Consider the following 87,658-nt stretch of genomic DNA (forward strand, 5'->3'; position numbering starts at 1 on the left):
AGAGGTGGAAGCGTGGCGACATGTGGAGCTGACTGATACTAATAGATCGAGGACTTAACCAACGCTTTTTAAAAAATGAAATACCTTCTTATTATTATCTAGTTTTGAAGGAATGAAAATTTCTTCTTGCATTTTGATTTCATACATGGTATGATAATAAATGTGCTAAAAGATTAAATGTTTGGTGGCGATAGCGAAGAGGTCACACCCGTTCCCATTCCGAACACGGCAGTTAAGCTCTTCAGCGCCAATGGTAGTTGGGGGTTTCCCCCTGTGAGAGTAGGACGCCGCCAAGCTATAATCATTGTATTATTTTTAAATAAATGGGAATACTATATTTATAAAAGTAACATTCATACCGTCGCGGGGTGGAGCAGTCCGGTAGCTCGTCGGGCTCATAACCCGAAGGTCGCAGGTTCAAATCCTGTCCCCGCAATCATGAAAAAAACGAAACTTAGGTTTCGTTTTTTTGTTTTATCTGAAATTCGAATAATTATGTCCTTAACTTATTTGTTTCTTCTTTTGAAACAAGGTAAACTACATATAGAATGGTTTTTGTTCCATAATATTGCGTTTATGGTTATAGACATGAACTATAGGACGTTTCCTAATAATGATAAAGGTGATTGATATATGCAACATGTTGAATGGATTTCTCAGAGTGAGGAAGAAACTGCGCAATTTGCGCATAGATTGGCACAAAAGCTTTCCAGTGGAGATGTTCTGGCATTAGAAGGTGACTTGGGTGCAGGGAAGACGGCATTCACAAAAGGGCTGGCTAAAGGACTAGGTGTTACCAGAATGGTGAATAGCCCTACCTTTACGATAATAAAGGAATACATGGGTCGCTTGCCTTTGTATCATATGGATGTATATCGGGTAAGTGAATCGGAAGAAGATCTAGGCTTTGATGAATATTTTGATGGTGATGGTGTGACTGTCGTTGAATGGGCCCATTTAATAAAGGATCACCTTCCAGAGGAAATCTTGACCATTTATATCTATCGTCTGGGCGATACCAGCCGGCGTATTGTTTTGGAAGCCAAAGGCGAACGATATGTAAAGTTATGTAAGGAGATTATTTGATGAAGGTTTTAGCTATAGATACATCGAATTTTACATTAGGGATTGCACTGGTAAACGAGAATCAAGTAATTGGTGAGTATACGACGAACCTAAAGAAAAATCATTCGGTGCGGGTAATGCCGGCAATTGAGACACTGCTGAGGGATTGTGATACTAAACCGAAGGAATTGACTAAGATTGTGGTCGCTCAAGGTCCAGGCTCATATACAGGGGTCAGGATTGGAGTGACGATAGCGAAAAGCTTGGCCTGGACGCTTCAGATTCCCTTATCAGGTGTTTCCAGCTTAGAGGTTTTAGCAGCTAATGGACGATATTTTAACGGGGTGATCTCTCCCTTGTTCGATGCAAGAAGAGGGCAGATTTATACTGGATTATATGAAATGGAAAAGGACTCTTTAAAGACAGTCATAGAAGATTGTAATATTCTATCCTCTGAGTGGGCGAGTCAATTGAAGGAATTAAATCGTCCTGTTTTATTTGTTGGTCAAGATGTGGACATCCATCGGGATGCAATTACGGATGCATTAGGGGAATTGGCGGTATTTGCTCCGGTACAGTCATATAATTCAAGGCCAAGCGAACTGGCCTTCATTGGTCTTGATAAGACTGAAGTGGATGTTCACCAGTTTGTACCGAATTATATCCGCATGGCTGAAGCAGAAGCAAAGTGGCTTGAACAGCAGGGGAAATAAACAAGGAAAGCGACCGATTATTATGAGTAAAACATTGACGTTCCGAAAGATGAATACGGAAGATATCGATCAAGTGCTAAACGTGGAAAAGCAGTCCTTTACTTTGCCTTGGAGCCGGGAAGCTTTTTTTAATGAATTGAATCATAATCAATATGCTGTATACATGGTGATAGAGGATGAAGGTAAAATCGCCGGTTATTGCGGTGCCTGGATCGTCATTGATGAATCGCACATTACCAATATAGCGATATTGCCAGAATACCGAGGGCAAAAGCTAGGAGAAGCTTTGCTCAGGAAGATGATTGAAATCTCCATTTCGATGGGTGTGGTGAGGATGACGCTAGAGGTCCGTGTCAGTAATGCAGTAGCCATTTCGCTCTATGAAAAACTAGGTTTCCAAAAGGGCGGAATCCGAAAAAATTATTATACAGACAATCAAGAAGATGCTTATGTTATGTGGGTGAATTTTTCATGAAACAAGATCAATTTATATTAGGTATTGAAACTAGCTGCGATGAAACTGCGGCAGCTGTCATAAAAAATGGTACGGAGATACTGAGTAATGTCGTGGCTTCACAAATTGAAAGCCATAAACGTTTTGGCGGTGTCGTCCCTGAAATAGCTTCCCGTCATCATGTAGAACAAATTACGATTGTTCTTGAAGAAGCACTGCTGCAAGCCGGTGTGACATATGAAGACTTGGATGCCATTGCCGTTACAGAAGGCCCCGGCCTTGTTGGGGCACTATTAATAGGCGTGAATGCGGCGAAGGCTGTAGCTTTCGCACATGGAATACCAATTGTCGGTACGCATCATATCGCTGGTCATATCTATGCAAATCGGCTTATTCAGGAGATCGAATACCCTGCGCTTTCTTTAGTCGTTTCGGGAGGTCATACAGAATTGGTGCTTTTAGACGAGCCAGGTTCTTTCAAGGTGATAGGGGAGACGCGGGATGATGCAGCAGGAGAGGCGTATGATAAAGTGGCTCGAACATTGGGGCTCCCTTATCCTGGCGGTCCTCATATCGATAGGCTTGCGCAAGAAGGCTCACCAACTTTAAAACTGCCTAGGGCATGGTTGGATGGCAGCTATGATTTTTCCTTCAGCGGGTTGAAATCGGCGGTGATCAACACTTTGCATAATGCAGAACAGCGCGGGGAAAAAATCGAACCTAAAGATTTAGCGGCAAGTTTCCAAGCAAGTGTGATAGAAGTGCTTGTAATGAAAGCTGTAAAAGCTGCAAAGGAATATAATGTGAAGCAGGTATTGCTTGCTGGAGGAGTTGCGGCAAATAAAGGCCTTAGGGAAGCATTAACGGAAGCTTTTAAGGATTTACCTATGGATATATCCATTCCGCCCCTCTATCTTTGTACGGACAATGCCGCCATGATCGGTGCTGCTGGCAGTGTCATGTTTGAAAAAGGAAAACGATCTGGTTTGGATTTGAACGGAAATCCTGGATTGGATATAGAAGCATTTTAATTGACGAGAAGACAGGATTCCACACTTCGGCATCCTGTCTTTTTATCGTGTTAATAAAATAATAGAATATTCTGTGGATAAAGTTTTTTTGATCAACCTACTGCATGTGTATAAAGTGGTGTTTTTGTGGATAAGTGGATATGTTTCTGTGGATAATGTGTATAACCCAAATTATTGGCTAATAAACGGTAAGTGAATTGTTAACAAGTTTGTGGATAACTTTTTAATTTGAAGTGAAAAAGACCGAGTCGATTGACCCGGTCATTTGTCATTCTTCAAGTTCGGCCCATTCTTCGAGCAGCTGGTCCAATTTTTCCTGTGCATTATCAAGCTTTGTTTGGACTTCCATCACTTTTTCGTGGTCCTGAAAAACATTTGGATCGCAAAGGAGGTCATTATATTCGCTTATTTCGGTTTCAAGACGCTCCATGGCTGCCTCGATTTCCTCAATGCGCCGTTTTCGCTGGCGTTCTGCTTTTTTTGCTTCTTTATCAATTTTGTAATTTGTTTTTTCTACAGCTGCATCTAAAGTTTTAGCCTGATCCTGCTGTTCAAGTGCTTTGATTTCCGCTTGCTCCTGTTTCTTCTCTAAATAGTAATCATAATCACCGAGGAATTCTTCGTTGCCGTCTTTGGAGAGCTCTATCACTTTCGTTGCTATCCGATTTATGAAATAACGGTCATGTGAGACGAAAAGAATAGTTCCTGGATAATCGATCAAAGCGTTTTCAAGCACCAATTTACTATCGAGGTCCAAATGGTTCGTTGGTTCATCAAGAATTAAAAAATTACCTTTTTGCATCATCATTTTGGCAAGAGCAAGCCGAGCCTTTTCGCCCCCGCTTAGTGTGGAAACGGTTTTCAAAACATCGTCCCCGCTAAATAGGAAATTACCGAGTACGGTTCGGATGTCCTTTTCCGGTTTAAGGGGATAGTCGTCCCATAATTCATTGAGTACGCGTTTATTGGAAACAAGGTTAGCCTGTTCTTGATCGTAGTAGCTGACTTCTACGTTCGTTCCAAAACGGAATTCCCCAGAAAGTGCAGGCAGCTTAGAAATGATCGTTTTCAATAAAGTTGATTTTCCAACTCCATTTGGGCCAACAAGAGCTATGCTCTCTCCCTTTGTCATCCGGGAATTAATATTCCTTGATACCGTTTCCCCTTCGTATCCGATAGCCAAGTCCTGGAGGTGGAGTACTTCATTTCCGCTTTGCCTTTCAATCTGGAAAGAAAAATTCGCGGATTTTTCATCCCCTTGCGGCTTGTCCAAAACATCCATCTTTTCGAGCTGCTTGCGTCTGCTTTGTGCTCTTTTCGTGGTCGAAGCCCTTGTGATATTACGTTGGACAAAGTCGCGAAGCTTTTCGATTTCCCCTTGCTGCTTCTCGAACAGTTTCATGTCCCGCTCATAATCTTCCGCTTTTCCCTCTAGGTAAGAACTATAATTACCATAGTATTTTTTCATGTTATTCCGGGAAATCTCATATACCAGGTTCACTACTTTATCTAAAAAATAGCGGTCATGGGAAACAATGAGCACAGCTCCCTGGTACCCTTGTAAATATTGTTCAAGCCAAGATAGGGTTTCAATATCCAAATGGTTCGTCGGCTCATCCAGAATCAATATATCCGGTTTCCTTAAAAGCAGCTTTCCTAATGCAAGCCTTGTTTTTTGCCCGCCGCTTAATGTGGAAATTGGGGTAGAATAGTCAAAGTCAGCAAACTGAAGCCCATGCAATACGGAACGGATATCCGCTTCATATTGATAACCGCCCTTCTCTTTGAATGCGACCATCAAAGTGTCGTATTCATTCAGCACTTTTTGGTAAATCGTTTCGTTTTCAAAGATTTCGGGTCTGGCCATATCCGCCTCAAGGCGACGCAGTTCCTTTTCCTGCTCTATAAGGTCCGTGAATACCGTCAGCATCTCATCCCAAATGGTCAGTTCGGATTCCAATCCCGTATCCTGGGCCATATAGCCGATTGTGACGCCTTTTGGTTTGATAATTTCACCGCCATCATGGGAAATCTTCCCGGCTATGATTTTTAGCAGAGTCGATTTTCCGGCGCCATTACGGCCGACAAGTGCAATTCGATCTTTATTTTGAACTTCGAGCTTCATATTTGATAAAATAAGTTCAGCTCCATAATATTTCGATAGTTGATTGATTTGTAATAAAATCATAGATTTCACCTCAATTGATTATAGATAGTGTAACGTATTTTAGTTATTATCGGCAACAGCTTGGTTCCATGGTAAAACAAAAGCTGTTACATAAAGTGGAATAATAGTGTATGATTTAGGAGGGGTTACTTAAATGGGAGACTTAACGCATTTTAATGAACAGGGCAGGGCCAAAATGGTCGATGTGAGTGCTAAGCCTGAAACAACCCGGACGGCAGTAGCTCAATCGAGCATTTTATTGAATGATGAAATATATGAATTGGTCACGAACCAGAAAATGAAAAAAGGTGATGTACTGGCTGTTGCACAGGTTGCAGGAATAATGGCCAGCAAAAATACATCCAATATCATTCCGATGTGCCATCCCATTGCACTGCAAGGGGTCAATATAGCCTTTGAGTGGGAAAAAGAGGAACAAGGATACAGACTTAGGATTGAAACGGAAGCTAAGACAAAAGGGAGTACAGGTGTGGAAATGGAAGCGTTAACAGCTGCATCCGTGACTGCCTTGACCGTTTATGACATGTGTAAGGCCATTGACAAGGGAATGGTGATCGGGCCTACATTCTTAGTGGAGAAAACAGGCGGAGTTTCCAGTAACGATTATAAAAGACAAGTAAAACAAACAGATAGAGAATTAAGTTGAAAAGCATGTGTGAAGGCGGGGAAGAACAATGAACCATGACCCAAAGATACCGCAGGCAACAGCCAAAAGGTTACCATTGTATTATCGATTTTTAAAGAACTTACATTCCTCAGGCAAGCAAAGAGTTTCCTCGGCAGAGCTAAGCGAAGCTGTAAAAGTGGATTCTGCCACCATACGCCGTGATTTTTCCTACTTTGGCGCGCTTGGGAAAAAAGGCTACGGCTACAATGTCAATTATTTATTATCCTTCTTTAGAAAAACACTAGATCAAGATGAATTGACCAAAGTCGCTTTAATAGGGGTAGGAAATTTAGGAACCGCTTTTTTAAATTACAATTTCATGAAAAATAATAATACAAAAATTGAAATGGCTTTCGAAGTTTCTGAAGAAAAAGTCGGCAAGCGGATAGCTGATGTGCCCATCTATCATATGGATCAAATCGATACGTTATTGCAGGAAAATAATATCACTGCAGCTATATTGACAGTGCCTGCACAGGTAGCCCAGACGATAACCGATCGTCTAGTCAAAGCTGATATAAAAGGAATATTGAATTTTACACCTGCAAGGCTGACCGTGCCTCCATCCATAAGGGTTCACCATATTGACCTGGCCGTGGAGCTTCAGTCGCTCATCTACTTCCTGAAACATTATCCGGTAGTGGAAGAAGCCGCCTTGGAGGAATGAAAAAAACGCTGCATCTTTGCAGCGTTTTTTTATTTTTTCTTATTTTTTTGTGCGGCTTTAATCTTAAAGTGCAGCATGATCATGCGTAAGCCCGATCCAAAGTCAAGAGTCGCAATGAGGACAAGTATGTAGGCGAAGAGTCCCCATCCAGAAGAATTGACGGTTTGAATCGCGATAGCGGTAAAAAGAGCTCCTAAGCCTGCATAGATGATGCCCATGAATAAGGGTGATTGACGTTTCATAATAAACCTCCGATGAAGGCCTGTGCAGTATCCATCATCTTCTCTATATCCTCCCGATATACCACTTGAAGGATGATAACAAGCGTATTCATCGCAATATGAGCGCTCATTGATACGAGAATGCGGCCTGTTTTTGCATAAAGGAAAGCAAAAGTGAAGCCCATTGCCGTATATAAAAGAAGATGTTCAAATTCACCATGCGCCAAGCCGAAAATAACTGAGCTGATTAAAGCTGAAATAAAGAAGTTAAAGCGTTTATGAAGTGATCCGAAAATGATTTTCCGGAAAATTAATTCTTCCAATATAGGTCCAATTACTGAAGTGACGAAAATGACCGCGGGGACTTTGTAAATGAGTGAAATGAGTTGCTGCGTATTTTCAGATTCAGACTCCACCCCAAGCATTTGTTCAATGCTGCCGGCAATGCTTTGCGCAAAAAGAGCCATGAACACTCCTGCAATTGCCCATAATATGGACATGGAAACGGAAGTTTGATTTCGCGTGTCCAACTTTTCCCTCATATCTTTTCTCATTAAAAAAAGAATCAAGAATAAAGCAGTGAGAAAACTGAAAACTATCCAGTATGCTGCAGATTTCACTTGGAGTTCATCAGCCGGCATTCCGGTATAAGACCCGATCAGCATGAAAATGGGTACCCCAACAATACTGGATAATTGCATGGCAATATAAGTGATGATGACGAACCAATATTCTTTTTTCAAAAATGAAAACTCCTTTTATAGTCACCCATTCCGCTCGGAACGTTCCTGATATGGGGACAAGCTATAAACGCATACTCCAAAATGGTATCAAAAATTGAGGCAGAACACCACTTAAAGGTACCCCTAACGAAACATTTAAATAACTTTGTTAAGGAAATCATTATGCTAAAGTAGTTTACCCGTAATTTATCAGAAATTAATAAAAAATTTTCAATAAGATACTTGCAAAAAAGGCTCGGTTTATTTAATATTATAAATGTGTTAGCACTCGATGATGAAGAGTGCTAATAATCATGTAACAAATTACCAAGAGAATATGAGGAGGTTGTTTCACTTGTTAAAACCATTAGGTGATCGCGTTATTATTGAACTAGTTCAAACTGAAGAAAAAACTGCAAGCGGTATTGTTCTTCCTGATACTGCTAAAGAAAAGCCACAAGAAGGTAAGGTAGTAGCAGTTGGTACTGGCCGTGTCCTTGAAAATGGCGAACGTGTTGCTTTAGAGGTTGCCCAAGGCGATCTAATTATCTTCTCAAAATATGCAGGTACTGAAGTTAAATACGAAAACACTGAATACTTAATTTTACGTGAAAGCGACATTCTAGCTGTTATCGGCTAATTATACATCATACTTAACTGAACGAAAATTTTCTTAAAATTTTAGGGAGGTACTTATAAATGGCTAAAGAAATTAAATTTAGTGAAGAAGCTCGCCGCTCCATGCTTCGTGGTGTGGACGCACTTGCAGATGCAGTTAAAGTAACGCTTGGACCAAAAGGTCGTAACGTGGTTCTTGAGAAAAAATTCGGTTCACCGCTTATCACTAATGACGGTGTGACGATCGCTAAAGAAATCGAATTGGAAGATGCATTCGAAAACATGGGTGCGAAATTGGTTGCTGAAGTAGCAAGCAAAACAAACGACGTAGCTGGTGACGGTACAACGACTGCAACGGTTCTTGCACAAGCGATGATCCGCGAAGGTCTTAAAAACGTAACAGCTGGTGCTAACCCAATGGGTATCCGTAAGGGAATCGAGAAAGCGGTCAATACTGCAATCGCAGAATTGAAAGCCATTTCCCAACCTGTTGAAAACAAAGAATCTATTGCACAAGTTGCTGCCATCTCTTCAGCTGATGAAGAAGTCGGCCAACTGATTGCGGAAGCAATGGAGCGCGTTGGTAACGACGGCGTCATCACAATCGAAGAGTCTAAAGGTTTCACAACTGAATTGGACGTAGTAGAAGGTATGCAGTTCGATCGCGGATATGCATCTCCATACATGGTTACTGATTCAGATAAAATGGAAGCTGTACTAGAAAATCCATATATCTTGATCACAGATAAAAAAATCACGAATATCCAAGAAATCCTTCCTGTACTTGAGCAAGTTGTACAACAAGGTAAACCGCTATTATTGATTGCTGAAGATGTAGAAGGCGAAGCGCTTGCAACTCTTGTTGTGAACAAACTTCGTGGAACATTCAACGCTGTTGCGGTTAAAGCTCCTGGATTCGGTGACCGTCGTAAAGCAATGCTTGAAGACATCGCAGCTCTTACAGGCGGCGAAGTAATCACTGAAGAAATCGGTCTTGACCTTAAATCTGCAACAATCGATTCATTAGGCCGTGCGTCTAAAGTGGTTGTTACAAAAGAAAATACAACGATCGTTGAAGGAGCTGGAGATACAGCTCAAATTCAAGCTCGTGTAAACCAAATCCGTGTTCAATTAGAAGAAACAACTTCTGAATTCGACCGTGAAAAATTACAAGAACGCCTTGCTAAATTAGCTGGTGGCGTAGCGGTAATTAAAGTCGGTGCAGCTACTGAAACAGAATTAAAAGAACGTAAACTTCGTATTGAAGATGCATTGAACTCCACTCGTGCCGCTGTTGAAGAAGGTATCGTAGCCGGTGGTGGTACAGCACTTCTTAACGTATACAATAAAATCGCTGAAATTCAAGCTGAAGGCGACGTAGCAACAGGCGTGAAAATCGTTCTTCGTGCCATCGAAGAGCCTGTTCGTCAAATCGCTCACAATGCTGGACTTGAAGGCTCTGTAATCGTAGAGCGCCTTAAAGGCGAAGCAGTAGGCACTGGCTTCAACGCAGCTACTGGACAATGGGTGAACATGATCGAATCCGGTATCGTCGATCCTACTAAAGTAACTCGTTCAGCTCTACAAAACGCTGGTTCTGTAGCAGCTATGTTCTTAACAACAGAAGCTGTTGTTGCTGACAAACCAGAACCTGCTGGCGCTGGCGGCATGGGCATGCCTGACATGGGCGGAATGGGCGGAATGGGCGGCATGATGTAATCATCGCCTAGAACCCTTGGTATATAGGGGTTTGTAAGGTGGAGATTAGTGAAATGCTAACTTTTTGCTAACTTTCAGTTTTTAAACAACTTTACTTCAACCAATTAGAGGAGACCTTTCGTAAGTTCACTGAACTTATGGGAGGTCTTTTCTTCGATATTTTTTGTCATATGAGCGTAAATGTTCATCGTCGTATTTATATCTGAATGCCCTAATCTTTCTTGAATCTCTTTTACGCCTGCCCCAGCTTCAATGAGAAGGGATGTATGAGTATGTCTAAAGCTGTGGGGGGTAATATGCTTGTCTACATCCAAATGATTCATTAAACGTAAACGATGTAAACGCAATACCATTTGTTTCATAACCCTTGGATGACCGGTGTTTTCTGCAAAAATGAAATCTTGATCCTCATATACTAACCGTTTTTTCATTTTTAATTCCATCTGCTCACGCTTGTGTGCTTTGAATAATGCGACAAGTCCATCGTCAATCATGATTGTGCGGATTGACTTTTTTGTCTTTGGGGTTAGGAGTTGATAACCTGTACTTTTGTTATTTGGATTATAGTATGTTTTGGTGATTCTTATAGTTTTCTTAGTAAGGTCCAGGTCTGTCCATTTTAATGCTAACATTTCGCCTAAGCGCATACCGGTATATGCCAAAGTAGCAAAACATAGATAGTCTAGATATAATCCTTGTTCTTTTGTGATACGTAGAAGGGTTTTCAGTTCATTTAACTCAAGAAACTTTCCCTTAACCTCGTCTTCCTCGATATCCTAAAACAGTCACATGCTTTTTGGGCATGACAAAACCATAGGTTGGATTTGTCTTTATCAAGTCTTGCCTGATAGCATGCTTGAAGATCATGTTTCCCGTCGTATGGATACTGTCAATATAGTTATGGCTAAATTCCTTATTTAGTTCGTTGATTCGAGATTGATACATATGTTTTGTAATCTTACGAAGCGGAAGGTGCCACCATGTTGATACAAGATGCTTCATAGCTATCCTACGGGCTCTAACGCTACTCACTTTTACTTGAGTTCCATAGTATTCTAGCCACTCATTTGCAAAAGTTTCGAAAGTGATGGTTGACTCCCGAATTACTCCACCGTTTAAAATTGATTCTTCAAGTTTGTTCGCTGCTAGTTGTGCTTCCTTTTTTGTCCTAAATTTGAATTGATTGAAAAAGGGGAGTCCCCCGTGTCTTCCTCAATTGCACAGGTTGCAGCTTCTGTCGCTCTTGAAAAATGAGGAAATGACAACGGGAGAGTACGATGAATTTGAATGGACAGTACTTCAGCAGTCCAAAGATCAAGGCTTCAACAGCTTCGAAATTTCGATAGGGTTGCGTGAGGACTGTTTTAAAAGCGGCAAGGGTGTTTATGGTATTTGAGGTGCTTGAAAAGTCAGGTGAAGTAATCAAGACGCAACCACCCGTAGAACTTTTGGAAGAAGAGCAGTTCGATCAGCAATTTACAGTCACCATGGTAACAACAGAATCGAGTGAAGAGATAAAGAAAAAAACATGAAGGTTTCCGAAGTGGATCAGGTTGTTGTAAATGCCCTTGATTTTGAAGGCTTGAGGCATGCTTATTTTTTATCAGTCACTAAGTTTTTCCATTCCTTATATAAGGATGGGCGAAGCTTTTTCACATGTTCCAAAAACTCTTCCAAAAATCCAATCTTTTTTAAATCAGTCAACAATTTAGTAGGGACAGATCTGACCGTATTAAATGCCCTCTTAAGGTCAATTATTTTTATTTCCCCTAGTTCATTGAAAAAAATGTGGCGAACTTCAATATCTAGTCTCGTAAAACCCACAGTTTTCATTTCATCCAGCATCGATAATATTTTCCCCACAATTGCCTCTGAGAGTTTTTTCTCTTTTTTTAAATAATGCTTAAGATTATAACCTTTCACAAACTCCATCACTATATAGTTAGAACCATATTCATATAATTTAGGAATAATTGGAGACGATTGTCCTTTTTGCAGTGCATTTAATTCCTTTTTTTGTGTGTCTTCATTAACAAAAATTTTGACGCACTTCTGAGGGGGCAATTGAAAGACGGATCCATCTGCCCCCTTTCCAAGCATTGTGTAACCACTCAGGTCTTGAACGGTTACAACGCCTTTTTTCATGGCTGCTATTTTTTCAAAATCATTCATTTCTGATCTCCTTTTTTTCGATATTTCTTCAAATGCGCCTATAATTTTAAAAACCTTTATAATACTTTAAAGTTTCATTTAATCCAGCTTTCAAATCATAAGCCGGATTCCAGTCCAAAAGATAAGAAGCTTTGGTATTATCTAATCGGCTATAGCGAATATCTCCCTTACGTTCGGGCATGGAGAGGGAGTGAATATTTATAGAGGTAAGTGATGTAATCATCTGATAAAGTTCATTAATACTTATCTTCGAATCACAACCAATATTGAAGATTTCATTTGTTCCTTTTTCAATGGCCAGCACGTTGGCCAAAGCAACATCTTTCACATACACAAAATCCCTTGTCTGCTCTCCATCTCCAAAAAAATGGGAGATTCCCCATTAAGGATTTTCTTAAAAAATAGAAATCACTCCCACTTCTCCTTTTGAAGTTTGGCGGGGACCATAAACATTGGCATATCTTAGAATGGTAAAAGGTACGTTATGAAGTATGTTAAATATTTGAATATACATTTCTAATACCATAATAGGATTGAAGTTGAATGGAAAGTGTTTCCATTATACTGCAATCGTCTTTTTCTCCGTATACTGCACAAGATGAGGAAAGTATGAATTTTTTCACATCGTACTTTTTGCAGCATTCAAGCAAACGAATCGTTCCAAGAATATTTTGATTAGCATCCTCAACTGGATTTTGTATCGAGTAGGCAACATCCACTTGTGCCGCTAAATGGATCACTACATACGGTTTTTCTCGAGCAAAAGCATCTTCTATTTGTGGTGAAGAAATGTTCAGGTCAATGAAACAAACGTGAGAAGGCACATTTTCTCGTTTACCTGAACGTAAATTATCCACTACTAGCGGTTCATAACCTGATTGAATTAATAATTCGACAACATGTGAACCAATAAATCCAGTCTCGCCTGTAACGAGTACCCTTCATCCGGACTCACAACTATCATTTCTATATATATGAGAAGACCGTATAATATTTTGCATGCATAAAACTCCTTTATAGTATTATGAATTCGTGCGATGCACTAATATAACCCAAGTTCTTTTCCCCAAACCTCAATTTTTTCAAGGTATCTCTTGAGAAGAGTGCTTTTTCCTCCATCCAACACCTTTTGCAAATGGCTAGAAAGCTTTTTTTCTAGGGTTCTTTGTAAATACGCCTTTTTAAGAAGATTCAGTGGATCCTCACTGAAGGTTATCCCATATTTTAGCATTTCTTGGCAATAAACTTGCACACATTGACTTCGAATCTCCTCTTCGCTTTGTTGCCAATCCCAGCGAAAATCTATTAATAATTCGACTAGAACGACCAAATCATACCAGCAAGGATAATGCTTCGCTGACTCCCAATCAATCAAAGAGACTTTCCAGTTCTCCTCATCATCATTCGCATTTTCACAGCAAATATTGTGGACATGGAGGTCGCCATGGATCAGACACTGGCCAGATTTAGTAATTTCGGGAAAAAAAACCGGACCTTTTTTTAATATTCTTTTGATAATTTTATACCTTGGTTCCACCAATTCTTTTAAGTTAGGATCTTTCATTGCCAAATCTAGGTTTTCCATTGCTTTTTTGACCCCTTTAGTCCTTTCCTTTACCTTCTCCTCAGAATCAAAATGGGGAAGAGAGGTGTCGAAAAGATCTGCATGCCTCACAAATTGATTATCAAAGGTTTTGGCATGAAACTTTGCCACCGTGGGGATAATTCGTTCCAAATGATTTGGAGCTAATTTTATTTGTCCTCGTAACGGCTTCAAACATTCGGTAAACATCCATGTTTCATTCCCATTTACATTCGGTTCAAGCCAATACAAACGCGGCATAATCTCGTGATAAATGTAATAAGCTTTTTGATACATATTAATTTCCAACCTATGATTTTCTTTCAGTGGAAGTTTGTATATTTTAAGCACGATGGGAATGAACTCCGTGCCATCAGTTAGAACCAACTTCCAAATACTTGTCCTTTCACGTGAATTTTTGAGGCATTCTATTCTTTCTTCCACTAATTTCACTTTTTTACCAAGGACATTTTTAAGCTTTTTTTCCCAATCAAATTGTTTCCAACGGCTAAGAATTTCTTCTATACTATTCAAATAGAAAGTTCCCTCCCTCTTTTATCATTTTTACTGTCTCCCCCATAAATTTCGCAAATGGGAAACAAAACTCCGAACAAATGGAAGAGGGTCATTCCAAGCAAAGAGAGCCTCAACCTTTTTTCCATATAAGCTCTTTATCCACTCAACGAACCTCATTTCCCCATTTTTTTGTTTTTGGCGAAAGGAAAGAAAATCACGGACGAAGTAAACCCATTTGACCCCTTCTTTCTGCTCTGTCACTGGTGATGGATTTTGCCCGGTAAGGGATAAATAATACAAGTAAGCCAAATTAACCCCACAAGCAATCGATAATGCTTGAGTTAAACCTATTCTTGAATTGATTTCGATGAATTTCAGTTTCCCATCTCTTGGATCCCGTTTAAATTCGGCAATAGCCAAGCCTTTGAATTGAATATCTTTTAGAAAGGTAGTAGCAAGTTGAATGACTTCTTCATCCCTAACACTTAGGGCAAGAGCAGTGGATCCAAAATGAGGGGGAAATTGATGTAATTTTTGGTTCATCCACAAGCCAATTAAATTCATTTGTTCGTCAAAAAAAGTCTTGACGGAATAAATACAATCCTCCGCACCAGGAATGACTTCCTGGATCATTAGTTCACCGTATGGGCGATAAAAAAGGTATTCTTCTCTCAATTGGGAAGGACGTTCTACTACAATGGCTTTCTTATAAAGACGATGATCGATATTTGAGCGGAAATGAGAAGAATAAACTGGTTTTAATATACAAGGGAAGGTAATTTGATTGATAATTTGCTCAAATTGATCTTCATTATTTATAGCGTAAGTTTTGGGGCATGGCACATTTGATTTCATGGCCAATTCATACGTTAATCTTTTATCTAATACAGCTTCGACAAGTGTGAGATTAGGTAATAGAAACCGATAGTAGTGTGAAAGGACAAATCTGTTTTTTGAAATAAACTGAACAAAGTCATCAGAACCCGCATACAGGACTGGCTTTTGTCCAAACTTTTGCGACAGTCTAGTAAGAAATAGTATTAATGCTGGTCCCTCACTAACTGGATTCGGACAAATTCCGCAAGTGGCAAACCAAGTTTTACCGATTTCATATTTTCCGCTCGTATCAAACGCATATACCTTTATTCCTTCTTTCGCTAAACTCCTCACAATCCCTATACCGGTTGCACTTAGATCAAGAACAACGGCTGGAACATCATGTAGCATGCTCTTTCCTCCTTCAAAATAATGATTGATAGACTTTTTCAATCTTTTTGACCATGTTACTAGTGGTTAAATGTTTTAGTGCAAATGCCTGTGCATTGCGTGCTAATTCTTTTCTAATTGATTTTTTTCGTAATAAGAGCGATAACTTTTTTGCAAGCTTCTTTGGGTTAGCTGGTTCAACAATAAATCCTGAATAATTATTTTTAATAATTTCCGGGATTCCGCCACAATTGGTAGTAAGAATTGCTTGTTTGGTAAACATTGCCTCAATAATTGAGATTGGCAGCGTATCGCTTGTGGTTGGCAGAATAAATATGTCTGATTCACTTAGCAATTTAGGTATGTCTTCTCTGCTGCCTAAAAAGGAAACGTTTTTCAACTCCAACTCATTAACCTGCTTCTCGAGCTGCTTTCTCATCTCACCATCGCCTACTATCCGGACTTCTACATCTCTCAGCTTGTCTTTAATAAGCGCAAGGGCTTCAAATAGGTACATATGACCTTTACGTGGTCGAAGGCGTGCGACACAAGTTATCACCATTTTAGATTGGCTTTTTTTCCTTTTTTTCTGAATATTCCATCCACCAAAATCAATTCCAGTATAAACAGTGGTCATTTTAGATTCCTCCGCACCTAAATTTATTAGAATTGGGCGAAAGACATCACAAACGATGATTAATTGATTAGCATTTTTAATGGCTTGTCTGTCAATGGCCGAAAAATAGGTTTCCTCAACCGACCCTTTTTCCATCAAGTTAAACTTTAATCTGTTGTGGGTCATAAATCCATGAGGTGTAAAAAGAAGAGGTTTTTGAAGGGATCGGTTTAGTATCCCTATTACATTAGCTGTATATCGATCTTGTGCGTGGATAATATCATATTGCTCCAGGTCAATATCCTTTAACATCGTATAGTAACTATATAGTTTGCTAATGTTGTGTAGAATTTTTCCATTACAGCTGCCATACCGATTGATAAAAAAATGTGTAAATTCCTCAGAATATCTAGTTCGTAATACCTCCATTTCTTTAGATGGAAAATGATTTGGTGCTATTACATGGACACTATGACCTAATTTTTCCAAGCCGTTTTTAAGTGTTGTGATATAGTTTTGCAGTCCACCGATACTTGGATACTCCCAAAACGTTGTGATTAATATTTTCATTTTTTTGTTTTGAATTTCTGCTGAGTGGATTCGCTGCCTTTCTACCACTTGTTCTTCTTCAAATATTTCATTAATCTCATAATATTGATCCATAGCTGAGATTAGGTAAGGAAAAAGAGTCGGCACAAAATGCTGGTCCTTTTGATGTTTTCCTGTCACTTCCACACCCTCCTTATGATTTCAAAAGCTTCTGCGAATTCGACCCCAACCGTCATTCCCCTGACCCGCGCTAAATATTTCACTCCGTCATATGAACGTGGATGAGGGAATGGTCTCATTTCTATATCATAATGGTGAAGAGATTGTAGCTTGTCATCGATGGTATCTGTAATATCCACAAAATAATTGGGTTTGAATTCCTTATCATTCGTATGCTGGCTCCATTCACTGGAAGAAACCGTTTCAAAACAAAGGATCTCAATCGGTTGTTTTCCAGGCAACGGCCGGGCTGCTGTGATGACTGCTTGAAACAAAATTTGATGGTCTTTGTTTGTATCTCCATAATGATGAGTGAAAATTATAGAAGGTTTATACTTATCCAATAGAGCTTCAATCGCTTTGGCGATTTTGTGAAGAGGAATTGTTTCCAACAATAGATTGGGGAATTCCAAAAATAGGACCTCGTCTACCCCTAAGTGTTTGTTAGCTTGCTGCATTAATGGCTGAATGTGCTGCTCCTCTTCCTTACGTCCCTTGGCGGCAATCACTGTGATTACCTTATAGCCATGATTAATTAATTTCTTTATCGTTCCGCCGCTTCCAAGAATTTCATCATCGGGATGAGCGGCAATCACTAGAACATTCATACTCATTCAGATCCCTCAACTCCATTTAATATTAGTACTCTAATAATTATATGAAATTGATCCGAAGTGGATATGGACAATGGTAAAAAAACTTCGACACACCCATGCCGAAGCAGAAAGGTTACTTGATCGTTTGTTTCAACGCCCTCAGCGATGACTTGAAGTTTTAATAACTGTGCAATTAGAATAATAGTCTTGATGATGGTTTGATCATTTAAGTCATGAGTACCTTCAGACATAAAGGATTGATCAATTTTCAGGCTTATCAACTGGGAATCGTTTAAGCTAATTAAGCGAACTATATCCCGTTCGAAAATCATCGATACTAATCATAACACCAATTTTTTTAAGCTCAATCAGTGTTGAAATAGCGGATTCAACATCCAAACTCATACTTTCAGTAATCTCAATCTCTAAATATTTGGGTTCAAGTCCCGTTTCATTTAATACTTTTCGAACCACTTCAGGCAGCCTCGATTGAAAAAATTGTTTTGCTGATATGTTGACCGCTACCGTTATTGGCGGAAAGCCATCGTCCTGCCACTTCTTATTTTGCATACAGGCCGTACGTAATGCCCACTCACCTATAGGGATAATCAAACTGGTTTCATCTGCTTTGGGGATAAAATCAGCTGGGGCAATCATTCCTCTCTCAGGATGATTCCATCGAATTAATGCTTCAGCCCCAATTATTTCATTTGTTTCAAGGTTCATTTGCGGCTGATAAAATGGTATGAATTCGTTTCTTTCTAAGGCTTTACGCAGGTTGATTTACATTTCAAATTCATGTTGAGATTTTTCTTGTAAATCATCCGTATAAATTTGATAATTATTACTCCCGAGACTCTTGGCTAAGTACATGGCTAAATCAGCGTTTTTTATGAGCGCATCAAAACTGTCACCGTGCTCAGGGAAAATACTAATTCCGATACTCGGTATCACTAATATCTCATTATGACATTTATAAAACGGATCAGATAAATTTGTTTATATTCGTTGAGCCACCTCGTGAGCTCTGTTTACGTTTGAGTTGGATAGCAGAATAGTAAATTCGTCACCGCCATACCTTGATTTGTAGATTGATAATATTGTTAACGCTTACATTTTTGCAGATTGAAGTTGCAAAAAGATGTACTAAACTATTTGAATATGTCCATTTATAATCAAATTATGAAAGGGGTTACTATCATGAAAGAACGGTCTCAACGAGTACTTACCAGATTTTTGAAAGTAAATACCTTTTTGACTTGTGAGGATTTAAGTAAAGAGTTCAATATTAGTGAGCGTACTTTTCGAAACGAATTGGTCCTGATTAATAAATATCTGTCTGAAAATAACTATCCATCCATTACGACGATAAGGGGAAAGGGGTTGAAGTTAGATCTGTCTGATGTGGACCGCGGAAAGCTCCAATTGAAAATTGGTGATGATAGGGAAACGGATTATTATAGGCCCAATGAACGTTTTCTTGCCTTACTTTTAGATATTGCCGATACCACAAAAAGGACAATGCTTTTTGAAATGGAAGAAAAACTGCAGGTATCGAAAAGTACATTGGATGAGGATATGAGAAGGCTTCGTCAGTTTTTAAAGGAATATGGCATTTCTGTAGTGAGTTTAACGAAGCAAGGGATTGTATTAAAAGGAGATGAACGATCAATACGCACTATGTTGTACGACGTAATTAATAGTGTTACGGATATTTCCAAACTATTAGGGTACCGAGATAGAGATACAGTGAATACCTTTGCAGATCAATTTGTCCTTGATTATTTGGATACAAGTGCATTGAGGGTCATTGGAGAACATTATGACGAAGTCTTTGAAAAGTCTAGAGTGGAGATTAATCATGTATATCGAAATCAAAGCATTCTATTTTTAGGTATATGGGTAAGGCGGTTGCAAGAGGGAAATAACCTTAGGGAATTAGCCAAAGTTAGAGCCGAGATAAAAGAAGATCCTGTCAGAAATTTTGTGGATTTCATCTGTATGGAGTTTGGTTTATATCCATCATTGAATGAAATAAAATATACTACCTTTACAATCGAATCTTTTAATCCAAAAGATATGAATAATTCATTCGATTGGGTTACCGCACAATTATTAGCTATTCAATTAATTGAGCATGTAGAAAAAGTAACCAGAATCCCCTTTTCTCAGAGAGAAGAAGATTTGTATGAAGGTTTGTATAAGCATATCACAGGGTTATTAAGCAGGGCGAAGAACGATTTACAGGTATTTAATCCGTTGAAAGAAACTATTAAGGAGTCCTTTGCCGAGATTTATCAGGCAGTCACATGCTTTGGTAAGCAAATAGAGGACTATATAAAAAAACCATTATCAGAAGATGAAATCGGGTTTTTGACCGTTTATTTCTCAACTTCTGCCAGCCAAATAAAACAGAAAGAACAATATGTTTATCAGGCTGTTGTGCTTTGTAATCATGGGATTTCAACTGGAAAGCTATTGGCTGCGAATTTGAAAGAGCAATTCAATATCGAGATAGTAGCAGTATTGAGTTCGTTTGAATTAGCCTTTATAGACAAGCTTGATGTTGATTTAGTTTTTACGACCATTTCAATTGATTATCCAAGAAAACCCGTATTATTGCTTAATCCAATATTAAGAGAAAGTGATAAGAAGGAAATTAAAGATTTTTTACTCAAAAATAAAAATAAGAGAAGGATCGTTTCCAATAAGTTAGATGCCACATTGCTAATGCAGGATATTCTTATGTTAATTGTAGAAAGCGGCGGTACGGTAACACAGGAAAGCTATCAGAAAGTAGAAGAGACTTTTAAAGAGCATCATTTAAAAATTAATACAAGGGAGATACAGCCGATGTTGCAGGATATTTTGAGGGATTCCAACATTCTACTAAAGCAAGAATGTAAAGACTGGAAAGAAGCGATTACGAAATCTGCCCAGATATTGTTAACAGAAGAGGTCATTGAAGAGCGATATATAAACGCCATGATTAAATCTGTTGAAGAGTATGGGCCTTATATAGTAGTAGGGAAGCATTTAGCGTTAGCACACGCAAGGCCAGAAGATGGAGTAAATAAATTAGGTATTAGTGTCATGACGTTAAAGGAACCGGTGAATTTCGGTAATCCGGATAATGATCCGGTGAAAATTGTTTTTTGTCTAGCCGCAGTGGATTCTTATTCGCATCTAAATGTGATGAAAAATCTGATTGAGTTAATTAATGATGAAGAGAAATTAGACCAGTTAATTACAGCACAAGATGTAACCATGTTTAATCAGGTGTTATATGGAAGTGAAGTAATGGAATGAGGAAAGCTGTGGTCATTACAATTGGTGTAGATGCAAGTAGGAGAAGATGAATTAAATAAAACAAAAAATGAAAGAGGAGAGTGTGACATGAAAAAAGTAAATATCTTATTTGTATGTGGAGCAGGTTTAGGAAGCAGTTTTGCTTGTCAAATGGCGGCAGAGGATGTATTAAGCAAGTTGGGTATTAATGCCAAGCTAGATCATAGTGATATCTCGTCTGCTGTTTCAGTAAAACCCGATATTATTATTACGGCACAGAATTTCAAATCCCAATTTGAGAAATTTTCAGTTGATCCAAAACAAACGACAATTGTTTATTTGAGAAATATTGTATCTAAACTAGAGATTGAAGAAAAAATCACCCCGGTATTAAGGGAAAAAGGCGTTTTAGCTTAAAAATAAATAGAGATAGCTAGAGATGGGGGGAGAAAATGGGTGTAGTCAACTTTATTATAGAGAATATTTTGACACAGGCATCAGTCACAATCGCGTTGATTGCTATGTTGGGGTTAATTTTGCAAAAGAAATCAACGGGGCAAGTTATTTCTGGTTCGTTAAAGACGATGTTAGGATTTATGGTATTGTCAGCCGGATCTAGCATTATAGTTGGTAGTTTAATATATTTCGGTAAAATTTTTGCAGAAGGTTTCCATATGCAAGGGATTATTCCTTCGATTGAAGCCATTAATGGCCAAGCAATGAATGAGTTAGGCTTGGGTCGTGATATCGCACTAACTTTCTTAGCTATCTTTGTTTTTAATATTTTAATTGCCCGGTTTACTAAATGGAAATACATCTTTTTAACTGGTCAGGCAATTCTTTGGATGGCTACTATGACAACAGTATTTGGTTACTTTGCAGGTCTACGTGGTGTTGCATTGATTTTAATAGGCGGTTTCATTGGGGGCGTCTTTGCGGTAGCGATGCCTGCGATTGCACAACCATTTGTTCGTAAGATTACTGGTATGGATGATATTGCATTAGGACACTTTTGTACGGTTGGGTATGTGTTTGAAGCAGGTGTAGCGAAACTAGTTGGGGGAAAAGGCGAAAAGAAAAAATCTGTTGAAGATTTGAAATTACCAGCTCAATTTGAATTCTTACAAGATACCTATCTATCTTTGATGGTGGTAATGACTCCTCTCTATATTATTACAGCAGCATTCGCAGGTAATGAGTTCGCTTCTGAATTATCAGAAAATACAAACTACTTAATGTTTGCTTTCTTACAATCTATCCAATTCGTAGTTGGAGTGTATGTATTACTAGCAGGGGTTCGCTTATTACTAGGTGAAATTGTTCCGGCATTTAGAGGGATTGCCATGCGGTTGGTTCCAAATGCAAAGCCTGCATTAGATTGTCCAGTCCTATTTCCATTTAGCCCTAATGCAGTCATTGTAGGGTTTATCACAACTACTATAGGTTCAATTATTGCGATGTTTGTATTACCAGTCTTTGGGTTGGCAATGATCTTACCAGGTATTTTGACAGCCTTCTTCGCGGGTGGGACTGCCGGTATCTTCGGTAACTTAACAGGTGGTATTCGCGGTGCAATTATTGGTGGTATTGTACATGGTTTCTTCATTACATTATTACCAGCACTGTTAGTAACGACTTTCAATTCTATGGGATTTGTCAATGCAACAGCTACAGATGTTGATACAGTAACAGCTGCTTTACTATATGCATGGCTCATTGGTCCACTTTTAAAAGCTTTCTAGGATGTTGAAAGAGAAAAGGAGGTTCAAGTAATGTTTGGATTTGGTAAGAAAAAAACTAAAGAACCGAAAAAAGAAACAACCGAAAAGGTAGTGTTAACAGTAGAACGAAAAGAAGAGTTAGTACGTATTATCTCCACTAAAAAAGAAGAAGTAAATCAAACAGTTGGAGAAGAACAAGCAAAAATTCATGAGGAGATTGGCCTAGCATTTAATGAACTTGGTGAAGAAAATAATGCTATAGATTCGTTAGAAAAAAGTATTCAGGCTAAAAAGTCATTAGGCGAAGGTTACAAAACTTTATTAAAACTTTATAACAAGAAGCGTGCAGAAGCAGCAAAAGTGAATGATGAAGAATTATTACAGATATATCTAAAGAAAATGGATCAAATGATGCAAGTTTCTAAAGAGGTTACGCGTGGTGTTCGATAAGGAAGAAAATAAAAGAAGTATAAAGGGAGAGTAATTGATTATGTATATAACACTAAAAGAAGTAACACTTAGGGCTGAAGAATTGAATTATACAGTTGGTTCATTTAATGCACATAATTTAGAGATGTTACCTGATATGATACGTGCAGCAAAAGAGCAAGGAGCACCAATTATTATTCAAACAAGTATAGATACTGCGAAATACATCGGTTATGAAAATTTTGTTGCTGTATGTAAAACTATGGCCACAAATGAAATGGTAGATGTGGTATTGCATTTAGACCATGCAAGGGATTTTGATGAAATTAAAGAGGCAATCAATAAAGGTTATACATCAGTGATGTTTGATGGTTCTCATTTACCATTCAAAGAGAACATTATGAAAACAAGAGCAGTAGTAGAATATGCACACAAATATGGTGTTTCAGTAGAGGGCGAACTAGGGACAATTGGTGGTACTGAAGAAGGGATTCATGTAGATGAAGATGATAAGGTTTATACTGACCCAAAAGATGCAGAAGAGTTTGTTAAAGCAACAGGGGTTGATGCTTTGGCCATTGCAATCGGTACTAATCATGGCCAATATAAATCTAAAACAGAAGTAAATCTACCGCTTTTAAAAGAAATCAATGCTGTAGTAGATATACCTTTAGTTATTCATGGAGGTACAGGTGTTAATGAAATGGATATTCATGAATTAATAAATAATGGGATTCGTAAATTTAATGTTGGTACTGAGTTGTTAGTAGCATGGACGAAAACAGCGAAAGAAACATTCGGAGAAACAAAAGTAACTAAATCATTACGACATAATATCATTCCATGTAATAAGGCAGTAAAAGAAATTGTCAAACATAAAATTGGAATCTTCATGAATAAAGAAGATCGTAAGCTTCAGGTAAAATAGTAAAAAAAGTTCATTGGGCATTTCGTAGGAGTTGGAGAAGATGGATAATAAAGAGAGTACGGGGTATTCCTAGTACTCTTTCTTTATTCGTTAGATTATGAGGTGGTTAGATGGATAAAGCCTTAATCTTATTAGCAGGTTTACCAGGAACAGGGAAAACCTACTTGAGTAATATCATCAATAGTAAATTAGGGTCATTTTATAATCTTTCTCAGGATGACTTGAAAGAATATTATTGTGATATATATGGTTATCGTAATTTAGAAGAAAAGCAGAAAATAGAAAAGATAGCATGGGCGAAGTACTATGAAATAATGGAACAGCAAATGCAAGTAGGCGACAATATTATGTCTGATTATCCTTTTAGTCAGAAACAAAAGCCTCATATTCAGCAATTAGTAGATAGATATGGTTATGAGGTCGTTACTATTCGGTTAATTGCAGATTTAGATATTTTGTTTGAACGGCAAAAAAAACGAGATTTGGATCCGACAAGGCATTTGAGTCATATCGTGACTTCCTATAAAAAAGGGGATCATATAGCTAATAGAAGTAATGCAGATAATTTATTGATCTATGAGGAATTTATAAATAGATGTACAACAAGAGGATATGACACGTTTGAATTAGGGAAATTATATGAAGTGGATGTATCAGATTATACAAAAGTGAATTATTCTAGGTTGTTGGAAGATATAGAACGGGGATACATTAAAAGGTACATTTCTGAAACTAGCAAAGAATTGTGAAATCCAAAACTTAGAGGCTTTTTTAATTACATTATATTATTCATCTCTAAGGGCTTGAAGGAATACGATTTTACTGTAGAGAATGTCGTGACAAAGTAAGAGAATTATTGAAGTTCTTCACTTATAAAATAAAAGAGTTTTTTTAAGACGGAGGAATAAAATGGTTGGGAAAATATATACAATTATTAGTGATTCTGGAATTCATGAAAACCTACGAACTTTTTAGTTAATATGGTTACGCCATTTTCTTCAGATGTGATACTTGAATATAAAGGAAGACAGGTAGATTTAAAATCAATTTTGGGTTTAATGTCAATCGTTTTACGCATGGAACGAATACCGAAGATATATTGAGTGAATGTCAGTTTAACTAAAATAACTGGATCAATACTGCGGCATCCTACCTCTGAATACATATCTTTCACTAAGTCGTAAATGAAAGTGAAGTCAATGGAAGCCTCAATTTCGAACCAATTGGTTCGCCGGCACCAGTTGATCTAAAGTAATTATTTCAAGTTGATCTTGCTGAATAGAATTAAGTTTCGAAAGTATCCTCATCACCTCAGGTTTTAATAGATCTATTTTAAAACAAAAAAGACTATAGGCAAAAGGAGTTCTATCTAAATTTTTACATAGTTGATTGGAACGGGTGTGCGAGACTCCTGCGGGAATAGCGAGTCCAAGGGAGGCCCCACAGGTGCAAGTGCGCCGAGGAAGCTCCCGGACCGCCCGCGGAAAGCGAGTGCCTGAAGTGGAAATCAACGTCCAAATTTGTACAAGCAACAAAACTGTAGATAAACTCGATGAAAATCGAGTTTGTCTACAGTCTGAGGCCTCCCACAATTTACTGTGGGAGGCCTTTTCTTTATATTTGAATTCTATATGACCTAATCGTTGTTGGATTTTATTAATTCCTACTACAGCTTCAATCAATAGTGAAGTGTAGGTATGCCTAAATAAGTGTGGAGTGATGTTCTTTTCCATTCCTGCTTTTTTCGGAAGCCGTTTAAGCTGGGTATCAACTATTCGGTGTTTCTATAACATGTTAACAGCATTTCATCAATCTTAATCGTACGTACAGAACCCTTTGTTTTTGGTATTAAAATTTAATGTTTCCCAATATGGTTATATAGTGTTTTTGTCACACGAATAGTGCCTGTTCTCGGTAAAACTGACCATTTTAAGGAAAATGATTCACCGATTCTTGAACCGGTATAAGGAATACATGATTTCTACCAGGGAAGCATCGCTGAAAAATAAGGGAATTATTAAATGTAAATTATATCGTTTCATTTTTGGAACGAGAGGATTTACTAAATATATTAGAATAAAGTAAGAAGTGAGGAAACACTTACCCTAATCCCATTGTTAAAAGGAGTTTGACCACAATGAAAATTATTAGAGTTAGAGATATTGGTGTTAAGAGAATTATAGTTCCAGCTGTTACAAGTATTTTTCTACTTTCAGCTTTTGCTCCATTTTCAAAAGCTTCTGCTTCTGAAATAAATGAATCAACAATTCGAACAAATACTGAAGTTGGTTCTATAATAGTAACCGAGCAAACCCCAATCAGCCTAGAAGAAATAGAAAGTGTCATTGCTTACCAATCAACTCCAACAAGTGTGTTAATGCAACAGGCCAACCCCGTCAATCCTTATGATGGTACTCAAATGTCATCTGAAATTATTCAACAATTAGAAATTGAGTCCAGAAAAAGGGGATTTAAAAAGACAGTTGTAGTGTATGCACTAAAGTATGGTGGTACAGCAATGAGCAAAATTGTTGGTAGCTTATCACCTGCCAATGGTAAGCTTTTGAAAAAACATGCTTTTGAAATTGGTGATGCATTAGACAGAATGTCTAATAAAATTGAAGCAAGATTAGTTGATTTCATGATACATGAATTAGGCTTTGCACCAAGTGCTGCTAGATCTATTGCTTGGGCAATTGCACTTTGGGTATTATAATAGTAGGAGTTGAATTTAATGGATGAGTTAATAGATGAATTTAAAAAGATGAAATATCATCAAAAGTTATTACTTACAATTGCTTTGGATAAAAATCCTGAACAATATACTTTTTTTCATTTCATTTTGAATAATGATTTGAGTGAAAAGGATTCAAAGGTAATTTTTGATATACTTCATGCTTTAGAAGATAAAAAGGAAGGTACTTACCAAAAGGGTAAATATGAAGCAGTCATTGCATCATTATTAGGAGATAATCCTTCAGTGTCCATGGATACCTTTGAAAAGGCATTGTTACATGTAAATATTGATGTGAACCCTATTTATCTAATTAAATCCTTGAGAAATCAATATTTTCAAGTTGATTTATGTAATTACCTCTTGGAACAATAAAGTATGATAATCTCAACAAGCATCAGTATATTATATTATTTCGGCAAACTAACAAAATATGCAAAAGCTAAAGAAAGAAAACCCCTTTTTCTATAGTTACACTGACCTGAAAAATGAGAAAAGTAAAAACACCTTTCGTTGAAAAGTAGATATTAAATATCAACCAATCAATGTGGCGGTGTTTTTTCTATGGAAAAAACAATGTAGTGTAGGTAAATAATTCCAGAATGATTTGACGTTATAATAATTAATTTTTTGTCTATAGGGTAGCTTTTCTCCATAGAGGGTGGCTCATCCACGGACCCATTTTTTTATAATTTTCACAATTACTATGAATTGCGTATAATGAGATTATGCAAGGGAATACATAAATTTAAAATAAATACGAAATGAAAGAATGGTTATCATTCTATTCTATAGGCAATTAGTCTATTAAAGGTGAAATGATTATGATATCTAGTCTTATGAAGTCTTGGACAATATGGATGAAAATCGGAGTGATTTTATTCGGGGTATTCTTACTATCGTGGTTGGGTCCTGACGAAATTGGTCTTACTGATTTGCTTATTTTATTAAGAGAAGGTGAAGAAACAGGAAATAAGTTAATGCTTGCCGTTTTTTTGTTAATTTCTTTAAATACAGTTTTAGCTTTGTTTCATTATATTGGTGCATTGCTGTTGGGAGACGAAATCGGTGATCGTTTAAACCGTCCATGGTTAAAAATTATCATTCCTCTTATTGTTATTCCTCTCGACTATATCGTGATAAATGCTTATTATTCTTTAACATACTCATTTAGCGCATATGCATTGTTATTGTTGTTAGCCATCTTATTATTGCAAGCCTTTGAAAAGGATAGGCTAAAGCCAATTATTAAAACGATTATTTGTTCCCAATTAATCTTTGGGATTGAATGGCTGAATGAGATTCCTTCTTTATCTAAATATGGATTTGGCCAAGGGTCGATTTCAAAGGAATTAAAAGATATAGCGGTTCAAATTGGATTTGAGCAATCATTAACATTGTACAGTTTAACTTTGTGTTTAATTTTTGTTATTAATGCTGTTATTTTAGCTGTGTATTTTTCATTAGCTGAACAAAAGTGGCGGATAAAGCAAGAGCTTCATTATGCGCAGTTGGAAGCAATGCAGTCAAGATCAGGACGAGAAGCACTATATCTGGTCCATGATTTAAAAACACCTCTCACAGCAATTGAGGGGCTAAATTCTTTAATTAGTTTGAAAGTGGACGATTCTAAAATTAAAGAATATTGTCAAAAGGTTTCATCATCGATTCATTCCGTTAGCGACATGATTTCCGAGATTTTATATGATGATAAAAAACATTGGTGCCGTATAAAAGATTTAGTTGAATACGTCGAAGCAAGCAGACTGAGCGGGACAAATCTTAATCTGAAGGTAGAGTTTCAAACAGATCCTGAAATTAAAATTTTAATTAATAAAATCCGAATGACGAGGGCATTAGTGAATTTAATTGACAATGCTTACGATGCAGTGAATGGAATAGAGGATGGCAAGATTTTGCTTAAGGTGAAAACCTATGAAAATGAACTTTGGTTGGGCGTATCAGATAATGGGAAAGGGATTTCACCTAAAGAGCAGCTGAAAATATGGAAAGCTGGGTTTAGTACGAAATCGCATCCAGGGATGGGGTTAGCTTTCGTACGACAAGTTGCTGAAGGACATGGTGCATCTTTAGAAATTGACAGCAAGCTTGGGCACGGGACAATAATTTGGATTAAACTAGCTGAGAGGAGTGTGTCAAGATGAACATTTTAGTCATTGATGATGATGCATCAATTCAATATATGCTAAGAGAAATTTGTGAATTTGCCGGCTGGAATGTAGATACGGCTAACAACGGAAAAGAAGGGTTAAATGTGTTTGCAGAAAAAGGAGCAGATGTTGTTTTAGTTGATTATCATATGCCGGAAATGGACGGAATAAAAACAGTGGGTGAGCTTCGTAAACTTAATGCTGATGTTCCGATTCTTGTATTAACAGTCGATGAACGACAGGAAATTGCTGATCGCTTTCTTGAAGCAGGCGCAACGGATTTTGCGTTAAAGCCTGTAAAAGCGCCTGATTTGATTTCAAGAATTCAACTGCATGCTCGCCTTGCAAAATTAACTCAATCAGCTCCGCAGCAAAAGCCCAGTGAAGAAAAGGATGTATTTGTAACAAAGGGAATTAGTAAGAAAACACTTTGTCACGTTAGTGGTTTTCTGAATTCTAATCGTGAACCTTTTTCTGTTGATACAATTTCTAAAGAAGTTGGTTTGGCTTATCCGACCGTCTATCGCTATATTATGCATTTACTTGATGAAGGAAAAGTGGAAACTATTGTGAGTTATCAAAAAATAGGAAGACCGAAAAATTTATATCAATGGATTGTTGAGTAAAAAACTGCCTTAATACAAGGCAGTTTGAGTTTGTAAACAAAAGGGGTTCATCTGAATTTTTAAACAAAGTTGATTGGAACGGAAGGTACGAGACTCCTGCGGGAAAAGCGGGACCCCACAGGCGCCAAGAGCGCCGAGGAGGCTCTCGGAGCGCCCGCGGAAAGCGAGTGCCTGGAGAGAAATCAACGTTCATATTTTAAACTTCCTCAAAAATAATGTAGGCAATCTTAATTAAAATCGAGTTTGTCAACAGTCTGAAACTGCCTTAAAACAAGGCAGTTTTTTTTATTATAATGGGGGTCTCCGTTGCTGCACAGGCCGCTAATGCAGTAGGACTTTTTTTCTTTTTTTTCTGTATTTTTATATTTTCTGATAATATAAAATTATTTTACAACACTAAATATTCTTTGAAATTTAAATGTCTTCATTGAATGTCTTCGAGTAAAATGAATGAATTTTATTAGTTAATGTTCATGTAGATTTTGCTATCTGATTTCTTTTGCACCAGAGTCAAGTTTAGAAATGTAAACGCTTACTGATGGTGGGGTGGATGGCATGCGTCGGCATCATCGTATTAGGCGTAGGTGGAACGTGGAACGAAATCAATAATTTATATATTAAAATAAAAACCATGCAATTATTTTGTGAAAGTAACGATTGGTGGATGGTTTAATATTTAACCATATTTAGGGGGACTTTATTATGCAAGCACTTTTAAAAGATGATGTTCAGCAGCCAAACCAGTCCAGGAAAAAGCATCCTCCAGGACTGTATATGCTGTTCGCGACTGAGGCATGGGAGCGCTTCAGCTATTACGGAATGAGAGCAATTCTTGTTCTTTACTTAACAGCAACTGTTGTAAATGGCGGGCTTGGGGTCGACAAATCTACGGCTATGGGCATATACGGATTCTTTACTGGTGCCGTTTATATTACGCCAATGATTGGCGGATACTTGACTGACCGTTTCATAGGCAGAAGATTGGCAATCACGATTGGCGGTATTTTAATGGCGCTTGGTAACTTTTCACTATTCTCAAGTCAGAGTTTGACAGCGCTTTACATTGGTCTTGGTTTATTGATTATCGGTAATGGTTTCTTCAAGCCAAACATCTCGACAATTGTTGGTGATCTTTATGAAGACAACGATCCGCGTCGTGATGGAGCTTTCACCATCTTCTATATGGGTATTAATGTTGGGGCTTTCTTCGCACCATTAGTAGTTGGCCTGATGAGCTATAAATATGGGTTCTTGACAGCAGCAATTGGCATGATTGTAGGGCAGTTAGTTTTCAACTTATTAGGAAATCGCTATTTAGGCGATATCGGTAAAGAACCTACTGGCAAACCGGAAGTTACAGCTGGTCAAAAGTCAGCTGCACCGTTAACGAAAAGAGAACAAAAACGTACAGCGGCTATCGTTATTTTGGCAGTATTCGTTATTGCGTTCTGGGCCGCTTTCGAGCAGGCAGGAAGTTCATTGACATTGTATGCTAATGACCAAATTGATCGGAATGTATTTGGTTTTGAGGTTCCAACTGCCTGGTTCCAATCATTGAACCCATTATTCATCGTGATTTTAGCGCCAATTATGTCTGCATTATGGTACAAGCTTGGCAGCTCAAAACGAGGTGACTTAAAAACCCCAACGAAGATGGCTCTTGGTTTAGTCACTGTTGGTTTAGGTTTCTTGGTACTGCTTCCTGCTGTTATGTATACAGGAAATGATACAGCGCTGAAAGTAAACATCCTGTTCATGATTGTAACGTATTTCCTTCATACATTAGCCGAATTAATGATTTCACCAGTTGGTTTATCAATGGTAAGTAAAATTGCTCCAATCAAGCTTGCCTCTCTTCTAATGGGAGTATGGCTGGCAAGCTCCGCGGTAGCTAATATGGTAGCCGGACAATTAGCTGCATATACGCAGTCTTTAGGTTACCTGGAAATCTTCAGTGTAATTGGTTTTGTAACAATTGGCTTAGGTATTGTTTTATTGCTTCTTTCGAAGCCAGTAGCAAAGCTGATGAAATAATGAAAAAATGAGCTGACCCAAAAGGCATATAATGTGCCATTTGGGTCGAGCTTTTTTTAGTGTGAAAAAATAATAGAATCGGTCCAAACTGGTGTAAAGGAACGATTCTCTGAAGTTTTATTTCTTTTTGCTTAATCTTATTGTGTTTCAGCATTTTCACGAGTCTTTCATCAATTTGAATGGTATGGAATGCTAATGTAAGTAAACAAATCAGAAGAAAGGAAAAGGAAATCTTATCGCTATCCCTAACGACTTCTGGATAGGCTATACTTATCTAGACAGAAAATTTAAGGTCAGGTAGACTACAGATACAACTAGTTATAGAAAAGAGGTCCGATATGCGACGCGATATACAACTGAATGAACGAGCTTTCTCTTCCAAGGAAGTGGCAGAAGAAGTGGGGATTGCAACTCCCACTGTTCGAAAATATGGTCAAATCTTAGAGCGGAATGGATATGAGTTTTTGAAAGATGGAGATCGACGTATCTTTGTTAAATCTGACATCGGAGCGCTTATAGCGCTACGCGATACGGACAAGCCCCTAGACGATACAGCTAAAGACCTTGTATATCAACAAAAAGAAAGATTAGAAGGATCCAATGAAACACAGATAGCGATACCCGATACATATGAAAATTCACCCCACGACCCCAATCAATTAAACGAGGTCTTAATGTTTTTAGTCAATGAACTGGCAGCCACACGTGAAATGAATGTCCAACTGACAAACGATATGTCACAGCTTAAAACAAAGGTTTCCCGGCTCCAGCAAGATCATCATGTTATAAGTTCTAGTATTGGAAATTCAGCGCAAAGAACTAATTCTAAAATTGAACAATTAACAGAACAACAAAATACCCATTACGAAACATTGCTGGAACAAGAAAAACAAAAAAGTGAACTCTTACAAAAAGAAATACAAAATATGCGGGACGAACAGAAAAAGGAATGGAGTTCACAAAATGAATTTAATAAACGTTTAGAAGAGACTATACAAAAACGTTCCGAAAAATGGCGGGCGCTTTTCTCCATATTCAGAAAATAAGGTGACTGTTAAGGTTTTTTGCCTAGCTGTGTATTGATTTGTTATTGATGATGAAACATTTAATAAATATTTTTTAAATAAATAATGATGGATAAAAGCATAGAGATGCGAATCCTAAAAATTCATAGTGTCATATATGATTCGCGTAGCTGAAAAATAGAATTAAGAAAGAATCTTTCAACTTTACAGGATTTGGCACCTGTTATGTAAATGCTCGGCGATACCAATGTAGCGGACGTTCTACCAAAGGCTCAATTGAAATTCATTGGGGATTTGTTTAAGCGATATGCATCTAAAACAAAATACACCTTGCATTCAAAAACAGGAGTCATCCTTACTAGAGGTGCTCCAGACAGGGATAGATCGGCTTTTTTTGTGTGTTTCGTATCGCTGGGCGATATAACTTGCAAATAAATTCGAACCTTTAGGTTTAATAGAAAAGCGGCGTTTGATATGCAAACATGATATACATCCGAATGAACGAGTATTCTTTTCTAAGGAAGTGGAAGAAGAAGAGGGGATGCACACCCACTGTTCAAAAGTATGGTCAAAACTTAGAACGAAACGGATATGAGGTTTTAAGATGGTGGTTGCCTATCTTTATTCAATCTGACATTGAAGCGCACATAGCGTTACGCGATACGGACAAGTCCTAGAGGGTACAGCTAAAGGCCTGTGTATCTACAAAAAGATAGATTAGAAGGAACCAATGAAACAGAGATAGCGATACCCGATATATATGACAACTTAACCCATAATTCCAAACAAATAAATGAGATTTACCAATGAACTCGCAGCTACGCTTGAAATGAACGTCCACTGACAAACGATATGTCACAGCTTAAACCAACGGTTTCCCAGCTCCAGCAAGATCTATGTCCTCAATAGTGTTCCTCAAGAAAGGGGCCTATCTGTTCTTTTGTGTGTTTCGTATCGCTGGGCGATATAACATGAAAATAAATCCAAGGAACTTTCATCTTTAATAGAAAGGAAGGTCCGATATGCGACAGTATATACATCCGAATGAATGAGGATCCTCTTTCAAGGAAGTGGCAAAGAAGTGGAGATGCAAAATCAATGTTCGTAAGTATGTTTAAAACTTAGAGCGAAATGGATATTAATTGTTAAAATATGTAAATGCACATTCCTTCGTTCAATCCGACATCGAAACGCTTAAGTGTTACGCGATACGGGCAGCCCCCTAAACGATATAGCTAAAGACCCTTGTATCAAGAAAAAGTAAGATGAGAAGGAACCAATAAAACAGAGATAGCGATACCCGATACATATGACAATTTAACCCATGCTCTCATTCAATTAAAAGAGAGCTTAATCTTTTAACCAATGAACTCACAGCTACACGTGAAATGAACATCTAACTGACAAACGACATGTCACAGCTTAAAACTGAACAACAAAAAAACCATTACGAAGCATTACTTCAATAAGAAAAGGATTCATTACCTTTATTTTAGTCTCCTTTACGATATTCAGGTGTTAATTTCCGTTAATAACTATTTAAACCTAAGGCAAACAAATCAAAAGTAGAAATTCCTTTGTTCCAACTATTCGCAATCACTATTTTCAAATTTCAACAATTTCCCGAGAAATATCTACAAATTCTGAGTAGATATCGACAAAATAATACTCCTTATCGGCCTTTTGCAAAAAGCTTGTTTAAGCAATAATTACTGCATTTAGCTTCTATATTATTTAGCCTTATCAAGAGACAGGCCTCTAGAGTATAAGAAGTTTTCTTTCCTGCTCCTTTGAATTACAAACAACAAAGCAGTGATCCCAAATTTTCGGGATGCACTGCTTTGTTGTTTGTAGATATTCTACGCATTCATAATTAGCTCGATAACTTCTTACCATGCCGTAAATCAACATCAGCAAAATCCTGCCCCCTTTCGATTTTACCAACCAAGAAAATGTAGGACAGTGCTCCTGCGAAGGTTATACAAGCAATAGGGGTAAGTGCAGGAGCAAAATTACCGCCCTGGGCCAGGAAGCCAATCACAATCGGAATAATAATTGATGCAGTACCACCTACATTTCAGTACTAAAGAAATATACAGGGGTGAATGAGGGACAACCTACGATAGTACTGAAGGCAGCTAAATCGCCGCGAGTAGCGACCTGTGCTCGCTCGAACATCACAACAAGACCTAGAAGCAAGTCAAAGAGAACAAGGCAAGGCCGAAGACAAACGCAAGCAGGTTTATCAGTGATAGCTTTTTTTATAGGTGAATGAGGGCTATCTGGAAGGCAGCTAGATCCCCCGCAAGTAGCAACCTATACTAGCCGGACAAGTAACGTGCAATCTCTAATAGGGTACTAACCTCATCAACGGGCAAAGTCTGCCCAAAATGACGTTGGATTCATTCATAAGTTGTTCAGAGTAGCTGCTTAATCCCTTGATTAACAGATATTACCACCCTGTGGTTCGTCATTATTTTTGCCCCAGAACCTTCTAAACTCCCAATAAACTTGACTATATTAACGAGAATCCAATTGAATTTAAAAAACTTGCATTACTAATTATTTTAAGATTATAATACTTGTATACAAGTGTACTTGAACTCTAATAGAGGTGAATATATGGCTGAATCAAAGGAATTTCTTTATCCTGTAAAATGGCTTTCAAAAGCTTCAGCTGGTGATCGTGTTACATCCGAGCTTAGAATGCGTATTATTTCGGGGATGATTGAAAGCGGTGCCATCCTATCTGAAAATAAATTAGCTGCTGATTTTGGTGTAAGCCGCTCACCAGTTCGTGAAGCGTTAAAAATACTGGCCTCTGAAAATATCATCCGATTAGAAAGAATGGGTGCGGTCGTCATTGGTTTAACAGAAAAAAAGTATTCAGAAATTTATGATGTACGTATACTCATCGAAACGTTTGTATTTGAACGTTTAGTAAGGATGAACACGAATGAATTGGTAATGGAACTTAGTAAAATATTGGAAATGATGAAAGTGTCCATAAAATACCTTGATGCGGATGAGTTTTCCTATCAGGATGTTCTGTTCCACGAAACGATCATTCGATCTATCGATCATTCCTACATCCTGATGATCTGGGATAATTTAAAACCTGTGATGGAAAGTTTGATTCTTCTATCCATGCGCAGTCGTTTTAAAGAAAAGTATGAAGACTTTACACGGATCATAAATAATCATCAACTTTATATTGATGCGATCAAAACAAAAGATCGAGACATCATGATTAAGTCGTTACATGAAAACTTTGATGATGTTCAAGAGAAAGTTGAAGACTTATGGATGGCCCAACAGATGCTTTCAAAAGGAGTCGAACAAGAAAATGACTAGCTATATGTTAGGTGTAGACATCGGTACAACAAGTACAAAAGCTGTACTATTCACGAAAAAAGGCGATGTCATCCAGCAAGAGAATATTGGCTATCCTCTTTACACACCGGATATGACAACGGCGGAACAAGACCCTGAGGAGATTTTCCAGGCTGTTCTGAAAGCCTTTTCAAATATAACGAAGCAGCATCCAGATAAAAAACCAACATTCATTTCATTTAGCAGTGCGATGCATAGTGTTATAGCTATGGATGAAAATGACCAGCCGCTAACCGCATGCATCACTTGGGCAGATAATCGCAGTGAAGCTTGGGCCCATAAAATAAAGGATGAATTAGATGGGCATGAAGTTTACAAACGAACCGGAACACCGATTCACCCGATGTCACCATTATCCAAGATCACCTGGATCGTGAATGATCGCCCGGAGATCGCAACCAATGTTAAAAAATATATCGGGATTAAAGAATATATCTTTAAAAAGTTCTTTGATCAATATGTGGTCGATTATTCCCTTGCTTCATCGATGGGCATGTTGAATCTCAAAAATTTGGATTGGGATGAGGAAGCCCTAAGAATTGCTGGAATAACGCGTGATCAATTATCTGAACTCGTACCAACAACAAAAATCTTTAATAACTGTGACCCGGATTTAGCCAAACAGATCGGGATTGATCCAGAAACCTCTTTTGTCATTGGGGCAAGTGATGGTGTCCTTTCAAATCTAGGTGTAAACGCTATCCGTAAAGGTGAAATCGCTGTCACGATTGGGACGAGCGGTGCGATTCGGACGATTATTGACGAGCCGAAAACAGACGAAAAAGGAAGAATCTTTTGCTATGCCTTAACGGAAAAGCATTGGGTGATTGGCGGGCCGGTAAACAATGGCGGGATGGTCCTTCGCTGGATTCGCGATGAATTTGCTTCTTCTGAGGTGGAAACGGCTAAAAGACTCGGAATCGACGCTTATGAAGTTTTGACCAAGATTGCCGAACGCGTAAGACCAGGCGCTGATGGATTGTTATTCCATCCATATCTTGCAGGTGAACGTGCACCATTATGGAATCCGGACGTACGGGGTTCATTTTTCGGATTAACACTGTCGCATAAGAAAGAACATATGATTCGAGCGGCTCTAGAGGGAGTCATTTACAATTTATACACAGTATTTTTAGCCTTAACCGAATGCATGGACGGTCCCGTGACCCGAATTCAAGCTACGGGAGGCTTCGCAAGGTCGGCTGTTTGGCGGCAAATGATGTCCGATATCTTCGAATCGGAAGTCGTGGTTCCAGAAAGCTACGAAAGTTCATGCCTTGGTGCTTGTATATTAGGGTTATATGCCGCTGGGGAAATTGATTCCTTCGAAGTAGTTTCTGAAATGATAGGCAATACCCACAAGCACACACCGATAGCCGATTCTGTAAAAGAATATAGGCAGCTGCTGCCGATTTTCATTAACCTATCAAGGGTATTGGAAAACGAGTATACACAGATTGCGGATTATCAAAGAAACTTAATAAATGCTGCAAAGTAAAGACATGGGGGGATTACAATGCCATTAGTTATTGTCGCTTTAGGAATTGTCGCCTTATTAATTTTAATAATGGGCTTAAAATTAAACACCTTTATTTCCTTAATCATTGTATCGTTTGGAGTGGCTTTAGCACTTGGGATGCCACTTGACGGAATTGTCAAAACCATTGAAGCTGGATTAGGCGGAACACTTGGCCACTTAGCGTTAATCTTTGGACTTGGAGCGATGTTGGGTAAGTTGATCGCAGATTCAGGCGGAGCGCAACGCATTGCCATGACCCTTGTTAAAAAATTCGGGGAAAAGAATATTCAATGGGCTGTCGTGGCAGCGTCATTTATTATCGGTGTCGCCTTATTTTTTGAAGTGGGCTTAGTATTATTGATTCCAATCGTTTTTGCGATTTCAAGGGAATTAAAAGTTTCGATATTGTATCTTGGTATTCCAATGGTAGCGGCATTATCCGTAACACACGGTTTCTTACCGCCACACCCAGGACCAACCGTTATTGCTGGTGAATATGGTGCAGACATTGGCCAGGTTTTACTTTATGGCTTCATCATTGCGGTTCCAACCGTTATTTTGGCTGGACCAGTATTTACGAAAATAGCGAAAAGATTAGTACCTGAATCATTTACGAAAACAGGCAGCATTGCCTCTTTAGGAGAACAAAAATCTTTTAAACTTGAAGATACACCTGGATTTGGAATCAGTGTATTTACCGCTTTACTTCCGGTTATATTAATGTCAATTGCTACGATTATCACTTTGATGCAAAAAACAATCGGATTTGAAGATAATGGTTTACTGGCAGCTATCCGTTTCATTGGTGAAGCAGGTACTTCCATGTTACTTTCCTTATTATTTGCGGTCTATTCAATGGGGTTAGCAAGAAAGATTCCTATGAAAGATATTATGGAATCCTGTACATCAGCGATTCTGCATATCGGAATGATGCTCTTGATCATTGGGGGCGGCGGAGCCTTCAAACAAGTATTGATCGACGGCGGTGTAGGTGACTATGTAGCTGAATTATTCAAAGGAACATCATTATCACCAATCTTGCTTGCCTGGATCATCGCGGCAATCCTGCGTATTTCATTGGGATCTGCTACCGTTGCAGCCTTAACGACAGCTGGTTTAGTTATTCCGATGTTAGGTCAGACGGACGTTAACCTTGCTCTAGTTGTACTTGCGACAGGAGCGGGAAGTTTAATCGCTTCACACGTTAACGATGCTGGTTTCTGGATGTTTAAAGAGTATTTTGGTTTAAGCATGAAAGAAACATTTGCAACGTGGACTTTGCTTGAGACAATTATTTCAGTAGCTGGATTAGGATTTATTCTATTACTAAGCTTATTTGTATAAGCCTTTCCCGGCAGTAAATCCCCCACTTATGGCAGGGATTTACTGCCTATTATTCTTACATAGAAGGAGCAGAAATAAAATGTACAATACAATTGGTGTCATTGGTTTAGGGGTAATGGGCAGTAATATCGCTTTAAATATGGCTAGTAAAGGGGAACAAGTGGCTGTCTATAACTACACAAGAGATTTAACGGATCAGCTTGTTGCTGAATTGGACGGGCAGTCGATTCATCCATATTACGAGATCCAAGACTTTGTTCAGTCACTGGAAACACCGAGAAAGATTTTTCTAATGGTGACTGCGGGTAAACCGATCGACTCGGTGATCACTTCATTACTTCCTCATCTCGAATCAGGCGATATTATCATGGACGGCGGTAACTCCCATTACGAAGATACTGAACGCAGATATGATGAATTGAAATCTAAAGGATTCAGTTATGTAGGAATTGGTATTTCCGGTGGGGAAGTCGGTGCGTTAAAAGGACCTTCAATCATGCCAGGCGGAGATAAGGAGGCCTATGAAAAAGTAGCTCCAATCCTGACAAAAATCGCAGCCAAAGTAAATGATGCTCCTTGCTGTACCTATATCGGTCCAAAAGGGGCAGGTCATTTTGTGAAAATGGTACATAACGGGATTGAGTATGCAGATATGCAATTAATCGCCGAAGCTTATACTTTTTTAAGAGAAAAATTGCATTTAGAGGTTAATGAAATTGCTGACATCTTTGAAACATGGAATGAAGGCGAACTGAAAAGTTATTTAATCGAAATCACAGCGGAAATTTTAAGGAAGAAAGATGAAGTAACGGGCTTACCCTTGATCGATGTGATTCTTGATAAGGCAGGACAAAAAGGCACAGGGAAATGGACCAGTATGCAAGCAATTGATAACGGAATACCAGCATCGATTATTACCGAGTCTTTGTTTGCTCGCTACATTTCCGCTTTAAAAGAAGAACGGGTTCATGCAGAAAACATTCTAACAGGGCCTGAGAACGTTCAGCAACAATTAGATAAAAATGAGTGGATTGACTATATTAGGCAAGCATTATATATGGGGAAGGTTTGTGCATACGCGCAGGGTTTCACTCAATATAAAATGAGTTCTGAACTTAACGGCTGGGACTTGCCTTTAAAGGATATTGCGCTTATTTTCCGCGGCGGCTGCATCATTCGGGCAGAATTTTTAAATGTCATTAGCGAAGCCTATCAAGAGCAGCCGAATCTGGCCAATTTATTGATTTCACCATATTTCGCTGAAAAGGTTGCAAATTACCAGGCAGGATTGCGAAAGGTTGTCTGCGAGGGAATAAATTCTGGCATCTCGTTTCCATGTTTAGGCTCTTCACTTACTTATTACGATAGTTATCGTACAGGCATTTCAAATGCTAACCTACTGCAAGCACAACGTGATTATTTTGGGGCACATACCTATGAGCGACGTGATTTAGCAGGGGTCTTTCACACAAACTGGCAGTGATGGAAAGAGACAAAAGAGACAAGCATTTTTCAATGACCGTTCATGAATTGGAGAAGGTACCTTGCTTCAAAAAGAGAGCTGCTTTGGCAGCTCTTTTTTTATGTAACAAAAGGGGACCATTTAAATGTTAAAACAAAGTTGATTGGAACTGGTGTGAGACTCCTGCGAGGAAAGTGAGTTTCTTGAGAGGTAAAACAATGTTCAAATTGTACAAGCCTTTAAATAACTTAGACTCAAAATTTTAGATGGGAAATTTAAATGGTGTATTTAATTGATAATAATCCCTATATGATCGATAAGATACCATTTTTTTATTCTTATAATACCCATCCAACTGCAAAATTTTGGATTTGTTGGTTTCTAAATAATAATGATACCCTTCTGTTTCTAAACTATAGAAGGCATAGGAAATTCCAAGCATTTGTTTCTTGGTGACTTTTGTATCAGGGTGATGTTGTATAAAATCAGCCAATTGCTGTACAGATGTTGCTCGAATGTCTGAGATATCAAATAATGTTTCCTTAATATTAGTCTTTATTTTATTCAAAGTAGTTTTTGCTTTATGTTTGATTTTTTTGGAATGCCTTTTCAAAAATATCACTCCTACTCTGTTTATAGTTAAAAGATTTATTATGTTATTTCCAATCAGGAAACGGAGTAAACGCAAATTTTAATCCTGGGTGAAATTCCACCAAAAGAGAAAGAATCTTGGTGAAAAGATCGACGGCAACGAATAATGTTTTTGGGGTGGTTTAATATTCAGGTAAAGTGGTATATAAATGATAGCGGTTTATTTCTATGCTGTGCCTATTAATGGTCTGGGTTACTTACGAAGAAAGAGTAGCGTTTCATGAATGATGTCGACAGGTAGCACATATTCTTCTTTTGATTATTACCAATTATTTCTGCATGAAAAAGGAGTGATATATCATGAGGCAAATGTGTATTTACTGTTTTAAATGGGCTGACATAGATACGATGACACCACTTTTTGAACAAGGTAGAGAGTTCGTCAATTATTATTGCGAGGATTGTGTTACTGCTGTTATGGATAATTTGTTTAAGCTCCCATACAAACATGTATGCGAACAATCAAGAATCCACTAGCATCAAGCAATGCGATTTAAAAGTTAAATGATTGCGCTGAAACAGCATAACTAGAGGCCATCTCAAACGAGAAGGGCTTTTTTTGTTCGCGTTTGTATAGGATGGGGAGCATGTGTAATCATCGGTGCTCATCTAACATGTGAATGTCTTTAAAGTTGAAGTCCTCCCACAGTTTATTGATGGGTGGCCTTTTCTTATCCAGTAAGCAGGTTTAACCCTAGTTATTTCAACCCACTTAAACAATATGATCATAACGAATATTATTAAGTAGAACTATGGAGACAGTATATCGGATTGAGGAAAAATCACATGATTTAATACTGTTGATTATTGAATTCGGATTAGATATTAACAATAAAAACAGATAAAGAAACTAAAGCATTTAAGGGGAAGATTAACCTGTTAAAGGAATTCAATGTTTGTTATACTCTTGACGCTGATGTTAAGTGGGAGAAAATAAAAAAAGGATTGAGCAGTAAAAAAGAGGATGTTTTACAAGAAGTCTTGAAAAGGATGGAGCACTGTGAGTATTTTATTGTGAAAAGTGATAGTAAGCATCATATTATCAATACTTCATTAATACGGTATATACGCATTTTTGAAAATAAGTAATCTCACTACTGCTTTCTTGGAATATAAGTTATGGTTGTATTCTCCTAACAGTCTATCTGGGAGGGGATTTTTCTATGGCCAAAAAACCTTTTCATACATATACAGAGCGAATAGGTTTGGTTAACACTTTGAAAGGAGTGAAGAGATGAATAAAGAGTTAGATGATGGTTTTATTGAGTCATTAATGGTTTCCCTTCAAGACGAAAGGGTCATTGAAAAGATAAAAGCAATAGCTGAAGCGGCCTCGTTGAGTCAAATGGGGGAATATAAGGAGCTGCTGAGAGGAAAAGAAAAAGAAATAGCAAGACTCCAACAAGAGATTGAGTCGAAGAAAGCGGAAATTAGTGAGTACCAAATAAAGATTACCCATCTAAATGTGAAAATGGAAGCCTATTATACTGAATTGCAAAAGAGAAGAGCTGACTATCGGGAAGCGGAAGAACTTTACGAAGCTGTTCAACAATTATCCGAAACCACTAAAAGTTCGTTAAAAGGAATTTTCAAGGGCGGGTCGGTGCAGGAATTCATTGTTTGTGGTGTGCAATATGAAAACATTTCATCTTTGTGGGATTTTATTAAAAACGAGATTATGGAAGGAAGAGAGCAGGAAAGAGAGATTTTGCTCGCCCTTTTTATGTATTTCTTTCAAGAATACGGTAAAACATACGATACCCCTTTATATAAAATACAGCAAGTGAAAATGAATGAGGTCTTCAGGGAAGACTTGTACATAAGGGCCCTCAATAGCAAAATATCAGGGAACATTACGGACATCCTGCTGCCGGGTTATATAAGCATTAATGGTAAAACCATAAAAAAATCGGTTGTGAGAATCTAGCAGGCGAAAAAGAGAATGATATTAAAGGAGAAATACAATGACATCGATTATTATCCCAGAGATTGAAGAAGGCATTGAAAAAATCCTTCTTATGCAATGGTATAAACAGCCAGGCGATTATATTACGGTTGGCGAAAGCTTAGCCAAATTCAGCTGTGAGGGCATCGAATTTGACCTCTTTTCAGAAAAGGAAGGAACCCTTAAAGAATTGAATGTAGCGGAGGACACTATAGTCAAGATTGGTGATCTGATATGTTATTTGGATTCTGGTGATGCAATTTCAGAAGAATTATTAAAAGAAGTTGAAAAACAAGAAACGATAGAAGATAAAGAGCCGCATGAGAACGTAACAAGCTTAGCTGAAAAAAACAACATAGACAGTTCCATATACTTAATGAATAAGAACGAAGAGCAGGTTCTATTCTCACCTGATTCCCAAACCGTTCCGGTCTCTGCCATTTCAATGACTTATAAAGAATTGAAATCTTTAATCAGCCATTTATATCAGAGTGCAGAAGAAACCCTCTTCAAGGATGAAGCGAGCTTCTTTCAAGACATTAAAAAGATGCTCCGTTCCAGATGGGTTTACATGAATAACGGGAATATTATATATGATCACAACATCGCAGCTTTATTTCCTTATAGAAAATACTATGAATTAGTGGAAGAGGATTTTGACTACAAAAAGCATCTGGACGTTTCCGGTTTTAATGGTGATGTCATGACACGGGAAGAGGCTGTGAAAAGTTTCAATACAACCGATCACCCTGTATATAAGAGAATACTAGCTTTAGACGATTATTCCGCGAGTAAAAATCCTTCCATTTCAAGGATATTTGCCAATCAAACGGCTAACTCTTCTAAATCGATAGCGTTTAAATCCAACGGGTACGACATTCAAAGCTACGATGTAGTAAATCAAAAAAACAATTTGCTGGGAAAGGGATTTTTCGTTCCCGTTTTCCGTTTAAATGGGGAAAATGCCTTTGAAATCAATGACCGAAAGGCTCTCCATCTCTGGCTGGAAAACCGATTAGTTCCAAGCGGATTAAGCGCAGAACGCCAGAAGGAGTATGATTATTTGCTGGAATTGTATCAATTAAAGGGTTTAGATCAGGAAAGTTTTCTTGAAGAATTGCCATCGATCGCTATCGATTCCAACACTTTTTATGAGAAGCTTTTAAACTCTGAAAAAGTAAGAGCTGATATTGATACATATGATGAAAAGATGTTAACAGATCCAAACCGGGGACATTGGGATTTATGGCCTGTCCACTCTGCTGAAAAACCTTTAACGATAAAACTGAACGAAGAAATAATGGCCAGAAACCCTAAAATGGATATCAGGGAGGACGGCATAGTTGGTATTGACTTTGGAACGAAAAGTACAGTGGTCGTCCATCAAGAAGAAAGTGATTTTACTCTTCCCATGCGTATAGGGATTGGCTACCTTAACACGGAAGTACAAGACTGGCATTATGAAAATCCAACCGTGATCGAATTTATCGATTTAGAACATTTCCTGGAGCTTTATCAAGAAAAAGAAGGAAGACCGGATACAAGGTGGCAGGATGTGACAGTTTCCCACAATGCCCTTAACAACTTGATGAATGGAAAGAGTGACCATTATTATTCTATATTGAATAATTTAAAGCAGTGGGCTGGAGAAAAGAATAACGAACTCCGATTAAAGGACAAGAGGGGGTATGCCGTTGTACTGCGTTCCTTTTTGGACTTAACCGATCAGGAAATCAATCCAATTGAATTATATGCCTACTACCTCGGTTTGTATATCAATAACCAGAACAATGGAATTTACCTGGACTACACCTTATCTTTCCCGGTGACGTATGAAAAAGAGGTAAGGGAAAAAATTCTGAAGTGCTTTGAGCGTGGGTTAAAAAAGACGCTTCCTATGCCGATTCAGCAGGATGAAGAATTAATGAAAAAGTTTCGTGTCACCGCTGGGGCGAGTGAACCTGCTGCCTATGCCGTTTGTGCGTTACAGGAATACGGGTTTGAACCTGAAGAGGATGAAAAAACATACTATGGCGTGTTTGATTTTGGTGGAGGAACGACAGATTTTGATTTTGGGATTTGGCGTGAAGCGGGCTTGAAAGAAAGCAGGTATGATTATGTCATCGAGCATTTTGCAGCGGGAGGGGACCGTTATTTAGGTGGGGAGAACATGCTAGAGCTTTTGGCGTTCCAAGTGTTTAAAAACAACCAAAGAACAATGCGTGAGCTAAACATTCCTTTTACTCTCCCAGCAGAATGTGTGAAATTTCCCGGAAGTGAAACGCTGATAAATGAGTCACAAGAATCCTATTTAAATACGAAACAATTGGTAGAAAAATTAAGGCCGCTTTGGGAAAGGCATGAACGGTATGAAGAACAGTTTGGAAAAGGCATGATCCGGGCTGACTTGTTTGACAAAGCGGGTCACGCAAAACTCAATGTGGAACTTTTGATCGATCAAGATGAAATGGAACAACTGATTGAGGAAAGAATTGAAAAAGGCATTAAAAATTTCTTTGAGTCATTAAGGCGCGCTTTTGCCCGGTCAGAACACAGTAGAATTAATAAAGTGAATATCCTGCTTGCGGGTAATTCAAGTAAATCCCCGGTCGTCATGAATCTATTTAATAAATGGATTGAAAGGGAAGTGCAGAGCACTCAAAACTGGGGAGAAGTATCTATTGATCTTTTTGAGATTCTCCCGCCACTGGGGACAGAAGGCGCTTATTTAAAGCAAGAAGAGAGAAACAGAGTGATTAACCGAGATATATTAACCGCTCCTACAGGAAAAACGGGCGTTGCCTTTGGACTTGTACAAAGCAGAAAAGGCGGAAGTATAAAAGTTATTGACCGCGATATGGTGAATGGTGAATCAAAGTTCAAGTATTTTCTTGGCATCGGGAGAAAAGGTAAATTAAAAACAATGATTGATCAAGAAGAAGAGTATAAAAAATGGCATCTTTTCATTGATGCGTCAGAAGAAGATTTTGAAATTTATTACACAAGCCTGCCGGAAGCTAGTACCAACCAGCTTGATATTAAGCAGGCACAGAGGAAAAAGCTTCGAATTGAGCATGTGGATGATTCGGCCTTTGTTTATATTCGAACCATAAGCCCGACTGTTATTGAATATGTTGTTGCAGACGAAGGCTCGATTTTAAGTGGGGATTATTTATCTGAAATTACTAAAGTGGAATTAAGCTGATCTTTCGTTGGGAAAATCAAAAGGCTTCCCGCAGTTTACTGTGGGAGGCCTTTTCATGCTCATCGTATATGTATAAATAGTTTCATTTCCAACATTTAATGCTAGAAGCTCAGAGGATTCACTTCTTTGATCCTCCTGTTGTTCCATAATCATTAAGAGTTAATTTTACATCGTAGTTGATCGGAGCTTCACTAAAAGTTTGGTCCCAATCCTTTTTGACCTTATTCCATACTTTGGGGTGCTCAATTCTCAATCTATTTCCGAAGCCAGCAACGTCCACTTGGTATTCTTTTTGCATTTTTTCTAATACATTACCCACCAAGCGTTTCACTTCTTTTTCAGATGATTTTTCTGCTTTTTTGAGAAATTCATTTTTAAAAGAATTTCCCGAAACCACCCAATTTTCAGACAGTCTACCCACTGATTCAATGTTTACATCAAAAGAGATGCTGTCTCCTTTAACACGTGGTATGATACTGCTTTTCATGGTCTCTATTTCATATACAATCGGCTCACCGGTTTCTTTATCAAAGCTTTTCACTACACCGCCTTTTCCCTTACCTGTTATCCATGTTACGCCCTCCAGTTCCTCTTCATTTAAAGTACCAGTCATTTTGTGCGTCTTTCCATTGATTACGGCAGCTCCGGCAAATTTGACTTGCCCATCTGCTGATAGAACTTTTTGCATCAGAAAACTAGACTCTGATTTGATCTTGCTTTCTACTTTAATATGTGACATGGGGGGCAAAATCCTCGTTGTTCGATATGCATTTTCTACAATGCCAGCCAGACGGAACGCTGGAATTTCTCCTGCCTTCTTTGTTTCCAGTGTTTTGCTTGCTCTTCCTTTACTTATGAGCAAAAGACAGCTTGGTCTAATCTCACTTTCTCGAAAGTTTTGATCAAGTAATTGTTCCAACCTATACGATTTTGCAAGATCTTCGCCGATAACAACCACTTTCATATGGTGAGCGGTTACGGGTTGTTCACTTCTCAATGATAATTCACGAACCATTTGATGGAGGGAATCTCCAGTTTCAGAAACGTTAATATAAGATTTTTGTTGTGGTCCGGATTGTTTCGTTGTCGAACTCGCTACCTGTGGAGTGATAAATTGATAGGTTGCAGTAATCAGGTTCCTTTTTGAATAACCCCCCCCTTGTTCGTTTAACTTTTTCTCGATAGTGGACTGCTTGGCCTTATCGAATGCCAAACCTATACCTAAACTTTGCTCTTCAATTTCATGACTGCTCCAACATCCTGTAAGGGATAAGAACAAAAGAACAGAGAGGGAAATGTAGAGGGGGCGCGTATTGTTATGTGATTGTTTCATATTTTCCTCCCTTTATTTTTGAGATAATAAGCAGGAGAAGCGGGAGTAAACCAAATAAAAATAATGCCATATGGCCGACGAAATCCCCTTGTTTAAATAGGTCATTCATATTTTTCGGAATCATGGCAATGATGTATAGAATCGGAAGCAAGCCATACATAAATGGGTGAATGCTCTTTTTCGTAAGTTGAGCCAGCCCTAAAGCAGCTGCAAAGTATGAGATGGTAAATGTAGCAAATATTTGCATGATCCAAACCCCGAGCAATAAAGATTCAAACCGTTCAAAGATTAAACCGGAGATTTCAAAACTCCGTATAAGATCCAGTGTCGGCCATGTTCTCAGGACCACTCCATCAACAGATAATGCCCCGATAACCATTACGACCGTTATCACATAAAAAATCAATGGAATGGAAACTCCAACAAGCAGGGCTTTTACTGCTTTTTTTGGCTGATTCATAAACGGAACAAGCAGTAACATGATTTCAGGCCCTGAAAAAGCGAGAGCCGTTGTTTTTACTCCTTTTAGTACAGGGATGACTCCGTCTCCTAATACAGGACGCAGATTATCGATCTCAAATATTTTGAAGCTCATAAAGGTAACAACCAAAAAAAGGATAACTGCCAAAGGTAATATAATCTCAAAAAGACGGGCGAGGGGGTTAACTCCGCCGATGATGAGATAAAGACTTACCCACATGAAAATCATGGTAATTGCCCATGTAGGCGTACCTTCAAGAAGTAAATACCTTACTACCTCAGCCATTGCACGGAGCTGATATCCGGAAGTCATAAGAAAATAAAGTATTATAACTAAACTAAGTAAACTCCCCAACCATTTTCCTACAATTTCATTGATGTATTGATAAACGGTTTTTTCGGGAAACTGTTGGCTTAATTTGACCATGATCACCCCCGCGATTATCGCGATAATCCCGCCTAAAATAACGCTTATCCATACATCTGGTGTATGCACCTTCTCGGTAGCTGATCTGGGTAGGGTGAGTAATCCTGTGCCGAGTACAAAGTTGATGACAATGACAGCTGTTTGAGGAGTTGTAATTTGGTCTTTCGGACTGAGAATCATTCTTTAACCACCCTTTCACCGATAGGTTATCCTTTGCGTATGGGATTTTTTGTATGCATCATCTTTGGACGGCGTTTCATCATCATAAGTGGCATGCGAACCATCAGGTCTTTCCACTCACTTAAGCGATAAGGAACGGCTGGACTCAAATAGGGCACACCAAAGCTTTTTAATTTAACTAAATGGCTGGCCATTAAAAGAAAAAAGAGAATGACCCCGTATAATCCAAATGTGGCAGCACATAGCATTGCGGGAAAACGAAGCATCCGTAATGTAATCCCGATACTATAGTGCGGAATGGAAAATGATGAAATAGCAGTTAAAGCTACTACAATCACCAAAACAGGGCTAACGATCCCTGCTTGTACAGCAGCTTCCCCAATGATTAAACCTCCGACAATTCCCATTGCGGGACCGATTGGCTTAGGTAATCGCAGTCCTGCTTCCCTCAAAATTTCGATGGCTATTTCCATGAATAATGCTTCGATAAGTGCTGGAAACGGAACCCCGGACCTGGTTCCTATAATGGAGATGGCCAGTTTGGTCGGAATCATCCCTGAATGAAATGAGATGAAAGCTATATACAAAGACGGTGTGAAAAGAGCCAGAATAGCTGCGAGGTAACGAAGCATACGGATGAATGTACCAGGAATCCACCTTTCATAATAGTCTTCCGGTGATTGTAACATCATGCTTAATGTTACTGGAACGATCAAAGCGAAGGGCGTCCCATCTAATAAGATGGCCACTCGACCTTCCATTAAAGCAGCGATCACGCGATCCGGACGCTCTGTATTCTGTACCTGCGGAAAAGGACTAAGGTAATTATCTTCGATAAGTTGCTCTACATAACCTGATTCAGGAACATTATCAATATCGATTTTCTTAATTCGGCTTTCCACCTCTTGAACTAATTCGGGATCAACAATATCTTTTATGTAAGCGACAACTAAGTCTTTTTTTGAACGCTTTCCTACTTGGAATTTTACTAACGATAAATTCTCAATTTCACCACTACCCCTTAACAAAGATGTATTATCACTCAATGATTCAGTGAAACCGACCCGTGGGCCTCTGACTAATGCCTCTGATACCGGTTCTTCGATCGTCCTTGTTTTAAGTTTTGTAGTTCCAAGGATCAGCGCATCCAATGATCCATCAATTAAAAGAGCAGTAGAACCTGTTAGTACTTTAGATGCTAATTCTTTAATGGAACGGACAGCTTCTATTTCACTAATGGATAACACTTCGTTTTTTATGAATTCTTTTGAAATGCTTCCTTTGAGGTAGGGAAGGTTCTGTTTATATTCTGCTGAAAAATCAACCATCAATGATGGCATAATATGCTTATCAATGAGATCTTTGTCCGATATTCCATCCACAAAAATGATGATTGACCGTATACCGGTACGCCCTAAATTAAATTCCCGAAAATGGACATCCCAATTATGGCCAATTTCTTGCTTAACACATTCAAGATTAAAATTAAGATTATCTGTAAACTGATGTGTTGAATCTTGGGAGGTATATGCTTCTTGTTTGTCTTTTTCGTTACCCTTTCCTTTTTTACCAATCTTTGATATCCACTCTTTCATCATCATCACTCATCCTTTGAGGTGCGAAGCAAATTAAACAATTTGCTGATTAGATACGGAATAACAAACACAATGAAAGCCTGTATAAAAACCTGCCATTCTGGAAGGTAGGAAACAATCGTTTTCCACATTTTCATCACCCTAAACTTGTCTCAGATAGCAGCTGGAATTCCTTTATTTCTCAAATAGTATTAATATCTTCTATGTTTCTTATGCAATGAAGTTAAAAAGCCATTAGCCGTATTTGCCATTAATTTATACTTCGCAAAGTAGAGGCGAAATGGATATCAGCGATTTATCCAAATGACTCATTGATAATAGTGAGCTTTAATAAACATTGGTTTTTCTTCTTTGAACTGTGGATGACTTATGCTCACGATTTGAAATATAATTTTAAAAATATCAATATCAAATTGAAATGATGCTCGAAATAACATATACTGAAAATTGAGAATTATTTGTAAATATTAACTGATTTTGGGAAATGTCGCATTTATCAACTTGAGAATAAGATACCCCAATCGCAACCCGGAACATACACGATTAACACTTTATCGGATTGTGAATCCTGGTGAAAAAAGAACGGAATGGATGAGATTATTATCTTTCGCTAAAGTTGCTCTTTATTTTCTAAAGTGATTTCAAAGGGGTGGAAAATGATGAATATATGGACAAGCTGCACAATTAGTTCAATTCTGGCACTTTCCTTACTAGCACCATCCGTGTCTTTTGCTAATGAAAATCCAAATCATGAAGCCGCTGTGAGTAAGGAGACTGCAAGCCAGTATCCAATATTAGAGAAAGCAAAAAAACCGGAAGAAGCGGGCTTTTCGTCTGAAAAGCTGGAAAAAGTGGATCAGCTTATTGAAATGGAAGTGGCAGCCGGTTTCCCCGGTGCTGCCCTGATTGTCATAAAGGACGGAAAAATCGTTAAAAATGAAAGCTACGGGTACAAACAGAAGTTTAATGAACATACGCCTCTTAAGAAGTTTCAGAAGATGGAAAATGACACGTTGTTTGACCTTGCTTCAAACACGAAGATGTATGCAACCAATTTTGCCATTCAAAAATTAGTCAGCGAAGGCAAGCTAAATATCCAGGCAAGAGTCCAGCAGTACATTCCTGAATTCAAAGACACGGAGAAGGATGTAATCAAAGGAAAGGACAATCTGAGGATTATTGATGTTCTTCATCATACAGCAGGGTTCAGACCCGATCCGCAATACCATAATCCAAAGGTTTCTAAAGAACTTTATTCCCAGGAGCGGGATAAAACCATCGAGTTCATCTCAAAAACACCGCTCACATATGTACCTGGAACACAGAATGTCTACAGTGATGTCGATTATATGCTGCTTGGTGCCATTGTTGAAGAAATAACGGGTAAGCAGCTTGATGCGTATGTTGAACATGAATTGTACAAGCCGCTTGGGTTGAAAAATACTAAGTTCAATCCTCTTCAAAAGGGCTTTAAGCCAAAGGATTTTGCCGCAACTGAATTGCTTGGCAACACCCGTGATGGCGTGATAGACTTCCCTAACATTCGCACATACACACTTCAAGGGGAAGTACATGATGAAAAAGCATTTTATTCAATGGGAGGCGTTTCAGGGCATGCCGGTCTTTTCTCCAATACGGAAGATATGGCAGTCCTTCTGCAGGTGATGCTGAATGGCGGGGGATACGGTAAACATATGTTGTTTGATCAAGAAACCATCGATGAATTCGTCGCACCTTCCGAGATGAATCCTACATATGGGCTTGGGTGGAGACGAAATGGCGATGCTAGCATGGAATGGATGTTCAGCCCTTATGCGAGCGACAGTGCCTACGGTCATACTGGATGGACTGGGACGGTCACGATCATTGATCCGGAAATGGATTTAGGGATTGTGTTACTAACAAATAAAAAGCACTCTCCGCTCGTTAACCCTGTAGCCAATTCCAATCAGTTTTTTGGCGACCTCTTCACAACAGGAAGCTATGGATGTGTTGTAACTGCAATTTATGAAGCATTGAAAACGAATGAATGAATGTATATTTCCCATAAAGTTTAAGGCCTCCCAATAATGTTGGGAGGCCTTTTTTCTCGTTTATGGATTTCTTTTAGCCAAGCTCTATTCTATACAGTTTGGGCAAGGATCAGATTTTTATATGCTCCGTCTTGATGGAGCAAATTATCATGGGCACCTTGTTCGATGATTTCCCCATTTTGTACAACGATGATGCGATCGGCATGTTTAATTGTCGCTGGCCCCGATGGAATTGCCAGTGGGGATTATCGTTTCAATTTTAGGAGCGCCGTATTTTATCTATTTACTCGTGAAAAACATTTAATAAATATGAAGAAGTACAGAAAAGTTGCAGAAAAAAAGCCCGTTTTCAGGACGTTTATGAGGATGGGTTTTTTTGCAGTTTTCAAAGAATTTTGATGAGAACTGTACGAACAGAAAGCGGCTCTCGGGAGTGATGAATCATCCCCTAAAAGAACTATTTTAAAAAATATATTGACCGAACGGCTTGTATCCGCTTACAATAATATTTAGTTATTAGTGTATTTAGAAAATTGTAAAAGAGGTACCTGCATGACAAAGGAATTCGACAGAAGAATCGGGCGCCATGCAATCATGTACGCGTTTGCGAACGAAGAAGAAGAAGTCATATTGACGAATGACCTTAAGCGGATGGATTGGCTTTATGGAAAAGGTAAAGTCGGTTCAATGGAGCTGCAGAAAATAGTTGCGGCCATTGAGACATCAGCGAAAAGACTTGGATTAGTCAATCCCGATATGTATCGTGAAATGCATGCGCTGTATCATGCGATCATCGAAGCACTCCAAGGAGTGACACGCGGCCAAGTTGAGCTTGGCGGTCTTTTGAGGACTGCGGGCCTTCGGTTTGCCATCGTTCGGGGCAGGCCGTTTAAAAACGGGGACGAAGGTGAATGGATTGCTGTCGCCGTGTATGGAACGATTGGAGCACCGGTTCGGGGATTTGAACATGAAGCCGTTGGCTTGGGAATTAACCACATTTAAATAATTAAAAGCCTATAGTTATTTAGTGAAATAGGGGGCTGTATTGAAAGACTGGATAAGTCTGTCAATACGGCCTCCTTTTGTTTGTTTAAAAAAAGAATAGGGGTGCAGGAAATGATTATGTTAACGGGCCAAACTTTAACGATTGAAGAAGCGAAAAAAGTGTTATATGGGGAGGCATTTGTCACGGCTTCTGCCGAGAGTGTCAAGAAAGTTGAAAAGAGCCGGGAAGCGGTTGAAAATATCGTGAAGCAAAAGAAAGTCATCTATGGCATCACAACAGGTTTTGGAAAATTCAGCGATGTATTGATTGATGCAGAGGACGCAGAGCAGCTACAGTGGAATTTGATTCATTCCCATGCTTGCGGAGTCGGGGAGCCGTTTCCTGAGGTCGTTTCGAGAGCTATGGTCCTTCTCCGTGCCAATGCGCTATTAAAAGGGTTTTCCGGTGTGCGTCCTGTCGTCATTGAACGTTTGATCGATCTTTTGAATGCAAATATCCATCCGGTCATCCCTCAGCAAGGATCTCTTGGAGCAAGCGGGGACTTGGCGCCGCTTTCCCATTTGGCGCTAGTATTGATGGGAGAAGGGGAAGTGTTTTATAAAGGAGAGCGAATGGAGGCCATCATAGCTTTATCGAAGGAAGGCATTCTTCCTCTGACTCTTAAAGCAAAAGAAGGTCTTGCATTAATAAATGGAACACAGGCCATGACTGGGATGGGCCTCGTCAATTACATTGAAGCCGAACAGCTGGCACATCAAACTGAAGCGATCGCTTCACTGACGTTAGAAGGTTTACGCGGCATAGAAGATGCCTTTGATGCCGATGTTCATCTAGCACGAGGCTACCGCCAGCAAACAGAGGTCGCGGAACGGATTCGTCGCATGATCAGCGGCAGCCAGCTCATCACGAAGCAAGGGGAACTGCGGGTACAGGATGCTTATTCGCTCCGCTGCATTCCGCAAGTGCATGGGGCATCATGGCAAACACTTGATTATGTAAAAGAAAAACTGGAAATTGAAATGAACGCAGCGACGGATAATCCGCTTATTTTTGACGATGGGGAAAAGGTTATTTCAGGGGGTAACTTCCATGGCCAGCCGATTGCATTTGCGATGGACTTCATGAAAATCGCTGTTGCAGAGCTTGCGAACATTTCAGAGCGCCGCATTGAGCGACTCGTCAATCCTCAGCTGAATGATTTACCGCCATTCTTAAGTCCGTCACCTGGCTTGCAGTCGGGAGCGATGATCATGCAATATTGTGCCGCTTCACTAGTTTCTGAGAATAAAACACTCGCCCATCCTGCAAGTGTTGATTCCATTCCATCTTCAGCGAACCAGGAAGATCATGTAAGCATGGGAACGATTGGGTCCCGACACGCACATCAAATCATTCAGAACGTACGCCGCGTTTTGGCGATTGAGCTCATTTGTGCCTTACAGGCGGTGGAATACCGCGGAACAGAAAAGATGGCTCCGTTTACAAAAGAGTTTTATACGGAAGCAAGAAAGCTCATTCCAAGCATTACACAAGATCGTATCTTTTCTAAAGATATTGAAGCAACGGCAAGCTGGTTACATCAAATCGATTGGAATTCATTTATTCATAGAAGTTTACCTACAACATAATATGAAGTGCGGAATATCCGAATGAACGTTAGGCTTATAGCCCTTTGGGTTTTAAGCCTAACATCGTTATGTAAATGCTATATAGATCCCAGAAATCCAAAAAGGTCTCAGCATTAGAGAAAATGACCTTGAAATAGTAATAAATGCAGGAAATGACCATTGATGGAATGATTGGCTTTACCTATTCGTGCTAGATTAAAAATGCATTTTGGAGGGGAATCTAATTTGGAAAATCGGCAATTGCAACCACCTGTCATAAATGAAAAAAACCAGCCGTCAAATACTTTACAAAGGAAGCTGAAAGCTCGCCACCTTACGATGATATCGTTAGGCGGTGCAATTGGTACAGGGCTGTTTCTCGGAAGCGGTCCGGCCATTCACTCTGCAGGGCCTGGCGGTGCTTTGGTCGCTTACGCCGTAATTGGTATAATGGTTTATTTTATTATGACAAGCCTCGGAGAACTGGCATCATTCATGCCGGTCAGCGGAGCTTTCAGCACCTATGCTTCGCGTTTCATCGACCCGGCATTAGGGTTTGCGCTTGGTTGGAACTATTGGTTCACTTGGGCGATGACACTTGCCGCGGAACTATCTGCCGCAACGATGGTAATGAAATTTTGGTTTCCTGACAGCTCGTCTTTTTTATGGAGTTCTTTGTTTTTAGTTTTAATATTTTTATTGAATTACGTATCCGTTAAAGGGTATGGCGAAGGGGAATATTGGTTTTCCCTCATTAAAGTGGCAACCATCATCATTTTTATAGTAGTAGGAATATTGATGATATTCGGAATCATGAATGGAGAGGCGATTGGTTTTAAAAACTTCACAGTTGGTGACGCTCCATTTGCCGGTGGTTTTTTGGCTACATTGGGTATTTTCATTGCTGCTGGATTTTCTTTTCAAGGTACAGAAATAGTCGGTGTTGCAGCCGGCGAAAGTGAAAACCCGGCAAAAAATGTACCTCGTGCAGTTCGCAGCATTTTCTGGAGAATCTTCCTCTTTTACATCCTGGCCATACTTGTTATTGGACTGATCGTTCCTTATACGAATGGCAGTCTGCAAGGACACACGATCATGGTTAGCCCATTTACGATGGTGTTTGAAAAAGTGGGACTGGCATTCGCTGCTTCCGTGATGAATGCCATCATTTTGACAGCTGTATTATCCGCTGGAAATTCGAGTCTTTACGTGACGAGCCGAATGTTGTACTCAATGGCAAAAGAAGGGCTGGCACCGCGTATTTTTGGGAAGCTTAACAAGCGCGGCGTTCCCATTTGGGGACTGGCAGTCACTTCACTTGTAGGGATGCTGGCCTTTTTTGCTTCCGTTTTCGGTGATGGAGTTATTTATATTTGGCTTATGAATGCTGTTGGGGTCACTGGATTTATATTTTGGCTGGGAATAGCGGCGAGCCATTATCGGTTTAGAAAAGCCTATATTGCCCAAGGGTATTCACTGGACGATCTTCCCTATAAGTCAAAATGGTTTCCTTTTGGGCCGATATTTTCCTTTGCCCTTTGCTTTTTCGTTTTATCGGCGCAAAACTATCAGGCCTTCATTGGAGATGAAATTAACTGGGCCAGTGTGTTCGCTGCCTATCTTGGCATTCCATTCTTTCTGGTAATGTGGCTTGGATATAAGTTCATTAAGAAAACAAAAGTAGTTCCGCTAAAGGATTGCAAAATTGATTTTGATGAACATAGGAATGCAAAATAGACATGAGCCTTCTTTTAATAATTTATATGGATTAATTATTTAAAAATACAACTTTCTTTGTTAGGATCGTTAGCAGCCTTTAAATGACAAGGTTTCTTACCGCCAAGAAACAAAACGAACAATAATTTGAAGTGATGAAAAAATGATCATCGGTTCCAGTTGATTAATCCGAAGTAACAGTTGGAGATGATTGAATCAATACGCACTATATCAATTTCATTTTAGGGATATTCCTTTTTTAAGAAGTATTATCCCATTATCCCCCTACAAGTAGAGTGACAAGATGTCCTTAATAATCTACCTGGAGGGGATTTTTTTATGGAGGAAAAGGGACAAACATTTAAAACATATTCAGAAGAATTAAAACGTGAAGTCGTTCGATAAAGTTGGAGAGGTTCATTGAATTTATGCTTTGTTTAATAGGAAAGGAATTTACCTTGATATAGATTAATTAACAGTTTTGTAAAACAGAGATAAGCCCTTCCAAAAGAGTTTGGAGGGTTACTTGGCATGGCCATGAATATTGTAACAATAGGATATATAATAATTCAGGTTAATTGGGGAGGAAAGACATTGATAATATATTTTGTCTTATAAGATATATGAAGGTATTGTTAAGTCTATCGACTATATGAAATGGTCTATGAACATGTTGGAAAATAATGGTTCATCTACTTAATTAAATTTCCTTTCTTCCATATACTCACCAATTTTGCGAAACTTATCAAAACGCTGTTGGCGTAGAATGCCTTTATCTAATTGACCAAGTTCTTGTAATGCCTTTCGTAATGTTTCTTTGATAAATTGCGATTGAAGTGGGGTGTCAATATGTGCTCCTCCAACAGGTTCTTTGATGACCTCATCAATCACCCCTAGTTCCATCAAGTCCTTAGCCGTAATTTTCAATACTTCAGCTGCTCGTTTTGCTTGTGTGGCATCCTTCCATAACACTGCTGCTGCTCCTTCAGGTGAAATAACCGAATAAAATGTGTTTTCTAGCATGTAGATTCGATTACCAATCCCTAGAGCCAACGCACCACCACTCCCACCTTCACCAACTACAAAGCAGATGATTGGTACTCCAAAACTAGCCATTTCACGAAGATTGTGGGCGATAGCTTGAGATTGTCCACGTTCTTCAGCCTCACGTCCTGGGAAGGCCCCTGGCGTGTTAATAAATGTTACGATGGGGCGATTGAACTTATTGGCTTGTTGCATAATTCTTATGGCTTTTCTGTAGCCTTCAGGTTGCGACATGCCAAAACGGCGATAGATATTGTCTTTTGTATTTTGACCTTTTTGATTTCCTAAAACAGTTATAGGCATTCCTTCGAAGGTAGCTATTCCTGAAACTAATGCAGGGTCTTCCCCATAAAGTCTGTCACCATGAAGTTCAATAAAGTCTTCAAAAATATGGTGGATATAATCTAAAGTAGTTGGGCGTTGTTGAATTCTAGATAGTTGGATTTTATCCCAAACTCCCATATTTTCATTAAGATGAATTTTGATTTCATTGACTTTTTGCTCAAGATTTTTTAATACTTCGTTAAGGTCAAGATTATGCTTTTTAGACACCTCTTTCAGTTCAGCAATTTGATTTTCCAGTTGTTTTAATTCTTGCAAATTCATCGTTTAAAACACTCCCTGAAATTGAGATGATGGATTTTTAAAATGGTTGTTAATGATTGTTTTAATTCATTCCTATTTACAACCATATCCAGTTGCCCATGTTCCAATAAAAATTCAGAGGTCTGAAAATTCTCTGGAAGTTCTTCTCTTATAGTCTGTTCAATTATGCGTCTTCCTGCAAAGCCAATTAAAGCTTGTGGTTCGGCAATATTGATATCACCTAATGAAGCGAAACTAGCAGAAACTCCACCCGTTGTAGGATTGGTTAAAACGGATACGAAAAGAATTTTTTCGTAGTTTAGTTGTTCTAAAGCAACACTTGTTTTTGCCATCTGCATGAGACTAAGAATTCCTTCTTGCATGCGAGCTCCGCCGCTTGCTGAAAACAATATAAATGGTTTTCGTGTTTTTAATGACTTCTCAATGGCTCTTGTGATTTTTTCACCGACTGCTGATCCCATGCTTCCCATACGGAAACGAGAATCCATGACACCAATCACAACCGGATAGCCACCTATGGAAGCTTCCCCAGTAATAACCGCATCATTTAATGCAGTCTTATTCTTATCAGAAATTAATTTATCTGTATATTCAGGGAAGTTCAACGGGTCAACGGAAATTAAACTTTTATTGAATTCCGAAAAAGAACTACTATCTGTAAGCATTGAAATGCGGTCATAAGCTGTAACGGGGTAGTGATATTGGCATTTCGGACATACATTCAATTCTATTTTCATAAGAGATTCATCATAGGTTTCCCCACATGATTTACAAGTAAAAGGGATGGGAGTAAAGCTTTTGTCTATTTCAAAAAAAGAGTTCGATTCTATTTTTTCTCTTTTTAATGGATACATCTTCATCAATCCTCCTGTGGTAAGACCGCCGTATTACAAGTTACGCTCACCATTCTTTAAAATATGGAGCGTGATTTTTAGCTTTTCTTAAAAAGTTTTATACAATCAGAAATCATTCTAGAGAATAAAAATTTTATTTGGTGGGTGCTTCATTAAGAAATTATCTATTCCTGTATGAATGCATTTTTACTTGAAAAATCAGAAACTTACGATTTTATTGACGGGAATTACGTAGGCTTGTATACAAACCGAGTATACAAACATTAAGACTTCTTATTATCTTTCTATAAAGAGGATAAAGGTTACTTAGCTTAACAGAACGGTTGTTTGAAGTGTATGAGTGTAATCATTATTTATCGCTCACCATTATTCCGATTCTTGGAAATGACGATTTACCAAATAGCAAAGCGTCATCTAATGAAGCTAATACTCCCATTGTTGGTGTAAGCTCATAATATGCATATACGAATATAATTGAATGGGCTCATTCTTCAGTGGATAATATTTTATTGGTTTATCAGATTGTAAAAAGATAAAGATTAATAGTTTTTTTAATCTAAAGGGGCAGATTAGGATTTTGTTTAACAAGAACTCTAGGGATGTTAGGATATCATTTGGGGGAATACGGTTGTTATCTGCCGTACAACCTCATAAAAAATATTTTAAAATCACAAAAAATGATTGAAAATAAAATCTTGATAATGAACAGTTAGGCAATAGAGGTGTAGCGATTGATCACACCGGTTTAGTAAAAATACATGTTAGTGATGGGCTGTATTTTTTTTAATATCTTTTGCAACATTGAAAACTTGTACAGCCAAAGAAGCTCTATGAATGGATTAATTGAAAGAAAGCAATCTATAACTAAGTAGCCATATATCGTTTTTTTGTACTTCTGGTTTTGCCCTCGAAGAGTATTCGATTGTAAGATTATTTCCCATTTTAAAAAAATGATAAATCGTGGGTCTGAAAAAATGTTTCGATGCCCCGGTTATTGCTTAAACCGTTGCTAAGTCAATGTTTATAGAGGGATGATGCCACTTTCATATGGTGTACCATCTTAACGTATATACACAACAATTCCGCCCCACATCATTTGAATTTATATTCATTCTTTGTTAAGGTAATTAAGTACTTTAGGGATACAGGTTCATTCCGTGTGCTGGGACTGAACAAAACCCTAAAATAAAAAACCATTATATTTCAGTTGGTATATGCTGTGCCTGTTAGTTTCCTCAGTTGTATTGCACTTCTTTTCCCTGCTAGCTCCAATTAGACACATTGGGAATCCCATAATCATATTTCTATGCGTTTTGGTGTTATACTGCACTGCAAGTACCATTCCACCTGGTTAAGGAAATGAAATACATTAGAGGGTAGTCGTAAGTCCATCTGGACAAAACTCTAAGTGGAATCGTTTATATTACAGTTGGTATATGTTGTGCCTGCTTGTTTCCTCAGTTGTGATTGCACCTCTTTTTTTCCTACTTGAAATGCTCAATTTATCACACATAATATAATCCAAGTAAAGAAGTACTTCTTGGGAATAATAAATATAGATTATTTTTCTATGCACGTTATGCCCTGTGCCACTGAATAAGTGTCACTTCCGCTTTTTTTGAAGAAAAAGTAATGGGGTAGATTTTCGGTTATTTCAAGGTACTTGTGCATTAAATAATCATCACTCGCATAAAACGGGGGAATTCAGCAAAACTGAATATCATATGGGCAACTATTAGAATGAGGTGACTTGATGAAGCCGTATGTAGAAGTCAGAAATGTCTCGAAAATTTTTGGCAAATCTCCAAAAGCAGCAACAGACTTATTGAAGCAAGGCAAAACGAAAAAAGAAATCTTGAAAGAAACGGGACAAACGGTCGGAGTGAATAATGTTAATTTCGAGATTTATCCCGGCGAGATTTTTGTCATCATGGGCCTGTCAGGTAGCGGGAAATCCACTTTGATCCGCATGTTCAATCGTTTGATCGATCCCACTTTGGGTGAAATCTTAATTGATGATGAAGATATCGTGAAGATGAATGCTGCCCGGTTAAGGGAAGTCAGACAAAAGAAAATAAGCATGGTCTTTCAAAACTTTGCTTTATTTCCGCATAAAACGATATTGGAAAACGCTGAATTCGGGCTCGAAATTCAAAAAGTGGATCCGGCAAAACGTCATGAAAATGCGATGAAGGCTCTTGAGGCCGTTGGATTGAAAGGCTACGAAAATCAGATGCCATCACAGCTTAGCGGCGGTATGCAGCAAAGGGTTGGGTTAGCCCGGGCACTCGCCAGTGATACGGATATCCTGCTGATGGATGAAGCCTTCAGTGCCCTTGATCCATTGATTCGTAAGGATATGCAGGATGAACTGATACAAATACAAGATCAGTACAAAAAAACGATCATTTTCATTACCCATGATCTTGATGAAGCATTAAGGATCGGGGATAGAATTGCCCTTATGAAAGATGGAAGTGTAATTCAATTGGGTACCCCTGAACAAATCATGATGAATCCAGCCAATGAATTCGTCGAGAAGTTTGTGGAAGATGTTGATCTATCAAAAGTATTGACAGCCTCTCATGTGATGATACGCCCAGAGAAGATTGCGGTGGACAGAGGCCCGAGGGTTGCCTTGGAAATCATGCGCAAACAAGGGTATTCCAGCATTTTCGTTGTTGATAGGAAGCAGAAGTTATTGGGGGCCGTGACTGCTGAACAGGCACGTCAGGCAATGAGTAATAACCAATCGATTTCTGAAGTGATGACAACCGATATCCCAACTGTAAAAGAGGATGAATTACTTGGAAACCTCATGGATGTGATGGCGACTTCAAGCTTGCCAATCTCAGTGATCGATGATCAGAACAGAATTAAAGGAATTCTTCTTCGCGGTGCCGTTATCGGTGCTTTGGCCGGAAATAAAGATTCCTTGAATGAAATGGAGAGTGAATAATTCAATGAATATGCCGAAAATCCCACTAGGAGCATGGGTCGATTCTTTAGTGGATTGGATTACCATTGTATTTGCTGGATTATTTACATTTATAACAAATGTGATTGAGGGTTTATTGAATATCTTGGTCGATGTAATGAGTGCAGGACCTTCTATCATTTTAATCATCGTCCTTACCCTTCTGGTTACCTATACAAGCAAATGGACATTAGGATTATTTACATTAATCAGCTTACTATTGATTGATAATCTTGGTTATTGGGAATCAAGCATCCAAACACTGGCAATCGTTATTTTGTCAGGATTCCTCACCATATTGATCGGAATACCGATCGGAATATGGTGTGCCCAAAATAAAACCGTGCGCAATATCGTAACCCCAATCTTGGATTTCATGCAAACGATGCCTGCCTTCGTTTATTTGATTCCTTCGATTTTATTCTTTGGAATAGGGGTAGTGCCTGGAATCATCGCGTCATTCATTTTCGCAATCGCACCAACAATCCGAATGACCAATCTTGGGATTCAGGAAGTGCCTAATGATTTGATAGAGGCATCTGATGCATTTGGTTCAACCAGCAGCCAAAAGTTATTCAAAGTACAAATACCATTGGCTACTCCAACGATTATGGCAGGAGTTAACCAAAGCATCATGCTGGCACTATCCATGGTTGTTACAGCCTCTTTGGTTGGAGCACCAGGACTTGGGGCGGATGTCTACCGGGCTGTCAGCCAAATTAATGTGGGGCAAGGATTTGAAGCAGGATTATCCATCGTAATCATTGCAATCATACTCGATCGTATCACGCAAAACCTTCGTAAACCAGCTTACGAGCATATCGTAAGCAGGAAAATCATTTTTACGATTTTGGCTTTACTTGTTGTGGGTACTGCACTATTCAGTACTTTTACAAAAGAAAAAGCAGTGGACGGGGATCAAAACAGTCTTGCTGCCAAAGCCAATTATGAAATCATCGGAATTGAACCTGGAGCAGGAATAATGAAGTTGACTAAAACGGCTATTGATGATTATAAGCTGGATGACTGGAACGTGGTTGAAGGGTCATCGGCAGCAATGGTTGCAGAATTGAAAAAAGCGATTGATAAAGAAGAACCAATCGTCGTTACTGGCTGGTCACCACATTGGATGTTCTCGACATATGACTTGAAATATCTCGAAGATCCGAATGGATCCTTCGGCAAGGCTGAAAACATCAATTCCATTGCCAGAAAAGGACTTGAACAGGATGCACCAGGTGCCTATAAAATTCTTGATCAATTCTACTGGGAAACAAAAGATATGGAAGATGTAATGGTCAAGGTTGCTGATGGGATGTCTCCTTCAGAAGCAGCAGAAGATTGGATAAAGAAAAATCAGGACAAAGTGTCCAAATGGACCCAAGGAGCACAATCAGGAAATGGTGAAAAGATCAAACTGGTTTATGTTGCCTGGGACACTGAAATTGCCAGTACCAATGTGATTAGCAAAGTGCTGGAGCAGAATGGCTATGATGTAACATTAAGTCAGGTTGAAGTGGGGCCGATGTTTGCCGGCGTAGCAAACGGAAGTGCGGACGCCATGGTGGCTGCATGGCTCCCGGGAACACATCTTGAATACTATAATAAGTACAAAGATGAAATTGTTGACCTTGGACCAAACTTAAAAGGAACAAAGCTTGGTCTGGTCGTACCTGAATACGTAGATATTGATTCGATTGAAGACTTAAAATAAGAAAGAAGAGGGAATTTCAGAAATGGAATTCCCTCTTTTTTAAGTTTAGCCGCTTGGGGTCAATGGATGGAAACGAATTTATTCATCAATTCCTCTTCAGTTACTTCAATCTTTCCTTTCATATCTTCAGCCAATAATACATAACTTTTCACGCCAATGAATTCTGAATGTGATATTAAAAAGAATTTTGTTCCTTTTTTATACGCAGAAGGATCATCTTCAATCAATTTAAACATTTTCATCCTTTTTCCACCTTGGATATCATATTCGTAACGCATGTATTCATAACTACCTTTGGAGTAGAAGTAATTGCATCGAACAAGTTGAAAAGGAGTTAGGTCACTACTAAGGTACAACTTCTCTTTTCACTTTTTATATCATTGATATTTATGGGTGGTCAACTATTTTTATTGGTAGATACAAGAACCAGCTGGCATTGTCATTTGTTTGCAAATTATGATTATTCCTAACTTTCTGTGGAAGTGTCTATCGTTGAATGTTAAAATTCAGTTGGAAAACAGTGATTCTTTATACATATGAAAGTGATTAAAAAGTGTTTTGGAAGGTGTGGAAATATTGAAACCAATCATATTTGATGTAGATACTGGGATTGATGATGCCCTGGCGATGGCATATGCTTTAAATTCCCCTGAATTGGAAGTGCTCGGATTTACCACTTGCTTTGGTAACGTGCCCGTTGCTGAATCGACCCGCAATACTCTTGCCGTTTTGGAGAAATTAAATAGGCGCATTCCGGTTTTTGAAGGTGCTGACCAAACTTTGGTACGCGGAAGGAAGAAGAGGTATCCCAAGCATGTACATGGGGAAGACGGGTTAGGAAATACCCTTCGGTTTGAACCAACCATCAAAGCATCACAAGGAAATGCAGTGGATTTCATTATCGATCAGGTGCAAAGCCGACCGCATGAAATCACGATTATTGCAGTTGGACCACTGACTAACATCGCATTGGCGATTAAAAAGGCCCCAATGACCATGTCCTTAGTAAAAGAGGTCGTTATTATGGGCGGTGCCGTAAAAGTACCAGGAAATGTAACCCTTTATGCTGAAGCGAACATAATATCAGATCCTGAAGCAGCACATCAGGTATTTGCTTCAGGACTGCCAATCACCCTAGTGGGGCTTGATGTGACGCTGCAAACATATCTTTTGAAATCGAAGCTTGATGATTGGCGTGCCACTGGTAAGGAAAGCGCCGAATTTTTAGCGGAAATGACCGATTATTATATGAAAGCATATGAAAACTCCCATCCAGGTTTGGGCGGTTGCGCCCTTCATGATCCGCTTGCAGTCGGGGTTGCGATTGATTCAAGTTTTGTGAGTGCAGAATGGATGAACGTCAAGGTGGTGACCGAGGGTGAAGAAACAGGCAGGACAATCGGTCAAAAGGATGGCGAATCAAGAATCCGCGTCTGTACGAATGTGGAAAGTGCTCGGTTTGTGAAACATTTCTTGGAACGGGTTATATGACATTGAATCATGTATTAATTATAAAGGCTGTTTCTTTTCCCAGAACCATTGGGAATAGATATGCCCTGTTTCTGTTGAATAAATAGATCGGAGTCAGGCCGAATTATTATAGTGGCCTTAAAACTTTAATCAAACGTTTGATTAAAAAGAAAGTCTAAAGTCACTATTATTATGATGAAAACCATATTATTGGGTTATGGCTCGGAAATATTGGGTATAAGGAACTTTTTTTACCATAAAAAAGTAAAATGTTTAAAATTATTTAAAAAATGGGTTTGGAAATATGGAAAAACAGGTACATAGACTTTCGTAATGCCATATTTAGGTTTTTTTGTATAATCATAATTTACCATTTTTCGACTTTGTGGTTATTTATATGGCAGAAAATGTATGGTTCTATTAAAATGTACTATATAAGATAAAAGGAGGAGTTTTTTTCTATGTCACAAATTCGCGTAACACCTTCAGAACTGAAAGATGTAGCCAGACAATATGATAATGAGAGCCAACAAGTAACGGATATGATTGGTCGTTTAGATAGAATGAGAGATCATTTAACTGGTATTTGGGAAGGTTCTTCCAGTGAGGCTTTCGTAGGCCAGTACGAAGAATTAAAGCCTTCATTCATGGATATGGCTCGCTTGTTGAATGAAGTTTCTCAACAATTGAATAAATCAGCTCAAATCCTTGAAGACACAGATAATCAGATTGCTAGTCAAATTCGCGGATAATCATTAGGTCAATGAAATAAAGAAATTTCTAGGAAAAAGCGCCGCGACTCTTTATGAAGATCGTGGTGCTTTTTTGCATTAAAGAGGTGGTTTCAATATATATTCAACTAACGATCGATTTAAACAGGTATACAGGGGAAGTATTTGATTTGCAAGTGTCGAATTACCGCTCCATCAAAAAGGTTGTGGAAATCATATGGCAGGTAAAGGATATTGCCAGTGCACCTAAAGAAGGCTATTGGGTGCGGGTCCAGAATAAGGAGTTCGTATGTTCAGGTTATGAAACCCTGCTTGATAGCGGAATTACGACGGGGGACCGCCTAGAGATCCTCTAATGGATCAGTGTGGACTCTTTATAGGAAAAAAGTCTAAAGCCCTTTAGCAGGGGTAAAGGAGTTACATAAAATGGATGAGAAAAAATCCTCATATCTGGAGAAAAAAACAGAAGCTGCAATGATGAAGGATGATAATGGGCATTTGTTCGTTTTCCAACGGGCAAAATTATCGATGCAAGACCCACTGGAATTACAGCTTATTCATGAAGCGGATGATGCTCTCCAGAAACATATAGAAGTGACAGAGGACGAGGTGCAGATCAGAGTAAATCCACCAGCCTCTTTTTTTGTTTTTTCAAAAGCTAAAGATAAAAATCCATTGAGTAGATGGTTATCGTCTTATCAAATCTTGAAGAAAATCAGGAATCATGAATTGAGTCGCCTGCAACTTGTCGTTTGTCCGGAAAATATCGTTTTTGATTCAAGCTTGGCCCCATATTTCCTGCATTATGGCGTAAAAGACAGTTTGCCTCCTTATGAGCATAATCAGGATGAGCTATTTAAAGAAACGAAGGCAACGATTTCAGCGCTTGTGGATGGGCAGTATACATTCGAAGAGTATCTGCTTTACCATAAAACCCTGAAACTATCGAGCGAATCACAAAGCATATTGGCGACGGGGACTTGGGATGAACTTTCCACGGTCATTCAAAATCGGATAGAAGATTTAGAGAAGGAAGAAAAAGCATTTGTGCATATCCCCGAAAAGAAATGGAAAACGGGCCGTTATACACTTTGGGGTACGGTGATCGTTCTAGTGCCGCTGCTGTTGTTTACGATTTACACATTATTCTTCTCCCAACCTAAGCAGGAGGCATATGTGGAAAGCGGTGAAAGCTTTTTAAAACAAAAATACAGTGAAGTCATTGACCGGTTGGAGAACTACGATCCGAAAAAAATGCCTTATGTCGTTCAATATGAACTGGCGAAGTCTTACGTCGCTTATGAACCGTTGGATGATGTCAGAAAGAAGAATGTAGAAAATGCAATCACTTTGCAGACTGATAGCCAGTATCTTTTATATTGGATTTATATAGGCAGGGGCATGAGTGAGGACGCGATCGATTTGGCGAGGATCATGGAGGATCGTGAATTGATTATATATGGACTCGTAAATCTGAAAGAACAGATTAAGTTGGACGATAACCTTTCCGGGGAAGAAAAGGAAACGCAAATTAAAGAAGTCGATACGGAGTTATCCCAATATGAAAAGGAACTAAAGGAATTGAAAGAGCAATTGGAGGAACAGCAAGATGAGAACCAGCCTTCAACAGAGTCGACTTTAGAGGACAAAGGCGAAACGGAAACAAAGCCTGCTGTAAAAGAAGAAGCGGAAAAAGAACCTGCTTCTGGTGAGAAAGAGGGAAGTAAGGATTCCTCCAATAAATCATCTGAAGAAAAAGAGAAAAGCAAAGAGTGAGCAATGGGCCTTTTGCGGAGGTGAGATTTAATGAGTTTATTATGGATTTATTCTAAGGGAAACTACCAATCCTATACGATCAAGGGAAATCATAACGGTCCAATTACGATTGGGCCATCAAAGCAGGATACGATCACCATATATTCCATTCCCTTTGAACATGGTCCTATCAAGCTGAATAAACCTGAAGGACTTGATGGATATGAGGTGTTTAGAGAGGACATGAAGCTTGGTGATGTAAAGCCATTCCAAAGCTTCACCTTTCACGAAGGAGAAGAAAAGGTCGAGATTTTTTATACGGCAGGAGAATTGGAAGAGAGCCTCTATTATATAGGCAACTTGAAAGAAATCACTTTATCGGCCCAGGCAGGAGCGACTATCCGTAAAGAAGGACCTGTTTCCGGCAATGGGGCTTCCTTTGTGCTTCATAAAGGGCAGTGGCTACTCATGCCAAAGGAAAATAGCGGGATATTCCTGAATGGTGAAAGAGTAACGAAAGCTGTTCCCATTCAAAATGGTGATCTCATTTGCTGGCCGAATATGGTGCTAAGGTTGATTGAAGGCGACTTATTGATGATTCATAGTGCCGAGAGCTATGAAACATCATTAGCTAAAATGAAGAAGCCAATCTCTGAAATGAAAAAAAACTATCCGCAATATCGCCGGACACCAAGGATGATCTACGAATTGCCGGACGAGAAAGTGACGATATCTTTTCCGAGCCAAGAATCGGAAGATAATAATAGAGGGTTATGGCTGATCCTTATGCCGCCTTTAATGATGCTAATCGTCATGGGGGTCATCACGGTCATTCAGCCTCGGGGCATTTTCATCATCATATCGATTGTTATGTTCACAACGACTTTAGTTACCTCGACGGTACAATACTTTAAAGACAAAAAGAAGCAAAAACTCAGAGAAGAAAAACGTCAACGTGTATATACAAGGTATTTAGAGCAGAAGAGGGAAGAACTGCAAGAGCTGTCTGAAAAACAAAAGAATGTGCTGTTCTATCATTACCCTTCATTTGAAAGGATGAAGCTGCTGACTGACAGTATTAGCGACCGTATATGGGAGCGAACTTTGGAAAGTGAAGATGCTCTGCACTTTAAGATCGGAACGGCGACCATACCATCAAGTTATCAGGTGTCGGTAAATAGCAGTGATATGTCCAATCGGGATATAGATGATTTACTTGAGCAGTCGCAGGAACTTGTGGATGTATACAAAAACCTGGATGATCTTCCGTTATCGATCGATTTATCAAGCGGATCGATGGGCCTGGTCGGAAAGGAATCGATTGTTAAACGGGAGCTGCAGCAACTGATTGGGCAACTGGCCTTTTTTCATAGTTATCATGATGTTCGTTTTGTGGCCATTTTTCCGGAGAAGGATTACCAGGAATGGGAATGGATGAAATGGCTGCCTCATTTTCAATTGCCGCATGCCTATGCAAAAGGCTTTATATATAATGAGCAGTCACGTGACCAGCTTCTGACCTCGATTTATCAGCTTTTGAGGGAAAGAGATTTGGATGAAAATAAAGGGAAAGTGAGATTCACTCCCCACTTTGTCTTTATTGTCACGGATCGTAATTTAATTGCGGAGCATGTCATATTGGAATATTTAGAAGGTAAAACAGACGATTTAGGTATCTCGACGATTTTTGCAGCGGATGCAAAAGAGAGTTTGACGGAAAATGTCCATACGCTAGTGAAGTATATCAATGATTTTGAGGGTGAGATTCTCATCCAGCAAACGAAGGCCGTTCATACTCCATTTATACTTGATGCACATTCAAAAGAAGGGAATGAGCGTTTTGCACGTACGCTGCGTTCACTTGATCATCAAAAAGGCATGAATAATTCCATACCAGAAACGGTATCATTTTTGGAATTATTGAAAGCTCGAGAAGTGGAAGATCTGCCTATCAGCCAAAACTGGCGGACCAATCAGTCTTCCAAATCCTTGGCTGTTCCGATTGGATTGAAAGGGAAAACGGATAGGGTTGAATTGAATTTGCATGAAAAGGCGCATGGCCCCCATGGTTTGGTTGCTGGAACGACAGGATCGGGGAAAAGTGAATTACTGCAAACCTACATCCTTTCATTAGCCGTTCATTATCATCCGCATGAAGTTGCCTTTTTGCTCATTGATTATAAAGGCGGGGGAATGGCACAGCCATTCAGGCAGATTCCGCATCTGCTTGGAGTCATTACGAATATTGAGGGGAGCAAGAACTTCAGTGCCAGGGCACTAGCCTCCATCAATAGCGAATTGAAGAAACGCCAGCGCATGTTTGATCGATACGAAGTCAATCATATCAACGATTACACGGATTTATACAAAGAAGGCAAAGCGGATGAACCGTTACCGCATTTATTTTTGATATCAGATGAGTTTGCGGAACTTAAAAACGAAGAACCCGATTTCATCCGCGAATTAGTGAGTACGGCGCGAATTGGACGGAGCTTGGGAGTTCATTTAATTCTTGCTACACAAAAGCCGGGCGGTGTTATTGATAATCAGATTTGGAGCAATGCCCGCTTTAAAATTTCCTTGAAAGTGCAAGATGCCAATGATAGTAAGGAAATTCTTAAAAATAGCGATGCGGCAAATATCACTGTCACCGGACGGGGATATTTGCAGGTAGGTAATAACGAGGTTTATGAATTGTTCCAGTCTGCGTGGAGCGGTGCACCATACTTAGAGGATACGGTTGGATCTGAGGATGAAGTGGCACTTGTCACAGACCTTGGTCTTGTTCAAATCTCAAACGTAACGGAACAAACAACTAATAAGAGGAAAGAAAAGATCAGTGAAATTGAAGCCGTGGCGGATCAAATTGTGGCGACACAGGAAGAAATGGAGATTAAGAAGTTGGCAAGCCCATGGCTGCCTCCTCTTTCAGATCGGTTATCGAGAAATGCTGAAAGAAGCCTGACGAGGAATCAAATCCACCTGGGAATGAAGGATGAGCCCGAATTGCAGAGCCAGACAAATTATGTCTATAACTGGATTGAAGATGGGAATGTTGGGATTTTTGGTTCTTCTGGGTACGGCAAGTCAACCACCGTATTGACACTTCTCTTTAGTTTTGCAGATCAATTCAGTCCTGAGGAATTGCATTATTATATTTTCGATTTCGGGAATAGCGCTTTACTGCCAATTCGCCAGCTGCCTCATACTGGGGAATACTTTAGGTTCGATGAACTAAGGAAAATCGAAAAATTCATGTTATTCATGAAGGCGGAGATGGAAAGGCGTAAGCAGCTTTTTTCAGAAAAGGAGCTTAGTAACATAAAGCTTTATAATGCATTAGTGGAAGATAAATTGCCGATTATTTATATTGTGGTCGACAATTTTGACTTAGTGAAGGATGAGATGCAGGACCAGGAAGCGCAATTCGTTCAGTTTGCGCGTGATGGACAATCACTTGGAATATTCATGATTTTAACGGCAACGAGAATCAATGCGATTCGCCAGCCGTTAATGAATAGTCTTAAGACGAAGGTCGTCCATTACTTAATGGACAGTTCGGAACAATATTCGGTTTTGGGAAGAACCCCTTATGAAAATGAACCTGTACCGGGAAGGGCGTTAGTGAAGAAGGACCAAACCTATCTCATGCAGGTTTATCTTCCAGCAGATGGAGCGGATGATATAGCCGTTTTGGAAGAAATGAAACAGGCCGTGGCAGAGCATAAGGTTAAATATAAGGAAATGGCCAAACCGCCGGCGATTCGGATGTTACCGGCACGTCTTGATTCCAGCAGCTTCAAGAGTTACTGCTCACAAGCCATTAAGAAGGATTCCATTCCAATCGGACTTTCAGAGGAAAGCGTTACACCTGTTTTCTTGGAGTTGAATTCCAATCCATTCCTGCTTGTTGTAGGGCAGTCACGTAAAGGGAAAACGAATGTTCTTAAAGTACTCTTGGAATCATTGCTTCCACAGACAATTGGGGAAATTGGTTTGTTTGACGGAGTTGATCGTGGCCTATCTTCTTATGCCATAGAGGAGAAGGTGCGCTATGTAGAAACAAAAGATCAGATAACCGAATGGCTCGATCATATCACTGGAATATTTGAAGAACGTGAACGAAGTTATCTAGCGGCATTGGAAATGAAACCGATGAAGCAACTGGAATTCCCAAGGATCATGTTTATCATAGATAGCATTTCAAGGATCCAACAAACGATCGACGGCAGGATTCAGGATAGGATCAGCGGTTTGATGAAACAATACAGCCATCTTGGGTTTAGTATGATTGTCGCTGGAAATGCCAACGACTTCACCAAAGGATATGATTCGTTAACAACCGAACTGAAACAAGTCAGACAGGCTGTTTTGCTTCTTAAAAAATCGGACCAAAGCTTGTATACCCTCTCTTATTCAAGAAAAGAAGAAGAAATACAGCCGGGTTACGGATACTTTGTGCTCAATGGTCAGGAGAGTAAAATCCAAATTCCACTAAGTGAAGAAAGAAGGAGAGTGCAAGAGAGTGTCTGAAAAAATAAAACCGATGCTGTTAATCGGTAAAATACTGGTGATCTTAGCGCTGCCAATCTTGTTTTTTTCTTATATTGGCCAAAATCCAATGAAAAAGACAGAAACGGCTTCTCGTGAAATCGCCATTGTAAACGAAGATAATGGCACTGAATTTAACAATAATCCCATTTATATGGGCTCAGAGCTTGTTACTACACTGGACAAGGATTCTGAATATGAGTGGTTTGTGGTAAATAGGAGTACGGCGGAAAGTGGACTTGCAAATGAAAAGTATGATGCAGTCATATATTTTCCATCCGATTTTTCAGAGAATATTTATACATTCGATGATGAACAGCCTATCAAGGCAGGGATAAAGTACAAGGTACAACCTAGTTTGAATGCAGAGAACATGGAAAAGGTACAAAAGGAATTAGAGAAGACAAAGAGCAAAATGAATAAGCATATTTCAACACAGTATTGGAGTTATGTTTCCCAATCAGTCGAGGACATCCGTAAGAAGTTCGATAATGTCCTTGCTAAAGAAATCGCTTTTCAAAACACGATGTATGAGTTTTATACTCCAAGCTCGGAAAGCCTTGCCGGGGAAATCAAGCAGCATAAGGACATGCTTGAAGGAGTCTTTGCCGAGACGAAGGATGCTGGCAAAACAAGTAATGAAACAATGGATGAAATAGGGAGCACGAAGACTCAAATGGCTTCCTTTGTGAAAGATGTTGTTTCTTTTGAGGAATATCAAAAAGCTCAAAGTATCCTTTTTGAGAAAACCTCTGCCCAAAATCAGCAGCTTGTCAAGGAGAGTGTACAATCATATGACAAGGTGCTGAATGAGGGTGACCAAACAATACCTGAGATTCAGCAAGGGATGAATACGAAATACAGTCTTAATGATCAAGGCATTAGTGAGAATGTTGGGATCATGCAGCAGAAACTCGATTCTAGCAGTAATGAATTGGAACAATTTTCAACAAGCATGAAGGATAAACAAGTAGAACAGATTACGAAAATCACTCAAGATCAACAAAGCTCGATTGAACAATTGAAACAATCGGAAGAGGCGGGTCTTGATAACCTTCAGTCTACGTTGCTTGCGCAAAGGGGGAATCTTGCAAGCAGCTCTGGTGATGGGGAGGTTATTGGTGAAGGTACGAAGCCTATAGAAGATATTGAAACGGAAACGGAAAATGGTGAATCGGTTGCCGCACCTGAAAAGAAGGATCCGATTGATGAACTGTCACTGCAGGTACTGCTGGATCAAATCACTGGGATTAACACGGCACTTGAAAGTTTGGTGCCGGCAGAAGGAAGTGAAGGAACTGCTGAACAAATCAACATCCTTGCAGCGGAACTCCAAGCTGAAATCAATAATCTCAGCGGAACGGTAAACGGCAGAACGGGAAATTATAATCAAGTGATCACGGAGTTTAATACACTGGTAGATTCATATAATGAACTGCTGGCGCAGTTTACGCAATTACAAGCTGATTATAATGAACTCGGCACGAATTACAAGGATTTAGGTGACCAATGGAAAAAGTCACAGGAAGATATTCAAAAATTACAGGACATCCAAAGCATGACAATCGACGAGGCCATCGCAGAAATCAAGGCTCTCGAACAGTCACTTCTTCAAAAGGTGGGGGGAGAAAGGCGAGCGGTGCTGGTGAAGGCCTTTGAAAACCCTATCACGAATCGGGATTCAACTACCCTCCTTGCCTATTACGGTTCACTCTCATCTTACGGTGAATTGGCTGAAAGAGTCACGGAAGCAAATGTAGAAAAGGTATTTGCAGCCAATATAAAAGAATTGGAAAACTTGAAAAATGGGGTTTCCGGAAACGTAGATGAAGAAGCGAAGCTCGTTAAAGCCAGTTTAGCAGGAGTCAATGAGAACTTCGGGATGTTCTCAGATTCCATTATGGGTTATATGAAAGAATATGATGCTAACGTTGAAACGGGGCAGAAAGCTACTTTAGCTGAATTAGCGGCAATTACCGGCAAGGCTCAAGAAGTGTCTGCCAATTTGTCAGGTCAAATGGAAGTTCCTGAAATGGAGGCCGAACCGCCAGTTAACCTTGACGGAGAAATGTTTGTATCACTTCAAGACAATACGGCAACAACTGTCGGCTTCATTTCCGAGCTTGTCAATTCTGTAGCGGAACGGCAGGACACGGTCACGAAGGATACAGCAGACCTGCAAGAGAAAGTTGGATCCGTACAGGAAAGGGCCGATCAGCTTAATGATAATTGGTCCCAAAATGTAGACTCGACCGTAAAAATAAAGACGGACGTCTATAGTGTCTTGAATAACACTCTAGTCGATGATCAGGAGAACGGGTATGTGTACGAATATTTAGCAAATCCTGTACAAATCAGCGGGGAAGTCCTGCATCAGGAAAAGGTTAATATCCCACCGATCGTCATGTTGGTGATCATACTTATTTCTGGGTTATTGATCGGTTTCTTCCTGCATCACTATGAAACCATTCCAATGATGGTGCATGCAGCCTTGTTTGCCTTATTGAATCTGATCGTAGGTTTAATCATCAGCATGTATGGTTTGAAGATCTATCCACTGGGAGATATGCAGGAGATTAAATGGACCGTTTTCACCGTCCTGCTTTTATTCTTCTGTTCAGCGTTTACCAGGCTTGCCTTCTCGATTGGGCCGTTCGTAGGTGCTATCCTGGTGATTGGCTTGATCAGTTTCTTTACCATTCCATTATTGGATTTAATCATGCCTAATTTCAATGTAGACCATCCGGTTGCAGATGTATATATGTCCATACAATTCGGAAATCAGTCGGCATTCATTCCGGCTAGTATCATCTTGATTGTGCTGACGCTTATTGCAACTATCATTCCATATATAGTGAAGCGTCTTACAGAAAGAAGAGCAATGGCCCATGAAGTGGAATAAATACGTAATGCCTGTCTTGCTCATCCTGTTTTTTAGCCATGCACCTAATGGCGGGGCGGAAGATGAACCCATGGTGGAGCCCAATGAATATCAAGAAAACGATATTGATATTCAAACGGAGTATTTCCATGAAGAAGGATTGTTGGAGCAGAAGCGGAAACTGCCTGAAGAACAAAAGGACCTCACTTTTGAAAGAGGGAAATATGATGTCATTGACTCGGTGGAGGACTCATTGTTTCTGTCTCCGGTAACGGGGAATCAAAATAATACCATCGCTTCAAAAGCAGATCAGCTTGGATTATTCTCGGAGGTAGGCGTTCGAACGAGAAGCGAAGAAAAAACAGAGCCTTCCCTTAATTTTGACTTGACGGTATTGCTTGGCATCGTTTTGGCACTATTGGTCGTTTGTTTGTTTTTTGTCCTTATCCCAAAAATGGGGAAACTGAATGGAGAGGTTAAACGAAAATGAAAAAAGCCCGATTCCTGGATAAGTCAGGAATCGGGCTTTTTTGCTACATATCCATAACGGTCTTAATAAGCCCTAAAAGAAGGGCGGCTGCGAAGATCAAAATGAAGAATTTTTTATACATGATCAGTACCTCTTATATCTTATGAGTGGATTGCATTCATTTTAGCATAAACAGAAAAAGAATATACAAATCAGAGAGGCGTGGCTTCATTGCCCTAGGGGTTCGAAATTTTTTAATTCCGGTTCCCTTTTGTCTACAAACTGCGATGCGCCGATTTATTGGCGCATCCTATCGGTATTTGACCAAGTCAGGATAAACAGTCTTTGCTGCAAGTTCAAAAGCTTCCCCGATCCTTGGTCCAGTTCGTGACGTGAAATTTTCATTAAACGAATGGACGTCATCGTTGGTTCATGTTCACTTATCAACAGTTTAACATTCCTTTTTCATTAAGCAGCATTAATATTTTTAGTACAAATTCGTTTATGGTTTACCGATTATCTAGTAAACTTACAATGTAAGGTTTAATTGGAGCTTAATGTAAAATTCGTGATATAGAGAAGGTATGATGCAATAGTGATATTGTGAATCCCGGGAGGTAGAGAATGATTTATAAGCAGGTCAATCAAAAACTGGAAATGGTTATGGGTAATATTGAAAAGGTGATTATCGGAAAACGGGATATAGCCGAACTAAGCATCGTGGCACTCCTTTCCGGCGGACATGTCTTATTGGAGGATGTTCCGGGCGTCGGAAAGACAGTCATGGTAAGGGCACTGGCAAAATCAATAGGTGCAAGCTTTAAACGAATTCAATTCACGCCTGATTTACTTCCTTCTGATGTTACTGGTGTTTCTATCTTCAATCCTAAGGAACAAGAATTCATTTTTAGGCCAGGTCCGATAATGGGACATATTATTTTAGCCGATGAAATTAACCGGACCTCGCCGAAAACTCAGTCTGCATTGCTTGAAGCCATGGAAGAGGCAAGTGTGACGATTGATGGTGTCACAAGAGGATTGGAGAAGCCGTTCTTCGTAATGGCGACACAAAATCCAATCGATTATGAGGGAACATATCCGCTTCCGGAGGCTCAATTGGATAGATTCCTATTAAAAATGAAAATGGGCTATCCCGGTGTGGAAGAAGAGATAGAGGTTCTTCATAGAGCTCAATACACGGCACCGCTTGAGGAGCTGGAATCCGTCATCACCTTGGATGAATTGATAGAATTACAGGATGAGGTAAAAGCGGTGATAGTGGATGACACAATAAAACGATACATTGTTGAATTGGCGAATCAAACACGTTCGCATGGAGGGGTCTATTTAGGGGTGAGCCCGCGTGGATCGATAGCGTTGATGAAGGCAGCCCAGGCCTACGCGCTGATCCAGGGAAGGGACTATGTCCTGCCGGACGATGTTCAATATTTAGTTCCATTCGTATTTTCCCACCGGCTTATTTTGAAACCTGAAGCGAATTATGATGGCTACGATGCTGGAATGGTGATACATGAAATTGTCGCGACAACTCAAGTGCCAGTGAAGCGGGCTGTGACCTAATGCGTAAATTCATCAACATTTTAAGAGGAAATATAAGTGTGATAGGACTTGTATTACTCATGAGCGTTTCCTTTTGCTATGCCATGTTTCAAGGTGGTTTTGTCAGTTGGTTCATTTTTTATTCATTTTTGCCGTTTTCTGTGTACGCTTTGATTCTGCTGTTTTATCCGCTGCATGATCTTACCGTTGAGAGAAAGGTCAATAAAAGGGAATGCCAGGCCGGCGAATCTGTTGAAATAGCATTGACCTTTACCCGTAAAAATCGGCTGCCCCTATTATTCATGGTGGTAGAGGAGGAATTGCCTCAGAAGATGGAAGATAGGGGATTCCAAAGGAAAATAATTATCTTTCCGGGATTCAAGCGTACCTTCAGCATGTCATATACCTTGGAAAACTTGCAGCGCGGAGAGCATTCGTTTCAATCGATCCGCTTTTGGATTGGGGATTTTTTCGGGCTAGTCGAAAAGGAAGCGATATATAGTTCACCTATGAAAATAACTGTTTTTCCTCGTTATCATGAGCTTGCTTACAGTGATCTTGATCGAGTGTTCAATCAGGGGGCAGTGGTTTCAGCAAAGAAGACACAACGGGAACATTCAGTTGTCTCCGGGGTAAGGGAATATCAGCCAGGCGATCAGTTGTCATGGATTAACTGGAAGGCGACGGCCAGAACGAGTGAAATCATGACGAAGGAATTCGAAGTGCAGAAAAACCGGGATGTATTCATCATGCTTGATGAAAAGCCGTCGGATTTATTCGAAGAATCCATTGAAATGGCTGCTTCCATTGCACACGCCCTGTTAAAGAAAGGCATGGAAATTGGGTATGTGAGCAGGAGATCGAGGTTAATCATACCTGCAGCAGCGGGCAATAGCCAGAAACGAAAGATTTTTCACCGACTTGTTAAAGAAGAGCCGAGAGTGGAAAACGATTTGAACGAAAAAATCAGGAAGGGAATTCTTCCGGCAAATGCTGTTGTGATATTCATCGTATCAGACTTAACCTTAGAAAAGGTGGACCTATTGAGTGCTTTACGGCCTAATCAGGGATTAATGTTATGTATGAAGAAACAAGCGGATCTTACTGATGAGGAAAGGCTGTCAAGCTCTGCAGCTGTTTCGAGGGGGATAAAGGTTAGCTTTTTTGAACATGGCCAACTAAAGTCTGGCAGATCAGAGGTGATGGCGAAATGAATGTCACCACCGCAAAGTTGGAAAGCTTCATGCACGTCCTCATGTATGTATTTGGTCTGTTGTTGATTACTGAATGGTTGAGGCCTGTCGATAAACTCACAGATACAGGTAATATCATCATTTTTATCGTATTTTTGCTCTATTCCCTGCTACTGCATTATTTCCGCATACATTGGTCAATCCGGTTTATTCTCATTAGTGCTTATATAATGATTTCATTGCAGTTCCTCCATTCAAAAGGCGCTTTATTGCAATTATCATGGCTGAAGGAAGGATTCCTAGCGGATTTTACGGCCAATCTTGGTTTTATATATGATGGTAATTGGGAGCTGATCACAAATCCATTTCGAACGTTTCTATTTTTTGTCCTTCTGTGGCTTGTAACGTATTTGATCCATTACTGGGTGATGGTAAGGCAAAGCATTTTTTTCTTTTTTATGTTAACGGTGATTTTTATATCTGTACTTGATACATTCACTCCCTATGTGGGCGATAAGGCAATGATCAGAATCATCATCATCGGGTTCTTGATGCTAGGCCTGCTGTCCCTGCTGCGACTTACGATACAGGAGCGGATCAAGTTTACGATGGCTTTCATCAATAAGTGGATCTTAATGCTGACCGGCATGATTTTGGTGAGTGTCCTTGTAGGTTTCGCTGCCCCAAAGCTCTCTCCGCAGTGGCCGGACCCGGTGCCTTATATTACCTCTTATTCTGATAAAGCAGGGAAAGAAGAAGGTGGTTCGAAGCGTAAAAGTGTCGGATATGATGAAGATGATTCGGATCTTGGCGGTTCGATAGAGCCGGATGGTTCCATCGTTTTTTATAATAATGCTCCTGAAGGACATTACTGGAAAGTCGAGAACAAGGATATTTATACCGGTAAAGGGTGGGTTTCCATCCTGGAAACGGACTTTCACACTTTTTCCAACGGGCAGGATATGGCATCTTTAGATATTTACGACGTTCCTGAAGTGGTGAGGACAGAAGAAATGACGGCAAAAGTGTCCATGACGGAATCATATTCCCATATCCTTCATCCGCAGTCCGGGTATTTAAAAAAGATTGAGGGCAAAAACGGAACGGGTTTCAAATATTATGAGGGTATGGACAAAGTTATTTCTGAAAAGGATAATGGCGAACGACTGTCCATGAAAGAGTATGAGTTGGTCTATGATATGCCGAGTTTTGATATAGCTGAGTTAAGGAAAGTGACGGAACCTGACGAATCAATGGATTTATTAATGGAAAAGAACACGCAGCTTCCAGAGGGAATGCCAAACCGGATATATGAATTGGCATCCGGGCTTACGAGGAATGAAGCGAATTGGTACGATAAAGCAAAAGCCATTGAGGATTATTTTGACGGACCTGAATTCATTTATTCTAAGGATGATATTCCGTATCCGGAGAGCAATCAAGATTATGTCGATCAATTTTTATTCGAGACACAGATAGGGTATTGCGATAATTTTTCAAGTGCAATGGTTGTTTTGCTAAGAGCCGCCAATATACCTGCAAGGTGGGTAAAGGGCTATACGGAAGGGGAAAAATCAATCCTTGATGGCGAATCCGTTTATAAGGTGACCAATAATAATGCACATTCCTGGGTCGAGGTTTATTTTTCAGGGATAGGCTGGGTTCCCTTCGAGCCGACAAAGGGTTTCAATGGGGAAGTTGAATTTTACGATTCGGAATTGAAACAGGAAGCGATCAAGAAGCCTGAAGAAACTCCAAATAATTCAGAGCAAAATAAGATAGAGACCAGGGAACGCCAGGATACACCCGATAGGGAAACTCAATCATCCGTGAAAACGGGTATCGGGAACATGGGTGGGTTCTTAAAATGGACTGCCATCTCACTATCAGGTGTATTGATTTTCGCTTCTATTGGTTATTTCTTTAGAAGGAAGTGGATTCCTCATCTGCAGATTCTTCGTTATAGAAAGAAAACCGGTGCTCATTTCTCGACAGCCTATTTAATTTTATTGAAACAATTAAAACGAGCTGGTTTAGTTCGTCCGGAGGGGCAAACATTAAGGGAGTACGCCGCCTATGTGGATGCAGCGTATGATACGGATGAGATGGGTGAATTGACGGCTGGATACGAGTTAATGATATATCGTGGAGACGTGGAAGATGGCGAATGGAAGCACTTTCAAGAGGGTTGGGAAAGCTTGATGAGAAAAACTAGCTCTTGACCAGGTTTTTATTATATTGATACAATAACAAAAACTAACTTAAACTAATATATCCTTCATATATCCTCGATAATATGGATCGAAAGTTTCTACCGAATCACCGTAAATGATTTGACTATGAAGGCGGATTTTAACAGGAAAGCTGAAAATCTGCCTTCGTCTATACTTTTTCTGTATTTTTGAGGGTGGATTTTTAGTTTTTCTTTTTTTATGATAATATTTTTTATAAGAAATTATCACTCGATTTCATGAGTGAATTACATTGATAGAGGTGACGTTTGTGCCGGGGAAAACAGAATTGCAAAAAAACCAGGAAATGATCGTAGTACTTGATTTCGGAAGCCAATATAATCAATTGATCACTCGTCGTATCCGCGAATTTGGTGTGTACAGTGAGCTTCATCCTCATACAATTACTGTAGAAGAAATCGAGAAAATGAATCCAACGGGAATCATTTTCTCAGGGGGTCCGAATAGTGTTTATGATGCAAATGCATTTGGTTGTGATGAACGCATATTCGAAATGGGCCTTCCGATTTTCGGTATTTGTTATGGCATGCAGCTTATGACTAAACATTTTGGCGGTAAGGTGGAACCAGCGAAAAACCGTGAATACGGAAAAGCGACACTTGCCATCCAAAATGAATCTAAGTTATTCAGTGACCTGCCGAAAGAACAGATCGTCTGGATGAGCCATGGTGATCTAGTGGTGGAAACGCCTGAAGGTTTCCAAATTGATGGGACGAACCCGTCTTGCCCAATTTCGGCTATGAGTGACGAATCACGTAAATTATATGCCGTGCAATTCCATCCTGAAGTCCGTCATTCCGTATACGGTAATGACATTTTGAAAAATTTCGTATTCGGCGTTTGTGGCTGTAAAGGTGACTGGTCAATGGAGAACTTCATTGAAATAGAAATGGAGAAAATCCGCCAAACGGTCGGAGATAAAAAAGTGTTATGCGCATTGAGCGGCGGTGTGGATTCATCCGTTGTTGCTGTATTGATCCATAAAGCGATTGGCGATCAGCTGACATGTATTTTCGTCGATCATGGATTACTTCGTAAAGGGGAAGCCGAAGGTGTAATGGAAACATTCAGGGAAGGTTTCAATATGAATGTAATCAAGGTCGATGCAAAAGAACGTTTCCTATCGAAACTTGCTGGCGTTTCAGATCCGGAACAAAAACGGAAAATCATCGGTAACGAGTTCATCTACGTATTCGATGATGAAGCAACGAAGCTTGAAGGAATTGATTTCCTTGCACAGGGTACACTTTACACAGACATTATTGAAAGTGGTACAGCCACTGCACAAACAATTAAATCGCATCACAACGTTGGCGGTCTGCCGGAAGATATGCAATTTAAATTGATTGAGCCTTTGAACACTCTATTCAAGGATGAAGTGCGTGCACTTGGCAGTGAAATGGGCATTCCGGATGAAATCGTTTGGCGTCAACCTTTCCCGGGTCCAGGTTTAGGTATTCGTGTATTAGGTGAAATTTCAGATGAAAAACTTGAAATCGTTCGTGAATCTGACCATATCTTACGTGAAGAAATTAGAAAGAATGGTTTGGAACGCGAAATTTGGCAGTACTTTACGGTCCTTCCTAACATTCGAAGCGTTGGGGTAATGGGCGACGCGCGTACGTATGATTATACAATCGGGATCCGTGCGGTTACATCCATTGACGGAATGACTTCCGATTGGGCAAGAATCCCTTGGGATGTACTTGAAATCATCTCAACGAGAATCGTTAATGAAGTAAACCATGTAAACCGCGTAGTTTATGACATTACGTCTAAGCCACCTGCAACGATTGAGTGGGAATAGAAGATTAAAATCATCCAATCAGTGAAGGAAATATCCTTCACTGATTTTTTCGGTTAAAATAGTATTTGAATATGTAGATTACTTACATTTTACGTATGTTGGCGAAGATATAGCCATAATAAGTAAGGAATATATAGCGAAAAGCGAACATTGCCTAAAATTACATAAAAAATATTCGTTAGATATATTGACGATTATTTTAGTGACTGATACACTATACCTATAATAATAAAAAAACATAATTGTCGTATAATATTGGGGATATGGCCCAAAAGTTTCTACCAAGCTGCCGTGAACGGCTTGACTACGATGTGGAAGGATTGGCGCGGATAAACCGCCACTTCTTTACATGACCGCAGTCAAGCCCCGTTCGTAAGCGAATGGGGCATTTTCTGTTGGCACGATTTTATGATAGGGGAGACTCATAATGAAAAATTATTTTCGGTTTAATGAGCTGGGAACTAATTATCGCCGTGAAATACTTGGTGGACTGACTACGTTCCTTTCAATGGCATATATCCTGGTTGTTAACCCTGTGATGCTGACTTTACAAAGCATCGAGGACTATCCGGATGAATTGAGAATGGACTACGGAGCGGTTTTTGCAGCGACCGCCTTGGCAGCCGCAATCGGTTCGATATTGATGGGACTCATAGCCAGGTATCCAATCTCGCTTGCACCAGGGATGGGATTGAATGCTTTCTTTGCTTTTACCGTTGTGCTTGGTTTTGGAATTCCTTGGCAGACGGCTTTGTCGGGAGTATTGATTTCAGGTATTATCTTCGTTTTGCTTTCCCTATCGGGAATACGTGAGAAAATCATTAATGCAATTCCAGTCGAGTTGAAATACGCAGTTGGTGCCGGTATCGGTTTATTCATTACGTTTGTAGGGTTTCAGAATGCTGGAATCATCACGAATGATGACAGCGTTCTTGTAGGACTGGGCGACTTGACATCAGGAAATACTTTATTGGCTGTGTTTGGAATTGTCGTAACCGTCATTTTGATGACGAGAGGCGTCAAAAGCGGCGTGTTCATAGGGATGGTCATTACAGCCATAGCAGGAATGATTTTTGGACAAGTTCCGGTGCCGGAGAAAATAATCGGTGCCGTTCCTAGCATAGCGCCTACATTCGGGGTTGCGTTCGATGCCTTCGGAAATCCCGGTGATCTCTTCACTGGTCAAATGTTAATCGTGATACTGACCTTCTTGTTTGTAGCGTTCTTTGATACAGCAGGTACGTTGGTGGCTGTAGCGCAACAAGCTGGTTTAATGAAGGATAATGTTCTTCCTAGAGTGGGAAAAGGATTACTTGCTGATTCATTATCCATCGTTTCAGGTGCAATTCTTGGTACATCCACCACGACATCTTATGTAGAGTCTACATCGGGTGTTGCCGCTGGTGCTCGAAGCGGTTTTGCGGCTGTAGTGACAGGATTGCTGTTTGTCCTATCCCTATTCTTCTTCCCGCTTCTATCAGTGGTTACATCTGCGGTGACTGCGCCGGCATTGGTTATAGTCGGAGTGTTAATGGCATCATCACTTAAAAATATTGACTGGCAGAAGTTTGAAATTGCGGTTCCGGCCTTCTTTACGGTTATCATGATGCCTATGACATATTCGATTGCGACAGGTATAGCTTGCGGATTCATCTTCTATCCGATCACCATGTCGATGAAAGGGAGAGCTAAAGAGGTTCACCCAATCATGTGGGGGCTTGGAGTCGTTTTCCTACTATATTTCATTTTCTTGAAGTAATAAGGCAATAAGTAAGGAGAGTCCTGATTTCAGGGCTCTTCTTTCATGTTGTAAGAGAAAGCTCATATCGTGTATAGTAAAAGGACTAAGTACTAAGTACTTTATCCTGTATGGGGCATAGGGATGACTTTGAGAAAAAAAGAGGGAGAAAAATGAATGGTTTTATCGTTGAAAAGGTTTTGAACAATAATGTGGTGATTGCCACGCATCCGTCGTATGGAGAAGTCGTTTCTATTGGAAAGGGCTTAGGCTTCAACCGAAAGAAAGGCGAAGAGTTAAGTCCGGAACTTGCGGAGAAGACGTTTGTCCTGAAAAATGTCAAGGAACAGGAAAGTTACAAAAAACTTTTGCCGCAGATCGATCAAAATCTTCAAGCTGCCATTATAGAATCCATTCATCTCATTAACGACCGAGTAACTGGAAAACTCAATGAACATATACATGTCGGTTTAACTGATCATTTATTGTTCGCCCTTCAGCGTGTTTCACAAGGAATGACTATCAAAAACCCATTCTTGAAAGAAACGATAACCCTTTATCCTTTTGAACATGATATTGCTGTTGATGTAGTAGAATTAATTCAAGATAAGACAGGCATAGGCCTGCCCCAAGGGGAAATCGGTTTTATTACGCTTCATATTCATAGCGCAATATCAAATAAAGACTTATCGGAAGTCAATCAGCATTCGCAGTTAATCTATCAACTTATCCAAGTTGTTGAAGAACAGCTCAACGTACAAATTAATAAGGATAGCATTGATTATTCACGTTTGGTCCGTCATTTAAGATTCATGATAGACAGGGTGTTGGCTGGCGAAAAAGTAGAGGAACCCGAAAAAATAGCAATGCTATTGAAAGAAGAATATCCTTTGTGTTACAATATCTCTTGGAAGCTAATAAAGATTATGCAGCAGAAATTAGGCAGACCGGTTTGTGATGCGGAAGCTGTCTATCTAACGATGCATATCCAACGATTACAAAAGAAAATTAAATAAACATACATTAACTTACGTGTTACTGATTCGATCAGGCATAAGTGAGGAGAATGATTGTTATGAAAGAGGGTATTATATACCTGAATTTTCATTTCAATCCTATCTTTGCTTATGCCTTTTTTGTATTTGAATTCTGATGCGTGGGAAGATGAATACCATCGTAAATGTAACCGTTTTATTAGCATGGAATAACAGTAAAGAGGAGGAAAACCTATGTTTAAGAAGTTGTTTGGTGTTTTGCAAAAAATCGGAAAAGCTTTGATGCTTCCTGTAGCCATTTTACCAGCGGCCGGAATTTTGCTTGCGTTTGGTAATGCATTGCAAAACGAAACTTTGTTGGATATCGCCCCGTTTCTTGCGAGTGGCGGAGTGGAAATGGTCGCATCGGTAATGGAGAATGCCGGGAATATTATTTTTGGGAATCTTCCCTTGTTATTTGCTGTGGGGGTCGCAATTGGGTTAGCTGGCGGAGATGGTGTTGCCGGACTGGCTGCGATTATCGGGTTCTTGATTATGAATGTAACGATGGGAACCGTTCTTGGCATTGACGCTGCCGACATTGCGAACAATGGTGCGGTGTATAGCAATGTTCTGGGAATCCCGACGTTGGGAACTGGTGTGTTCGGCGGTATAATTGTCGGTGTCATGGCTGCTGTTATGTATAATAAGTTTTATGAAATTGAACTGCCTTCTTATTTAGGATTCTTTGCAGGTAAACGTTTTGTACCAATTATAACAGCCGCAAGCGCAGTTATTCTTGGATTGCTGATGATCTTGGTTTGGCCGACGATTCAATCGGGGTTAAATTCATTTTCCGAAAATATGTTGGGTGCTAACCTGACTCTGGGAGCTTTCGTGTTTGGGGTTGTAGAACGTGCGCTGATTCCTTTTGGATTGCATCATATCTTCTACTCCCCATTCTGGTTCGAATTTGGCAGCTATATCCCTCAAGGCGGGGGAACGCCAGTCAGAGGAGACCAAGCTATCTTCATGGCTCAAATTAAAGATGGCGTACAGAATTTAACGGCAGGTACCTTCATGACTGGTAAATATCCATTCATGATGTTCGGGTTACCAGCTGCGGCTTTGGCCATTTATCATGAAGCAAGACCGGAAAGAAAGAAAATTGTCGGGGGCTTGATGGCTTCTGCGGCACTTACATCTTTCCTTACTGGGATTACTGAGCCACTTGAATTTGCCTTCTTATTTGTTGCACCGGTACTTTTCGGGATTCACTGTCTGTTTGCAGGTCTATCATTCATGACCATGCATTTACTGGATGTGAAAATCGGGATGACGTTCTCGGGCGGTTTGATCGATTACGTACTGTTTGGTTTAATTAATCCGCAAACCAATGCATGGATCGTTATTCCGGTTGGCTTGGTCTTTGCGCTTATCTATTACTTCGGATTCCGATTTGCGATAAGGACGTTTAACCTTAAAACTCCTGGCCGTGAAGTGGAAGAGGATGAGGAAGCGGAAGGGTCTGCAAGTACAGCTGGAAGTCTTCCTGGGGATATCTTGGATGCTATGGGCGGAAAAGAAAATATTTCTCACTTGGATGCTTGCATTACCCGTCTTCGTGTATCGGTCAATGACATCGGTAACGTTGATAAAAATAGGCTGAAGAAACTTGGAGCCGCTGGAGTTCTGGAAGTGGGCAATAATATCCAGGCAATCTTCGGACCTCGTTCAGAAACGATCAAGGGGCAAATGAAAGATATCATCGATGGAAAAAGGCCTCGTAAAGTAGAAGCATCTCCTGAAGTGGGTGTGGAAAAGCAAATCGAGGATGTCATCCCGAAACCTTTACGGACGGATGAAGTTTCCGAGCGCTTTGTTTCTCCTATTAAAGGGGAATTAAAACCGATCACGGAAGTGCCTGATGCTGTTTTTGCTGAAAAAATGATGGGTGATGGATTTGCCATCGTACCTGAGGAAGGGTTGGTTGTTTCTCCTGTAGACGGTACGATCGTTAACCTATTCCCGACTAAACATGCAATCGGTATCGTTTCCGAAGCTGGTCGTGAAATCTTGATACATGTCGGGATCGATACAGTTAAGTTAGAAGGCAAAGGATTCGAAGCGCTAGTCTCTCAAGGAGATAAAGTGACAAGCGGACAGCCGTTGCTCAAAGTTGATATAGAGTATGTCAAAAACAATGCCAGCTCTATCATTACGCCAATCGTCTTCACTAACCTTTCCGAAGGTGAAAGTGTGAAGATCGAAAAGGCAGGAAATGTAGATAGAGAAGAAGCGGACGTAATTACCATTAATAAATAATCATTAATAACAGGAGGGTGGCTATAATCAGCTGCCCTCCTTTTTTTTGATGATCAATGACAGGGTCCGGCTTCTATAGAAAGAATGTGGTGTATATATAGAAGAAGTTGGCTCATAAAAAAGTGAAGTAACTTTTTAAAAGATTGCATTGACTTATCTAAATGCAAGTGCTAATATATTAAATACACCGCTTGAGACAAAAAAGATAAACAAGTAAATAATAACTTGTTGTTGACTTTATGTTTGAAAGGTGTTAAACTAATTAAGTCGCTAAAAAGCGATGGAAAATATTGCTCTTTGAAAACTGAACAAAACAAAGCGCCAACGTTAAATTTTAAGTGAGCACACACTATCAAAAAAGCAAATGAGCAAGTCAAACATTTC

At 39.4% G+C, this 87,658-nt stretch carries 71 protein-coding genes, 1 tRNA gene, 1 rRNA gene, 4 pseudogenes and 2 riboswitches; of the genes and pseudogenes, 52 read left to right on the forward strand and 25 right to left on the reverse strand.

Going from position 1 to position 87,658, the window contains the following annotated elements:
* The first annotated feature begins 180 nt into the window (after window positions 1-180).
* The 6 genes from rrf to tsaD all read left to right on the forward strand — a co-directional run bounded on the left by rrf (window position 181) and on the right by tsaD (window position 3,263).
* Window positions 181-296, forward strand: a 5S ribosomal RNA gene (gene rrf, locus ACIROD_RS24265).
* Window positions 297-362: 66 nt separating this feature from the next.
* A tRNA-Met gene (locus tag ACIROD_RS24270) sits at window positions 363-436 on the forward strand.
* 197 nt (window positions 437-633) lie between these two features.
* Window positions 634-1,086, forward strand: coding sequence for a tRNA (adenosine(37)-N6)-threonylcarbamoyltransferase complex ATPase subunit type 1 TsaE (gene tsaE / locus ACIROD_RS24275; RefSeq protein WP_101225597.1), 453 nt, complete (start codon window positions 634-636; stop codon window positions 1,084-1,086).
* Complete coding sequence (tsaB, locus tag ACIROD_RS24280) at window positions 1,086-1,778, forward strand: tRNA (adenosine(37)-N6)-threonylcarbamoyltransferase complex dimerization subunit type 1 TsaB (RefSeq protein WP_230178626.1); 693 nt, start codon at window positions 1,086-1,088, stop codon at window positions 1,776-1,778. The genes tsaE and tsaB overlap by 1 nt, the downstream gene beginning before the upstream one ends.
* A 22-nt stretch (window positions 1,779-1,800) precedes the next feature.
* Window positions 1,801-2,253 carry a ribosomal protein S18-alanine N-acetyltransferase gene (gene rimI / locus ACIROD_RS24285; protein WP_101225599.1) on the forward strand — a complete coding sequence of 151 codons (453 nt, stop codon included), beginning with the start codon at window positions 1,801-1,803 and terminating at the stop codon, window positions 2,251-2,253.
* On the forward strand, window positions 2,250-3,263 hold the full coding sequence (tsaD, locus tag ACIROD_RS24290; protein ID WP_402945118.1) for a tRNA (adenosine(37)-N6)-threonylcarbamoyltransferase complex transferase subunit TsaD: 1,014 nt from the start codon (window positions 2,250-2,252) through the stop codon (window positions 3,261-3,263). Before rimI ends, tsaD begins: the two co-directional genes overlap by 4 nt.
* Window positions 3,264-3,531: 268 nt before the next feature.
* Here tsaD and ACIROD_RS24295 read toward each other — a convergent pair whose 3' ends face one another.
* Window positions 3,532-5,451 (reverse strand): ABC transporter ATP-binding protein, encoded by a 1,920-nt coding sequence (locus ACIROD_RS24295; protein WP_402945121.1) that lies wholly within the window; start codon window positions 5,449-5,451, stop codon window positions 3,532-3,534.
* Window positions 5,452-5,584: 133 nt separating this feature from the next.
* Between ACIROD_RS24295 and moaC the strand changes: the two genes are divergently transcribed.
* On the forward strand, window positions 5,585-6,097 hold the full coding sequence (gene moaC, locus ACIROD_RS24300; RefSeq protein WP_101225602.1) for a cyclic pyranopterin monophosphate synthase MoaC: 513 nt from the start codon (window positions 5,585-5,587) through the stop codon (window positions 6,095-6,097).
* A gap of 28 nt (window positions 6,098-6,125) precedes the next feature.
* Complete coding sequence (locus ACIROD_RS24305) at window positions 6,126-6,785, forward strand: redox-sensing transcriptional repressor Rex (protein WP_034306345.1); 660 nt, start codon at window positions 6,126-6,128, stop codon at window positions 6,783-6,785.
* Between the two features lie 29 nt (window positions 6,786-6,814).
* On the opposite strand, the gene ACIROD_RS24310 is transcribed toward ACIROD_RS24305, so the two are convergent.
* Together ACIROD_RS24310 and ACIROD_RS24315 are read right to left on the reverse strand one after the other, a co-directional pair.
* Window positions 6,815-7,027 (reverse strand): YdiK family protein, encoded by a 213-nt coding sequence (locus ACIROD_RS24310; protein ID WP_034306342.1) that lies wholly within the window; start codon window positions 7,025-7,027, stop codon window positions 6,815-6,817.
* A complete protein-coding gene (locus ACIROD_RS24315; RefSeq protein ID WP_402945126.1) occupies window positions 7,024-7,749 on the reverse strand; it encodes a CPBP family intramembrane glutamic endopeptidase in 726 nt (241 codons plus the stop codon). The genes ACIROD_RS24310 and ACIROD_RS24315 overlap by 4 nt, the downstream gene beginning before the upstream one ends.
* A gap of 334 nt (window positions 7,750-8,083) precedes the next feature.
* On the opposite strand from ACIROD_RS24315, the gene groES reads away from it, so the two are divergent.
* Window positions 8,084-8,368, forward strand: a complete 285-nt coding sequence (groES, locus tag ACIROD_RS24320) for a co-chaperone GroES (RefSeq protein ID WP_101225604.1) — start codon at window positions 8,084-8,086, stop codon at window positions 8,366-8,368.
* 59 nt (window positions 8,369-8,427) lie between these two features.
* The gene (groL, locus tag ACIROD_RS24325) at window positions 8,428-10,065 is read left to right on the forward strand and encodes a chaperonin GroEL (protein ID WP_101225605.1); all 1,638 of its coding nucleotides are present in this window, start codon (window positions 8,428-8,430) and stop codon (window positions 10,063-10,065) included.
* Window positions 10,066-10,169: 104 nt separating this feature from the next.
* Here groL and ACIROD_RS24330 read toward each other — a convergent pair whose 3' ends face one another.
* The gene (locus ACIROD_RS24330) at window positions 10,170-10,838 is read right to left on the reverse strand and encodes a site-specific integrase (RefSeq protein WP_402945237.1); all 669 of its coding nucleotides are present in this window, start codon (window positions 10,836-10,838) and stop codon (window positions 10,170-10,172) included.
* Complete coding sequence (locus ACIROD_RS24335) at window positions 10,819-11,187, reverse strand: tyrosine-type recombinase/integrase (RefSeq protein ID WP_402945240.1); 369 nt, start codon at window positions 11,185-11,187, stop codon at window positions 10,819-10,821. Before ACIROD_RS24335 ends, ACIROD_RS24330 begins: the two co-directional genes overlap by 20 nt.
* Window positions 11,188-11,450: 263 nt before the next feature.
* Here ACIROD_RS24335 and ACIROD_RS24340 point away from each other — a divergent pair, with 263 nt between their 5' ends.
* Window positions 11,451-11,597, forward strand: a complete 147-nt coding sequence (locus tag ACIROD_RS24340) for a hypothetical protein (RefSeq protein ID WP_402945129.1) — start codon at window positions 11,451-11,453, stop codon at window positions 11,595-11,597.
* Window positions 11,598-11,658: 61 nt separating this feature from the next.
* On the opposite strand, the gene ACIROD_RS24345 is transcribed toward ACIROD_RS24340, so the two are convergent.
* The 10 genes and pseudogenes from ACIROD_RS24345 to ACIROD_RS24390 all read right to left on the reverse strand — a co-directional run.
* A complete protein-coding gene (locus tag ACIROD_RS24345) occupies window positions 11,659-12,237 on the reverse strand; it encodes an RIO1 family regulatory kinase/ATPase domain-containing protein (RefSeq protein ID WP_260359231.1) in 579 nt (192 codons plus the stop codon).
* A gap of 46 nt (window positions 12,238-12,283) precedes the next feature.
* Window positions 12,284-12,565: a Rossmann-fold NAD(P)-binding domain-containing protein gene (locus tag ACIROD_RS24350; RefSeq protein ID WP_402945134.1), complete on the reverse strand. Its 282-nt coding sequence runs from the start codon at window positions 12,563-12,565 to the stop codon at window positions 12,284-12,286.
* A 166-nt stretch (window positions 12,566-12,731) separates the two neighbouring features.
* Complete coding sequence (locus ACIROD_RS24355) at window positions 12,732-13,148, reverse strand: NAD-dependent epimerase/dehydratase family protein (RefSeq protein ID WP_402945245.1); 417 nt, start codon at window positions 13,146-13,148, stop codon at window positions 12,732-12,734.
* Window positions 13,149-13,279: 131 nt separating this feature from the next.
* Window positions 13,280-14,353, reverse strand: a complete 1,074-nt coding sequence (locus tag ACIROD_RS24360) for a phosphotransferase (protein ID WP_402945137.1) — start codon at window positions 14,351-14,353, stop codon at window positions 13,280-13,282.
* Window positions 14,354-14,383: 30 nt separating this feature from the next.
* Window positions 14,384-15,562 carry a carboxylate--amine ligase gene (locus ACIROD_RS24365; RefSeq protein WP_402945140.1) on the reverse strand — a complete coding sequence of 393 codons (1,179 nt, stop codon included), beginning with the start codon at window positions 15,560-15,562 and terminating at the stop codon, window positions 14,384-14,386.
* Between the two features lie 13 nt (window positions 15,563-15,575).
* On the reverse strand, window positions 15,576-16,886 hold the full coding sequence (locus ACIROD_RS24370) for a glycosyltransferase family 4 protein (protein ID WP_402945143.1): 1,311 nt from the start codon (window positions 16,884-16,886) through the stop codon (window positions 15,576-15,578).
* Window positions 16,883-17,539, reverse strand: coding sequence for a PIG-L deacetylase family protein (locus ACIROD_RS24375; protein WP_402945146.1), 657 nt, complete (start codon window positions 17,537-17,539; stop codon window positions 16,883-16,885). Before ACIROD_RS24375 ends, ACIROD_RS24370 begins: the two co-directional genes overlap by 4 nt.
* Window positions 17,536-17,853 carry an EAL domain-containing protein gene (locus ACIROD_RS24380; RefSeq protein ID WP_402945149.1) on the reverse strand — a complete coding sequence of 106 codons (318 nt, stop codon included), beginning with the start codon at window positions 17,851-17,853 and terminating at the stop codon, window positions 17,536-17,538. Before ACIROD_RS24380 ends, ACIROD_RS24375 begins: the two co-directional genes overlap by 4 nt.
* On the reverse strand, window positions 17,819-18,304 hold the full coding sequence (locus ACIROD_RS24385; RefSeq protein ID WP_402945248.1) for an EAL domain-containing protein: 486 nt from the start codon (window positions 18,302-18,304) through the stop codon (window positions 17,819-17,821). Before ACIROD_RS24385 ends, ACIROD_RS24380 begins: the two co-directional genes overlap by 35 nt.
* Window positions 18,305-18,502: pseudogene (locus ACIROD_RS24390) on the reverse strand (diguanylate cyclase domain-containing protein); the annotation flags it as partial.
* Window positions 18,503-18,721: 219 nt separating this feature from the next.
* Between ACIROD_RS24390 and ACIROD_RS24395 the strand changes: the two are divergent.
* The 7 genes from ACIROD_RS24395 (at window position 18,722) to ACIROD_RS24425 (ending at window position 24,990) form a co-directional block, all read left to right on the forward strand.
* Window positions 18,722-20,830: a BglG family transcription antiterminator gene (locus ACIROD_RS24395; protein WP_402945152.1), complete on the forward strand. Its 2,109-nt coding sequence runs from the start codon at window positions 18,722-18,724 to the stop codon at window positions 20,828-20,830.
* A gap of 87 nt (window positions 20,831-20,917) precedes the next feature.
* Window positions 20,918-21,226 carry a PTS sugar transporter subunit IIB gene (locus ACIROD_RS24400; RefSeq protein ID WP_098373543.1) on the forward strand — a complete coding sequence of 103 codons (309 nt, stop codon included), beginning with the start codon at window positions 20,918-20,920 and terminating at the stop codon, window positions 21,224-21,226.
* A 35-nt stretch (window positions 21,227-21,261) separates the two neighbouring features.
* Window positions 21,262-22,551: a PTS sugar transporter subunit IIC gene (locus ACIROD_RS24405; protein WP_101225617.1), complete on the forward strand. Its 1,290-nt coding sequence runs from the start codon at window positions 21,262-21,264 to the stop codon at window positions 22,549-22,551.
* 30 nt (window positions 22,552-22,581) lie between these two features.
* On the forward strand, window positions 22,582-22,980 hold the full coding sequence (locus ACIROD_RS24410; protein ID WP_101225618.1) for a hypothetical protein: 399 nt from the start codon (window positions 22,582-22,584) through the stop codon (window positions 22,978-22,980).
* 40 nt (window positions 22,981-23,020) lie between these two features.
* Window positions 23,021-23,887, forward strand: a complete 867-nt coding sequence (locus ACIROD_RS24415; protein ID WP_402945157.1) for a class II fructose-bisphosphate aldolase — start codon at window positions 23,021-23,023, stop codon at window positions 23,885-23,887.
* Window positions 23,888-23,997: 110 nt separating this feature from the next.
* The gene (locus tag ACIROD_RS24420) at window positions 23,998-24,636 is read left to right on the forward strand and encodes a P-loop nucleotide/nucleoside kinase family protein (protein WP_402945160.1); all 639 of its coding nucleotides are present in this window, start codon (window positions 23,998-24,000) and stop codon (window positions 24,634-24,636) included.
* A gap of 231 nt (window positions 24,637-24,867) precedes the next feature.
* Window positions 24,868-24,990, forward strand: a complete 123-nt coding sequence (locus ACIROD_RS24425; RefSeq protein WP_402945251.1) for an HPr family phosphocarrier protein — start codon at window positions 24,868-24,870, stop codon at window positions 24,988-24,990.
* On the opposite strand, the pseudogene ACIROD_RS24430 reads toward ACIROD_RS24425, so the two are convergent.
* Both ACIROD_RS24430 and ACIROD_RS24435 read right to left on the reverse strand, forming a co-directional pair.
* Window positions 24,951-25,194 (reverse strand): annotated as a pseudogene (locus tag ACIROD_RS24430) (transposase); the annotation flags it as partial. The gene ACIROD_RS24425 and the pseudogene ACIROD_RS24430 sit on opposite strands and share 40 nt — an antisense overlap.
* A 336-nt stretch (window positions 25,195-25,530) precedes the next feature.
* A pseudogene (locus ACIROD_RS24435) lies at window positions 25,531-25,662 on the reverse strand (tyrosine-type recombinase/integrase); the annotation flags it as partial.
* Between the two features lie 362 nt (window positions 25,663-26,024).
* On the opposite strand from ACIROD_RS24435, the gene ACIROD_RS24440 reads away from it, so the two are divergent.
* The 7 genes from ACIROD_RS24440 (at window position 26,025) to ACIROD_RS24470 (ending at window position 32,498) form a co-directional block, all read left to right on the forward strand.
* Window positions 26,025-26,603, forward strand: coding sequence for a hypothetical protein (locus ACIROD_RS24440; protein ID WP_402945163.1), 579 nt, complete (start codon window positions 26,025-26,027; stop codon window positions 26,601-26,603).
* 18 nt (window positions 26,604-26,621) lie between these two features.
* A complete protein-coding gene (locus ACIROD_RS24445; RefSeq protein WP_289333668.1) occupies window positions 26,622-26,996 on the forward strand; it encodes a DUF1878 family protein in 375 nt (124 codons plus the stop codon).
* A 449-nt stretch (window positions 26,997-27,445) separates the two neighbouring features.
* Complete coding sequence (locus tag ACIROD_RS24450; protein ID WP_402945168.1) at window positions 27,446-28,786, forward strand: sensor histidine kinase; 1,341 nt, start codon at window positions 27,446-27,448, stop codon at window positions 28,784-28,786.
* Window positions 28,783-29,418: a response regulator gene (locus ACIROD_RS24455; protein WP_402945171.1), complete on the forward strand. Its 636-nt coding sequence runs from the start codon at window positions 28,783-28,785 to the stop codon at window positions 29,416-29,418. Before ACIROD_RS24450 ends, ACIROD_RS24455 begins: the two co-directional genes overlap by 4 nt.
* A 550-nt stretch (window positions 29,419-29,968) precedes the next feature.
* A complete protein-coding gene (locus ACIROD_RS24460; protein ID WP_402945174.1) occupies window positions 29,969-30,091 on the forward strand; it encodes a hypothetical protein in 123 nt (40 codons plus the stop codon).
* Between the two features lie 29 nt (window positions 30,092-30,120).
* Window positions 30,121-31,452: a peptide MFS transporter gene (locus ACIROD_RS24465; protein ID WP_101225624.1), complete on the forward strand. Its 1,332-nt coding sequence runs from the start codon at window positions 30,121-30,123 to the stop codon at window positions 31,450-31,452.
* Window positions 31,453-31,790: 338 nt separating this feature from the next.
* Window positions 31,791-32,498 (forward strand): SH3 domain-containing protein, encoded by a 708-nt coding sequence (locus ACIROD_RS24470; protein WP_101225625.1) that lies wholly within the window; start codon window positions 31,791-31,793, stop codon window positions 32,496-32,498.
* A 1,852-nt stretch (window positions 32,499-34,350) separates the two neighbouring features.
* Here the strand turns inward: ACIROD_RS24470 and ACIROD_RS24475 are convergent.
* A pseudogene (locus ACIROD_RS24475) lies at window positions 34,351-34,551 on the reverse strand (hypothetical protein); the annotation flags it as partial.
* A gap of 548 nt (window positions 34,552-35,099) precedes the next feature.
* Between ACIROD_RS24475 and ACIROD_RS24480 the strand changes: the two are divergent.
* The 4 genes from ACIROD_RS24480 to gnd all read left to right on the forward strand — a co-directional run bounded on the left by ACIROD_RS24480 (window position 35,100) and on the right by gnd (window position 40,216).
* Window positions 35,100-35,831, forward strand: a complete 732-nt coding sequence (locus tag ACIROD_RS24480; RefSeq protein ID WP_101225627.1) for a GntR family transcriptional regulator — start codon at window positions 35,100-35,102, stop codon at window positions 35,829-35,831.
* On the forward strand, window positions 35,824-37,368 hold the full coding sequence (gene gntK, locus ACIROD_RS24485) for a gluconokinase (RefSeq protein ID WP_101225628.1): 1,545 nt from the start codon (window positions 35,824-35,826) through the stop codon (window positions 37,366-37,368). Before ACIROD_RS24480 ends, gntK begins: the two co-directional genes overlap by 8 nt.
* An 18-nt stretch (window positions 37,369-37,386) precedes the next feature.
* A complete protein-coding gene (locus tag ACIROD_RS24490; RefSeq protein ID WP_101225629.1) occupies window positions 37,387-38,733 on the forward strand; it encodes a GntP family permease in 1,347 nt (448 codons plus the stop codon).
* Window positions 38,734-38,812: 79 nt separating this feature from the next.
* A complete protein-coding gene (gnd, locus tag ACIROD_RS24495; protein WP_402945181.1) occupies window positions 38,813-40,216 on the forward strand; it encodes a decarboxylating NADP(+)-dependent phosphogluconate dehydrogenase in 1,404 nt (467 codons plus the stop codon).
* Between the two features lie 241 nt (window positions 40,217-40,457).
* Here the strand turns inward: gnd and ACIROD_RS24500 are convergent, their stop codons facing one another.
* A complete protein-coding gene (locus ACIROD_RS24500) occupies window positions 40,458-40,808 on the reverse strand; it encodes a hypothetical protein (RefSeq protein WP_402945184.1) in 351 nt (116 codons plus the stop codon).
* Window positions 40,809-42,080: 1,272 nt separating this feature from the next.
* Between ACIROD_RS24500 and ACIROD_RS24505 the strand changes: the two genes are divergently transcribed.
* Window positions 42,081-42,773, forward strand: a complete 693-nt coding sequence (locus ACIROD_RS24505) for a coiled-coil domain-containing protein (protein WP_402945187.1) — start codon at window positions 42,081-42,083, stop codon at window positions 42,771-42,773.
* Window positions 42,774-42,810: 37 nt separating this feature from the next.
* Window positions 42,811-45,996, forward strand: a complete 3,186-nt coding sequence (locus ACIROD_RS24510) for a biotin/lipoyl-containing protein (protein WP_402945190.1) — start codon at window positions 42,811-42,813, stop codon at window positions 45,994-45,996.
* A 118-nt stretch (window positions 45,997-46,114) separates the two neighbouring features.
* On the opposite strand, the gene ACIROD_RS24515 is transcribed toward ACIROD_RS24510, so the two are convergent.
* Genes ACIROD_RS24515 through ACIROD_RS24525 form a run of 3 tightly spaced genes read right to left on the reverse strand, consistent with a single transcriptional unit; the run spans window position 46,115 to window position 50,017 of the window.
* Window positions 46,115-47,329: a Ger(x)C family spore germination protein gene (locus ACIROD_RS24515; RefSeq protein WP_402945193.1), complete on the reverse strand. Its 1,215-nt coding sequence runs from the start codon at window positions 47,327-47,329 to the stop codon at window positions 46,115-46,117.
* Window positions 47,313-48,416, reverse strand: coding sequence for a spore germination protein (locus tag ACIROD_RS24520; RefSeq protein WP_402945196.1), 1,104 nt, complete (start codon window positions 48,414-48,416; stop codon window positions 47,313-47,315). The genes ACIROD_RS24515 and ACIROD_RS24520 overlap by 17 nt, the downstream gene beginning before the upstream one ends.
* A gap of 26 nt (window positions 48,417-48,442) precedes the next feature.
* On the reverse strand, window positions 48,443-50,017 hold the full coding sequence (locus ACIROD_RS24525; protein ID WP_402945200.1) for a spore germination protein: 1,575 nt from the start codon (window positions 50,015-50,017) through the stop codon (window positions 48,443-48,445).
* A 653-nt stretch (window positions 50,018-50,670) separates the two neighbouring features.
* Between ACIROD_RS24525 and pbp4b the strand changes: the two genes are divergently transcribed.
* The 5 genes from pbp4b (at window position 50,671) to ACIROD_RS24550 (ending at window position 56,394) form a co-directional block, all read left to right on the forward strand.
* Window positions 50,671-52,044, forward strand: a complete 1,374-nt coding sequence (pbp4b, locus tag ACIROD_RS24530; RefSeq protein WP_402945254.1) for a penicillin binding protein PBP4B — start codon at window positions 50,671-50,673, stop codon at window positions 52,042-52,044.
* Window positions 52,045-52,270: 226 nt separating this feature from the next.
* Window positions 52,271-52,348 (forward strand): iron chelate uptake ABC transporter family permease subunit, encoded by a 78-nt coding sequence (locus tag ACIROD_RS24535; RefSeq protein WP_397316008.1) that lies wholly within the window; start codon window positions 52,271-52,273, stop codon window positions 52,346-52,348.
* Window positions 52,349-52,596: 248 nt separating this feature from the next.
* Window positions 52,597-53,046 (forward strand): histidine utilization transcription antiterminator HutP, encoded by a 450-nt coding sequence (gene hutP / locus ACIROD_RS24540; protein WP_095392619.1) that lies wholly within the window; start codon window positions 52,597-52,599, stop codon window positions 53,044-53,046.
* A 114-nt stretch (window positions 53,047-53,160) separates the two neighbouring features.
* Window positions 53,161-54,678 carry a histidine ammonia-lyase gene (hutH, locus tag ACIROD_RS24545; RefSeq protein WP_402945204.1) on the forward strand — a complete coding sequence of 506 codons (1,518 nt, stop codon included), beginning with the start codon at window positions 53,161-53,163 and terminating at the stop codon, window positions 54,676-54,678.
* Window positions 54,679-54,996: 318 nt separating this feature from the next.
* Window positions 54,997-56,394: an amino acid permease gene (locus ACIROD_RS24550; protein ID WP_402945257.1), complete on the forward strand. Its 1,398-nt coding sequence runs from the start codon at window positions 54,997-54,999 to the stop codon at window positions 56,392-56,394.
* Window positions 56,395-57,069: 675 nt separating this feature from the next.
* On the opposite strand, the gene ACIROD_RS24555 is transcribed toward ACIROD_RS24550, so the two are convergent.
* Both ACIROD_RS24555 and accD read right to left on the reverse strand, forming a co-directional pair.
* Window positions 57,070-58,023 (reverse strand): acetyl-CoA carboxylase carboxyltransferase subunit alpha, encoded by a 954-nt coding sequence (locus ACIROD_RS24555; protein WP_402945207.1) that lies wholly within the window; start codon window positions 58,021-58,023, stop codon window positions 57,070-57,072.
* The gene (accD, locus tag ACIROD_RS24560; RefSeq protein ID WP_230178649.1) at window positions 58,020-58,877 is read right to left on the reverse strand and encodes an acetyl-CoA carboxylase, carboxyltransferase subunit beta; all 858 of its coding nucleotides are present in this window, start codon (window positions 58,875-58,877) and stop codon (window positions 58,020-58,022) included. Before accD ends, ACIROD_RS24555 begins: the two co-directional genes overlap by 4 nt.
* Window positions 58,878-60,630: 1,753 nt before the next feature.
* On the opposite strand from accD, the gene ACIROD_RS24565 reads away from it, so the two are divergent.
* On the forward strand, window positions 60,631-61,836 hold the full coding sequence (locus tag ACIROD_RS24565; protein ID WP_101225643.1) for a quaternary amine ABC transporter ATP-binding protein: 1,206 nt from the start codon (window positions 60,631-60,633) through the stop codon (window positions 61,834-61,836).
* 4 nt (window positions 61,837-61,840) lie between these two features.
* Window positions 61,841-63,568 carry a glycine betaine ABC transporter substrate-binding protein gene (locus tag ACIROD_RS24570; RefSeq protein ID WP_402945210.1) on the forward strand — a complete coding sequence of 576 codons (1,728 nt, stop codon included), beginning with the start codon at window positions 61,841-61,843 and terminating at the stop codon, window positions 63,566-63,568.
* Window positions 63,569-63,627: 59 nt separating this feature from the next.
* Here ACIROD_RS24570 and ACIROD_RS24575 read toward each other — a convergent pair whose 3' ends face one another.
* Window positions 63,628-63,810 carry a hypothetical protein gene (locus ACIROD_RS24575; protein WP_260359254.1) on the reverse strand — a complete coding sequence of 61 codons (183 nt, stop codon included), beginning with the start codon at window positions 63,808-63,810 and terminating at the stop codon, window positions 63,628-63,630.
* A gap of 334 nt (window positions 63,811-64,144) precedes the next feature.
* On the opposite strand from ACIROD_RS24575, the gene ACIROD_RS24580 reads away from it, so the two are divergent.
* The 14 genes from ACIROD_RS24580 (at window position 64,145) to ptsG (ending at window position 87,274) form a co-directional block, all read left to right on the forward strand.
* Window positions 64,145-65,059, forward strand: coding sequence for a nucleoside hydrolase (locus tag ACIROD_RS24580; protein WP_402945214.1), 915 nt, complete (start codon window positions 64,145-64,147; stop codon window positions 65,057-65,059).
* A gap of 440 nt (window positions 65,060-65,499) precedes the next feature.
* The gene (locus ACIROD_RS24585) at window positions 65,500-65,790 is read left to right on the forward strand and encodes a WXG100 family type VII secretion target (protein WP_034306171.1); all 291 of its coding nucleotides are present in this window, start codon (window positions 65,500-65,502) and stop codon (window positions 65,788-65,790) included.
* 95 nt (window positions 65,791-65,885) lie between these two features.
* Window positions 65,886-66,125 (forward strand): ESX secretion system protein YukD, encoded by a 240-nt coding sequence (yukD, locus tag ACIROD_RS24590; protein WP_053537134.1) that lies wholly within the window; start codon window positions 65,886-65,888, stop codon window positions 66,123-66,125.
* A 70-nt stretch (window positions 66,126-66,195) separates the two neighbouring features.
* A complete protein-coding gene (gene essB / locus ACIROD_RS24595) occupies window positions 66,196-67,545 on the forward strand; it encodes a type VII secretion protein EssB (protein WP_402945217.1) in 1,350 nt (449 codons plus the stop codon).
* Between the two features lie 30 nt (window positions 67,546-67,575).
* Complete coding sequence (gene essC, locus ACIROD_RS24600) at window positions 67,576-72,057, forward strand: type VII secretion protein EssC (protein ID WP_402945220.1); 4,482 nt, start codon at window positions 67,576-67,578, stop codon at window positions 72,055-72,057.
* Window positions 72,050-74,977 (forward strand): type VII secretion protein EsaA, encoded by a 2,928-nt coding sequence (gene esaA, locus ACIROD_RS24605; protein ID WP_402945223.1) that lies wholly within the window; start codon window positions 72,050-72,052, stop codon window positions 74,975-74,977. The genes essC and esaA overlap by 8 nt, the downstream gene beginning before the upstream one ends.
* Entirely contained in the window at window positions 74,964-75,446 is a 483-nt protein-coding gene (essA, locus tag ACIROD_RS24610; RefSeq protein WP_260359263.1) for a type VII secretion protein EssA, read from the forward strand. The genes esaA and essA overlap by 14 nt, the downstream gene beginning before the upstream one ends.
* A gap of 603 nt (window positions 75,447-76,049) precedes the next feature.
* On the forward strand, window positions 76,050-77,006 hold the full coding sequence (locus tag ACIROD_RS24615; protein ID WP_260359265.1) for an AAA family ATPase: 957 nt from the start codon (window positions 76,050-76,052) through the stop codon (window positions 77,004-77,006).
* Complete coding sequence (locus ACIROD_RS24620; RefSeq protein WP_260359267.1) at window positions 77,006-78,199, forward strand: DUF58 domain-containing protein; 1,194 nt, start codon at window positions 77,006-77,008, stop codon at window positions 78,197-78,199. Before ACIROD_RS24615 ends, ACIROD_RS24620 begins: the two co-directional genes overlap by 1 nt.
* Window positions 78,196-80,400 carry a DUF4129 domain-containing transglutaminase family protein gene (locus tag ACIROD_RS24625; RefSeq protein WP_402945228.1) on the forward strand — a complete coding sequence of 735 codons (2,205 nt, stop codon included), beginning with the start codon at window positions 78,196-78,198 and terminating at the stop codon, window positions 80,398-80,400. The genes ACIROD_RS24620 and ACIROD_RS24625 overlap by 4 nt, the downstream gene beginning before the upstream one ends.
* A 36-nt stretch (window positions 80,401-80,436) precedes the next feature.
* Window positions 80,437-80,538, forward strand: a riboswitch (purine riboswitch).
* A gap of 142 nt (window positions 80,539-80,680) precedes the next feature.
* On the forward strand, window positions 80,681-82,237 hold the full coding sequence (guaA, locus tag ACIROD_RS24630; protein ID WP_034306157.1) for a glutamine-hydrolyzing GMP synthase: 1,557 nt from the start codon (window positions 80,681-80,683) through the stop codon (window positions 82,235-82,237).
* Between the two features lie 225 nt (window positions 82,238-82,462).
* Window positions 82,463-82,564: riboswitch (purine riboswitch) on the forward strand.
* Window positions 82,565-82,664: 100 nt separating this feature from the next.
* Window positions 82,665-83,996, forward strand: a complete 1,332-nt coding sequence (locus ACIROD_RS24635) for an NCS2 family permease (RefSeq protein WP_063235528.1) — start codon at window positions 82,665-82,667, stop codon at window positions 83,994-83,996.
* Between the two features lie 152 nt (window positions 83,997-84,148).
* Window positions 84,149-84,991, forward strand: coding sequence for a glucose PTS transporter transcription antiterminator GlcT (gene glcT / locus ACIROD_RS24640; protein WP_101225652.1), 843 nt, complete (start codon window positions 84,149-84,151; stop codon window positions 84,989-84,991).
* Between the two features lie 213 nt (window positions 84,992-85,204).
* A complete protein-coding gene (gene ptsG / locus ACIROD_RS24645; RefSeq protein WP_402945232.1) occupies window positions 85,205-87,274 on the forward strand; it encodes a glucose-specific PTS transporter subunit IIBC in 2,070 nt (689 codons plus the stop codon).
* Window positions 87,275-87,658 lie beyond the last annotated feature (384 nt).

This window comes from Peribacillus sp. NPDC101481, assembly GCF_044767165.1.
Taxonomy (GTDB): Bacteria; Bacillota; Bacilli; order Bacillales; family DSM-1321; genus Peribacillus.

Coding starts and splice junctions, on each gene's coding strand:
- tsaE (WP_101225597.1), top strand. CDS start 634: ATGCAACATGTTGAATGGATTTCTCAGAGTGAGGAAGAAACTGCGCAA.
- tsaB (WP_230178626.1), top strand. CDS start 1,086: ATGAAGGTTTTAGCTATAGATACATCGAATTTTACATTAGGGATTGCA.
- rimI (WP_101225599.1), top strand. CDS start 1,801: ATGAGTAAAACATTGACGTTCCGAAAGATGAATACGGAAGATATCGAT.
- tsaD (WP_402945118.1), top strand. CDS start 2,250: ATGAAACAAGATCAATTTATATTAGGTATTGAAACTAGCTGCGATGAA.
- ACIROD_RS24295 (WP_402945121.1), bottom strand. CDS start 5,451: ATGATTTTATTACAAATCAATCAACTATCGAAATATTATGGAGCTGAA.
- moaC (WP_101225602.1), top strand. CDS start 5,585: ATGGGAGACTTAACGCATTTTAATGAACAGGGCAGGGCCAAAATGGTC.
- ACIROD_RS24305 (WP_034306345.1), top strand. CDS start 6,126: ATGAACCATGACCCAAAGATACCGCAGGCAACAGCCAAAAGGTTACCA.
- ACIROD_RS24310 (WP_034306342.1), bottom strand. CDS start 7,027: ATGAAACGTCAATCACCCTTATTCATGGGCATCATCTATGCAGGCTTA.
- groL (WP_101225605.1), top strand. CDS start 8,428: ATGGCTAAAGAAATTAAATTTAGTGAAGAAGCTCGCCGCTCCATGCTT.
- ACIROD_RS24340 (WP_402945129.1), top strand. CDS start 11,451: ATGGTATTTGAGGTGCTTGAAAAGTCAGGTGAAGTAATCAAGACGCAA.
- ACIROD_RS24345 (WP_260359231.1), bottom strand. CDS start 12,237: ATGAATGATTTTGAAAAAATAGCAGCCATGAAAAAAGGCGTTGTAACC.
- ACIROD_RS24365 (WP_402945140.1), bottom strand. CDS start 15,562: ATGCTACATGATGTTCCAGCCGTTGTTCTTGATCTAAGTGCAACCGGT.
- ACIROD_RS24375 (WP_402945146.1), bottom strand. CDS start 17,539: ATGAGTATGAATGTTCTAGTGATTGCCGCTCATCCCGATGATGAAATT.
- ACIROD_RS24380 (WP_402945149.1), bottom strand. CDS start 17,853: ATGATTTTCGAACGGGATATAGTTCGCTTAATTAGCTTAAACGATTCC.
- ACIROD_RS24395 (WP_402945152.1), top strand. CDS start 18,722: ATGAAAGAACGGTCTCAACGAGTACTTACCAGATTTTTGAAAGTAAAT.
- ACIROD_RS24400 (WP_098373543.1), top strand. CDS start 20,918: ATGAAAAAAGTAAATATCTTATTTGTATGTGGAGCAGGTTTAGGAAGC.
- ACIROD_RS24405 (WP_101225617.1), top strand. CDS start 21,262: ATGGGTGTAGTCAACTTTATTATAGAGAATATTTTGACACAGGCATCA.
- ACIROD_RS24410 (WP_101225618.1), top strand. CDS start 22,582: ATGTTTGGATTTGGTAAGAAAAAAACTAAAGAACCGAAAAAAGAAACA.
- ACIROD_RS24415 (WP_402945157.1), top strand. CDS start 23,021: ATGTATATAACACTAAAAGAAGTAACACTTAGGGCTGAAGAATTGAAT.
- ACIROD_RS24420 (WP_402945160.1), top strand. CDS start 23,998: ATGGATAAAGCCTTAATCTTATTAGCAGGTTTACCAGGAACAGGGAAA.
- ACIROD_RS24425 (WP_402945251.1), top strand. CDS start 24,868: ATGGTTACGCCATTTTCTTCAGATGTGATACTTGAATATAAAGGAAGA.
- ACIROD_RS24440 (WP_402945163.1), top strand. CDS start 26,025: ATGAAAATTATTAGAGTTAGAGATATTGGTGTTAAGAGAATTATAGTT.
- ACIROD_RS24445 (WP_289333668.1), top strand. CDS start 26,622: ATGGATGAGTTAATAGATGAATTTAAAAAGATGAAATATCATCAAAAG.
- ACIROD_RS24450 (WP_402945168.1), top strand. CDS start 27,446: ATGATATCTAGTCTTATGAAGTCTTGGACAATATGGATGAAAATCGGA.
- ACIROD_RS24455 (WP_402945171.1), top strand. CDS start 28,783: ATGAACATTTTAGTCATTGATGATGATGCATCAATTCAATATATGCTA.
- ACIROD_RS24460 (WP_402945174.1), top strand. CDS start 29,969: ATGGCATGCGTCGGCATCATCGTATTAGGCGTAGGTGGAACGTGGAAC.
- ACIROD_RS24465 (WP_101225624.1), top strand. CDS start 30,121: ATGCAAGCACTTTTAAAAGATGATGTTCAGCAGCCAAACCAGTCCAGG.
- ACIROD_RS24470 (WP_101225625.1), top strand. CDS start 31,791: ATGCGACGCGATATACAACTGAATGAACGAGCTTTCTCTTCCAAGGAA.
- ACIROD_RS24480 (WP_101225627.1), top strand. CDS start 35,100: ATGGCTGAATCAAAGGAATTTCTTTATCCTGTAAAATGGCTTTCAAAA.
- gntK (WP_101225628.1), top strand. CDS start 35,824: ATGACTAGCTATATGTTAGGTGTAGACATCGGTACAACAAGTACAAAA.
- ACIROD_RS24490 (WP_101225629.1), top strand. CDS start 37,387: ATGCCATTAGTTATTGTCGCTTTAGGAATTGTCGCCTTATTAATTTTA.
- gnd (WP_402945181.1), top strand. CDS start 38,813: ATGTACAATACAATTGGTGTCATTGGTTTAGGGGTAATGGGCAGTAAT.
- ACIROD_RS24505 (WP_402945187.1), top strand. CDS start 42,081: ATGAATAAAGAGTTAGATGATGGTTTTATTGAGTCATTAATGGTTTCC.
- ACIROD_RS24510 (WP_402945190.1), top strand. CDS start 42,811: ATGACATCGATTATTATCCCAGAGATTGAAGAAGGCATTGAAAAAATC.
- ACIROD_RS24515 (WP_402945193.1), bottom strand. CDS start 47,329: ATGAAACAATCACATAACAATACGCGCCCCCTCTACATTTCCCTCTCT.
- ACIROD_RS24520 (WP_402945196.1), bottom strand. CDS start 48,416: ATGATTCTCAGTCCGAAAGACCAAATTACAACTCCTCAAACAGCTGTC.
- ACIROD_RS24525 (WP_402945200.1), bottom strand. CDS start 50,017: ATGATGATGAAAGAGTGGATATCAAAGATTGGTAAAAAAGGAAAGGGT.
- pbp4b (WP_402945254.1), top strand. CDS start 50,671: ATGAATATATGGACAAGCTGCACAATTAGTTCAATTCTGGCACTTTCC.
- ACIROD_RS24535 (WP_397316008.1), top strand. CDS start 52,271: ATGGAATTGCCAGTGGGGATTATCGTTTCAATTTTAGGAGCGCCGTAT.
- hutP (WP_095392619.1), top strand. CDS start 52,597: ATGACAAAGGAATTCGACAGAAGAATCGGGCGCCATGCAATCATGTAC.
- hutH (WP_402945204.1), top strand. CDS start 53,161: ATGATTATGTTAACGGGCCAAACTTTAACGATTGAAGAAGCGAAAAAA.
- ACIROD_RS24550 (WP_402945257.1), top strand. CDS start 54,997: ATGATATCGTTAGGCGGTGCAATTGGTACAGGGCTGTTTCTCGGAAGC.
- ACIROD_RS24555 (WP_402945207.1), bottom strand. CDS start 58,023: ATGAATTTGCAAGAATTAAAACAACTGGAAAATCAAATTGCTGAACTG.
- accD (WP_230178649.1), bottom strand. CDS start 58,877: ATGTATCCATTAAAAAGAGAAAAAATAGAATCGAACTCTTTTTTTGAA.
- ACIROD_RS24565 (WP_101225643.1), top strand. CDS start 60,631: ATGAAGCCGTATGTAGAAGTCAGAAATGTCTCGAAAATTTTTGGCAAA.
- ACIROD_RS24570 (WP_402945210.1), top strand. CDS start 61,841: ATGAATATGCCGAAAATCCCACTAGGAGCATGGGTCGATTCTTTAGTG.
- ACIROD_RS24575 (WP_260359254.1), bottom strand. CDS start 63,810: ATGAAAATGTTTAAATTGATTGAAGATGATCCTTCTGCGTATAAAAAA.
- ACIROD_RS24585 (WP_034306171.1), top strand. CDS start 65,500: ATGTCACAAATTCGCGTAACACCTTCAGAACTGAAAGATGTAGCCAGA.
- essB (WP_402945217.1), top strand. CDS start 66,196: ATGGATGAGAAAAAATCCTCATATCTGGAGAAAAAAACAGAAGCTGCA.
- essC (WP_402945220.1), top strand. CDS start 67,576: ATGAGTTTATTATGGATTTATTCTAAGGGAAACTACCAATCCTATACG.
- essA (WP_260359263.1), top strand. CDS start 74,964: ATGAAGTGGAATAAATACGTAATGCCTGTCTTGCTCATCCTGTTTTTT.
- ACIROD_RS24615 (WP_260359265.1), top strand. CDS start 76,050: ATGATTTATAAGCAGGTCAATCAAAAACTGGAAATGGTTATGGGTAAT.
- ACIROD_RS24620 (WP_260359267.1), top strand. CDS start 77,006: ATGCGTAAATTCATCAACATTTTAAGAGGAAATATAAGTGTGATAGGA.
- ACIROD_RS24625 (WP_402945228.1), top strand. CDS start 78,196: ATGAATGTCACCACCGCAAAGTTGGAAAGCTTCATGCACGTCCTCATG.
- ACIROD_RS24635 (WP_063235528.1), top strand. CDS start 82,665: ATGAAAAATTATTTTCGGTTTAATGAGCTGGGAACTAATTATCGCCGT.
- glcT (WP_101225652.1), top strand. CDS start 84,149: ATGAATGGTTTTATCGTTGAAAAGGTTTTGAACAATAATGTGGTGATT.
- ptsG (WP_402945232.1), top strand. CDS start 85,205: ATGTTTAAGAAGTTGTTTGGTGTTTTGCAAAAAATCGGAAAAGCTTTG.